The following is a 115343-nucleotide window of genomic DNA, read 5'->3' on the forward strand; positions in this document are numbered from 1 at the left end:
TGTATCCACATTCCGCGCATGCTGCGTTTTTTGTTTTTACGATCACGGTAAGCGTAGGTTAAACCTTTTTCTAATGCGTTTTTAGCAACTGTTAATACATTGCTTTTTGCTCCCCAATAACCTTTGGTAAGTCTTAGGATTTTTTTTCTGCGAGCCTTACTGGCTACATGATTTACTGAACGTGGCATTTTTTGTTTTTTGTTTTAAAATTCAGCGCCGTTTCCGGACTTATTACTGAATTCTGGGTTAAACATTTTTTTAATTAACCGATTAAATCAACGAAATTAAATAGCAAGTAAAAATTTAATGTTACTTGTGTCTTCTTTGCTTACTAAAGCGCTTTTTGCTAAACCGCGTTTACGATCTTTTTCCTTTTTTGTAAGGATATGACGCTTGTAAGCCTTTTTTCTTTTGATTTTACCGCTTCCAGTTACACTAAAACGCTTTTTAGCGCTGGAATTAGTTTTCATTTTTGGCATTTCTATTCAATTTTAAGGATGGCAAAGATAATTAAATATATTCATTTGGCAATGTATTTCAATAAAAAAAGGCTGTAAAAAACAGCCCCTTTTATAAAAAGTTATAAATTACCTTAATTAGTGTGCTTCAGAACTGTGCCCTTCGCTTTTTGCAGCTTCTTCACTATGTTCTGCGTGATCAGCGCCATGTCCATGTCCGGATCTTAATTGTTCTTGTTGTTGCACTAAAATAGGGTCAACTCTAGTAAACCTTCCAGATTCTCCTGCATAAGTTCCTTCAGTTAATATGATGAAAATACCATAAGACATTAATACTAAATAAGGAGCTAAAATCACATATTTAAAGGCTTTTACTTCGTGACCCAAGTGCATAAATTTAATAACAATGTATCCCGCTTTAGCCAGCGTTAAACCAATAAATAAAACTTTTAACCATAAAGTTCCTGACCAACCATGACTAGGCGCCATAGAACCTATAATTAGTTCAAAAATAGTAATAACCAACATGATCCAGAACACATTCCATAATGTTCTGCGGGCCTTTTTTCCATAAGCCTCATCATGATTGTACATGGTTTCATAAGATGGATAATTATCGTGAAATTCTGACATATGCTAATTTTTAAAATATTTTTATAGTAAATAAAAGAAAGTAAATACGAAAACCCAAACCAAATCTACAAAGTGCCAATATAATCCTACTTTCTCAACCATTTCATAGTGTCCACGTTTTTCGTAAGTACCTTTAAGAACATTCATGAATATCACAAAATTGATTACTACTCCAGAAAAAACGTGTGTTCCGTGGAATCCTGTAATAAAGAAAAAGTAGTTCGCAAATTGCGGCACACCATATTCATTCACGGTCATGTTAGCGCCATGCCATAATTGTTTCACATAAGCTTGTTTTTCAGGATCCCAAATATTACGCCAAAATCCACCTTCACCAGTTGGGCCACCAGTATGTGTACCAACAATAAAATGATACCACTCCCAAGCTTGAGATAAAACGAAAGCTAATCCGCCAATAATTGTCCACAACATCCAAACCGTTACGCCTTTTCTATCCATCGTTTTCCTGCTTCAACAGCTAAAACCATAGTAACCGAAGACATAATGAGGATAAAAGTCATTAAACCTACATAAGCTAATGGTAAATGTTGTTCCACAAAAGGAAAGTGTGTAAACACATTTTCTGCTTTTGGCCAAACATCAGCATACTTATGACGAATAAAGCCATAAGACATTAATAATCCTCCAAATGTTAATGCATCGGAGATAAGAAAGAACCACATAAATAATTTACCGTAACTAACGGCAAATGGTGAACGACCTCCACCCCAGGCTTCTTTCGGGTCAATTTCAGCAGTATGATGTGCCATATGAAATTAAAAAAGTGTTAAATTATACGATGCAATATTAACGATAAAAATATAAAAACAAAAACAAATACACCCAAAGCAAGTCCATAAAGTGCCAATAAATTGCAGTTAGCTCAATTCCAAGGTAATCAGCCGAAGAATATTTTTTCAACATGCATTTTGTTAATGAAACAGCCAGGGCTAATAAACCTACAGCCATATGAACAACGTGAATAAAAGCAATAAAGTACAAGAAAGAGCCTGATGCATTACTATACTTGCCGGCAAAATAAATGCCCTGAGCAGTTAACTGCAACCAACCCTCATATTGCGTGAAAATGAAAACTATTCCCAATAACAACGTAATTGCAAGTCCAAGATTTGCTATTAAATAATTATTATTTTTTATCGCTTTCACTGCTATAAATAAACTAATACTGCTGGTAACCAAAATAGCGGTACTTAATATCATAATATCGGGAAGCTGAAAAACAAGCCAATTTCCATTTTTTGCTCTTACTATATAAGCACTAGTTAGCCCCGCAAAAAGCATGACTATACTAACCATCCCTATATACAATAAAGGCTTAGCTGTTTTTCGGCTGGCAGCTTTTATTTCTGCAACATGTGGACTTTGTTTTCTGATTTTGGCCATTTTATAAATCTTTATTGTTTAGTCATTAATGCAATTTGAATAACCGGAAGGTAAATTAAGGTAATGAAAAATAATTTTTTTGCCAAAACATCACTTCCAATCCGATAGAAATTATATGCTTGTAAAACCAAAGCTAATCCGGCTAAAACGCAAACGCAGGCACTAATTATCCCGGTAAACCCAAATACGAAAGGAAAAATACTTACAATGAGAAGCACAACACTATAAAGCAAGATTTGAAACTTTGTTGAATCATCTTTTCCGCCTGCTGAAGGTAAAAGAAAAAAGTCGGCTTTTGCATAATCTTCACTGTTAAACCAGGCTAAAGACCAAAAATGAGGAAATTGCCAAACAAATTGAATAATGAAGAGTAAAATTGTGAAAAAGCTAACACTTCCAAATCCTTCCGTTGCTGCAATACCCCCAATTAAAGTTGGCAAAGCCCCGGGAAACGCCCCTACAAATACGGATAATGGCGTTTTTCGTTTTAGAGGGGTATAGAATAGGGTATATAGTAATATGGATAAAAAACCAATCAAACCCGAAAGTGGATTAATGAAATACCCTAATAAAAATGTTCCAATTATTCCAATAATAATGCAAAAAATAAGAGCTGGAGTAGACGAAATTATGTTCAAGGGCAAAGGTCTGTTCATTGTCCTGTTCATCTTTTTATCCAAATCACGCTCAATTATCTGATTAAAGCCATTTGCAGATCCGGTAACCAAAAATCCCCCAATAGCGAGTACCAAAAGAGTGTGCCAGTTAAAAGGAGCGGCAATTGTTAAATATGTAATGAGAGCAGAAAAAACAACAAGAGCTGACAAGCGAACTTTTGTCAGTTTCACGTAACCCAAAAATTTTGAATAATTTGAATCTTTTTCCGGAATATTAACCGCTCCTTGTGCCAATTTTTAGATTGCAAATTTAGAACTTAAATCGTAATTGAAATTAGCTTTTTATATGGGTGGCAATAACTTTATTTAAAAAAACTTTTTTTGTTAAATTATTTTTCTACTTTTGCTCGAACATTTAAATTTATACGATGAATTCAAAATTTTTACGCACGATGAGTGCTGGTCTGTCGTTAGCTGTTATTTTAACAGGTTGTGACGGATTAGGTAAAATGCTCAAAAAACAAAAGGACATTAAGTACACTTTAACGCCAAATCCGATTGAAATGCATGGAGATAGCATTCAGTTCAGCGTGAACGGAAAATTTAATCCTAAAATATTTGCTAAAAAAGTAACATTAACCTTAACTCCGGTAGTAAAATATTCTGGTGGTGAAAAAGCACTTAAACCGGTTATATTAATTGGCGAAAAAGCAACAGGAACCGGTGGACAGAAAATTTCTTATTCTCAAGGTGGAACTTTTAGTTACACTTCTGAAAAATTTGGATATGAGTCTGGAATGCGTAATGCTATAGTTGAATTACGTGGCGAAGGACAAGTTAAAAAGAAGGTAAAACCTTTTGATCCTGTAAAAATGGCTGATGGAACCAACGTTACTCCGCTTTTAGTGCGTAATGATGAAAAAGGAATTATGGGTGCTGATGCTTTCCAAAAATCTTATCCGGTAAATCAAACTACTCATATTTATTATACCATAAATCAATCAAATGTTCGCCCTGCTGAATTAAAGTCTGAAGAAACTCAATCTTTCAGCAAGTTTGTAGCAGAGAATTTATCTTCTCCTTGGTATGAATTTAAAGGTATCTCAGTTTCTGCTTATGCCTCTCCTGATGGTGAAACTGATAAGAACGAAAACTTAGCAAAGGATCGTGCAAAATCAGGTTCTGTTGCTATCATGTCAGAATTCAAAAAAAATAAAGACAAAGCAGTAACTTTTGGTAAAACAGCTGAACAATATCAGGTGGGTACAACAAAAGAAGACTGGGAAGGATTTAAATCTTTAATGGAAGCTTCTACTATGGCTGATAAAGATTTGATTTTACGTGTTTTAACAATGTATACGGATGCAGATCAACGCAGAAAAGAAATTAAAAACTTATCTAAGACATATACAGAATTAGCCGACAAAGTTTTACCTAAATTACGTAGATCAGAAATCACGGTTAATGTGGATAAAAAATCACGTACTGATGAAATGATTTCTAAATTAATGACTTCTTATCCTGATAGTTTATCTGTAGAAGAGTTATTATACGGCGCTAATTTAACCAATGATGTAAACACAAAAGTTCAAGTTTATGAAGCAGCTGAAAAGAAGTACGGAACGGATTGGAGAACTTCAAATAACTTGGGTGTAGCTTATTTAATGCAAAATAAGGTAAGTGATGCTGCTGCAGCTTTCAAGCGTGCAGAAGGTTTAGGAAATGTTCAACCTGCAGTTTACAATAACTTAGGGATTGTTGAAGCAAAAAATGGAAACAGAGTGGCTGCAATGGACCTTTACAAACAAGCCGGTAGTGCAAAAGAAACTATGTATAATATGGGTATCTTAAATGTACGTAACGGGCAATATAACGATGCTGTAAACAATTTCGGAGATTACAAAGGACATAATAAAGCTTTAGCTCAGATGTTATCAGGCAATGCCGGAACTGTTAAGGATATGATTGACTCAAGCGATGAAAAAGACATGGCTTATAGCTTCTATTTAAAGGCTGTTGCTAATGCTCGCTCAGGAAACAATAGCGATGCTATTACCAATTTAAAATCCGCAATTGAAAAAGATGCTAGTTTAAAAGCTTACGCAAAAGATGATGTGGAATTCATTAAAATGCGCGAAGATGCCGGATTCACTGGATTAACTAACTAAACTTAATTAATTGATATAAAATTAAAGCCTCTTGCAAAAGAGGCTTTTTTTATGGACTTACTCTGTTTAAATAATACTTTAACAAAGAAAGTTGTTTACCGTATTCAACTTTAAATTCATTACTATTTAAATGAGCTTTACTTGTACCTGCAATGGCATTAATGCCTTTTAAAAAATCCGTGTATAATTCTATTCCGAATTCTTTGATAAATAAGTCGGGATTGTCGTTTATAATGGACTGAATTCGTAATGCTGAACGGTGGCTTGCATCATCGCTCAAATCTTTCAACTCCTCAAATAATTTATTCATCTTAATCTATAACTTTACTTTTTAATGAATAATTTAAATTCTCTCATTATGCCATTTGATTCATTTAATTTTAAAATGTAACATCCTTCTGCTAAATGATCGGCCTGAATTTCGTGTAGGTGATCAATAAGTTTTTGACTAAGCACACATTTTCCGTTCAAATCATATAGTTTTAGTTCCTGAGATGATGAACTCTTAGACATAAGCGTAAAAACACCATTGTTTGGGTTAGGATAAATAGTTGTTTGATTAGCTTGATAAATTAATTGGCTTATTTGATTACAAACAGCAACTACCATTTGTAAACTATATGAACTTGTACATCCAATAGAATTCGTTCCGGCAATGGTATATGAAGTTCCTAAAGTTGGGGTATCAATAACAATTGTTGAGTTAGAACCGGTGCTCCAGGTATAGGTATCAGCTCCGGATACGGTTAATGTAACAGTTTCGCCTAAACAAACGATAGCAGGATAAGAAACATTTAAAGTAGGGCTCCCTAAAACCGAAATTGCAATTTGATTTTGAGTAGCACAATTATTTACTGTATTTGTACCAATTACAGTATAAGTAGTATTGTTAATTGCTGTAACAATTATTGTTTGTGTTACTTGATTAGTGCTCCAAGAATATGAATCTGCTCCATTTGCAAATAGGGTAATTGAATTTCCGGCACAAGCTGTATTTGTATTTGAAAAAACACTAATTGTTGGACTAGCACTTACATTTATATTTACAGAATTAGAACCCGGACAGCCTGAAATACTTTCTCCATATACACTATAAGAAATAGCTGCAGTGGGCGAAATAACAATAAAGCTAAGTGTACTCCCTGTGCTCCAAGTATAATTATTGGCACCGGTAGCAGATAATGTGGCTGATTTACCGGAACAAACATTAGTAGAACCATTTATTGAAATAATGGGATTCAGATTCACGGTTACATTAATGGTTTTTGTATCTGAACATGAATTACTAAATGTGCCTATTACCGTGTACACGGTTGTCACGCTTGGGCTAATACTTATTGATTCAGAATTGGCCCCTGTGTTCCATGAATACGAAGGTGCGCCGGTTGCTGTTAATGTGGTTGACTCACCCTCACACAAAATACTATTACCATTAATCTGAACAGTAGGAGAGTCTAAGGCATTGATTGAAAAAGTGGCTTTGGCATGACATCCAACTGAATTACTTCCAATAACAGAATATGTACTTGAAACAGTAGGCGAAACTGTTATACTGAAGTTATTTGATCCTGTACTCCAAGAATAAGTTGAAACGCCGGATGCACTTAAAGTTTTAGTTGACCCTATACAAACATTGCTACTTCCTGAAATTGCAATACTTGGTGCTGAAACCGGAATTACAGGAATACTAATGGTGAATACTGAAATACACGAATTGCCAGAGTTACCATTCACTGTATAAATCACTGTAGATATCGGATTAACAACAATACTATTTGAGTTACTTCCGGTATTCCAGGTATAACTCGAGGCGCCATAGGCAGTAATTTGAACTTCCTGTCCTATACACACGGGTGCTGTATGTTCAGCCCATAATCCGGCTCGATATCCTACCCACTTATTTCCATCATAAATAAAATACAAACCATTAGCGTAAGCCAAACCAAATCCCGAAGGAGCCCCTGCAGTCAGTGGAAATTGAATAGTTGAAACATAAGCGCCGGTATTATAATTTATGGTATAAGCTCTTCTATTTGTATAATCATAAATTGCATATTCCATACCTGCATTGCCGGTAAAAAACCCATAAGAAGAGATATTACCAATTCCGCCGGGTAAGCCAATGATTGGTACTGTTGAAACCAACAAACCACTGCTTCTGCTATATTTTAAAATTGAAAATGCTGAATAATAAATCACTTGATCATTTATTGCATCGTATTGTCCGCCACTTTGTGGATTAGGTTGATTGTTGCTTAAAATAATATTGCTTCCATTACCTGCATATCCTGTTATCGGATCAATATTAATTGTAAAAATGCCAGCTGAATTAAAACAATTTCCTTCTATACTGGAATTATTACTATTCCACCATAAACCTCTCCAATCTTGATTGCCCATCCCCACAGCAATGGTGTTTCCTCCGGTGGAAGAATAGGTAGCAATTGGATTAGAACCAAATCCGCCGGAATTCCAATAGTAAACATTTTTCAAAGGATTATATGTTACCATCATATGAGCTCCAATTGGACCAACAGCGCCCGGATTTAACGTCAACATCCCCACGGCGGTGCAAGTTTGCGCACGACTATGAAAGCTGAATAAAATGAAGGCAATAAAAAAAATAAAAATTCTGCTCATTCGTAATGTGTAGTATAAATTTATAAAATAACATTACGAAAACAAATCACTTCTTGTTAAGATTAAAGTGATGTTGATAAGTACCTGTAAATAAGATTAATTGAAGCGATAAGCACTATTTTTTAGCATCTGCTAAAAACTGAGCCAATCCCGAATCTGTTAATGGATGTTTTAAAAGTGCGGTAATTGCACTAAGCGGACATGTAGCCACATCGGCACCTATTTTAGCGCATTCAATAATATGCATAGGATGTCTAACACTTGCTGCAAGAATTTGTGTTTCGTATCCAAAGTTATCATAAATCAAACGTATATCTTCAATTAGGGCTAATCCATCTGTGCTCACGTCATCCAATCGTCCAATAAAAGGTGAAACATAGGTTGCGCCTGCTTTGGCAGCTAATAAAGCTTGTCCAGCACTAAAAACTAAAGTACAATTGGTTTTAATTCCTTTCGATGTAAAATATTTAATAGCTTTAATTCCATCTTTTATCATAGGTACTTTAACTACAATCTGATCATGAAGTTTGGCTAAGGCTTCTCCCTCTTTAATAATTCCCTCGTAATCAGTTGCAATTACTTCTGCACTTACATCACCAGTCACAATTTTACATATATCTACATAATGTTTAATAATATTATCTTGGCCTTTAATTCCTTCTTTCGCCATTAAACTTGGATTAGTAGTTACTCCATCTAAAACTCCGAGGTCTTGCGCCTCTTTAATTTGTGCTAAGTTTGCTGTATCAATAAAAAATTTCATAATCTATTTTTGAAAGGATGAAGATAAGAAAGAGATTTACTTTTAGTAAAAAAAGGTATTAACAAAAAAAGCGTTTCTATTAAGAAACGCTTTAAAAATTATTGAATGTGATATTAATTACAACCTAAGATACCGGCAACGGTAACACTAGGGAATTTAAAATTGCTTTGCTCACATCGAACTGAACCGATAATGGATGCACTTACGGTAGTACCGGTATTGGTTACCTGTAATGAACCTGAACGTCCATACCACATGATATTTTCAGGCTGTCCAGGAGCGTTTAAAACAGTAAACACACAACTTTGAGCTCCAACATTTGAAGCAACTAAATAAGTATTAGTTCCTATTGAAGGTGGGAATGCAAAAGTTACCGTTACTTCAGTTGAACCATTATTGGCTTTTAAATACAAACTGCTGGTAGTAATACAACTTGGATTTGACCATCCTGCTCCCCCAGCATAAAATGATGAATTCTCTGTAGGAATTGGATTAAAAGTAGTCGTACCCGTGGTAGTTACATTATTCGGATCAGGATTTCCTCCGGTTCCAGTATCAGCTTTATATTCTGGTTTTATTGCTTCATCTTTTTTCTTTTTACAAGCATAAGTGAATAATAATGTTAAAGCCAATAAGCTGCTTAGTATAAAAATTCCTTTTTTCATGAGATTTAATATATTCAAAGATACATTTAAATTAACTGTCTACAAAAAAATAAGCTCATTATTGAGTGAAAATAGGTCTAGATTTAGGGGATATATATGAACAGGCAATGGTTAGTTACTGAGTATAGCCTTTATTTTCTCACTTGACTCACCACCCACGTTCACCTTGTTTCTTTTAAGCCATTCATCCATACTCTTTAAAAACAAGTCCTTATTCGTAATATGCTCCAGTTTAATCACGCTGGTTTTTCTATTCTTCTTAACAAAATAAAAAATATTATGACGAAACTCCACTAACAAAATTTCGTTTGCGAAAATTTTAGATAATTTTTCTTGAGAAAAAAGCAAATAATTGGCATAAATACTCACAAAGCAAATTTGTTTTTTGTATTTTAAAAATAGAACGGCTGCCTCTGTTAAACCCACCATTAAACATATTGGATAAAAATATTTAACCCGCGAACCTGTTAAATATAATGCTATACCAAAACCAATGTAAATGGTGATTTTTAAAATTTTAAACGTTATAAATCTATTTGTTAGGTATGAATAGCGTTGAACCGGCAAATTAGATTTGTACTGTGCATTTAAAAACTCATAGCAACTTAAAAATATATAGGCCAAACCGGATAAAGCCTGAATAGATAAGAGCTCTTTCCATCCAAATATCCCATAAAAATAATTTACTACCGAAAGAGATAATATTCCCAATAAAATAAAATTTTTACCTAATGAACTTAATACAGTATACATAATTTGCGATTGTAGGTAAAAATACAAAAATTTTTAATTAATCCTATTGTTTTAACACATACTATACTTAATTTTAGAACCATGGTTTTTCTATATCCCACTTTTTTGTGGGCTTTACTTGCAATAAGCATCCCCATTCTTATCCACCTTTTCAATTTCAGGAGATATACCAAAATCTATTTCACAAATGTGAAATTTTTAAAAGAACTTCAGCAGGAAAGTAAGTCTAAATCTCGCCTAAAAGAAGTATTGATTTTAATTACTCGTTGCTTAGCCCTTCTTTTTCTGGTGTTGGCCTTTTCTCAACCTATTTTAGTCGAAAATGATACCGCCCCCCTTAATTCCATGAATAAGCTGGTTAGTATTTATATTGACAATTCCTTCAGCATGGATAATGTAGGAAAACAAGGTCCATTATTAGAATTGGCCAAAAATCAAGCTCAACAAATTGTCGGAAATTTAAGCGGTACTGATAAAATTCAAATCATTACCAATGATTTTGAAGGAAAACATCAAAGATTTTATTCCAATGAAGAAGTAAAAGAACTGATTGAGGATATAAAGAGCTCTTCTTCCGTCCGAAATATAAGTGATGTCATCAAAAGGCAAAATGAATTTCTTAATTCTTCTAAAGGAAACAAATTTATTTTTATAATCAGTGACGGGCAGCAAACTACTTTTAATTTAAATAATTTGAGTGTTGATTCAACTACTCAATACTATTTGCTGAAACTTGATCCTAATAAAGTGAATAATGTCTTTATTGATACGTGTTATTTTAATTCGCCACTTCAACAAAAAGGATTTATTCAAACTTTAAACGTGAAAATAGTTAATGATGGCAACGAACCTGTTAATGCGGCTTCAGCTAAACTAATTGTGAATAATACGCAATTGGGAATTTCAGCATTTTCCATTCAACCGAATAGCAATAAAGAAATAAATTTCAATTTTGAATGTAAAGAAAGTGGATTTAATTATGGTTCTGTCCTGATTGAAGATTATCCCGTGACCTTTGATGATGAATTATTTTTTGCATTCAATTCCTTATTAAATATTAATGTTTGTGTAATTAATGGCAAAAATTCGAGTCGTGAAACCGGATTTGAATCTATTTTTAAATCAGATAGTTTATTTGATCTAAAGATTTTTAAAGAAGAAGCAATAGATTATTCAGCTTTCAATAATTCAAACGTAATCATACTTCGAAATCTGCATTCTATCTCTTCCGGTTTATTGGTTGAATTAAAAAAATTTGTGGAAAATGAAGGTTGCCTCTTCATTCTTCCGGAAGAGAACGCTGATGTTGAATCCTATAAAAATTTGTTAGCCGGTTTTGATTTACCATATTCCCTTCAATTCGATACGAATCGGATAAACTTGTCGAAAATTGAACTCGAAAACAAATTCTTTGCCGGCGTTTTTGAAAAAATGGATGATCGGGTGAATTTACCAATCATCTATAATCATTTTAATATCAATTCCCCACAAAACAAAGTTTATGAAACTATTTTAAAACTTCAAAATGATAATCCTGTATTAATACGAAATTCAAATTATGGTGGTAATGTGTACTTAAGTCTTGATCCTATGACCGAAAAGAGTAGTAATTTCAGTAAACACGCCCTTTTTGTTCCAACCATTTACCGTATTTGTTTCAGTAGTTTAAAAAATGAATCTATTTATTACCGAATTGACAATAACAATGTACTGCGTATAAAAAATGAAATGAAAAATAATTCAGAGCCTGCACATATCCGTGGCTTAACCGGTAGTTTAGATATTATTCCTTCCTTCAAAACTTTAGGTCAAAGTTTGTTATTGTATACGCAATTTCAAATCCATCAACCCGGATTTTATACAATTGAACAAAATAAATTACCCGTTTTTCCTATCGCTTTTAATTATTCGCGAATTGAATCACATTTAAAATGTTATACAGCCGAAGAAATAAACGATCAAATTGCCCAAAATGGAAATAAGAATATGTTTTTGTTGAAAGTGGATGAAAAAAACAGCATTTCACAATTAAATTCCGGAATTAATGGCACGCCATTGTGGAAATTGTTTGTAATTTTAGCTTTGACCTTTTTATTAATTGAAATACTTTTATTGCGCTTTATAAAGTAAAAAAATGAGCATACTCATAAAACAAGCCAAAATTATTGCCGAAGGAAACTCGCATCACCTTAAAACCATGGATGTTTTAATTGAGGGCGGAAAGATTAGCAAAATTGCTAAAAGTATTGAAGTTAAAGGCAGCACTAAAGTTATTGAACAAAAAGGTTTGTTTTTGTCAGCCGGATGGTTCGACTTGCAAGCGGTAGCATGCGATCCGGGTTATGAGTTTAAAGAAGATTTAGAAAGTATGATAAAGTGTGCTGCAGCCGGCGGATTTACCGGGGTGTGCATCCATAATAATAACACGCCAAGCCTAAGCGGAAAATCTCAAATCGAATACATTAAAAATAAAACCATCAATAAGGTAGTTGATGTTTTTCCATTAGGTACAATTACCGTTGACGCTAAAGGAAAAGAATTATCGGAAATGTTTGATATGACTCAATCCGGCGCTCTTGCATTTAGTGATCATAAACACCCCATAAAAGATTCAGGAGTTTTAATGAGAGCACTACAGTACTCCAATAACGCTAACACTTTTATTATTACACATTGTAACGACGAAAGTATTTCACTAGGTGGTCAAATGAATGAGGGCGAAGTATCGGTAAGTTTGGGTTTAAAAGGAATTCCGGCTTTGGCTGAAGAAATTATGATTGAACGTAATATCTCCGTACTTGAATATGCCGGAGGTAAAATGCATATTCCTACTGTAAGTACAAAAGCCGGACTTGACTTAATAAAAAAAGCGAAAAGCGCAGGATTAAAAATTACAGCAGGAGTTTCATCCATAAATTTACTTTTAGACGAAAGTGCTTTAAAAGAATTTGATACTAATTTTAAAGTAGATCCTCCATTACGTTCTAAAAAAGATGTACAGGCTATACGTAATGCAGTAATCAATGGATGGATTGACGTAATTGTAAGTGATCACCTACCACAGGATAACGAAAGTAAAGAACTTGAATTTGATTTGGCGGAAAACGGAATTATAAATCTACAAACCGCTTTTAATACTTGTATAGAAGCCCTTGGTAGCGATGCATTAGAACAAATAATTAAAGGCTTTACTAGTGGCCCCAGAGATATTCTTGGCATAAATAATCCGGATATTGAAGAAGGAGAAACGGCTAATTTGACCCTTTTTACATTGGATGAAAATTTCACACTCACCGAAAAAAACAATTATTCCCAATCCAAAAATTCACCTTTTTTAAATAGAACTATGAAGGGCAAAGTAATTGGAGTCTTGAATGGAAGTAAACAATTCTTCAACTAAATATTGTTCAATTTTCAATAAAAACTTGTTTTGATTTATTTCTTATAACAGGTTAATTTCAGTTTTTCTTATTGTACCTATGAACGAAGCTAAATTGTATTTTACTATTGCCGATGAACTAAAAATTGATAGCAGAAATGTTACGGCTACCGTACGATTATTGGATGAGGGCGGAACTGTTCCTTTTATTTCAAGATACCGAAAAGAAATGACCGGCGGTTTAGATGAACTCCAAATTTTACAAATCAAACACGAAATAGAAAGACTTCGGCAACTCGAACAAAGAAAGGAAACGATCTTAAAATCCATTGATTCACAAGGCAAACTTTCTGAGGAACTCAAAGAAAAAATTAATGCGACCCTCACCTTATCTGCGTTGGAAGATTTATACCTTCCTTATAAACCTAAACGCCGAACCAAAGCAACAATAGCTAAAGAAAAAGGACTTGAACCGCTGGCCTTATTTTTATTAGAACAAAGCAATGAGAATCCTTTTCAAGAAGCAGAAAAATTCATTTCCATTGAGAAAGAAGTAACAAACGCCGAAGAAGCCTTACATGGTGCACGGGATATAGTGGCTGAAATTATTTCTGAAAATGCTGCGGTTAGAGATGCTATTCGAGATTTATTTAAAAGAACTGCCATTATTAAAAGTAAATTAATTAAAGGAAAAGAAGAGGAGGGAGAAAAGTTTAAAGATTATTTTGAGTGGGAGGAAAAATTAGCTTCTTGTCCAAGTCATCGCATGCTGGCCATGAGAAGAGGCGAAAAAGAAGATGTGTTAATAATAGATATTCAGGTTGATAATGAAGATGCTCATCATTTAATTGAAAAAAATATTGTCAAATCCAGAAATGAAAACGCCAATCAGTTGAAAATGGCCATTGAAGACGGTTATAAAAGATTACTGCAACCCAGTATAGAAGCCGAAATGCGCGTACAGGCTAAGCTGCAAGCCGACGAAAAAGCTATTCAGGTTTTTGCCGAAAATTTAAGGGAGTTACTTTTATCGTCGCCATTAGGACAGAAAAACATTCTGGCACTTGATCCGGGTTTTAAAAGCGGATGCAAATTGGTTGCCTTAAATCGCGAAGGAAAACTTTTAGAGAATACCGTGATTTATCCTCATGAGCCACAAAGAAAAAAAGCGGAAGCTGAAATGATTGTGTTGGCTTTTTGCGAAAAACATAATATTGAAGCCATAGCCATTGGAAATGGAACCGCTTCGCGTGAAACAGAAGCTTTTATTAGAGCTATAGCGTATTTGCCAAAAACAATTCCTGTTATTGTTGTGAGTGAATCGGGTGCATCTGTATATTCTGCATCTGAAGTAGCGCGTGAAGAGTTTCCTGATCAGGATGTAACCGTTAGAGGTGCTGTTTCTATAGGAAGAAGATTAGCCGATCCACTCGCCGAATTAGTAAAAATTGATCCAAAATCAATCGGAGTAGGGCAGTATCAACACGATGTAGATCAGTTTTTGCTGAAAAATAAATTGGATGAAGTGGTTGAAAGTTGTGTGAATGCGGTTGGTGTTGAATTAAACACGGCCTCTAAGGAATTACTTTCGTATGTTTCAGGTATTGGTCCGGGTTTGGCACAAAATATTGTGGCATTTAGAAATGAAAATGGTGCGTTTAAACAAAGAAAAGATATTTTGAATGTTCCTCGAATGGGAGAAAAAGTATTCGAACAGTGCGCGGGATTTTTGCGGATTTCAAGTGCTTTAAATCCATTAGATAAAAGTGCGGTTCATCCCGAATCATATTACATTGTAGAAAAAATGGCTCATGATTTAAATTGTGGCATTGAAGATTTAATCACTAAGAAAGAAATACGTCAGAAAATAAAACTAAACGATTATACCAATGAGCAAATAGGTTTACCCACGCTAAAGGATATTATGAATGAATTGGAAAAGCCGGGAAGAGATCCTAGAAAAGACTTTGAACTATTTAGTTTTGATGAACATGTTCATGAAATTGCAGATTTACGAGAGGGAATGCGTTTGCCGGGAATAGTTACCAACGTAACAAATTTTGGAGCTTTTGTTGATGTGGGCGTGCATCAAGATGGATTGGTACACATCTCGCAATTGAGCGATACTTTTGTTGATGATCCGGCTAAAGTTGTAAAAGCCGGACAAAAAGTTTGGGTTACTGTAAGTGATGTGGATGTAAAAAGAAAAAGAATCGCCTTAAGCATGAAAGGCGAAAATTTAAATACAAATATTACCTCTAAGCATAAACAAAAAACGGAAGAGAAAGAAACGAGTTACAACCCTGAGAATATGAATGAAGCCTTAGCTGCCTTAAAAAATAAATTCAAAAAATAATGGCGGTAATATACGGTGTACTGGGAAAAAAGTTAAGCCATTCCTTTTCCAAAAAATATTTTGAAAATAAATTCAAAACGGATAATTTATCGGATTACCTGTATTATAATTTTGAGTTTGATCATTTAGATTTGTTTTTTGAACATTTAAAAACAAACACAGATATCAAAGGATTTAATATTACAAATCCTTATAAAGTAAGTATAATTCCCTATTTGGATGAAATTTCAGAGGAAGCTAAAGAGATAAATGCCATTAATTGTGTAAAAATTATTAACGGAAAAAAAATAGGATTTAATACCGATGCATTCGGTTTTTCCACCAGTATAAAACCATTTTTAGAACCCACGCATGAAAGAGCTTTGATTTTGGGTACCGGAGGTGCTGCAAAAGCCGTGGCTTTTAGTTTGAATAAAATTGGTATAACCAACGCATTTGTAACTTCAGATATTAATAAAAAAAATAAACAAACTTTCACCTATGATGAATTAGGGGAAGGACATTTCAAATCTTTTAAATTAATTGTAAACGCAACACCTTGCGGTATGTATCCGAATGTAAAAGATTTTCCAAAAATTCCTTTTGAACAAATTGAGAGTACTCACCTGTGTTATGATTTAATTTATAATCCGGAAAAAACTAAATTTCTTGAATTTTGCGAAGAGCAGGGGGCAAGTGTAATGAATGGATTAAGCATGTTACACCTACAAGCTGAAAAAGCCTGGGAAATCTGGAACGAAAGATAAAGTCTAAACGAGTTAAATTTTTATTTTTAGTTTTCGAGCTATTTTAGCCAAAATTACTCCTGTACTATATTGATCTAATGAGCCAAATATAGTTCCACATTCAGCGCATTGTAATAACAGAATCTTTTCGCTGCTATTAATTGGTTTACATTCGGCTAACTCAAATTTACCTCCGGCACAAATGCAGCATTTTGATTTTTTTGCCATATTTATTTATTTTATGATTAATAAATGATTTATATTTCATATTTAACGTCATCCTCAACATAAGTGATTTTGTAGAATCCCTGTTTTCTATCATTCCAGGTTTGTACTGATCCCATTTCTCTATTCCGCTTTAATAAATTTAAATCCAAATCTTGATAAATTAAAGTTTCTGTATTAGGCGTAGCTTCTGAAGCTATAGCTTCTCGATGGAATTCCACATCAGAAGGTGTGAAAATGGCTGCTTGTGAAAAATGAACATCCAAATTTTCAACATCCGGTAAATTGCCAACGCAGCCGGTAATTACTACATACACCTGGTTTTCTACCGCTCTGGCCTGACTGCAATAACGCACACGCAAATAACCTCGGCGATCATCTGTATTAAACGGCACGAAAATTATTTTGGCTCCTTTACTGGTGGCAATTCTTGCTAATTCCGGAAATTCAGAATCATAGCAAATCAAAATGGCTACTTTTCCCTTATCCGTATTAAATACATTTATTTTATTTCCACTTTTAACACCCCACCATTTTTTTTCATGTGGCGTAATATGAATTTTATATTGTTTTTCGTGTGTACCGTCTCTCCTGAATAAGTATGAAATATTGTATAAATTATCGTTTTCTACAGCAAAGTGAGAGCCGGCGATAATATTAACATTGTATTTAATAGCTAATTTGGAAAATAAATTTTCATAATGCGGTGTGTATTTATGTAGTTCACGCATAGCATCGGCAGGTTTTTTATAGGGCAGAAAGGATAATAACTGTAAGGTTATCATCTCCGGGAAAACAACAAAATCACTTCTGTAGTCAGATGCTGTATCTACAAAAAATTCACAATATTTTTCAAATTCCTCGAAATTTTTGATTGATCGCATTTGATATTGAATTGCACTTACCCGAACATATTGTCCTTCTGCATTTCTTCTTTCTTCTTTTGTTTTGTATCCAAAATTAGTCCATTCCAATAATGTTGCGTATCCAAGTGATTCTTTATCATTGGGTAAATAATCAGGTAAAACTTTTTTTAGAAAGAACCCATTTGAAAGTTGTGCTGTTAAAACAGGATCATAAATCACTTTATCGATTACCTTCTCCACATACTTATCAATGCCCATTTTTTTGGCGTGCTTATGGTAGTTAGGTAATCTACCGCCAATAACTATCTTCTCTAAGTTAAAACGTTTGGCAATATCTTTTCTCGCATCATAGAGCCTTCGTGATAATTTCATACCCCGATAATCAGGATCAACCATTATTTCCATTCCATAAAGGGTATCTCCATACTTATTGTGATTGGTAATCATACCTTGATCAGTTAATTCATTCCATGAAGCTGATTCATCATAGTCATCTATATTTAAAATAAGACTACATGAAGATGCAATGATACTTTTGCCGTACTGAAGGCAAATTTGTCCTTCCGGAAAAATACTAACTAGGCTGGTTAATTGCTCTATCGACCAAGGCTTCATTCCGGGAAAACATTTTAATTGAATGGCTATAATTTGGTCATAATCTTCAATTTTAATTTTTCTAAGTCTTAATTTTTTATGATTAATGGATTTTTCAGTTGGGTTCATAGTCCTGTGAATTTTTGATAGCAATAATCTTTATTTGTTCAAAATCGGATAAATTTAATTTTAGCTTTAAGTAATATACAATTTATTTTCGAGAAATCAAAATAAGAATTATTTAGAATGAATAACTCTTTGTGGAAATGGAATACTGATATTATTCTTTTTAAACTCTTTGAATATTTGAATGCGCATATCACTTTTTATGTTTTCAATTCTAAATAATTCTTCGGACCAAAAGAAAAGTAAAAAATCTAATGAAGATTCTCCGAAATTTTGGAAGCGAACAAAAGGTTCGGGATGCTTATTTGTTTTTGGATGATTAATGGCCACCTTTTTTAATATTTCCATCACCAATAAAACATCCGATCCGTAATCTACTCCAACAGCTATTTCAAATCGCGCAAACGATTTACTGTGTGACCAATTAATTAATTGATTCCGGGTTAAATCCGTATTTGGTAAAATAATGTTTTTATCATCCCTTGTTAAAACCTTGGTAGTACGGAGTTGAATTTCTTGTACTGTACATATCATTCCGTTTATTTCAATTACATCTCCCACTTTTACCGATGAATCTATTAAAATTATGATTCCGGAAATATAATCACTAAACAAGTTTTGAATTCCGAGTCCTAATCCAACCAACAAGGCTGCCGAACCCGCCATTAGTATTGATAAATCAAAACCAATCAATCTTAACGAAACGATAGATGCAATTACTAAAATCACATATTTTAATAATGTATATATCGAATACTTTTTAGCACCATCAAAACTTTCAACTCGGTAAATACTTTTCTTAATTACTTTTAATAATATAAAAACACATAGTATAAAACCCAACAACTTAACTACTGAATACATTTTAAGTTGTAAGGAATTAAATGTAAAGAGGGTATGATTTAAAAATTCGTGCATTTTTTCGTATACTGGGTAAAAATAATCATTTATCTTTTTTAAATACACTTAAAAAATTAAGTGCACTTATAAATTCAATGTTCCATTATTTAATGATTCATAATATTCATCCGCTTTCAGGTTCTCCGTTTTTGATGCAGCAACTGCTAATTCATCGCATCTGTTATTCTCCACGTTATCTGCATGACCTTTTACCCAAATAAATTCATGCGTTAAGGGATCATATACCTGTAACAAACGTCGCCATAAATCAGGATTAGCTTTTTTTTCGAATCCTTTGAGTTTCCAATTAAAAACCCACTTTAAATTCACTGCATCTACTACGTATTTGCTGTCAGAAAAAATTTTAACCTTTAACTTTTTATCTTGTATTGATTCCAGCCCCAAAATTACCGCCAGCAATTCCATTCTGTTATTCGTGGTTTTTCGAAATCCTCCGCTCAATTCTTTTCGATGTTTTCCATAAATAAGCACTATACCATAACCTCCGGGTCCCGGATTACCGCTAGCAGCGCCATCGGTATATAATTCAATCGCCTGTTCCATCTAATTGGCGTAAAGTTAGTTAATAATATTAGCTGTAGTGCCTATGTAATAACAAGTCATAAATTTTAAGTGATTTATTTCTGCCACACTTGTAAATTTAATTTTGTACGAATCTAAATAAGTAGTTATATTCGTAATTCAAATAAAAATTTTATGTCGGTATTAGTTAATAAAAATTCAAAGGTAATTGTTCAAGGGTTTACAGGTGGAGAAGGAACCTTTCACGCCACGCAGATGATAGAATATGGAACCAACGTGGTGGGTGGTGTAACACCCGGTAAAGGTGGAACGACTCATTTAGACAAACCAGTTTTCAATACTGTTGCAGATGCAGTACAAAATACGGGAGCTGATGTTTCAATTATTTTTGTACCGGCTTCATTTGCGGCTGATGCTATTATGGAAGCTGCTGACGCGGGAATTAAAGTAATTGTATGTATTACTGAAGGCATTCCGGTAAAAGACATGATTTCCACTAAGGAATATTTAAAAACAAAAAATTGCAGATTAATTGGGCCTAATTGTCCTGGAGTGATTACGGCAGGTGAAGCAAAAGTTGGCATTATGCCCGGGTTTGTTTTCAAAAAAGGTAAAATCGGAATTGTGAGTAAGAGTGGAACTTTAACATATGAAGCAGCGGATCAAATTGTAAAAGCCGGTATGGGAATTACAACTGCGATTGGAATAGGGGGAGATCCTATTATTGGAACACCTACTAAAGATGCTGTAGAGTTGTTGATGAACGACCCGGAAACCGAAGCCATCGTAATGATTGGTGAAATAGGAGGAAGTTATGAGGCTGAAGCAGCACGTTGGATAAAAGCAAACGGAAATAAAAAACCGGTAGTTGGTTTTATTGCGGGTCAAACAGCACCCAAAGGAAGAACAATGGGACACGCAGGTGCAATTGTAGGTGGAGCAGAAGATACAGCCCAAGCTAAAATGGAAATTTTAAGAGAAAACGGTATTGTTGTTTGTGAAAGCCCCGCTGATATTGGTAAAACAATGGTAGAGGTACTTAAAAAACAGAAAGTCGGCGCCTAAAAATCTATCTTAAAGCTGTCCTCTCGACAGCTTTTTTTATAAAATTTTATTCAACACTTGAGATTTTCGCTCATTCATTGTTAACATCAATTCTTAACAATAACATCACTTTTATTAATGTAGAAGTGTTTTTAGCGTAAAAAGCGATTAAGTAGCATAGTTAATAATTTTTTTTTTAGGACTTGACGGATTTCAATTAATGTTCTATATTTAAATCATGGAAACAGCAACAAAAAACTTCTTTATCCTCTACAAACCTAAAGATATTGTTAGTGGAGATTTTTATTATGCACAGGCACATAAACCAGCCGGAAGCAAAAATGAATTGTTTTACATCTGTACTGCAGATTGTACCGGGCATGGTGTGCCGGGTGCTTTGATGAGTATGGTGGGAATTTCTCGTTTAAATGAGTCTATTCTTGAAAAAAACTTAAAACATCCAAATGAGATTTTAGATAATGTAAGAAAAGGGATTATTGATTCATTAAATCCGGAAGGTAGTGAAGAAGAAAGTAAAGATGGTATGGATTGTGTATTATGTGTTTACGATTTCCCAAATAATAAATTAGAATTTGCTGCTGCTAATAATCCACTTTGGTTAGTGAGAGACGGACAGGTAACAGAATATAAACCGGATAAAATGCCCGTTGGTAAATATCATGATGAATTAAAACCTTTCACTTTACAGTCAATCGACTTAAAAAAAGGGGATACAGTGTATACCTTCACAGACGGATTTGCTGATCAATTCGGAGGGCCAAAAGGAAAAAAATTCAAATACAAACAATTACAAGAAATGCTTGTTTCTACTTGTCATTTGGCATTAGAAGAGCAAAAAGAAATTCTAAATAAAAAGTTTGAAGAGTGGAAGGGAAATTTGGAACAGGTAGATGATGTTTGTGTAATAGGAATTAGAATTTAATTTTAAATTGCAATAGAGTGTGAGCCGGTTTTATACCGGCTTTTTTCATGAATTAAACTGCAATTAAAGATATTATTGAAATTTATAACCTATAAACATTATTAGGCGCATTAAAACCGAAAATAAATCTACATTTAGTATAGTATTTTCGGATGGATAAACTTTATCAAAATTTAGCTTAATATTCAAGTCATTCTTATCATCATATAAGTCAAAATCTTATATTTGTAAGGTAAGTGCGCCAAAATGGAAAATGAAAAAAAGGCTTTCGCTTCAAGCAGTTTGAATTTCGACGATTTTAAAAAAATCGTGCTGAATGATTATCGCTTAATTAATGAAAGTAGACAGGCTAGTTTATTGGGAAGAAAAGAAGTGTTAACCGGAAAAGCCAAATTTGGAATTTTTGGTGATGGAAAAGAATTGGCCCAAGTTGCACTTAGTAAAGTATTTCAAAATGGCGATTTCCGAAGTGGTTATTACCGCGATCAAACTTTAATGTTTGCCATACAAGCCGTTTCAATAAAACAATGGTTTGCCGGTTTATATGCGCATACAGATATTCATTTCGAACCCATGAGTGCGGGACGACAAATGAACGGACATTTTGGAACGCATAGTTTAAATGATGACGGTACATTTAAAGAATTAATAAATCAAAAAAATTCGAGCAGCGATATTTCTCCAACAGGCTCCCAAATGCCTCGTTTATTAGGTTTAGCCTATGCTTCCCATTTTTACAGAGTAAATAAAAATTTACAACAACCTCCATTTACCAAGTTCAGCAGTAAAGGAAATGAAATAGCTTTCGGAACCATAGGTGATGCATCCACATCTGAAGGATTATTTTGGGAAACATTAAATGCAGCGGGTGTTTTACAAGTACCAATGCTTATTTCTGTTTGGGATGATGGCCATGGCATATCAGTTCCAAAAAAATATCAAACCACCAAAGAAAGTATTTCTGAAATCATAAAAGGTTTTCAAAGAGAGAATGAAGGAAAAGGGTATGAAATTTACAGAACCAAAGGATGGGATTATGCACACTTGTGTGAAACTTATGAAAAAGCCGCAAAAATTTGCAGAGAACAACATATTCCTGTATTGGTGCATGTTGAAGAAGTAACGCAGCCACAAGGTCACAGCACTAGTGGATCGCATGAAAGATACAAGAGCAAGGAAAGATTACAGTGGGAACTTGATTTTGATTGTATCAAAAAAATGAGAGAGTGGATTTTAAAAAATGCTTTACTCGATGAAAAAGAATTAGATAAAATTGAAGAAGAAGCCAAAGAAAGTGTTAGGCATGCAAAAAATGAAGCCTGGAATGAATATTTGTTACCCATCAAACAAGAAATTAATTCTATAGTAGAAATAACCGAAGAGTTTAAGGATGATGCTGTGTTAAGCATAATTAACGAACTGAAATCGATAAAAGAACCTATTCGCAAGGATATTCATTCTGCCGTTAAAAAAATTATCCGAAAAAGTATTGGCGCAGAAAATGAATCCAGAAAAAAACTTATTCTTTGGTTAGATAACGCCAAAAAGGAAAATCACGAAAGATACAGTACCAATTTATACTCAGAAACGATTCAAAGTTTAAAAAATATAAATGAGGTTGATGCAATTTATGAGAACGAAAAGTGGGTTGATGGAAGAGAAATTATTCGAGATAATTTTGATGCCGTATTGAAAAAATATCCGGAGGTTCTGATCTTTGGAGAAGATTCCGGAAAAATTGGAGGAGTGAATCAGGGTTTAGAGGGATTACAATTAAAATACGGAGAAGAGCGCGTATTTGATACCGGAATTCGTGAAGCTACTATTATGGGACAGGCCATTGGTTTGGCCATGCGGGGATTAAGGCCAATAGCAGAAATTCAATATTTGGATTATTTATTGTACGCTTTGCAACTAATGAGTGATGATTTAGCAACTGTACAATGGAGAACAAAAGGTAAACAAAAAGCACCTGTGCTTACTCGTACCAGAGGGCATCGCTTAGAAGGTGTTTGGCACAGTGGATCGCCAATGGGAATGATTATTCACGCTTGCCGTGGTATTAATATTTGCGTGCCGCGTAATATGACAGTAGCTTCTGGGTTTTATAATACTTTGTTAGAGTCCGATGAACCGGCTTTAATTATTGAACCATTAAATGGTTACCGTTTAAAGGAAAAACAACCATCTAATTTTGGCGAGTATAAATTTAAATTGGGGGTTCCTGAAATTTTAAGTTCGGGTAATGATGTTACTCTGGTAAGTTATGGAAGCACCTTAAGAATTGCTCAAGAAGCCATACAAACCTTATCCGATTATAACATACAGGTTGAATTGATAGATATTCAAACCTTATTGCCATTTGATATTCAAAAGAGCATCGTAAAATCTGTTCAAAAAACCAATCGATTGGTGGTATTGGATGAAGATGTACCGGGTGGAGCCAGCGCATTTATATTACAACAAATACTTGAAGTGCAAGAAGCTTATCGTTATTTAGATTCCAAACCAATAACAATTACCGCTAAAGAGCATCGTCCGGCTTACGGAAGCGATGGAGATTATTTTAGCAAACCAAATGCAGATGATGTATTTGAAATTATCTATGATTTAATGCGTGAAACAAATCCAAATAAATATCCAACAATCTATTAATCTTTGAATAAAATGATAAAATACTTAGCTATATTTTCTTTGCTTGTTCTTCCAAATCTCATCACTGCGCAAGAAGAAGAAGACCCAAAAAAAATGTTCAGAGATATTGTTAATGTTCAAGTTGACCGCGCTAAATATTCTACCCCTAAAGCTAAACCAGAGCCGGTGGTAGAAGATCCTAAAAATAAAAAGAAGAAAAAATACGTTGAAGAAATTCCCGTAGAGCCCGAACCTGATACACTTCCTCCGGATATGCCGGCTCCGGCAGCTGAAATTATTAAAAGGGCACAAGCCTGGTATGTGGCTCCGGTACCGAGCAAAAAATTTGTAAAATCGAACGGATCCAATTCAGGGAAATCAGTCACTTGTTCAGCTACTTTTATTTTCAAACAAAAAGTTTTAAATCCGGAATCGGAATGTGATGGAAAGATAATATTGGATATATCAATAGAAGCTAAAGAAGGCAAATACAGATATACCGTAAAAAATATTAAACATGTGGCCACAAAACCCGGCATGTCGGGAGGAGATATTTATGCCATTGTACCTGAATGTGGATCCATGAAAATAAATGACCGTACTTGGAAACTCATTAAAAATGAATCTTTAAAAGCCGGACAAATAATTGTTGATGATATTAAGGCTTTTATGAAGGAAGAAGTTCCTGAAAAGAACGATGAGTGGTAATCAAAGAAGCATTAATTCCTTTACAGTAAAACGATAATTAATTTAACTTTTATTTTTTAAGGTTCTCTTTTCGGATTGATAAAAGTGGCATTTTTAATCCCTTGGCAATTTGCTCAGTTTTACTACCAATAAAAATTCTTTCAATAAAATTTAATTTCTCCGGGAACATAGTAAATAGGGCATTCTTGCTTTTATTTACTGATCTTTGGATAACATCAACCATTCTGTCTTCAACCGACGACTTTATTCTGGTTAAATATATTTTTTTATTTCTGAGTTTTTTTATGGCTGCGTTAAAATGCTGAGCAGGTTTTAATTCTTTTTCCCATCCAAAATCCAAATAAATAACTTCAATAACGGTTCCTAATGCTTTAGCAATCGGGCTAATGGCTTTTAACTCTTTATCGATATTCCATAAGTCAGAGGTGCAAATAATTTTATCAATCTTCAATGATTTATACCCTTGTGGAATGGCCAAAACAGGCACTTTAGCTTTCGCAATTACATTTGATGTGTTTGAACCAAATATAACTTTCTTTAATCCCGTGGCGCCGTGTGTACCCATTACAATCAAATCAACTTTCAATTTAGAAGAAGCTAATAATATGGTTTCAACCGGATCGTGCACTTCAATGATACTTTTATAATTCACCGTAATATATTTTGAAGCCAGGGCTTTGATTTTCTTTTCAGCATTATTTTTGGCACTAACAATTTCTTCAGCAATTAATCCGCTTATAGGATTCGATTTGCTGATCGTAGGCTCATATATATACAGCAGAATTATCTTTGCATTTAGTTTTTTGGCAATCGAATTAGCAAATACCAACGCATTATTGGCATTGTTTGAAAAGTCTGTCGGCACGAGTATGGTTTTCATATCCTATATATTAATTAAATAAATGTAAAATTATATCTCCTCTATAAAAATGATTATAATCAATTCTCATGAATTAAAGTGACCAAATAAGTAAACGATTGCATACATGAATTGTTTGCTTCCAAAGAATAGGCCTGGCCCAAAAACTCGGCAATTTTAAAACTATTAGACTTTTGATTTTTTACTATTCTGAATTCCTGTCCTTTTATTGGCAGTTCGGGCATGCTCGTATATTTAAATGCACCCAAAGGCTCAACACCGTTTGGAGATTCAACCATAAAAAACACACAAAATGAATTTACATTGTATTCCATATTTGAAATTTACAGCAAGTTATGCATAAAACTTATATTTTTTAATTTATTTTAATAAAAGGAGAAGGGTCTGCTTTCTCCCATTATATTCCAAATAAAAAATTGAAATTCTTATTTAGAAAAATACAATGAAACTTAAAAAATGATTTGAAAAATAATTTTGAAAAGATTTTAAAACGTTATAAAATCTTGCTTTTATCATTAAGAATTTAACAACTAATTAATTTTCGATTTAACCTTAAAAGGCTCTAAAATATATTCTGTTCCTTCCATTTTCATGTCGTACACTGCTTGTAATAATATACCCAACTTTCCGTTTGGAAATCCGATAGAATTTAAACCTTCCAAATAATTCAATGGGAGATTGCAAATTAAAGTATCTTCAAATTGCCCGAATGGCATTTTGGTGATAACCATTTCAACGAGTAATTTTTTGGTAACTTCCATTGATTAAACTTAACCATTCTTAGTCTGCTTTGCAATGGATATTTAAGTTTTTTCGACCATTTAAGCTATATAACATATAATTAATCCTTCGTTTAAGTTAAATTACGTTCATAAGATGTTAAAAAATGCATTATATTTGTGTGTATTGTCATTTATTACAAATGAAAGACGTCTTTTTAATACATATCAGATTACCCGATTTTTTTACGGTGCGTTTTCATCATTTAATTGCTGCTCAAAGGAGCCTGGTTAATGAGTTATTGGAAGATCATGTAATTTTGAGTTACTCTTTGGATATCGAACGTAAAAACCTATATGTGTATATTCAAGCTAAAAATCAGACTGAAGTAATGGACATTTTAAGTACATTCCCAATTATTAAAGAAGTAAAAGTGGAAATTCATGAGCTTGCTTTTTTCAATTCAGCCCCTGTTTGCTTACCTGAACTTAGTTTAAATTAAAACCTGAATTAATTATGAAAAGTACTATTTGCATTTTTTTTCTGTCATTTATTTCTAGTTCAGTTTTTTCACAAATACAAATAAATACGAATCTTCCCAATGTTATAGGTCCATCTGATGAATTGAATGTTGAAGTTAAAATCACAAAATCTGACATTGAAGGATTTGCCAAATACCAAATGGATGTACCGGCCGGAATAAAAGCCGGAGAAGGAAATAGCTTGCAGGGAAGTTTTACGTTTGAAGAACAAAGAATAAAAATAGTTTGGGTTAATATACCCGGAGAAAAAGAGTTTATTTTTTCCTTTAAATTGAATACCGGAAATAAAAAAGGCGAAATTGTATTAAATCAAAAGTTTTTTTATTTGGTTGATGGTGCTAAAAAAGATACCGAAGCCGAGCCTTTAACAATCAATATTCAAGATGGAGCAACCACTTCATTGGCTTCCCTTACTTTGAATGAAAACGCATCTGATCCAATATCAACAAATGAAAATCCCGATGTAAAAACAAATCCTGTGGTAAATAGCAATACGGTTACCAATAATCCCGAAATAAAAAAGGAAAACGGTCAGGGAATTACTTACCGATTGCAATTAGGTGCCTTTGGCACAGACCCCGGTAAATCCCGATTCAGCAATGCTGGTTCTGTAAGCATTATTCAAGAAAACGGGTTATATAAAGTACAATTAGGCTCATTCTCAACTAAAGAAGAAGCATTGGCTAAAAGAAGCGCTCTGCTGCAAAAAGGAATTGAAAGTTTTATTGCCGCCTACAAAGACGGAAAAAGGCTTTAAATCAGCTCCAATTTCTAAATGAATTTTGTATCTTAGCTTGTTGCTTCACCGTATCATTGTCATATTATTTTCAATTTTGTTGTTATCCTGCCATAAAAAAAAGGTGGAGGACAAATCTGGTTTATTAGGATTAGAATATTACCCTACCACATTCGGTAAATTTGTAATTTATGATGTAGATAGCATTGTGTATACTGATTTACCTGTTGATACCGTTATTTATAAATATCGGATCAAAGAAAAAATAGCAGATGAATTTATTGATAATGAAGGAAAACCTGCTTTTCGATTAGAAAGATATATTAAAGTATTTAATCCAAATAAATCATACGACAGTATTCCCTGGACGATTAAAGAAGTGTGGATGATTAATGCAGATAAAAAATCTATACAAATTTCGGAAAGAGATATACGATATACCAAACTCGTTTTTCCCATACAAGAAAAATTCAGCTGGAAAGGAAATGTGCAAAATAATTTAGGAGATTGGGATTATATCTATGATTATGTAGATAAGGCCGAAATTATTAATAATGTTAGTTTGGATAAAGTTCTTCAGGTAAAACAATTTGATCAGCGAACATTAATTTCATGGAAAGTTTACACTGAAAAATACGCCAAAGATATTGGTTTGGTTTACCGGGAAATCACCGAACTTTATTCCAACAAGGTGCTACCCGGAATACCGGTAGAAAACAGAATTGAAAATGGTATACTTTATAAACAAAAAATTATCTCTTATGGGCATGAATAAATTATTATTAATTAGCGGAATATCTTTTCTCTTAACCTTTGCTGGCGGTGTAAGCAACGCTCAAACTAAATACTGGGTAAAATTTAAAAACAAAAATGGCACCCCATACACTTTAAACAATCCTACGGCATACCTAAGCGGACAATCTTACCTAAGACGAATTACCTATGCCATTAGTTTAGATAGTACAGATTTGCCTGTAACACCGGCTTATGTTTCTCAATTAAGTGCGGTACCTAATGTTACTTTAGTTTATGTTTCGAAATGGATTAATGGTGCTGTTGTGGCCATTACTAACACCAATGTACTTTCAACTATCAATAGTTTTTCTTTTGTAAATTCTACCGCACCGGTATCCAAATATAAACTGAATAACATAACGGTTCCCGATGAACCTCAAAGTTATATCGGCAAAGGTACTGAAGCAGTTTCAACACCTTCACCATTTTACGGTGGTGCCTGGTGGCAAGCCAAACAATTAGGCGTAGAATGTTTACATAGTCAAGGTTATCGCGGACAAGGCATAACGATAGCCGTATTAGATGCCGGATTTAAAAATGTGGATATTAATCCGGTATTTGATAGTTTAAGAAACAGAAATGGAATATTAGGAACCCGTGATTTTGTAACAGGAGGCAATAGTGTTTATGAAGATGATAACCACGGAGCCATGGTATTATCTTGTATGGCAGCCATAAAGCCGGGAACCATATGCGGTACAGCGCCTATGGCTAATTATTGGTTGTTAAGAACTGAAGACGCGCCAACTGAAAAAATTGTTGAAGAATATAACTGGATTAGAGGAGCTGAATTTGCGGATAGTGTAGGAGCTGATATTTTAACTACATCTTTAGGTTATACCACTTTTGATATACCTTCTCAAAATCACAGCTTTGCCGACTTAGACGGAAAAACAGCACATATGAGTATCGCTTCCACCATGGCTGCCCGTAAAGGCATGTTTGTGTTAAATTCAGCAGGGAACGGAAACGGTGGCCCATGGCCAAAAATCGGAATACCTGCAGATGCAGATAGTATTTGTTCAGTTGGAGCAATTGATAGTTTATCTAATGTGGCCGGATTTAGTTCATTGGGTCCAACTGCGGATGGAAGAATAAAACCGGATTTAGTAGCCCGAGGCTCAAAAGCCTGGGTAAGTTTTGTGAATGGAAGTTGCGGATATAGTAACGGAACTTCTTTCGCTTGTCCGATTTTAGCAGGAGCAGTAGCTTGTTTTTGGCAAGCACATAAAACTTACAATTGTATAAAAGTGTTAGATACTTTACGAAATACGGCAACCTTTAGTTTAACACCAAATAATTCAAGGGGGTGGGGAAGACCTCAAATGTGTTTAATTCCTCCAATCGTAACCAATGCTGATGAGCTAAAAACGAAAAGCGATTTCAGAATTTTTCCAAATCCGTTTTCGTCCGAAATTACCATAGATTTACTTGCTGAAGGCGCAAAAAAAATCTCAATTACAAATTTGATTGGACAAACTATACAAGAACTTACAATAAATGAAAAGACCAAGCGACTAGATTTAAACTTGAACAACTTTTCTCCAGGCGTTTATTTTATTAAAGTTCAATCGGGGAATTATCACACCATTAAAAAAGTGATTAAAAATTAGTTTTATTATGAAAAAAATTCTACTTCTTACTTTTATTTGCAATTTAATTTTAATTGAACTTTCTGCTCAAACAAAATATTGGGTAAGATTCAATACAAAAAACGGAACACCTTATTCTATTTCAAACCCTAGTGTTTTCTTAACCGCCCGCTCCATTCAGCGAAGAGTTGATTATAGCATCAATGTTCATGAAAGTGATTTGCCGGTTAATCCTTCATTCATCAGTCAAATTGCTTCAGTGCCGGGTGCCAATGTGATTTACGCATCTAAATGGCTGAATGGGGTAGTGATCAGCGCAACGAGCGCCGCTGTTTTAACGAGCATCAATAATTTTTCTTTTGTATCGAGCACAACGCCGGTAACAAAATACAAAGTGAATTTTCCGGAAGTTTCAAATTCAGCTACTCCATTAAATTATCAAAGTAAATCAAATGCAGCAACCCATTATTACGGCAGATCGTATTGGCAAAATAAACAATTAGGGCTAGATTGTATTCATGAACAAGGAAAAAAGGGGCAAGGGATTGTGATTGCGGTATTAGATGCAGGTTTCTCCGGTGTGGATATTAATCCGGTATTTGATAGTTTACGTGCGCGTGGAGGAATACTAGGCACACGTGATTTTGTTTCAGGAGGTAATTCGGTTTATGAAGATCATTTTCATGGTGCAGCTGTACTTTCAATAATGGCAGCCGTTGTTCCTAGCTTAATTGTAGGAACAGCGCCACAAGCCGATTATTGGTTATTAAGAACAGAAGATGCTCCAACGGAAAAAATAATTGAAGAATATAATTGGATTAGAGGTGCTGAATTTGCAGATAGCGTTGGCGCCGATATCTTAACAACATCTTTAGGTTATACAGAATTTGATATTTCTTCTCAAAATCATACCTATGCTACCTTAAATGGCAAAACCGCGCCAATGAGCATTGCGGCCACAATGGCGGCAAGGAAAGGAATGTTAGTTTTAAATGCTGCCGGCAATGAAGGAAATAACCCGTGGAATTTTATAAGTGTACCAGCCGACGCAGATAGCATTTGTACTGTTGGGGCTGTTGACAGTTTGGTTTTACATGCTAGCTTCAGCTCTAAAGGACCAACAGCGGATGGCCGAAGAAAACCTGATTTCAGTGCAAGAGGAGTCGCTACTTGGGTAAGTTGGCAATCCAATGGTGCTTGTGAAGCCGGAAATGGAACATCATACGCAACTCCGGCAGTGGCCGGTGCTTTAGCCTGCTTTTGGCAAGCCCATAAAAATTTTAATAACATCAAAGTAATTGATACGCTTAAAAAATCTTCTTCTCATCACATGAATCCGGATAACGAAGTAGGTTGGGGCATACCGACTATGTGCGCCATTCCGGTAGGATTAAATAAAAATAAATCAAATGAGCAAACCCAAAAATTAAAAGTCTATCCAAATCCATTCACCAATAGTATTTCAATTTTTGTAGATGCTTTGAAAAACCAAACTTTTAAAATATCCATTTACAATGCAATAGGACAAGAAGTGTTTACATCTCAATCGGACTCGTACAATTTCAATTTGGATCTTACAGATTTGGGTAATGGTTTTTACTTTATTCATGTAAAATCACTTAATTATTCTGAAACCAAAAAAATAATCAAGAACTAATACATGAATTCTTCGTCCGCACCAAAATCTGTTATAAATAAAATTGTACTGGTTGCTGCCTTAGGCTATTTCGTTGATATTTACGATTTGGTATTGTTTGGAATGGAAAGAATATCAAGTTTACATGACTTATTAATAACTAACTATCCGGATAAGACCGAAAGAGATGCATTAGTTGCTTCTATAGGATCGAGCTTATTGAGTTATCAAATGATTGGGATGTTGGTTGGTGGAATTTTTTGGGGAGTACTTGGAGATAAAAAAGGTAGATTATCCGTTTTATTTGGCAGCATTCTTGTTTATTCGTTAGCTAACATTGCTAATGGAATGATACAAGATACTTTTTGGTATGCCATACTTCGCTTCGTAAGTGGCTTTGGTCTTGCGGGCGAATTAGGAGCAGGAATTACATTGGTTAGTGAAACCATGAAAAAAGAGGATAGGGGTATAGGCACAACTGTAGTAGCCTCTGTTGGATTATTCGGTGCTGTAGTTGCCGGATTTACCACAATAGCGATTAATAATTGGAGAATGAGTTATTATATAGGAGGAGCTATGGGATTGCTTTTATTGTTTTTAAGAATTGGAGTTTTTGAAAGTGGAATGTTCAGTCATGTTAAAAACGATCAAACAATTAAAAAAGGAAATTTCTTTTACCTTTTTTCTCATCCAAAACTATTATTGAAGTACTTAAATATAATTTTAATTGCCATTCCGGTTTGGTTTGTTATGTTTTTTCTAGTGCAATTTGCGCCGGAAATGAGCAAGGCTTTAGGATTAGAAAATGGTCCGAAAGAGGCAAGGGTATCTATCATGATAGCCTATATAGGTATTACGATTGGAGATGTTGTTAGCGGTACTTTAAGCCAAAAAATTAAATCCCGAAAAAATGTATTATTCTACTTTATAGCATTCACCTTGTTATTCTCCATACTCTATTATCTGTTCGCTCATATTTCAATTGTGGTGTTTTATACCTTAATATTTTGTGTTGGATTCGGAACAGGATATTGGGCCGTATTCATGAGCAGTGCCTCCGAATTATTTGGCACTAACATCAGAGCAACAGTTACTACAACTGCACCAAATTTTGTTAGAGGATCCGTAACTTTAATGGCAATTTCTCATGCCTCGTTAAAAAACAGTGTGGGATACATCAATTCATCAATCATTATTGGAAGTATTGTATTTGTACTTGCTTTTATTGCTTGTTACAAATTGGATGAAACATTTGCTAAGGATTTAAATTATACTGAATAATATGAGCAAAAAAACATTAATAATCGGCGCATCAACCAATCCGGAAAGATATAGTTATAAAGCATTGTTAAGTTTGCAAAATCACGGACATGAAGTTTTAGCCGCCGGAATTCAAGAAGGAGAGTTAAATGGGGTTAAATTTATTACAGATAAAAAACAAATAGCGGACATAGATACGGTAACATTATATGTAGGACCTAAGAATCAAACCGAATGGATACCTTATGTTTTACAATTAAAACCAAATCGCTTGGTTTTTAATCCGGGCACTGAAAATCCGGATTTTTTTCAATTGGCTACAGCTGAAGGTATAGAGTGTATTGAGGCCTGTACTTTAGTTATGCTTGGAATTGGCAATTATTAAAGTAACACTTTAAAGATTAGGTATTATTAATAAATGTTATTAAACAAGTTGATCTCAATAAGTTTAGGTAAAAATATTTATTTTTTTAGAAAAATACTATAATTTTGATATAGGATACTTCATGAACAGAATAGTACATATAACTTCATTTATTTTATTTGCCGGGTCTTTTTATGCTCAGCGATTTGCCGATCAGGTACCTCAAATAAAAAGGTATCATCAGAATGAAGTATTAGATAGCATTGAAGGTATAAGTATTTACGATAAATTGCTCGAATCTATTGGAGGCGACTCAATAAATTACAACAAGGCCGGATATAATATGCAAGGATGGAATGAAGATTATTACGTGAACGGCAAGCTTCTACACAGAGGATATTATCGCGATGGCAAAGCAGTTATTTTTAAAAACTTTTATGAAAACGGCCAGTGTGAGCGTACAGTGATCAATCCCGACCCTTTAAGATGTAACATTGATGTATTTTATGAAAATGGTAAACAAAAAAGACAAATAACGTATTACAACGGACTTCCTCAGAAAAAATACGAGTATTATAACAATGGTTTACCAAAATATGCCGAAGAAAATGAGAAAGAACTAAAATACCTAACGGTTAAAAAAAGTTGGTACAGTAACGGACAAATTCAGAATTCTATAGAGCTAAAAGACGGAAAGATTAAAAAATACGATCAAAAATTGTATAGTGAGAATGGACAATTGTTAGAGGAAGGTACTTTAGTTTTGAATGAACGGGGAGATTATATTAAGGATGGAGCTTGGATCATTTACGATAAATCCGGAAAAAAGAAAGTTCTAAAATATAAAGAGGGCATTGTAACAGATAAATAGGTTTTGTTAACTAAAATTTGTTATTAAAATAAGAAAAGCTTTTATTGTTCAATCAGTACTTAAAAGAGTTTTTTGTATATTTACAGGAATTAATTATTATGAAGAAGATACTTTCAATCGTTTTACTAAGTTTAGTTGTAGCAGGGAGTTTGGCATCATGCAAAAGTCATGAGAAATGTCCTGCTTATTCAAAATCTACCAAAAGCGTTAAATTATAAGAAACAGTATATAATGTACTTAACAGGTACATTATATTTTAATTAATCTATTTAACATAATGTTAATTATGTATGTTATTTATAATAAAAATATCCCCACAAATTGCAGGGATATTTATAAATACAATGCTGTTATTCAATAGTTAGCACTTCATTAGCAATACATCGGCAACTATACTCCTTTAATTTTTTGTTATTATTCACACTATAATCAAGCATTAGCAACAAACCATTATCATCAATTAAGGTAACGCTGTTTGTAGTAACAACCTTACCCGGATTATAATAAATACTCACCTGATCTCCCGTTTTTACCTTTTTAACCGGGTAAACATCAGCCACACTGCCTTTAGCAGAAATTACTTCGGTACCATTAATTTTTATAATTAAGGTGTCCTTATTTATTTTGTTTTCAGCTCTTGGAATTACGGATAACCAATATTCTATTACTTCTCTGCTTGGCTCAGCCGCTTCTGCTGGTGCCGGATCATCGATTTTCTTTTTACAGGCAAAGACTGCCAAAATCACAAAAAGAATTAATATGTTTTGCTTTATTTTTCTCATGGTTATAGCAAAGATAAGGAATTTTAATATGAACTCTAACCAATCATCACTAAATTTACACATTCTGTTATGGTATAGGAAATCAAAAGAACTTTTAATTTATTTTTGTTTAGCTTGTTATATTTAATAAATATTCCCAAATCAGCACTTGAATCAGACCATTTTTATACCTGGATGGGAGATGATGGTATTTGTAGGACGGTAGCGAAAGCCAATGCAGAGGTAGATTTAAAGGCTGCACAGCAAAATACACGAATGGTTGAAACTTTCTACCAAAACAAGCAATACCCAATTTTAATCGATTCCAACAAGGTAAAATACATTACCCGTGAAGCTAGAAGCCACTTTTCAACTAAAAATCGTCAATCAGTAATCAATTCCATGGCCATTATAGTTAAATCTCCTATAAGTAGAGTTATCGGCAATTTTTTTATGGGTCTTAACAAACCAAATATACCGGCAAAGTTATTTGAAAACGAATCTTCTGCCGTTGCATGGTTGCAAAGCTATTTACATTGAGTACAAAAATAAATTCAAAAATAGCCGCTGAACACACACTTTCTAATGAAATTTTAGAAGTAGTTATGCATTTTGCACGCTTAGATTTTTCTCAAAAAATAAAAGGCACTAGTGATATTGATGTATTAAATGCTATTAAAGTTGGAGTAAATATGCTGGGTGAAGAATTAGAACACTCGGTAATTTCACTAAAAGAAAAAGATCAAATATTAAAAGAAATTCATCATAGAGTTAAAAATAATTTACAGATAATTTCAAGTTTACTGAATCTGCAAAGTGAAAAAATTAACAACCCTGAATTTAATGCACTGGTATTGGACTGCAAAAACAGAATCAATTCAATCGCCTTAGTTCATGAATTACTATTGTCTTCTTTTAATTTTAAAAAAATTTCGGTTAATGATTATTTAAATAAATTGTGTTTTAATTTATATGCATCTTTTAAAAAGGCAGATAGTAAAATTGAATTTGTATATGATATTCCTTCTGATTTCTTTCTTGACTCTGAACAAATTTTACCTCTGGGTTTAATTATAAACGAAGTGATTACCAATTCTTTAAAATACGCTTTTCCTGAAAACGCCGGAAGCATTCACATTTCAGCAAAAAAGCTTAATGGTAAAAATTATATTAATATTAGTGACCATAGTTCTAAAATTGTAAAAGTTTTTCCAAAGTCACATAATAACAATTTAGGCGCACATCTTATTCCTATGTTAGTTGAGCAATTAGATGGAGAATTAGTGATTAATAAAGATGAAGGATACCATTATAATATCATTTTTTAATTGAATCAATATCGACATAAAATATTACTTGCAGAAGATGAAGAATCTATTGCTAAAACTTTAATTCTGAATTTAAATTTAGCAGGCATTGATGTTGAATATGCCATGAATGGTGAACAGGCAATCGAAAGTTATAAAAAACTTGCCCCTTCCCTATCGATGGCCATTTTGGATATTATGATGCCGTTTAAAGATGGATTTCAAGTATATCATGATATCAAAAAAACCAATCCTGATTTTCCTGTAATTTTCTTAACTGCAAGAAATCAGGTTAATGATAAAATAAAAGGTTTGAAACTGGGTGCTGAAGATTATATTACTAAGCCTTTCGATTTAGAAGAGTTTTTATTACGAGTTCAGAATGTCTTAAAGCGTGTTAACACAAGTCCCATTTCCTCAATCTTTAGTTTTGGAGAATGCAATATAAATTTTGATACTTATGAAATTACGGATATTGCCGGTCATCGGATGCCTTTATCAAAGCGCGAAATTGGATTTTTAAAACTGCTTACTTCACAACCTAATGTTGTTATTTCTCGCGACAAAATTATTGAGGAATTATGGGAAGATGATGAAAACGCTTCATCCAGAACGATTGATAATTACATTTTAGGATTTAGAAAAATATTTGAGGTTGATCCTAAAAGTCCGATACACTTTATTTCGATACGTGGTGTTGGATATAAATTTGTGATGTAAAAGAATCAGGGTTTAAAGCTTCCTAATGTTCTTTCTAGCCTCTTTAGTTCTGCCACTTTTTCAAGATAACCCAGTTTTTCATAAGCAAATACTAAATTATGAATGCATCTTCTCACAATTTCAGTATGGCTGCAGGGTAAATAATATTTTGCATCGGGCTCTAAGTTCAATTGTTTTAAAAAAGTATCAATATCGGATTGGCTAAACACAAGCCCTTTACTGAATGGGTTAATATAGAATAATACATTATTAGACTGCGTGACGTTATTTACATCTACTAAACTTGCATTTTCATTTACATAGGCCAACACAAAATGTTGAGGCAAGTTAATTCCGTAAATAGGAATACCGAGTTCTTTACAAGTTAAAATATAAATAACGCTCAACATCAAAGGATTTCCTTTCTTACTTTCAAGAACATTATTTATAAATGAATTTTGAGGTGCGTGATAATTGGTAATATTCCCGCTGAACATATGCACTTCAAATAAAATATGATTTAAAATTTTTACTTTTTCAAGTGCTGTTAAATCATCATGTATTTCTAGCCAAACATCTTGTTTAATAGTTGCTAATTGTTTCCTAACCACTTGTTCATCTAAATCAGGATACTGATAGTGTGCTAGTAAAAGTATCCCTTTTAATAAATCTTCGTTCTCGTTTTTAGCCCAAAAGGATAATGCTTTTTCTAATGCTTCAAATTGAATAGTATGAATGATAGTCTCAATTCGTTTTTGCATAATCGCATCAAAACTATTTTCCCAAGCTGTTTCAAGATGCGGTATTGCAGGCGGACCAAGTATAACAAATCTATCTTTTACTTGCGTATAAATATCTTCATCAGGATCATCTAATAAAGTAATAAGTGCAATAACTTCCTTTAAACTTAGTTCATTTTTTTTACGAGATGCCATACCTATGTAGCAAATGTATATCGGAATTCATCCTTGTTACCAAATTAATGATTAGGTTTTTAACAAAACTGTTGTTTATCGAATTGAACAAATCACCTTTAATAAATCAATAGTAACTTATAAAGAAAAAGCCTCTGTGTATAAACACAGAGGCTTTCAATAGTTTTTTACTTAAATTACTTATTTAACACAAGTCGTTTAATTGTCTTTTCTTTACCATTACTGATACTGATGAAATAAACTCCGTTTGACTGTCCACTTAAGTCTAATTCAATGCTTTTATTAGTTATATCACCTAATTGATTACTAATTATTTCCTGACCTAATACATTTGTTACCTGGATATCAATTTGCGCTGAAACAGGTAAAGTAATAATCAGATTTACTAAACCGTTGCTTGGGTTAGGTTGCAAAGCAATGTGTGCATTTAATGTATTCTCATGTAATCCCACATCACACACTTCAACGGTTACTGTCATCATTGAGTTTCCGGTACCAACTGAATTAGTTGCGGCACAATTTACAGTAAATGAGCCTGCGGTAGGAAAGGTAATTTGAGGAGCCTGAACTAAATTACTAGGCGAATAAGTTACTCCGGCACTTGGTGTTGTGGTCCAGAAAAAACTTGGAATTGGATTTCCAACCGCGTAAGCTGTAGTAGATATCACACCTACCGTGTTACAAATTTGAACAGGCATATTAATATAAGCTGTGGGTGTGCTAGCCGGGTTATTACATTGCGTGGCTGCACTATTTGAAAGTGATTGACGATATAAGGCTGTAGTCATTGCAGTAACCATACGTGTTTTTTGATCGGGTGTAAACATAATAGATACCTGATCATCGCAATAATCCATAAAATTCATAAACATACATCCATTTGGCGCACCTGAACAGGAATTAGTACCAGTTGCATAAAGTGGATAAGCAGGTGCACCAAAATTTTGACCATATTGACCGCTGTTAAATCCACCTTTTTGAGGAGGTGTATCTGCACAATAATCAGTGGCATCACAATCACCATTTACGTTTCCGTTTCCGTCTCCGCCAATGTGCCTTAAACCTAACCAATGTCCAACTTCATGAGACATAGTTCTACCAAGGTTATAAGGTGGAGAAACGGCTCCTACATTACCATAACAACCTGCATAAACAAATACCCCATCAGTTTGCCCTGAACCAACTGGTCCTAATCCGGCAAGTGCAGCACCAGCAGGAAATGTTGCATAACCTAATAATTGCACATTACCCAAACTTTCATTAGTAACCCAAACATTAAAATATTTAGTCGGGTCCCAAATCGTTTTGGGTTTAATGGTAGCATCAATATAACCTTTAAAGGCAGCTGATGTGCCAAATGTTGCAGGATTAGTCCAACCTGAATCAACGTAATTTATACGGTCTATCCCCGGCTCCGGAAGTGTTTGTCCTAATTTATTTTTTGTTGCAGCACAAAAAACGATTTCGCAATTGGCTGCTCCAACAGCTGAAAACGCAGTTGCCGCTAAATTATTTACATTCCATCCTGTTCCCGACAAGTCAGCATTAAGCACATTTAATTGAGAATTAATTTGTGCAGCTGAAATATTTGGAAATGTTCCAACAGGTTCTCCTCCATGAATCACATGTACAATTACCGGAATAGTATAAACTACAGCTGCTCTTTTTCCGGTTTGTAAATCCTGCTTATATTTTTCTACTTCTTTATTGAAATACTCATCCCATTCTTTTGGCGGAACATCAGTACCGCATCGTTTTATCACATTTTGATTCTGTGATCTTAGATTTAAAGCCAAAATGGCTAATGTAAAAAACAAAAATAAATTTTTTTTCATGTTTAATATTTTAATTAAAAGCGGGGAATTTCCTCCACTCTACTTTAACTACTAACATAGTTAATTATATTCAGAATTTAAAATTTTACATAAAAAAAGTCGCAAAAAACTAATTCTGCGACTTCAGTTAAAGTTTTACTGTAACTACTCGGATTTTGTTTCTTCCGAATCAGTTTCGGTCTTTGCTTTTGATTTGCTTCTACCTCTACGCGTAGTTTTCTTAGCAGCACCTGCATCAGACTTCTTGTTTGAGTATAGTTCGTTATAATCAACCAGTTCTATCATGGCCATTTCTGCTGCATCACCTTGGCGGTTACCTGTCTTAATAATGCGTGTATAACCACCTTTTCTGTCGGCAATTTTTCCGGCAATTTCTTTGAATAAAGTGGTTACCGCATCCTTATTACCTAAGTAGCTGAATACAGTTCTGCGACTATGCGTACTATCATCTTTACTCTTAGTTAATAAGGGTTCTACGTAAGTACGTAATGCTTTAGCTTTGGCTAAAGTTGTAAATATTCTTTTATTTTCGATCAAGGCACAAGCAAGGTTGCTTAACAATGCCTGGCGATGTGACATTGTTCTGCCTAAATTATTTATTTTATCTCCGTGTCTCATTTGTTTAATTTTTACTTTGAAGTTTTACAAATCAGAATTAAATTCCAATTCTTCAGCTTCATGATTAATCTTTATCCAATTTGTATTTTAATACATTCATACCAAATTGTAAACCTTTAGCCTGTACTAGATCTTCTAATTCTGTCAATGATTTCTTACCGAAATTTCTGAATTTCAAAAGATCATTTTTATTGAAAGAAACTAATTCTCCTAAAGTTTCTACATCGGCGGCTTTCAAGCAGTTTAATGCACGAACTGATAAGTCCATATCAACCAATTTTGTTTTAAGTAATTGGCGCATATGTAAACTGGTTTCATCAAATTCCTCTTCATTTCTCTTCTCTTCAGTATCCAAGGTGATTTTCTCATCAGAGAATAACATAAAGTGAAAGATCAATATTTTGGCTGCTTCTTTTAAAGCATCTTTCGGATGAATTGAACCATCAGTTACAATATCTAAAATTAAGCGCTCGTAATCTGTTTTTTGCTCAACACGATAATTTTCGATTACGTATTTTACGTTTTTAATTGGAGTATAGATAGAATCGATAAAAATAGTTCCGTTTGGAGCTGTATTTGTTTTATTTTCTTCAGAAGGAACATATCCTCGGCCACGTTCAACCGTTAATTCCATTTTAAGGCGTACAGAAGGATCGCAATTAAAAATTACTAATTCAGGGTTTAATATCTGAAATCCATTGATGTATTTGCCAATATCACCTGCAGTAAACTTATCGCTACCTGCAAAATGAACAGTTACTTTTTCGTTATCGTGGTTATCCAATTGTTTTTTAAAACGAACCTGTTTTAAATTAAGAACGATTTCAGTTACGTCTTCAACTACTCCTTTAACTGTGGTGAATTCATGATCAACACCTTCAATTCTTAAGCTTGTTACTGCATAACCTTCTAATGAAGAAAGTAAAATACGGCGAAGTGAATTGCCTATAGTAATGCCGAATCCCGGTTCAAGAGGCCTAAACTCAAACTGACCTGCTGTTTCAGTTGAGTTGATCATTATAACTTTATCTGGTTTTACGAAATTTAAAATTGCCATATTATATACTTATTTTTTAATACTTATTTGATTGATTATTTCGAGTACAATTCTACAATTAACTGCTCTTTTATATTTTCCGGAATTTGTGAGCGTTCCGGACGATTAATAAATTTACCAGTCATTGAATTGATGTCAAAATCAATCCATGGATATTTGTTTACATGACCGCTTAATGAATTGGTAATTGCTTCCAACGATTGAGATTTTTCGCGAACAGCAACAACATCACCCGGTTTTAAAGTAAATGAGGGAATGTTTACAACATTACCATTTACTACAATATGGGCATGACTAACGATTTGACGAGCTGCACGACGAGAAGGTGCAATTCCCATTCTATAAACCACATTGTCCAGGCGACTTTCAATCAATTGAAGTAATACTTCACCTGTAATTCCGGTTGAACGCGATGCTTTTTCAAACGTTCTGGCAAACTGCTTTTCTAAAATACCATAGGTATATTTTGCTTTTTGCTTCTCTTGTAACTGAACTGCGTATTCAGATTGTTTTGCACGTTTTTTAGATACTCCGTGTTGTCCCGGAGGATAATTTTTCTTTTCTAACGCTTTATCAGGACCGAAAATTGGTTCCTTGAATTTACGCGCGATTTTTGATTTTGGACCTGTGTACCTTGCCATTTTAAATAATTGTTTTTTTGTTAATGATATCACTTTAAGTGATATCGGTTTTTATTATTTAAGTTGAAAATCCTTACGATAATCAACTCCAAATCTCCAATTCATGGAGACCGGCTTATTTATTTTTTATACTCTTCTACGTTTAGGAGGGCGACAACCGTTGTGAGGAATTGGAGTAATATCCATAATTTCCGACACTTCAATACCGGCAGCAGCAATAGTACGAATAGCACTTTCTCTTCCCGCACCTGGTCCTTTAACATAAACCTTTACTTTACGTAAACCGGCCTCAAATGCAGTTTTGCCACAATCTTGAGCCGCCATTTGTGCAGCATAAGGTGTATTCTTTTTTGAACCCCTGAATCCCATTTTACCCGCGCTACTCCAGGCAATAACCTGACCAGACAAATTGGTTAATGAAATGATGATGTTGTTAAACGTTGCATTAATATGCGCTTCTCCGCTCGCTTCAACTTTCACTGTTCTTTTACGTGAAGCGTTTTTAGCTGCTGAAGCCGATGCTTGTTGTTTAGCCATTTTTAATTTTTAATTTAATTATTATTTAGTAACCATTTTTTTGTTAGCAATAGTCTTACGACGTCCCTTACGAGTACGTGCATTCGTTTTGCTTCTTTGACCTCTTACCGGTAAACCATTACGATGACGAATACCACGGTAGCTGTTTATATCCGTTAAACGTTTAATGTTTAACTGAACTTCAGAACGTAAAGCCCCTTCAACTTTAAAACCATTGTTAATATAATTACGAATCGCGTTTTGCTCATCATCTGTCCACTCGCTTACTTTTTTATCGGCATTAATTTCGCAGGTAGCCAAAATTTTTGCAGCTCTGCTAGGACCAATACCGTAAATGTAAGTTAAGCCAATTATTCCTCTTTTGTTTTTTGGTAAATCAATACCGGCTATACGTGCCATCTTATATAATTTAAATTTTTACTAATTATTTTTGTCTTTGTTTAAACTTAGGTGTCTTTTTACAGATCACATATAGTTTTCCTTTTCTGCGAACGATTTTGCAATCAACGCTTCTTTTCTTTATGGATGCTCTTACTTTCATACTGTACTTAAACTAACTTATTTATATCTGAACGTTATTCTAGCTTTTGTTAAATCATACGGACTCATTTCCAATCTTACTTTATCGCCGGGTAAAATTTTAATATAGTGCATTCTCATTTTACCTGAAATATGTGCAGTAACCATATGACCATTTTCCAATTCAACTCTAAACATGGCATTACTCAGCGCTTCTGCAATTGTTCCATCAATCTCTATGTTCGCTTGTTTTGCCATTTAATTATCCTTGTTGCATCATCATTGCGTTTGCACCCCTACCCTTAATTCTTCCCGATTTCATCAAACCATCGTAATGACGATTTAGCAAGTATGTTTCAATTTGCTGTAAAGTATCTAATACCACACCAACTAAAATTAACAAAGATGTTCCACCATAGAAATCAGCAAACGCGCTGTTAACGCCTAATTTCTGTGCAAAAGCAGGCATGATAGCTACTCCGGCCAAAAAAATTGAACCCGGCAAAGTAATTCTGCTCATTACCTGATCAATAAATTCCGCAGTTTTTTTACCCGGTTTAACTCCCGGAATAAATCCACCGTTTCTTTTCATATCATCTGCCAACTGATTTGGATTTACCATAATAGCAGTATAGAAATAAGTAAAAAGAATAATCATTACTGCAAAAATTAAGTTGTACCAAAAACCATATCTTTCTGAAAAAACACCGCTCGAACTTCCTGCAAAACCGGAAATTGCTGCCGGAATAAACATGATAGCCTGCGCGAAGATGATTGGCATAACACCTGCAGCGTTCACCTTTAAAGGAATATACTGACGAACTCCACCATATTGTTTATTACCAACAATTTTCTTGGCAAACTGGACCGGTATTCTTCGAGTACCTTGTACCAACAATATACTTCCTACAATTACCAATAATAATACTACAATCTCAATTAGGAATATAATTAATCCACCATTACCTGAAGTTCTTGATTTCACCTCTGATAAAAACGCAAAAGGTAAACGAGATATGATACCGATCATGATGATTAAAGAAATACCATTTCCTAAACCTTTATCAGTAATTCTTTCACCTAACCACATTACAAACATAGTTCCTGTTACTAGAATGATAATACTTTGAACCCACCAAATGGTTGATAAATCGGTAAACGCACCGGGGGCGGTAGATTTAATTGAAGCGATGTATCCCGGAGCTTGAACAGCAGTAACACCAATAGTTAAAAATCGGGTTAACTGATTAATTTTTTTACGTCCGCTCTCACCTTCTCTTTGCATTTTTTGAAAATAAGGAACTGCCATTCCCAATAATTGAATAATAATGGATGCAGTGATGTAGGGCATAATTCCTAATCCAAAAATTGATGCACGAAGAAAAGCTCCTCCTGCAAACATATTGATTAAACCTACAATTCCTCCTGAATCCTGATTACTTTGAGCGGCATTGAGTGCATCAACATTAACGCCCGGAAGTACCACATAAGAACCCAATCGATAAATTAATACCAATCCCAGTGTCACCAGAATTCGTTGCCTTAATTCCTCAATGGTCCATATGTTACGGAGTGTATCTAAAAAACGCTTCATATTACTTTTTTACCTCGGTAGCTGAGCCACCTTTTTCTTCAATTGCTTTTTTTGCTGAGGCTGTGTAAGCATGTACTTTAAAATCTACCTTAGATTTTAGCTCGCCTCTACCCATTATTTTCACTAAATCATTTTTTCCGGCCAATCCGTTTTTAATTAACACTTCGGCAGTTATTTCGGAAACTTTGATATTATCTACCAATTTTTGAATCGCATCCAAATTAATAGCTCTGTATTCAATACGATTAATATTCTTGAAACCGAACTTAGGTAAACGACGCTGTAAAGGCATTTGACCTCCTTCAAAACCGCGCTTACGAGAATATCCCGATCTTGATTGCGCACCTTTATGTCCTCTTGTAGCAGTACCACCACCACCGGAACCCTGACCGCGACCACGACGGAAGTTTGACTTTACTGATCCTTTTGCCGGTTTTAATCCACTTAATTTCATTCTATATTCTTTTAAAATTTGCCTATTGGCAGTTTATTCTAATTATTAAATACTTTCTACCTTTAAAAGGTGTTTTACTTTATTGATCATGCCTTGTATAGCAGGATTAATTTCTTTTTCAGAGAAGCTGTTGGTTTTATTTAAACCAAGCGCAGTTAACGTAGCTCTTTGAATCGGACTGCGTTTTGATTTTCCTTTAACTAATGTAATCTTCACTTTTCCCATTGTAATAATTTTAACCGTTAAATACTCTGTCTAATTTAATACCGCGTTGTTGAGCAATTGTTATAGGATCTCTCATTTTCATCAAAGCATCTAAAGTAGCCTTTACAACATTGTGTGGATTACTTGACCCTTTTGATTTTGCTAATACATCCGTAACTCCAACGCTTTCTAATACTGCACGCATTGCACCACCTGCAATTACACCTGTACCATGAGCAGCGGGCTTTAAAAATACGCGCGCACCGCCGAACTTTCCTTCCTGAGGATGAGGAACCGTTCCATTTAACACAGCCACTTTTACAAGGCTTTTCTTGGCATCTTCAATTCCTTTGGTAATCGCATCAGTAACTTCATTTGCTTTACCTAAACCTTGACCAATAACACCTTTTTCATTTCCTACAACCACAATAGCTGCAAAGCTGAAGTGTCGGCCACCTTTAGTTACTTTAGTTACACGTTGAATGGCAACTAATTTATCTTTTAACTCAATGTCGCTTGATTTAACGCGTTTTACTACTTCTTTTGACATTTTAATATTTTTAAAATTTTAATCCTGCTTCGCGAGCACCTTCTGCTAACGATTTAATTCTACCATGATAAAGAAATCCATTTCGGTCAAATACAACCGCTGTAATTCCACTAGCCACTGCTTTTTCAGCTATAGCTTTACCAACAAGTTTTGCTTTTTCCGATTTATTTACTTTTGCAGCTTGTATTGATTTATCAATTGAACCAACTGCTAATAAAGTTTTACCGGCTCTATCGTCAACCAATTGAGCGTATATTTCAGAATTACTACGAAATACGTTTAATCGCGGTGTGTTTGTATCACCTTTAATACGCTTACGTATTTTTAGTTTAATTCTTTGTCTTCTATTTTCTTTTTTCTGTGCCATCTTTATTTTAACCTTTTTTTAAGATGATGATTTAATTATTATTTTTTAGCTGCAGACTTACCTGCTTTTCTACGTAATACTTCACCTGCAAACTTAATACCTTTACCTTTGTATGGTTCTGGCTTACGTAAGCTTCTGATTTTAGCAGCTACCATTCCGATTAACTGTTTATCAGCACATTCTAAAATTACTGTAGGATTAGCACCTTTTTCAGCCGTAGTAGTTACTTTAATTTCCTTAGGTAATTCAAATGTTATGTTATGCGAGTATCCTAAAGAAAGTTCTAACAACTGACCTTTGGTAACAGCACGGTAACCCACACCTACTAATTCCTGAACTGTTTTATACCCATCGCTTACACCGGTAACCATACCTGCGATAAGAGAACGATATAATCCGTGCAAAGAACGATGACGTTTTTGATCGGTTGGACGGCTAACTAAAACCTGACCATTATCTATAGTAACTGTAATATCTGAATCTACTTTTTGAGTTAAAGTACCTTTTGGTCCTTTTACGGTTACAATTCCATTGGCTATCGTAACTTCAACTCCTTTTGGTATAACTACCGGGGCTTTTCCTATTCGTGACATGATTAATTTCCTCCTTTAGTTGATTATGAAATGTAACATAAAACTTCACCACCCACATTAAGCTTTTTTGCTTCTTTATCGGTGATTACGCCTTTTGAAGTTGAAACAATGGCAATTCCTAAACCATTTAAAACTCTAGGAATATCACCAGCACCGGCATACTTACGCAATCCGGGAGATGACACTCTATCAAGCGTGCGAATAGCCGGTTGTTTTGTAACCGGATGATATTTCAAGGCAATTTTAATTGAGCCTTGTTTATTCTCGCTTGGTTCGAATTTGTAGTTAAGGATGTAACCTTTTTCGAAAAGAATCTTAGTGATTTCTTTTTTTAAATTAGAAGCCGGAACTTCTACTACCCTGTGATTTGCTCTGATGGCATTACGCACACGCGTAAGGTAGTCTGATATTGAATCTGTCATTTTTATTTAAGTTTATATGTTATTCCAACAATGGAATAATTATATGAAACAATTTATTTATCCTATTTTAAGGGTCGCAAATATACACTTATTTTTGAAACCCCGCAAGTTGTTTTACCAACTTGCTTTTGTAACCCCCGGGATTAGCCCAAAAAGTGCCATATCACGGAAAGTATTACGACTAATACCAAAAGTACTCATGTACCCTCTTGGTCTGCCGGTAATTTTGCAACGATTACGCATACGCACCTTGCTTGAATTACGTGGTAACTTCTGAAGTTCTTCCCAGTTACCATCCTTTTTCAATTGTTCGCGCTTTGCAGCGTATTTTGCAACAAGTTTAGCCCTTTTTACTTCGCGGGCTTTCATTGATTCTTTAGCCATTATTTTCTTTTCTTTTAAATGGAATTCCAAATTCTGTTAGTAATGCATGAGCTTCTTTATCCGTTCCGGCAGATGTTACGAAAGTAATATCCATACCCTGAATTTTGCTCACTTTATCGATGTCGATTTCAGGAAAAATAATTTGCTCGGTTACACCTAAAGTATAGTTACCTCGCCCATCAAATCCTTTATCATTTACCCCTTTAAAATCACGAATACGTGGCAAAGCAGAAGCAATTAAACGATCTAAAAATTCGTACATTTTATCGCCTCTTAATGTAACGCGTACACCAATAGCAACGCCTTTACGTAATTTAAAGTTTGAAATATCTTTTGTAGACATTGTAGGAACCGCTTTTTGACCGGTAATTGTGGTCATTTCTTTCACCGCGGACTCTATTAATTTCTTATCGGAAACCGCATCTCCAATTCCTTGATTGATGCAAATTTTTTCCAATTTAGGAACCTGCATTACAGTTGAATACTGAAATTGTTTTTTCAGGTTTTGAACTATTTCTCCTCTGTATTTTTCTTTTAAACGAGGTTGGTAAGTTGTTGTTGCCATTATTTAATTGCCTCCTTAGTTTTACGTGAAATACGAATTAGTTTGCCCGTTTTTTCATCAATTTTTTTGCCTATGCGGATTCCTTTTCCACCTTCTACAAACATTAGGTTAGAAATATGAATTGCACCTTCTTTTTTTACAATTCCGCCATTTGTATTTTTTGCGTTAGGTTTCTCACTTTTGCTAATCATGTTTACACCTTCTACAATTACACGCTGCGTTTTTGTATCGATAAAAATAATTTTTCCGGACGAGCCTTTTGACTCCCCAGAGATTACTTTTACGGTATCGCCTTTTTTTAATTTAATTTTTGACATGTTTTAATTTTTCTAATCTTACAATACTTCAGGAGCAAGTGATATAATTTTCATAAACTGTTTATCACGTAATTCACGAGCAACAGGACCGAAAATACGCGTTCCTCTAATTTCGTCAGTTGCATTTAACAACACCACTGCATTATCATCAAAACGAATATAAGATCCATCCTGACGACTGATTTCCTTTCTTGTTCTCACAATTACAGCCTTGCTTACTGTACCTTTTTTTATGTTACCACTTGGTAATGCATGTTTAACGGTTACAACAACTTTATCTCCAATTGAAGCATAACGCTTGCGGGTTCCGCCTAAAACACGAATAACCAACACTTCTTTAGCTCCGCTGTTATCTGCTACTGCTAATCTTGATTCGTTCTGTATCATTTTTACTTTTTTTTAAATCAAAATATTATTTAACCTTTTCAACTACTTCAATTAATCTCCAGTTTTTTGTTTTACTTAATGGACGAGTTTCCATTATGCGAACTGTATCACCAATACTACATTCATTTTTCTCATCATGAGCAACGAATGTGCTGGTGTGATTAACGAATTTACCGTACTTAGGATGTTTAACCTTACGCATAACTGCAACAACGATGCTTTTGTTCATCTTGTTACTGGTAACAATCCCAATTTTTTCTTTTCTTAAATTTCTTGCTGTGTTTTCCATTTTTACTGATCAATTATTTTTTTGATGTAGCAGTATTTTTTTTACGCTTAGTTTCTTCAGTCTTTAAGCGTGCAATAGTTTTACGATTTAAACGAATAGTTAACGGGTTCTCAATAGGAGAAACCGCATGATTTACTTTTAATTTATTTAAACCTGCTTTTTCGCTTACGATTTTATCATTTAATTCTTGATCTGATAAGCCTGCTATTTCTTTGTTTTTCATTTTATTTATTTTTGACCAGGTTAATTAAAGTAACGGTTCAACCAACCAAGTGTTTTTTATTTTGATGCTTCTGCTTCTACGTAATCTCTTCTTACTACAAATTTACATACAATAGGAAGTTTTTGTGCGGCTAAACGAAGTGCTTCTTTTGCAACTGCTAATGGCACACCGTCTGCTTCAAACAAAATACGTCCTGGTTTAACCGGTGCCATCCAATATTCAGGAGCACCTTTACCTTTACCCATACGAACCTCTGCAGGTTTTGAAGTAACCGGACGATCTGGAAAAATTCTAATCCAAACCTGACCTTCTCTTTTCATAAAACGAGTAATGGCTATACGGGCAGCTTCAATCTGACGAGCGGTCATACGTGACTCAGCCATCGCTTTTATTCCAAATGAACCAAAGGCTAATTCATGCCCACGTTTGGCATTACCCTTGATTTTCATTTTTTGGGATTTTCTGTATTTTGTTCTTTTTGGTTGTAACATGACTTATAATTTATCTATTTAACGATGAATCCTTTTAAAGATTTATTGTTATTTATCTTCTTTTCTAGTTCTTTTTCTATTTCCGAATTTTGGCTTATCACCTGCTCTATCGTTACTTTTCTTCTCTTTTAAAGCTGAACCGTTAGGAGTTAAATCACGTTTACCGTAAACTTCACCTCTGCAAATCCAAACTTTTACACCAATACGACCATAAGATGTGTGCGCTTCTGCAACTGCATAATCAATATCTGCACGTAAAGTGTGTAAAGGAGTTCTTCCTTCTTTATAACCTTCGGTACGTGCCATTTCAGCACCACCTAAACGTCCGCTTACCTTGATTTTAATACCTTCTGCTCCTAAACGCATAGTACTTGCCATAGCCATTTTAGCTGCACGACGGAATGATATACGACCTTCGATTTGACGAGCAATACTATCAGCTACTAAACGCGCGTCTAATTCAGGACGTTTAATTTCAAAAATATTAATTTGAACTTCCTTTTTGGTAAGCTTTTTAATTTCTTCCTTCAGTTTATCAACTTCTTTTCCACCCTTTCCGATAATAATTCCCGGACGAGCTGTGTTGATTGTAACTGTTATCAGTTTCATTGTTCTTTCAATAACAATTTTTGAAATGCTGCCTTTTGCTAAACGTGCTTTCAGGTAGTTTCTGATTTTTTCATCTTCAACTAATTTTTCTGAATAATCGTTACCGCCAAACCAGTTTGAATCCCATCCTTTGATGATTCCTAATCTGATACCTATTGGATTTACTTTTTGTCCCATTTCTTAATCGTTATTTTTTGTATCAATAATTAAAGTTACGTGGTTTGTACGTTTTCTGATTCTGTAACCACGACCTTGAGGTGCGGTACGTAATCTTTTTACCTGAGGAGCACTGTCCACTTTAACAGACTTTACATATAGAGTTCCTTCTTCCGCGCGTGAATTATTTTTTAATTCGTAATTCGCAATTGCAGATTTTAAAAGTTTCTCCAATCGGTTTGAAGCCTCACGCGTATTAAATTTTAATACAGTTAAAGCCTTATATACATCCATACCTCTCACCAAGTCGGCAACTTGCGCCATTTTACGAGGTGAAGTTGGACAATGATTTAATTTTGCAAAATAAGTAGTCTTATTTTGTTCCTTGCGCTTTTCAGCAACTAATCTTTTTCTTTTTCCCATGTTACGTTATTTTTTGCTTTAGCTGCTTATTTTTTATTATGACCAGCGTGGCCTTTAAATATCCGTGTTGGCGCAAATTCTCCTAATTTGTGCCCAACCATGTTTTCGGTTACATAAACCGGAATGAATTTATTTCCATTATGCACAGCAAACGTGTGCCCAACAAACTCAGGTGGAATTGTAGAACGACGGGCCCAAGTCTTTAATGCTGACTTTTTAGTGCCACTGTTCATTTTTTGAACTTTATCCCAAAGATTGTGATCTATAAAGGGACCTTTTTTTAGTGATCTTGCCATTTTTCTTTTTTTAGTTTTGAATCCCCCCATTATAAATAAGGGACCATTAAACGATTATACTATTTTTTTCTTCTCTCTATAATGTGTTTAGAAGATGCTTTTTTAGGGTAACGTGTTTTGTATCCTTTTGAAGGAATACCTTTACGAGAACGTGGGTGACCACCGGATGCACGACCTTCACCACCACCCATTGGATGATCAACAGGGTTCATGGCTACCGGTCTGTTTCTAGGACGACGGCCTAACCAACGTCTGCGACCGGCTTTACCGTGTACGATTTGGTTATGATCAGGATTTGATACAGAACCAACCGTTGCCTTACAAGTAATTAAAATCATTCTTAATTCACCTGAAGGCATACGCAAAATTGCATATTTACCATCACGAGCGGATAATTGTGCAAATGATCCTGCACTGCGCGCTAGTGCGGCACCTTGACCAGGTCTTAATTCAATATTATGAATAATTGTTCCTAAAGGAATTTCAGATAATAATAAAGTGTTCCCGATTTCCGGAGCTGCACCTTTTCCGCTCATTATTTTTTGTCCTACTTGAATACCGTGTGGAGCAATGATGTATCGTTTTTCGCCGTCTTTATAAACAACTAAAGCGATACGAGCAGAACGATTTGGATCATATTCAACAGTTTTCACTGTTCCTTCGATTCCATCTTTATCTCTTTTAAAATCAATAACGCGATAAGCTTTTTTGTGACCACCACCGATGTAGCGAATTGTCATTTTACCGGTATTGTTGCGTCCTCCGGACGATTTGGTAGATTTTACCAAACTTTTCTCAGGCCTGTCAGCAGTAATTTCTGCGAAGTCGGTCGTTAATTTATATCTTAACGACGGAGTAAGTGGCCTATATTTTTTTAATCCCATTTTAGGTTTTTGTTTTTATAAATTATACACTAGCGTAGAAGTCAATAACCTCTCCATCTTTTAATGTTACAAATGCCTTTTTACTACGATTTACGCGACCTATAGCTAAACCGCGAGTCGTATTACGAGTTTTTACTTTACCAACGTATTGTTGAGTATTTACAGAATCAACTTTTACATTATACATTTTTTCAATCGCAGCTTTTATTTGCGTTTTGTTTGCTTCCTTCACTACAATAAAACCATAACGGTTAAATTTTTCACTCTGTGAAGTCATTTTTTCTGTAATTATGGGTTTTACTATTATTTCCATTTTTACTTATTTAAAATTGTTTCTAAAACTTTCACAGAACTTTCAGCTAAAACCAAAGTATCGGCATTTAAAATATCATACGTATTGATATCAGAAGCGTTAACCACTTTAGTACCCTGAATGTTGCGCGAAGACAAATACACGTTTTTATTTACTCCACCTAAAACCACTAATGTTTTCTTATCAGAAAGATTTAAATTTTTCAATAAATCAATATAATTTTTAGTTTTCGGAGCTTCAAAATTAAAGTCTTCTAATACAGTAATTGCATTATCTTTTGCTTTATACGATAAAGCAGAAATACGCGCTAATGACTTAACCTTTTTGTTTAATTTAAATGAATAATCGCGAGGTCTTGGACCAAAAACACGACCACCACCAATAAACAAAGGAGATTTCATAGAACCGGCACGTGCTCCGCCGGTACCTTTTTGACGTTTTAATTTTTTAGTTGTACGTGCAATTTCAGCACGTTCTTTTGATTTATGTGTACCTTGACGACGATTTGCTAAATGCAACTTAACGTCTAGATAAATACAATGATCATTTGGTTCAGCATTAAAAATGGCATCTGCCAAATCTACTTTTTTTGCTGTTTTCTTACCGCTTATATTTAATACTTCTACTTGCATGTTACTTCTCTATTAAAACGTAAGACCCTTTAGCACCGGGAACCGAACCCTTCACAAGAATAACATTCTTGTCTGCCATTACTTTAACTACCTGAAGATTTTGCATTTTTTTACGGTTACCTCCAGTTCTTCCCGGCAATCTTTTTCCCGGTAAAACACGTGACGGATCAGAAGAAGCACCCATTGAACCAGGAGCTCTTTCACGATCATGCTGACCATGCGATTTATTTGCATGTCCAACACCGCTAAATCCATAACGTTTTACAACACCCTGAAAACCTTTACCCTTTGATGTACCAACAACATCAACAAAATCACCTTCTGCAAAAAGATCTACGGTAATAACATCACCTAAATTTTTTGCAACTTCAAAATGACGGAATTCTACAATTTTTCTTTTTGGCGTTGTTTTAGCCAAACCGAAATGCCCCTTCATTGCATTTGATGTGTTTTTTTCTTTTTTCTCATCAAATGACAATTGAATAGCATTGTAGCCGTCGTTTTCATTGGTTTTTACTTGCGTAACAACGCAAGGACCCGCTTCTATAACTGTGCATGGCACGTATTTGCCCTTGGCATCAAAGAAACTGGTCATTCCTATTTTTTTACCAATTATTCCTGACATTTTTTATTTATTTATTTTTATTACTAATTACTTAATTTAAGAGATCACTAAACTTTAATTTCTACCTCTACTCCACTTGGTAATTCGAGTTTCATTAGAGCATCAACAGTTTTTGAAGAAGAACTGTATATGTCTAACAAACGCTTATAAGAGCATAACTGAAACTGATCACGCGCTTTTTTATTTACGTGAGGGGATTTTAAAACTGTAAAGATTCTTTTGTTTGTAGGCAAAGGAATTGGTCCGTTAACCACGGCTCCTGTTGCTTTCACAGTTTTCACGATTTTCTCAGCTGACTTGTCAACGAGGTTAAAATCGTATGATTTTAGTTTGATTCTGATTCTCTGGCTCATTTTTAAAGAACGTATTTATATTTAGTTTAAACTTTTGCTGTTTTACCTTTTGCTTTTGCTACCACATCAGTTGCAATATTTGCCGGACACTCTGAATAATGTGAGAATTCCATAGTGGACGTTGCGCGACCTGACGTTAGTGTACGTAATTGTGTTACATAACCAAACATTTCAGAAAGTGGAACTTTAGCTTTTATTACCTGTGCATTTCCTTTAGAATCCATACCTTCAATTTGACCCCGACGACGGTTTAAGTCACCAACTACATCACCCATGTTTTGTTCAGGAGTTAAAACTTCTACTTTCATAATTGGCTCTAACAATACCGGCTTACATTTTGGTAACGCTTCGCGGAATGCAGTACGAGCACAAATTTCAAATGATAAAGCATCAGAGTCAACCGCGTGGTATGAACCATCGGTTAATACTACTTTTAATCCAACTAAGGGATAACCTGCTAAAACACCATTTGCTAATGAAGCTTTAAATCCTTTTTCAACTGAAGGAATAAATTCACGAGGAATATTTCCGCCAGTGATTTCATTCACAAATTGTAATTCACCGTTTTTTGCAACATCATAATCTGCGTCAAGAGGTCCTAATGTACAACGGATATCCGCAAATTTACCTCTACCACCCGTTTGCTTTTTATATACTTCGCGATGTTCAACAGAAGTAGAAATTGCCTCTTTATAGGCAACTTGTGGAGCACCTTGATTAACTTCTACCTTAAATTCGCGCTTTAAACGATCAACAATAATTTCTAAATGTAATTCACCCATTCCGGAAATGATGGTTTGACCGGAATCTTCATCCGTTTTAACACGGAAAGTAGGATCTTCCTCAGATAATTTATTTAAACCAACACCTAAACGATCTAGGTCACCTTGTGTTTTTGGTTCAATCGCAATTCCGATTACCGGTTCAGGGAAATTCATAGCTTCCAATACAATTGGAAACTTTTCAGCACAAAGTGTATCACCAGTGCGAATATCTTTAAACCCAACTGCTGCGCCAATGTCACCTGCTTCGATAAATTCGATAGGATTTTGTTTATTAGCATGCATTTGAAATATGCGGGAAATTCTTTCTTTATTTCCGGAACGTGTATTTAATACATAAGAACCGGCATCCAATCTACCTGAATAAGCACGGAAAAAGCACAAACGCCCAACAAAAGGGTCTGTTGCGATTTTAAATGCAAGGGCAGTGAATGGGTCTGAAGAAGAAGGTTTACGAGTAACTTCCTCTCCTGTATCCGGATTAATTCCTTTAATATTATCTCTATCTAACGGACATGGCATTAATTCCATCACCAAATCCAACATGGTTTGAACACCCTTATTTTTAAAGGCACTACCACAAACCATAGGAACAATTTTATTTGCAACGCAAGCTTTACGAAGAGCATCTAACACTTCACGCTCAGTGATTGTATCCGGAGCATCAAAAAACTTCTCCATTAACTGATCATCAAATTCCGCAACTGCTTCGAATAATTTCTCACGATATTCAGCCACTTCATCTTTCATATCATCCGGAATAGGAACTTCTGTAAAAGTCATCCCTTTATCTTCTTCATTCCAAACAATTCCACGATTATTGATTAAATCAACAACTCCTTTAAAATTTTCTTCAGCACCGATAGGTAATTGCAAAGGAACTGCATTACCACCTAAAATATCTTTTACTTGTTTTACAACTGCTAAAAAATCAGATCCTTGACGGTCCATTTTATTAACGAAGCCGATACGAGTAACATTATAATTATCGGCTAAGCGCCAGTTTGTTTCAGATTGAGGCTCAACACCGTCAACCGCTGAAAATAAGAACACTAACCCATCCAATACACGCAATGAACGATTTACTTCAACAGTAAAGTCCACGTGACCTGGGGTATCGATAATATTGATTTTATATTTATTGTCACGGTAATTCCAGTAACAAGTTGTGGCAGCTGAAGTGATGGTAATACCTCTTTCTTGCTCCTGAGCCATCCAATCCATAGTAGCGGCACCATCATGCACTTCGCCAATTTTATGATTTACGCCTGTATAATATAATATACGTTCAGTACACGTAGTTTTTCCGGCATCAATGTGGGCAGCAATCCCAATATTTCTTGTATATTTTAAGTCGCTCATCTATTTATTAGAATCTAAAATGTGAAAATGCTTTGTTGGCTTCCGCCATTTTATGCACGTCTTCTTTCTTTTTGAAAGCTGCACCTTCTTCTTTTGCCGCCGCAACTATTTCTCCGGCTAATTTTTGAGCCATTGACTTTTCGTTACGTTTGCGTGAATAAAGAATTAACCATTTCATGGCCATTGATACTTTACGATCAGGGCGGATTTCAGAAGGAATTTGAAAAGTAGCACCACCAACACGGCGAGATCTTACTTCAACCTGTGGCGTAACATTAGCCAATGCCTTTTTCCAAACTTCTAAACCATCTTCATTTGTACGCTTTGCAACAGTTGCAATAGCTTCATGAAATATACTTGATGCGGTATTCTTCTTACCGTCATACATTAAATTATTTAAAAAGCGAGTTACCAATGTATCGTTATAAATTGGATCAGGTAATAAAACGCGTTTTTTAGCTCTTGATTTTCTCATCTTAATTCAATTAATTATTTTTTCTTTGCCGGAGTTGCTGCAGCACCTGCTTTTGGTCGCTTCGCTCCATATTTTGAACGTTGTTGTTTACGGCCCTCAACACCTGCAGTATCCAGGCTTCCTCTCACAATGTGATAACGTACACCCGGTAAATCTTTCACACGACCACCACGCACCAAAACTATGGAGTGCTCTTGCAAGTTGTGTCCTTCTCCGGGAATGTAAGCAATTACTTCTTCCTTGTTGGTTAAACGAACCTTAGCCACTTTTCGCATGGCTGAATTAGGCTTCTTAGGTGTAGTTGTGTACACTTTTGTACATACACCACGGCGTTGTGGACATGAGTCCAAAGCGGCCGATTTGCTCTTGTTGGTTGCTTTTTTGCGACCTTTTCTTACTAATTGTGAAATTGTAGGCATCTTAAATCCTCTGTATTACTTGATTTTATTGGTATTTCAGCGTTTTTTTACCCCTAATTTTGTTTTAGGGAGGGCAAAGATACTCAAATAAATTTAACGAACAAGGATTTGCCTAAAATATTTATAGACTAAATGTCAATGAATCAGAACGATTCCGTTAAAAGCCCCTTTTTTAAAAAAAGGGATTAGAATTGTTAAAATGAAGTAACTATTGAATCAGACAATTCAATAATCTAAATCATTTTAGTATTATCTAGCTTTTTAAAATTTGGAATTCAGTCACAAATTCAGACTTTTTAATTTCTAAGTTTTTGCTGTACCCAATAATATTGGCAATTGTTAAAGCTGAGGGTTCAGATTCAAGCTTGTGTAGCTTTATTTCAGGTTTTGAAAGGGTATTCGTAAGACTGTTTTCAGGGGTAGATATTTTAATCATAGGCTGTGTGTGTGGTGTTTTTATTTTTAAACGTAATTTTTAGAAATATATTGTGAGAAAACGGAAGGTAATAAATACTTATCTAATTCTTTGTTAATCAGATATATAAATAGATAATCGAAGTTTGAAATCGCTTGACTTTAATTGCGAACCTATTAAATTTGCTTACATTTATCAATCACAAATGCGTATTCGGTTATTTTATATCCTGCTATGGATTTCCATTTTTGGTAAAGCTCAAACTGTCGAATCCTTTTCTTATGAAGAACTGGATAGCACAGTTATTTTAAAAGATGCAGAACTCTTTTTACCCGTATCCAGGAACAACACATTTATTGGACTCAATGCGATTAAAATCAAAAATTTTCCTATATGGCTAAAAGATTCCATTTGGAAAAACTACAAGGGGATTTATTGGGTAAAGAAAACTGTTCGTTTTGACTCCACTTGTAAAAACAAAAGCTTAACTATTAATATTTCAGTTGAAGGAGCTTGTGAAGTTTTTCTTAATAGAAAGCTTATTAAAAAAATTGGTAGAATAGGATACAATGTAGAAAGTCAGCGGGAATTAATTTCAGATTATTTCAGTATTAGTCAGGTCTTTGAAGCTGATAAAGATTATGAAATTTTAATTCGCGGATCTGAGAATGAACCTGCAATAAATCATGAAAACGAAATGATGTTGCTGGATATTAAGGTTAGCATTTGCCAAACGGATAATTTTCATTTACTAAAGGGTGAAATTGAAGAAAATGCAATAGGAATTTCAAGTTTCTTATTTAGTTTTTACATCACCTTGTTTATCCTGCATTTTACAATATTCTTTTTAAACAGATATGAAGTTTCTAATTTGTATTATTCTATAATTCTTTTTTTTGCCGCATACATCTCTTTCTCCCGACTTTTCTCCCACTATTCGGATAATTATTTTCTTATAAGTACAATGGAACAAATAAGCATGCCCGCTGCGGTAACTTTGTTTCATTTCCTCCCTTTTATGTTTAGAGCAATTTTTAAAATAGCCAATCCTAAATGGTATTTTGTAACTTACTTGGTATTATTTATTACCTTTTATGTTGGTTTTAATGATATGCCAATTGCCAACTTTTTTTCATTATTAGTCATTTTCTTTGGGATAACCGAGTCTCTCCGAATAATCATAATCGCCTTAAAGCATAAAAAGGAAGGTGCTAAAGCTATTGCATTAGGCATTCTAGCTTTGGTCATCATTATGTTATTAACATTGATACTCATTATTAACAAGCAAAATACTTTTAATGTGGCAGATCCTGTGATTGGAATGATAATGCTATTAATTGTGTTTTTAGCGTTAACCGGCGTTCCGCTTAGTCTTACTTTCTACTTAGCCCATTCCATATCACGAACCAATAAATTCTTATCTAAAAAATTAATTCAAGTTGAAGAACTTTCGAAGCAAACTATAGAACAGGAAAAGGAAAAGCAACAAATTTTAGCAGAACAAAATATAACACTGGATAAACAAGTAAAGGAAAGAACAAGTGAAATACAGGAACAAAAGAAAATCATAGAGGAAAAAAATAAAGATATAATTGATAGTATAAATTATGCTAAACAAATTCAAACTTCTATTTTGCCAGAAGGTGAAATAATAAAAAGTATTTTCCCTAATTCCTTTATTTTTTATAGTCCGAAAGATATTGTGAGTGGAGATTTTTATTATATCACTGAAATAAAAGGAAACAAAATAGTAGTAACTGCAGATTGTACCGGACACGGAGTACCCGGAGCTTTAATGAGTATGGTGGGTAGTAACATCATCAACAAATTAACCCACGAAAATGAAATATTTAATCCAAAAGATTTAATAGAAAACTTACACAAAGAACTCCGACACTCATTGAAACAAGATTTACCCGGTTCAATAAACAGAGATGGAATGGATTTAGCAGCGATTACGATTACTAAAGATAAAATTTTGTATAGTGGCGCAAACAGACCATTAATTTATTTTGACCAGAAAGGTGAATTAAATGAAATAAAACCCGATAAAACACCGGTAGGTGGTTCGCACATAGAAAAAATTGAGCTAACAGAACATCAATTAGCAATAAAAGATGTAAAACAATTATTCTTATTCAGCGATGGCTTTGCCGATCAGTTTGGCGGACCGGATAATGAACATGGTGGTAAAAAAATAATGGTATCGAGATTTAAAAAGTGGTTGGTTGAAATTTCGACCTATAAATCTGAAGAACAGGAAGCTTTTTTGGTAAAGAAGTTTACAGAATGGAAAGGTAAAAACGAACAAGTTGATGATGTTATGGTGATTGGGATTAAGCCTTAAAGTATAGAAATTTAAAAAAGTAACATTTTTAGTTCAATCAAATTTTTGTTAGTGTAAATAAATTTATACATTTGCCATCCCAAATTAGAAGATTTGGCCCGTTCGTCTAGGGGTTAGGACGCGTCCCTTTCACGGACGAAACACGGGTTCGATTCCCGTACGGGCTACGAAACACCTCTGAACCCCCTGTATTTACAGGGGGTTTGCTTTTTAGGTACAACATAGGTACAACACGCTAAACTGTTGATAACTTTACACCTTATAAACCTCAATTACTTTCTTTTGCATTGTCTCATACTTTATCCATACCTATGACAAGGCACATCTATACATCTAAGCCCTAAAATCCTCATATAACTGTTTAAAAACTTGCGAAACAATGCAAACGCACCGCAAATTCTTTAAGCCATTTACGGTAAAGTACTTTTGTATTGTCAGTCGTTTTTTGATTCGCGATTAAAGAAATTCCTGATCTTATACAGGTGACTGCAGCTCCTGTTTTAAGCTTTTATTAATCAATTAAAAATTAAACAAAATGGCACGTCAAAAGGGCATCATCAAACTAAAAGGGAAAATCGGAGATCTTTCCTTTTACAAAACCCAAGACGGACATTTAGCCCGTGAAAAAGGGGGCGTAGATGCGGAACGTATCGCTAACGACCCTGCCTTTGTGAGAACAAGGGAAAACGGTGCTGAATTTGGTTCGTCTGCGGTTGCAGGTAAAAACCTACGCACAGCATTGTTCGCAATGCTGCAAACTGCTTCCGATAATCGTGTTGTATCTCGTTTAACCAAAATCATGACCAATATTAAAAATCTTGATGGCACCAGTGCCAGAGGCGATAGAAATGTTGGCGTCGCAATTGCTTTGCCAGCGGCAAAAGCTTTGTTGAAAAATTTCAATTTCAATAAAAAAGCAATTCTTGGTAGTATTTTGTTTAAACCATACAGTGTGAACACCGGAACAGGAGTAATCACAATCAACGGACTTGAACCCATTAATCATATTAATTTTCCCGCAGGAGCGACACACGTTACTCTTAAAGGAGCATGGTTGAAATTAAATTTTGTAACCGGAATATATGATTTGCAAGCGTCAAACGTTGTAAACCTTCCAATCAATGCAACGCCTACTAACGTAGTACTTACGCCAGCTAACGTACCTACGGGTACCGGTACTGATATTTATTTATTACAATTGGAGTTTTTTCAATTAGTAAATCTTGTTCAGTATTCTTTAAAAGATGGCGCTCACAATTCATTAACTGTTGTTGAGGTAGCATAAGGAGGAAACACAATGAAACAAAATCAAAAAAACCCTAACGACATGAACATCTTTGAAAGATTGTCAGGTCCAACTCCAAAGTTTTTTAAAAAACTGCGGACTATAGGTTTGATACTTGCAGCAGCAGGCGGCGTATTGGTGGCAACACCAATCGCCTTACCTATTGCTCTGGTAACAACCGGTGGTTATTTGATTGTTGCAGGAGCGGTAGCAACTGCAATTAGTCAAGCAGCTGTAGAAGGAAATGGAGACAAAAAAAAGAGTAATAATCATTGAAATTTTAATTCTCATGGACAATACAAAAAAAGAAAAATTAAAAGTACTTGTTGAAGTTTCTGGAAAGAATTACAACAAAGGACAAGTGGTGAGTGCATTCGAAGCAAATGCAGTTATCACAAAAGAAAGTGAAAGTCGCCTTCGACAAAAAGATGAAGATAGTATCACTGTACGCGCAAGTGATTGCGAAACACCAAAAATTGAGGCAGATTACCATTCAAAATCAATTGGTGAAGGCGAAATTAAAACGAACATTGAAATAGATATCAAAGGGAAAACTTTTGATGCTACAAAAAATCAATTGATTGATGCTATTGCTGCAGGCGCTAAATTAACAAAAGCTGATGCCGGCAGAACAATTGATAAAACGGTTGAAGATTTGCTTAGCTTAAAGGCAGAGAAATCTTGCGATGCGAATTGCGCAAATGCAAATTCTTATTACACAACCAAGATTACTGAAACCGCTAAGTAATGGCAACTAATCATCATATAGAAAGTGGGACAATCCTTGGCACAGTTACAGGAACGGGCTTAACCCTATTGGCGAACATTGGTTCAGCCGACATTTTAAAAACTGTTGTCCTTGCAGCTATTGGAGCTGTGGTGAGTTTCTGCGTGTCTGTATCGTTGAAATGGCTTGTTAAACGATTTCGGAAATAAGTTTTTCAAAGAAAGTGAAGGAGGGTCGCCCGCAAGTGGGCGACCTTTTTTATTTTAGTAAAACTAAAATGGCAAAATGGAGAGCTGCCGCACACCTGATGAATGCACCAAAACATAACAACCACATGGCAAGGCATATGATTTTAAATTTGAAGTTGAATGCATGAGTGAACGCTTACGCAAATAGCGATTGAATGCATAAGGTGAAAGCTGCATTGGTTTAAATTGAATTGAAGAAGAAAATTTGTAAACCGTTGTTGATGTGACTGAGGACATTTTTGGATGTTTTTGCATAATATTAAATTTTATATGCTTTCTAAAGCAGGTGGATTAAAAAAACAAAAGGAAACGGAATAAATGTTGGGTCAGTGCGTTGGCTTGTGTTTTATGCCGTAAGCTTTTGTTTTTTTAGTGTCGGCATGTGGGTCAGCCCCACCTGCCACCTTTGCATATAAAATTTAATTATGCGAAAACAGGAACAGGTAATCATTTTAGTGCCTGGTACATTAATGCTTTTTTTGCCTGTTTTATCAGTTTAATTTGTTCCTGTACAACTTTTGCTTTCTTATCAAGCAATTGTACCATTGAAATATTTTTATCAAATTGTAGAGGCTTTAATTCAATCTTTACCAATGCGATTTTTACAACACTTTTTAGGTCATCCAAACGGATAAAAGGAATCACAGAGCCTGTTAAAAAAGGATGGAAATACATCCCTTGCCATAATCCGTAAAACAACCAGTACAGGCGTTGTTTTTCTTCTTCATCTTTGCATAAGCACACAAAGCAATTTGGGCATGGTGTTTCCATCGGTTTACCGCTGTTATTTCCTTTTGATAGAATAAAAAAATGGACACATTCATAAGTGTTTTTCATTTTGTGGGTTTTGATTTTGAGCATAATTATAGATTTAAAAATTATGCTATCCGACACACCCCATATATTTTAAAAGAAAAAACAAAAACCGAAAAAAATAAAAAAGAAAGCCATCACTCAAGGAGGTGGGACAAGGTTTGCAAGGTTTTTGACTAAAAAAATTTTAATGTAAAACAGAGATAACTAAGAAAACAGAATTTATAGAGAAATATGGAGCCCTTCGACTTCGCTCAGGATAAAATTTTTTTTGCAAAACCCGGAGGGCTTGACCTTGCGGACATTGGCACACCGACTTACTTTTGCTGACTTTTTTTATTTATGGTAAAATAAAAACTGATCAAGAAAAGTTTACGAAAGAACTTTTAAAATTGAAGTTAAAGGAATTATGTTAAGCAGACCCAGAGCTAATAATTCATCTTCTTTTTTACTTGTTATTTCTATGTCCTTTTTATCTGCAAAAAGCCTTAATGCAGATGCTGTATAGTAGACTAAATTATCTTCGCGGATTTCCTTTACTCCATAATTTATTGTTGAGCCATCACGCAATACAAGTACGCCGGCATGATTCGGACTCAAAATATTTAACCCAATTGTGCGACCATTTTCTTTACTTTGTTGAAAAAGATTTTGAATCGATGATTTAATTGAATGCGTACCAAGCAAGTTTATGAATTCATTTAAAAAGCTTTCCTCCGATATATTTGTTCTTTTATCTCGTTCATCCATATGATTAAAAATATCTACTGGAAATCTACCACTATCAGAATATTCTATTACACTTATTATTTTTCTACGAAAGTTACCAAGACGAGGCGCAATAATGTATACGATGTATAATGCTGCTGGGGTAATTGTGGGCTTAGTATCAAGAAATGTGTCTATTGCATCTATTTCCATTCTTAATTCGCCACCAGTTTGCTGGTATAACCCATCCTTCTGTTCAACTAAGTAATCATAGGCGGATTTTGCTTTTTTATCAGAAAACTCGATGTTTTCCCAAACATTAATTTTAGCCATATTCTATATTTTTAGTTTTATCTTAATTGGAAAATGATCTGAATAAATCTCATTAGGCCGATCATATATTGCTGCAAGATTGATACCGCCAATTTTTGTTACAATCTGAACACAATTGCTAGTAAGATACTGCTTCATTGTTCCGCTTAGAATTATCTGATCAAGGATATGGTATTCATGAGAAACATGACCCGAAGAACGATAATAGTAAGTAGCCATAGGTTTACTTTGATCACCAAAGAAATTCCACATGGGATTGTATAAAAATCTATAGTGAGATCCATCGACTTTCCTACCAATGGGATTGTCAGTTACATATTCTAAACTCGAAATTGCATTTAAACCATTTGAAGATACCATTCCAAAATCAAAGGGATTCATATTAAAATCACCTATAAGAAGTGTGTTGTTACATTTGGTTAATGATTCGATTTTTGAAATATCTTGAGATAAATTAACACACTCCAGTGCCTGACTTATATGCGACCAGTTGTTTTTTGAATGAAAATGCACAGGAAATAAATTCATCCTAATTAAAGAAGGAATTTCAAGATGATATGCAGACCATCTAGAACTTTTTACTTCCTTTTTTTTTAAATCAAATAAACTCGAAGATATTTTTGTTAAGGCCTTTACTCTAAAATCTAAATCAGGTAATTGAACAAAAGGAGTAGAAAACAAAATTTTGGATTTAGTTAAGAAATCGAGAACAACATCAGGGCACTTAGTGTTTCTCTCCTTTTTGAATTTCGTTTCTGCAAGAAACAGAATATCTATTTCATTTTCTTTTACGAATTCAATGAGTAAATCACCAATATCGGTGTTGTTGCCTATATTCCAAAATCCAATGACCATAAATGATTTGATAAATGTAAGGATTTTTTATGTGCGTTGAGGTAAAACAGCCTTGAGCTGCGTAGGGAGAGTGGCTGCAAATAGTGGAATGAAGTGAAGTGCATCCGGCACGGTGCGCTGAACGAAATGAAACGGTTTGCGGACACTGTGTTGCGAGCCGCCCGCGAGTGGAGCGAGGGTGGGAAGGCCGGGAGTAGCGAGTTTAAAACGCGCTACGGGGCCGACCTATTTTGCCAGCGTGGCAAATAAAAGAAAGACTTTAGGCTTTGATTTATGCCACGCGCCAGCAAAACGAGGCTAAAGGAGGCACAAGCGAAGAGAAAATTACATGCCACCAAGTGGCTTGTGACCCTTTAGCCGAAGCCCGAGCGACCACCAGGCGAGCCAAATTATGGGCAGCCGGCATTATGAGAAGCTACTGAAATGAATGGAGTGAGGAGCAACCAGTGGAAGTGTAAGCGAAGCGGAAACGCCACGGGTGCCCGCAACGAAATGAATGAAGTGGCTTTGAATAATGAGGAGGCTGCCGTGACGAAGCTCGTGCAAAATGCAAAAAGTGTGACAATACTTTTAACCCGCTGAGTAGCGGAATAGAATGAGCAACGGAAGGGGGCAATGTAGCTTTTGCTTAAATACCTTTAAAAACAAACACGTAAAAGCAAATGCTACATTGGTTTGGCGCACCTTTTTGCTTTGCGCAAGCTGAGGAACACCTTTTTACCTGTTCGTAAATCTGAATAGAGAATTTATGCTAACGTTGAATCTAATATCTGGATTTCCTTATATAAAGCGTCGCACCATTCGGTTGCAGTCGGCCTAGCAATTTCGTTACAACCATTAATTGCGAATGCTTTATTAAAAAGATTTTTCAGAGAATAAGGTAACGTATCGAATTTACTATGTAATGGAGGAATTACCGAAAGCATATTTTTATTTAAACCGTGAACATATAATCCGTTCTTAATTTTTTCACCTAATGTAGTAGCGTTACAAAACAATTCATTTGCAGTTGCTGTATAAGGATGAATGCCTAATAATATTTGATAGAGGCATACAGCAAGAGAGAAACGATCCCAATTTTCGGTAGCTTTCTTGCTAGATTTATAAGCATGATAAAGCTCTATTGGCGCGTAATCAGGAGTTAAAACCTCACCCTGGAAAATCATATTTAATCCAGAAGAAACTTGAAAAGAGTCTACGTCAATTATTGAAATATGGCCTTGAGTATTTATAAGAATATTCTGGGGTTTAAGGTCGATAATTACATATTTTTTTCCTTGATGTAAACTATGAACAGCTACCGCAATATTGAAACATATTTTTAATCTCTTATGAAATTTTGAATCATTATTTCGGTTGAGTTTTTGCCATGTTGAATTAAGGATTGCGGGTAGTTTTGGATGACAAAATTCGTATAGTTTTTCACTTCCAGAAAATGCCAAGGGCATAATGAAGCCAATAAATATATTTGAATCATCATAAATCAATTCGTTTGGCCAGCAAAACATAAAAGAATTACCTTTTGCGTCTGACGGTTTATTCAGAACTAAATATTCTAGCTTACGTTTTTTTAAATCACTTATTTTATTTTTGTGGTATATCTTAACACAATGCGATGGATAATCTAACGTTGGAATTATTTTATAAACTGAACCTTCTCCTCCTGCACTTGATAGTGGGATTGATTCTATACGAATCGCTTTACGTATGGAGGTATAAACTGTTGACATTGTAACTAAATTAAAACTCCTAAAATCATTGTTTTATCATCAGGTTCACCTGACAAGCCCTTAGTTCCTTTTTCAATAAACTCCCCCCAAATATTATTTGCATCATAAGCGGGAACATTATCTTTATGCATTAAGCGCAAATTATTTATTAAAGGTTTAAAAAAATTCGGATACGGCAAATTAGGGTCATACCATTTATTTGTCTCCTTGTCAATGATACTGCATTCATAAGAATGCAACTCACATCCGTCTGACATTACAGTGAAGGCCGACGGCTTTTCGTTTAATACATAACTTTCTGGTATATTTACGCCGGATAGTTTAAGGTCTTTATTTTTTATCCAAGCATTAGATGTAAGAAAAATGGTTTGATTAGATTCTATGCCTTTGTGTGGTATCATTAATGGGTTCCAGTCACCTTGCTTATTGCTGTATCCAGCTCTTCCATCACCTATATGAGAAATTAATAATCCAATCGGAGAATAAATTAGCACTATTATGGTACATGCTAAGGAGGAAGTTTCAAATTTATTTTCTAATGCAAAATTAATTAGATCATCATAAATATTAATAAAGGTTTTTCTAGCCAAAACCTCCCACTCTTCTTGCGTAGGCAAATTATTTTTGCTATTCCATTGATTGGAAAGAATTAAATCTTTGAAATACAATGGTGCAATTTCGTTTGAAATATATTTTGAACCTATATGAGAATTCTTTGCGCTACCCGCTCCGTCACAACTAATAATTATTCCCCACTCTTTATCAATACTTAAGCAATAGTGGTTATCTTGACAGGGAATACTATCGATAATATGAGATTTCCCTATTGCCGATGCTGAAACAATAAACCATGAATCCTTTTCTTCGGCTTGAGGATGAATCGTGTGATTGTTTGAAAAAGAAACTGAAGGTTCTTTAATTGTGCTATTTTTTGGCTTTCTTTCTTCTTTATCACTAATTGTTTCCGGAACGTGTTCCGAATTTTTATTAGGCTCTGTGATTTGATTGCTTATGGTGCTCTCATTCGAGTCCTCTTTAATATCTTTGACTTCAATTACTTTTTTTTCTTGCGCTTCGGAATCACTTTTTTTTTCAAGTTTAGCGGAAGAAATCTGTTTTTTATTTTTTTGTCTAGCCAACAATATATGAAACCAACCAATCATGTGCATTTTACTTGGTATTAAATTGAAAATCCCGCCATCCAAGCAGCTGGACTTGGCAGGTTAACTTTTTCTCCGTCATTTGAATTAGTAACAGTAGTCATTGAAGCACTAAGCCACCTGAAAAATTCAGAAAAGTTTAATCCTTTAAGTTGAGCCGCCGGCATCGTAGGATGTGAAATTTCATTCAACTTTTTCATATCGGCACCCTGAACGCCCACTGCATAAAAAATGAATTCCTTGTTATCCATTCCATTCTTTATTTCCGATGCAACGGATGTTACATTTTGTAAATCATCCGGGTCTCCATCGGTCATTAAAATGACCCAAGGCCTGTAATATGGTTGCCCCGTTTCTTTGTACCAAGACTTTCTCGACTTGACCATTTCAATGCCTGCTTTTATTCCGTCAACAATTTTTGTACCGCCATTTGCGATTAAAGTCGGCATTGTGAAATTAGTAACTAAGCTTGGAGCTTGCAGAACTTTTGCATTTTCATTAAACGCAATAATTGCTACTTCTAACCTGTTAGATGTTGTAGAATCAGTTTTAATATCTTTCGTAAATGTTGAGAGACCATCATTTAATTCTTTAATTGGATTCCCTGTCATTGACGAAGAAACATCGAGAACTAAAACGCAACAGCATTTCTGATCGTAATTTTCCGGTTCTTCTGCTTTAAAATTGTATGTTGTCATTTTTTTATTGTTTTATTTTATACTTCGGTTGACATTTTAACTGGTAAAATTGCCCCTTCAAGAAATGTTCCAGCAAGCTTTGAATGGATAATACCTCGTGTAGTTGAATAGGCCAAGCCTTTAACTACTTCGGAAAATTGAGATTCAATAAGAACTTTATCATTTTTTTTATGGGCGAATTTTTCCAATTCGGGATAAAGGAAATAATTGTCAATTTCAAATTTGGCTCCTGCATTAACCCTCTTTCCTTCCTTTACCACAATTATGTCCACATCAATAATTACCCTTGCCATTTGTTTATCCAGGTTATAGAAGTGGCTTGCTTTAACCTTGTGTTCTAATTGAAAAGCACCTCCTTTTTGCAAAGGCTCATCTTTAATATTATTTATTTCAGCTTTAATAAGCTGAACATTGAGATATTCCAATTTTTCTACTTCAACATTTGCCATTTTTTCAAATTTTTAATTATTAACCAGTAATTGCTACTTCCATCCCCGTTTCTTCAGCTGCATTCCATACAATACTTAGGCATCTTTCACTAATGTCTTTGTCCAATGGTAACTCTATATACTTTTCAAACTCTTCTTCAATCTTCTGAGGCGTAGTGAGAATGGTTTCACCGAATAATAATTCAAGTTTGACAATTGTTTTCATTCCTAAATTACTACCCGGCAAGAGCATTTTGCTTACCGCAGCAGGACTTACATTTAGCATTTCAGCCAATGTTTTCTGGTTAATCCCTTTTTTATCCATAATAAAATGGATTTGAGATATTATCTCAAGGGATTTCACCATTTCAGCGCGCTCTTCAGGAGTAATGCGTGAAATTGCCTTTTTAAATATTTTACTTGACATAATACAAAAATTTATAAATAAAGTAATATTTCATCATCATTAGTTAAATTAAGAATTTCCTTCCCAACAATATCAATAACTCCTTCACGTCTTAATTTGTCTAAATTCTTTGCCACCGCCTGAGCAAACCTAAAATGTTGTTTTACATTCGGACAATCAAGAGCAGAATCTGTTATCTTTACACCACCATTTAATAATACAACCACTTCGTTTGTCAATCTAATACAGTACAGTCTTAATTCCGAATGCAAAATAATTTCAATATCTAAAACTGCATCGGCATCTTTAACTTTAGGGGGTAAAGCGTGTGCTGCCTCTTCAAATCTAAATAGCCTTAATTCTGCTCCCTTTGTATAATTCCCCATTCCATCAATCACCCGAAGAATAGCATCAAATTCACCAAAATGAGTGTGGTTTGGATCATCAAAATTTTGAATGAACTTTTCTGTTTCATTTAACTCTTCTTTCACATCGTCAATTTCAAGCCTGATTGTATAGTAATTGACAAATTCATATTCATCGTAAAGGAGCTCTAATATTCCGATATTCTGCATCAACTATCTGTTTAATTATCGTTTTTACCAAGTTCCTTATTGTTATTAAAATTTATAATACAAAGATAATACATATATTGATATAATTAACCTATAAGTTAATAAACATTTTAATTAATTGATAATTAATTAAATAATATTGTTAAAATTATGAAACTGTAGCCGGCTTTGGGAATCACCGGCTACAATAATTAGATTTATAAAGGTTATGTTTTATCCTCAAAAAACAATCCCCCCTTTACCAACCACGATAGGCCAAAAGCCATGATTGCAATGGTTTCGAGCCAGAAAACAGGTTTTAAAGGTTCTAACGGTTTCCGTGAAACTTCCGGAAGGACAAAGTACAGAATGAGAATACCGATACAAAAAAACATTAAATATGCTACGCCTATATAGATTTTGTTACGAATGAGCTTTTCCGGTGTAGGGTTGTTTTCGCCTTTAGTGAACAAGAATAGACTGAAACAGGCTAAGCTGATAAGAAATAAACCCGCTGAAACAAGGTGAATAGTTCCGATAAATCCGGGATGATCTACACTACATTCGATGTTGCAAGGTATGACCGGCGTTTTAAAAGTTGTTGGAAGTAATGCCAGGATTAAACCGAAGGTACCGGCGAGTGCTGATACAATGCGGTCGGTAAGATCATACCCTTTGTATGATAAAAGGAAAATAGAAAGCGCACATGTGTAACCAACAAACACATCGCGCATTGCTGTGTGATAATAATTGCTAATGGATGGTTGTATTTTTTCACAACTCCCAAAAATAATTGAACCTATGACCAATATGGCCGGTAGAAAAAAACCGAGTAAACCAATAAGTTTGCGAACAGCAAGGTATGAGAGTACCAGTTTGTTTTCTCTTTCGAGTTGTTCGTAATTGTTTTCTGGAGTTCCGGCATTTCTTTGTCCTTTCCCTCGGAATATTGTTTTTAATTTTAATTGAAATTTCATGTTTGTAGTTTTTAATTAATTTTTTATTTGTTTTATCTCCCTATGACAAGCTCAGGGTGACATTTGCAGATTTGCAAGACCTTATATAAGGGTGTGCAAACTTGCAAACGTTGTTCTTTCTTTGCTTTTTGCGATTTTGCTTTAGTTTATTCCGATAAGAAATAAATCACCTCCTTTCCTTCCTGACGTTTGCAAAGGTTTCGTGCTGTGCCGTTTGCGTCTGGAATAACTAATTTGTGAGTAATAATTGATTTAAGACGTGTTTCAACAGTGCGTTCCCGGCAATTCATTTCAAGGCAAAGTTTTTCAATCAAATTTGATTTAGGCATAGGTTCAAGCAAAGCGTGTGCAATAATTTCTATTGTTTCATCTAAGGCTGCTTTTTGGTTGCGACTATCAAATGATTCTTTAATTGTATTTGGATCTGCAATAATTAATCCTTTTTCTATATCTGAGTATTCTGCAAAAAAAGGGTCGTGCTTTCGGGAACTGCGGCATTTTAAATAGTTTACCTTGATTAAATTGGTATTATGATTCTCGGAATCTTTTTCAAAACCGATTTGAATTACTGTACTGGCTTTGTTTAATATTTCTGTTCCTAAATGCCCTCTTGCTTTATCTGTACTGCCCGGATTTTCATGAATAAGTGCAAGAAAAGTTACATCGTATCTGTTGATGGTTTGGTTCATCATGTCTATGAGTTTCATACTATCCTTTGTGTCGTTGAAATTGAAAACACAATCAGTAATTACATCAAGTATGATAAATAAGTGCATTGGGAATTTTTGACGGATGTAATCTAAATACATATTAAGCATTTCAAAACGCTCTTCGCGCGCAAATTCGAGTAGCGATATGTAATCAAAACCATAAGGATGTTCCTCAATTGGATATCCTGCTTTTAATTGTATTTGCTGCAATGAATACGGAAGTTGATCGGAAAGATTCCTTTCAGTATCAACATAGCAAACAGCGTAGCGAGTTAAAATATTACGTTTGAATTCTAAAAGATCGCGATTACTCTCGGGTGTTTTTAAAAGTGCTGCGCAAATTGTTTCGGCCAAACGTGATTTATGCACACCGGCTTTCCCTTGTATTACATTGATAGTTTTAGGAAAGAAAACAGGATTTTCTTTTTGCCAAAGAATGGGTTGGCTAAAAGAAATGGGCTTGCACTTGCTTTCTTTAATCTGCTGTTGTGAAGCCAGTAGCCTTGCAAGCTTGGCTTGTTGGGATTCAAGCCTCACCCCCGAACCCTCCCCAATAGAGAGGGGGGAATGATTTTTGTTTGGTGGCGCCGGGATATCTATCATTTTTTAATTATTGGAAGTATGACAAAGGCATGAAATACACTTGCATCTCACCATTTTTAAAATAAACAGTAGCTGCCCAATCTTTTGGTGTACGATTCTGAATTTGAGTTTCCTGGTGAATACAACTTTCTAAATGCATGATCATAAATTTGTAATTAGTATCATCTAGACGGAAAAACAATTCTGAAAAATAAGAAAGGCGTAAACGATCAAGTTGTAGTTTCTCAAATAAACGATTGATTTGATCTTTATCTGAATTACTTTCTCCTAAAAGTTTTTTATAATAGCTAACGTTTGCTTCCAGCGTTTTTGTATCGCGCGCTAAGATTGCAGAAACTTCACGTAAAAGCTCTATCCATGTAAGATCTTTCAATGTTTCTGTATATTTTTCCATTATTTTTTAAAGGATTTTTTATAATGTTTCTGTAATAGCTCTTCAACGTCGGCAACTTTATAGTAAATTTTATTTCCTACCTGTGAGAAGGATATTTTGCCTTCATCACGCCAGGTTTGTGCGGTACGTTTTGAGATTTTCATTTTTAAAAGAAATTCCTGATTATCGATAAAATTTTCATCCGGATCGATCTTTTTATCAATTTTTGCTTTGATTTCCTCGATAGAGGCGAGCATTATATTAAATTGCTCTTTTGATAAGATTATTGCTTCCATAGTTTTTTGTTTTTTTACTTATGAAAGCGAATTTTTACAGCCTGCATTGGTTTATTTTGATTTTCCGCGCGGTTGATGCAGTTTGTTTGATTTACTTCCATAATTTGCTTTATTTTTAAGATTATGCAGCAAAGGTGTTTTGAAATAAAAAGTCCGAAAGACCCCGGGGGACTGAGAGGGTACTATTTTGAGAGTAAAACGATGGAAATCAAGGTGACGAGATAATTGCTAACTTTATTATAGAGATGCATGTTATATGGAAAAACCAACAGAAACATTAAGTAATGACAAAATTATAGCTTCTAACAGCAGTGGAATGCCAATTTGGATTCAAATACTGGGCTTGTGCATTACAGTGGTATCCATTATTTATTGTTTAAATGCACGTACATGGGAAGAAATTATTAAATACGTATCCTACGTTGCTTCAGGTTTATTCATTGTTTTTTTTTTAATTATTGTTACCAGTGTTCTTCGCAGTGGTATTACAAAGAATGATTTCAAGTCGTTTGTTTATGCTTTACCGCTTGTAATTCTATTGCTCTTTTTTATGGGATTATCGAACTATTCACTATTTGTAGGAATTAAGGATATTTTTCTTTGGATTATGTCGCCATCACTTTCTAAAACGAGTACTGTAATTCTAACATCTATATTTACACTAGGGTTGGGGTCAGCGTTATTTTATTTTCGACTTCGAATGAGAACAATATATGGTTTAACAGAAGCAGCAATTGGCATAGTTGTAGCCGGAAATAGAGCATTATCGCAGATAGATCAATTTGTGTCAACAGATTTTTACCTTGCAATTTTAACGGCATCGGTATATTTGATTGTACGAGGTTTCGATAATATACATCAAGGTTTAATAAAAGAGCCTATTGACCCTTATGGTAAAAAGTTGTTTGTGTTTTTGCAAAGGCGCATACCAATGTAAATCATGAATTATAGAGGTTTATTTTATATAAACAGGTTCGCATTGATGATTTTGAAAACGTTTAATTAAGAAAAGAGAATAAGTTGTTAACTCTAATCGTAAAATTTAATAGCACTTATCCCTTTTAATAAAGCTAAACCAGCATCATAAAACCTTTCATGTTTAAGAGAACTTTCTTTTCAGTATAAACAGACATTAAGCTATTTGCTATAAAACATCTAATCTTACATTTCCCTTTGGTCTTTTTTCAATACGGGAAGGTTTCAAAATAGTTTTCACTGTTTCCTGAGAAATTTCGTTTCCTTCTTTGTCGATAAACATTTTTGAGATCATTTCAGCCACTTCATTAGGAGTGCCGCTTATAATGGGACGACCATTGATGCGTTTTTCGTACATCAACTGATAAAACACATCTACTACTAAGTTGAGATTTGAGTTTATTTGCAATTTATTTAATGTTACAGGTTTTTTTTTGGAATCTATGTTAACAATTGATTTTTCTGCAACAGATTTTTTCTTCAGCTTTAGCTGATTCTTTAATAAAGTAATTTCTAAATCACATTTTTCATTAAAAGGAACTTCAACAGAATTAATGTTATGCGGTCTATTCTGTAGATACTCCGTTTTTGCCTCGAGAAGACATGATAACTTTTCTTCAATGGATTGATAGTTTTTTAGTTTTTGTTTTAAACGTGAAAAATTATACCGAACTGCCGGCATAAATTTTTCGGATTCAATTTCCTGACGAAGCAATTCAATTACCATTAAAGATTTTTCGATTTTGATATTGTGATCTTTTGTTGTTATGCCATCACGGTTAAGGTCAATAAGCTTTTCGAGTTTATTTAGCCAAACAAATGGGTCATTCAGTAAACTGCATTGAAACTGTAGAAATGGTTTTATTTTAGATTTTGGGAGTGATAATAGCTTATATAAGAGACAATGGCAGTATTGCTGTAAATTAAATTTTCCATTAACAGTAAAGTCAATTGGCTGATCATCTAAAGCTGATACTTCAAATTCACCGGGTATTGAAATTTGTGGCTCTGCTACCGGATACTCCTTAAATGGAGCACAAATGATAATGGTTTTAGTTCTCATTTAAAATAAATTAATCTGCACCAATTTGTTAAACTAATGTATTAAATTTCATCATTCTATAATGAATTGTTGAAAAATATAGCATCAATTTGCTACGTATCGTAGCAAATTGATTTGTCGTTAAAAAATGCTTTTAGCATTTTGAGCGATTGTTCTTAGAGCGGAATGTGGTAATTGTGAAGTTTTATATCATACTGAAAAGCATGATGAAATTCTGAAAGCGAAAACTTTATTTACGCCTTACATAAGTTACCTGAAGATGATTAAATGATTATTAATTAAGAAATTATTTGACTTAATTTTAAAAACACTGTTAAGCATTTATTGAGAGAGGTTGTAATTTTTTTACAGGTGCTAGTTAAAACTTGCTGTGTTTATAACCTCTTAATAAAATATGATATCTTATTCGCCTATAAGCTTCGATTTTCTTTGAATTGCACTTTCGTTTTCGCAAATTTGATATAAGCGCCCTCATTTAACCTTTTAAAAAAATTAATAATGAATACACGTCATTTTCGAGTAAGAGGAGAAATAGCATGTCTTTTTTCTCCTTCCGGAGTTCCGCCAGTTGTTAAACACATTTCATCAATTAGCGTTGAATTGTGGCATAAAGCACCTTTAGAGGTTATATTATTAGGTAGAGCTTTAACAGACGATAATGGAGTGTTTGTTTGTGATTTTGAAATAGACAGCCCTATATCTTTTATTGAAGAGGGAAAGATTGAAGACGTATTTATTGAATGTTACTATAAAGACAGATTAATAAATGAAATGGGTCCAATTGACGGGCTTGTATTAAATGAGGGTTATACAGATATAGGAACTAAAGACATTGAAATTACTGACATTGAAATTCCTGAAGTTTTCCCACTTACCGAAACCTTTCCGTTACCGGATTCTAGTCAAACGCTATCGTTGTTTCGCTTAGAGTATTTAACCGGGGAAGAGGTTCCAACTGATTTTATTGCAGACTTTATTGTTTATGATGCTGAAGGTAATGTATTTGCTGAGCTGAGTAGTAATCCTAACTCAGAGGGTTATATACAAATTAATACGCCTATACTTCCGCTTGTTGTTAAGAAAGTAGCTCCTAACGAAACAGTAATAAAATATGATATTACCGGGCCACTAGACCAGCGTTCTGAAGAATGTTACTTAAAAGTGATAGGGACTTCCGGAACACCATTATATACATTAATATGGGATATTGTAATACATGATAATTTTTTAAAGGTCAAAGACGGCGGTGGAAATTATTACACAATTACTCCCGAAATTGAATTAAAGGAGTGGGTAGCTGCCGTATATATTAATGAAAAAGGTGACGTTTATGGCTACGATGCAGATGCACACGAATGGTCGCAATTTGGAGGACCATTTGAATTTAATATGATTGAGTTTCCGGAGCATTTGGTTTCAGTAACAGATGGATTTTATGAAACTACTCCAGGCAGTGGTACAATAACACCAGGTTCGCTTGGAAGCCCAAGCACTCCATTTGAGGAATTTATTGGTACTGTTACAAATCCTGAAGTTTATTATCTAAAAACCAGCCTTACCGTTCATGCAAACCAAGCCGGATTACCTCCTGTTTTCAGCGGAGACTTTATAATAATGCCTGGCAGTTTAAATTATGTTCCTGTTTCAATGAGCGGAAGTCCCCCATCTATTCCTGATACATCACCTACTTTAAATGATATTGAAACCGTTAGCGGTGTGACTTTTGGAACTGTTTTTCTTGATTTCCTTACGACAAATAATTTAACGACAACAGATAAAATACGAAAAGCAGGACCACTTACTTATGTTGACGGATATCCTGTAGCAGGTATTACTCCGCCCGAGTTAGATACTTTACAGGGTCATGTAGACTTATACTCTATAAACGAAAACCTAGATCAAAATCAGCGACTAATCAGTGAAGGATATGGGAATATTTATACTATTGCAAATACTCCTAAAGATATTTTTTTAACTAATGTTGTAGACAGCACACTTCCTTTATTTAAGGCAGCAGAAGTACATGAAGTAGCCAGTCAGAATTTAAAACTCGTTGGGAACTTGCTTTCAGGGACACTTGCTGATTTACAACTGACAACACCTGCAACGCCAGCATTGGCAAACTCTAATTTTGTTCCAACGGCTTTGGCGAGTTCCATTAATTCTTGTGGTTGTGATGATTGCAAATCAGCTATAAGCCCGTTTGCATATTTGATGGATTTAATCAGATATGCGGCCGCTCATGTTAAACACACTGCAAGTCCAATATATAACCCTGGTGATTCATTATCAAGTTTTATTAGTTTAATTTCAAATACATTTTTACAACCATTTGGAACGCTGAATGTAAATTGTTCAACGTTAAACGATGAATATTGCAGAGTACGTCTTACCACAGAAGTACTTGAAAAATGGCTTGATGTTAGAATTACAAATAGTTTAATACCACCGACAGCCGGACAAATTACTGCTTTAGGAAAAGAACGCAATCAGTTTTTTACACTAACATATCAATCATTACTTAAACTAGCCGGGACTTCATTAGATGAATTACGAGATGTTGTGACAGCTAGTCCAATTGAAGCTAAAACAAAATTAGCCCAAGCATTATCAAATAAGCTTGGAATACCACTTTATATTGCACCGACTACAAATTTTTCAATTGACAGACTATATCTTACTTTGAACAACACCAACCCATTAAATGTTTTAAATGCAGCCAACTTAGAAAATGTTTTTGGGTTTCGAAATACAAAACGAAATGTTTTGACACCTACCCCCGTTTCATTAATCGAACAATTAAGATCTACGTATTTGCGAGATCAATGGAAAATTCAGGATTATCTTTTTAATGACTTTAGCAGAGAAGGAGTAAATCCTGCTAGTGACCCAACATTTAAAAGTAATTGGTTACCAATAATTGATCCTGATAATATTGGATGGATTGACTTTACTTATAATCCATACAAATATGCAAAGGCTATATGGGAAAGAAGAAAGGAAGATACAGACGCTTTTTTAACTGACTGGAGCTCTAATCCTTTAAACATTATAAGAAGTGCTGCTGATATAAAAAACCAAATATTAAAAGTTAGCGACAGAAATATTGTTACTCACGTTATTGAAAACGATTTTATAAATATTTACAACGGTGTTAACTGGAATACCAATTTTGAGATATTAAACAGAACTCTTATTGGAACAAACACAGATGTAATACTTAAAAAGTCAACAATAGCAAATCCGCAACCTCCATTTTTTCAGCCACAAGATGTTACAAACCCTCCAAAAATGCGGTACAAGCGTGTTATTAATGTTATTAGTGCCGTACCTCAAAGTGTAGGCCCCTTTGCGTTAAATTGGACAGACCCTGTTATACAAGATCAAATAGGTTCCGCTAAGCTTACAAGTGACAACGATAGTACAATTTTTCAAACTTCTGATGGCTCAATTGTAAGTGTGTCATTTGACAATGAAATGCAAGTAACGTTAACTCTGAATGCTGCACCAAATGCAAATTTTGTTAGTGGTAATATTAAGTTTACCTATGAAGTTGAAGTGCCGCTAGTATATGAGTATGTGCTTAATCCGGCATCTGTGACAACAAGACTTTTTACAGTTGCGCAATCATACACTTTATTACCTACCACTCCAACATCAAATCCTGCATTGCCTGTAACATTTTCTTATCCTGCCACTAATAATGCAGTCTGGAACTTGCCAAACAGCTGGATTGGAAATTATTCAGAACTAAAGGACTTATACCAAAAGATTACACTTGGAACTGCAACGGAAGTTCAATTGGCTATTGTTACAGATGATTTGTATATGAGTCTTGAGGCTTTCAACAGAATGATGAGTCTTTTAATTAAGTGTGAAAATTACCTTGCTGCAACATATACTAATCCAGCACCTAGTAATGAAGAAATATTTGAGTTAGTATCAATTTTCAGAATTAGCGCAAAAGAACAACTTAAAGAAATTTGGGTAAAGGAGGAAATTAAGCACTGGGAAGATAACACAAGTAATCCAATAATATTAAGACTTGATTCACAATATTTTTGGAAATCTATAGAGGAGCCGATTTCAGGTTCGTGGGATCCAAGTTTACAAACTATTCCGGCAAATACCGCAAATATTAATAGTAAAAATATTTCTATAATTGATCCGGAGCTTTTAAGTAAATCTGACTTAAATCAAAATTCGGATATTTCTGTAAAAGCTTATCGTGATCTTTATGATTCACGTTTAGCTGACTTACAAGCAGAACATGATTTCTTTTTAAGTTTATTATTACCGATTAATGCCAACGGTTATGAGGAATCACTTAACTATATAAATAATGATGACGAAAATATTCCTTATGATATTACGCCATATACTTCCTTACAAAGTTTGGTAGATGATTTGCAAAGTAACGATGCATTTAAAGTAAAGGAAGCTGCAGAAGTAACTTGGAACGCTTTTAGAATCAACAGAGAAGACTTTTTGTATTTGGCTGATATAAAAGAAAGATACGAGGCGAACGATCCTGGAAATGTACCCATTCTTGCAGAATTAGAAAAAACCATAAAAATTATGGTGAGCGGTTACAAACGAATTTGGTTTTACGGAGACACAGCAGGAGGTTGGATTTATGATGAGGTATTAGGAAATTTTACAAACGGTACTCCAGTATTTTATTATAACGTAATGAAGATGAAACTTGCTCCGGGAAGAAGCAGTTTGACATTAAGAGCAGATTGGCAAAGGACACTAGCCGCATGGAACAGACAAGCATTTATACAACCAGACCTTGTACCACCTGAGAACATCAAAAATTTTGTTAATACAAACTGGGTATATACAACATGGAATGGCAGAAAAACTGCACTTAACAATGATAATGCAACTCTTGCACTCCTGTTTAATTCAACATTAACAGCAGGTGCACTGTTGAATAACTTAGAAAACCAGATTAATTTGGTTATTGGAAGGTTTACAAATTTCACCAATGAACCATTGAATTACTTACCTTACTTTAATGCTGTTGCAAACATTGAAGAACAGGGAGAAGATATCAGACCAGTATTATCACAACTGGGTATTGGGGTAACTGAGTATAGGTTCTTAAGAAAAGTATATGATGTACTGGAAAGTACGATGCCGCCATCTTCACCATCTCCTTTGGTAGAATCCGAATACAATGACATCATTGATATATTGATCCATATAAGGAGTGGATATAAGCCGTTTTCGCAAGTAACAGAGGAGTATAATAACAATATTATTCTTAGTCAGGACTTTTTTAAGATATACAAACCAGCACCGGTAAATTTTCCATTAAGCAATTTGCCTGAATTTAATAAATGGCGCTCGCCTTACAGCGAAAGAAAAGCATGGTTAGACACTTTGCAAACAAGAATTGAAAGAGAGAGTTCAGTAATAGAAAAATGGAAAGATATTCTGCTTGATGCAGAAGAACAAAATATGCCATTGATGAGGGATGCCCTTATACGAGCTTTAACTAATAATTGCGAAAACTGGCAGGACGCAGCAGAAAGAATAGCAAAAAGTTTTTTTATTGAAACTAAAGACAATTGTTGTGTAAAACATACGAGAGTTTCATTTGCTATAGAAACATTACAAGGCTTGTTGTTTGCTTTAGAAACAGGAGTTTATGATGATTTTATAATGAACTTTGCTTTAACTGCGCCAAACTTTAAAGAAGAATGGAAGTGGATTGGCTCTTATGCCACGTGGCGTTCGGCAATGTTTGTGTTTTTGTTTCCTGAAAACCTTCTCTATCCTACATTAAAGAGATTTCAAACATCACAATTTGTTGAGCTTTCATCATCCGTTAGCAATGCGAATCGACTCACTCCAATACAAGCATGCAAAGAAGCAGAAAAATTTGAAAATTATTTCAGTGATATTTCATATATTAGACTGTATTGTAGTACTAATGTAGAGGAGTTACGACCAGCAACAAGTTCCAATGTATGTTGCGATAGGAATGAGACAGAATTAAAAAGACTTGTATATTATTTTGGAGAAGGCCAAACTGGAGACTTTTACTATTGTGTAAAAGAAGATAGTACAACGCCCTCAGATACATTAGGTTCTTGGATTAAATTGCCTATACCGCAATCTGTTAATCTTATAGGGTGTTTTGCTTATACACAGAAAAACATTGATGATGTAGAGGTTGATAAATCATTGGTTTTATTTTATTCTACAATTAACGAAGGTGTATTTAAGTTATTCTTTATAAGAAAGGTAGTTTCAGTAATAGGTGCCGATTGGGAAGAGCCACATGATTGCGAATTACCATCAAGGCCAGGCAAATCTGTTGCTAGAGCAATAGCTTGCGCCAATATAATCAAAGACGAAATACCGGGATTGTTATTTTCTTTTAGTGGATCGTCAGGATATGAGAGCTTATATTTCAAATTCAATCTTAAGGAGAGTAAATTTGACACCCCATCGCCGACTACAGGCGTAGACCCAGCATTTGTTAGTCAAGGATTTAAAAGTGCAATAATACTGCCAATTAAAACCACTAATCAAAGTTTTATTAACAGAGGGTTAGTAGCTGTAACTAATTTAAATAAAATATTGTTTAGGTTGTTGTACCAAAATAATGGCTCAATGGGTACTATAGACACATCACTTAGTGTTTTTACACAAATTATTGGGCTTTATCAAACGAATCAGCAAAATACCTTTGTGGTTTTTGATAAAGTAAGTAGTGTTGTTTATGTGAAACACGTAACAGTCAATTCTTATATAAGTAATGGTCTTTATACAGCGACTGCTTCTATTGTGACTACACCCCTTACAGATAGTGCAATACAAACTGCTTATTCCATTTACCCAGTTTTTGGATTTAATGAATTATATCAACCTTATTTAGCATTAGAAACTTTTTCTGCTCGAGCAAAAATAGGCGCCAGAATTACTTTAACAGGAAACTCAAAAGCGAATTTATACTTGCCATTTGATTTAGCTCCTGTTATTAAAAGTTGGGTTTCCTTGGTTTCCGGTGATTGTATTGCCGACATGAATGCCAGAGCTATTAGTATAAAAGACAACATTCTTTATAATAATAATTCTCCGTTAGGAACATCGAGTTACATAATAAATAGAACACAAGCAGTAAGACAGCTTTTAGCAGAAGCGTATTACTTTGTGCCAATGCTTTTGGGCCTCGATCAACAAAGGAGAGGACAGTATGATGCAGCATTATCCTGGTATCAATCGGTTTATGATTACACCAATCCTTTAGTAGCAAAACGAAAAATATTTTATGGATTAGTATTAGAAGAGAGTATCACCACAACTTTTTTACAAGCACCTAATTGGCTATTAGACCCACTTAACCCACACTATATAGCGCAAACAAGAGCGAATGCGTATACCAAATATACCTTAATGAGTATCATACAATGTTTTTACGCTTATGCTGACAGGGAATTTACGTTAGATACGATTGAAACGGTGCCAAGAGCAAGGAAACTATACACTAGTGCACTTGATTTGCTGAAAACAAAAGAGTTGAATTTACTAAATAATCAATGCATTGCACTTGCAAATGGGTGTTTAGATACACAAACCGACTTATCTACCAATTTAGTTTGGGGAGGTTTGTATGCCGAACTTAAAGGTAATCTTGCCGAAATTGGTAGTGTCAGCATTATTGAATCTTTAGCACACGATATAGCAGATGTATTGAATAGTGGCACAGAAGATACATATGCATCTAAATTTGCTGAAGCATTTGAAATGATTGAAGCAGCAATGCCATTACCACCAGCAGATGAAAACGTAAGTGAATTTATGGCCGGTAACCCAATCAGAATAAATGACGCAAGCCGCTATCTTTTTGCATTAAACAATCCTCTGGAATTTAATAATACAGTTAGCGATCTTTATACAAATAGCATTGCTAACATAATTGGTGTTTCCGTAGAAGAAATAAGCAGTACGTCAGCCGAACAAAAATTGCAATGGTTGTATGATCCTAATCCTGTTTACACAGATGATTACACATTTGCGTTTGCTGCAAGTGACGGAGAACAATTTATGAGTGGCGATAAGGCATATAACCCTTTGGCGCCAACAGAAGTGTCTTTTGATGCTAACCTTGTGTTTTCAAATGCAAAGGCAGTGAGTACTGCCACACCTATAGGACCTAACCCAGTGCCTTATACTCCATTAATAGATTTTAAATTCTGTACTCCGAAAAACCCTATTTACAATTCTCTTGAATTAAAAGGAAATTTGGAATTATACAAGATATTTAATTGCAGGAATATTGCGGGAATGGTTAGAGAATTAAGTGTGTTTGCCGCAGCAACAGATAGCACAACCGGTGTACCCGTTATAGGAGCTTCCGGTAACTTGGTCTTACCCGGAGCAAATAATTTTGCGCCAACTCAATATCGTTTTAAAGCTTTATTGGAAAGAGCCAAACAAATTGCCCAGCAAGCCGCACAATTAGAAAGCTTATTTTTGGCAGCCCTAGAGAAAGAAGATGCAGAAAATTATGCGCAATTGCGAGCAAGGCAAGATTTGGCGACAGCACGTGCTACTGTAAAACTTCAAGATTTAAGAATTACACAAGCGAATAACGAACGTAGTTTAGCTGATTTGCAACTTGGTAAAGTAACCTTTATACAAGGACATTATAACAATTTAATTTCTTCAGGATTAAATGGATTTGAATTACAAGCGCTCGATTTATTGAATCAAAGTATTAATTTTCTTAGAGCAAGCCAAATAGCTCAAGGTGTTTCTGCAGGTTTATATATTTCGCAAGGTGTTTGGTTCGCAAATACTACAAGGGGGGCAGAATCACTAGGTTCTTTTGCTGCTGCGGCGGCTGGAATTGCTGGAGCACTCGGAACTCAATCTTCAATTTTTTCTATACAGTCTTCAATAGCAAGTCAAATGGCAAGTTATGAACGAAGGCAGGAAGAATGGCAGTTTCAAAGCCAACTAGCCGGGCTTGATATTAGCATTGCCAATCAACAAATAAAAATTGCTGACGACAATGTACGTATTGTATCACAAGAAAGAGAAATTGCTGTTTTAAATACAAATCATGCACAAGACGCATTGGAGTTTTTGAGAAATAAGTTTACTAATGCTGAATTATACAATTGGATGGGTAACATACTTGAACGGGCATACAGTTACATGTTAAATCTTTCAACAGCTACTGCCCGAACAGCAGAGAATCAATTGTATTTTGAACGCCAAGAACAAGCAGGCCCATTTATACTAGATGATTACTGGGAATTGCCTTCTGCAGGATTCACAGGAGGCACATCAAACGGACAGCCAGAAAGAAGGGGTTTAACCGGTAGTGCGAGACTGTTAGTGGATATACAACGATTGGATCAATTTGCCTTTGAAACCAACAAGCGCAAGCTGCAAATGACAAAAACAATTTCATTGGCACAGAATTTTCCATCAGAATTTCAGCAGTTTAAAGAAACCGGTGTGTTGTATTTTGAATTAACCAATAAATTATTCGATTACGATTTTCCGGGTCATTATTTGCGTTTAATAAATAATGTAAAAACAACTGTTGTTGGTTTATTGCCGGTATATGACAGTATAAAGGCTACACTTAGTGCTGAACCTACCTCTTACACAGTAATTGGTGGAACTACTTTTCAGAAAATATCAATACGCCGATTGGAAGTAGATTCCGTAGCCTTGACTTCTGCTAACAATGCTACGGGATTGTTTGAACTACAACCAATACAAAACAGCGAATTATTAAACCCATTTGAAGGCATGGGAATTGAATCACGTTGGGAATTTAAAATGCCGGAATTCAGTAATCATCTTGACTACTCTAATATTGCTGATGTAGTTATTTCAGTTGATTATACTGCTTTAGACAGTTTTCAATATCGCTATCAAGTGCTGCAAGATTTGGATAATCAATTGTTATTTAACAGAGGATTTTCGTTTAAAAACAATTTCCCCGACCAATGGTATGAACTTGGTGAGGCTATTGAAGGCTCATCTGATTTTGGTGTAACGTTTGAGCTTAAACGTGAAATGTTTCCTCAAGGAGTTCATAACTTACAATTAGATGGAACAGACATTGTGCTATATTTTGTGAGAAAAGATGGTTTTGTAAATGAAATAGATGTTCTGGATTTCAACCTTGATGATCCGCAAATTACAAATACTATTGGCGGAGAAACCAATGAAGGTAAATTCCCTACCACCGGTTTAATGACAGCATTAGGAAATAGCCCTTTACATAAGTTTAGATTAAAATTTGATAACAATCCTATAAACAGAGAGTTGTTTAGTGATGGTAATATTCAGGACATTTTATTACTGGTTGGGTGTAAGGCAGAGCTTAAAACGTATCCTTTGTAAGCAAAGGATACGTTTGTAATTGAAATTGTTTAACTAAAAAATTTTATATATGAAGAGTTTAACTTTGACTTTGTTACTATTATGTAATATTCTAATTAGAGCACAGGATTCAAAAAATGCAGAAACGGTATTAATTAGAATGGCTGAATCGATGGATGCTACAACAGGAATTTCAACTTATAAATCAGAGATTGTTATTTGTAAGCCTAATTTACAATTAGAAGTGATTGAGTTAGAAAAAGTAAAGTCTAATTTAAAAACTTTTGAAACAAACGCTTTAGTTCTGCAAAAAGAAATTAAAAAATGGCAGGATGCGGGATTTAAAATTTTCGCTATGTCGAACGGAGGTACTCAAGTTTTACTTGTTACCACTGTAATTTTAACGAAAGAGTAAAAAATGATTATTTCAAATATTTAAATTATGTATTATGAGAACAAGAATTTGTATAATGTTAGCCACTTTAATACTAACTATTATTATTACAACATCTTTTAAGGCCGGAGGCGAAGCCCCTAAATATGCAACCATAAGGGTAGTTGAGGCCGGTACTGTAATTTCAGGTTCAGGGAGAATAATTATAATTTATGAAGGAAAGTCGGAGGACATTCCTTTAGATAAACCTACACCAAATAATTCAGCAGTAATTGCGACCAAAATTAATAAGGCAATAAATGAATTAGCTGGAAAAGGATATGAGTTAGTAACACAATCTGGAGGGGATTATGTTACTACGTACACTTTAATAAAAAAATAAGTTGCCCTTACTGCAAAAAATAAAGATGTATTACGACCCCTTAGGGAGAGTGGTAAAAACTGTGAACCCCGACAGGAGTGAACAGCGTGTGGTGTATGGTGTGCCCAATAATTTAAATACCCCTAATAATTTTGCACCAACGCCTTGGGAGAATTTTACCTATGACAGTAACGACCTTGCATCAATAACCAACCCAACAGGCAGCAATGTACCGGCAACAGATTATTTTACACCCAAGAGCGCTGAGGTAGATGCTTTGGGAAGGACCATAAAAACTACCGAATATTTTGATAACAGCAATTACAATAACACCATTGTAATGCAATACCATTACGATATACGCGGTAATTTACTTTTGGTAAAAGACCCATATAATAGAAATGTATTTGAGCATGTGTATGATTTAAGAACACCGCAAGAGGAAGAACCTTTACCCCCGCTTTGGACAAAACACATTGACAAAGGAGAAAGCACTGTTTTATTTGATGCGTTGGCAAAACCGATAGAAAGTAATGATGCCAAGGGCGCAAGAGGATTAAGTGCTTACGACACCTTACAAAGGCCAACGCACAGTTGGGCAAATAATAAAACTGGGGATGCCACTACCCTTAGAAACTTTTTAGAATATGGCGACAGTGCAGGATTGGTAAACCCAGAGAATGAAAATTTAAAAGGCAAGCTTTACAAAAATTACGATGAAGCCGGATTAATTGAAATACCCGAATATGATTTTAAAGGCAATGTTTTAACTAAGAAAAGACAAGTAATTGCAGATGCTGAATTAAAACCCTCATTAAATGCATATACAGCCTATATTGTTGATTGGACAGGTTTACCATCTATTTTGGATTCTTTTATTTACGAAACAAATAATGAATTTGACGCGCTAAACAGGGTAACGAAAATTACTTTACCTGAAGATGTAAATACAAACCGGAAAGAAATTATACCTGAATACAACCGAGCCGGTGCTTTGGAAAAAGTAAAATACGACGGAGATGAATATGTAAAACGCATTGCTTATAATGCTAAAGGGCAAAGAATTTTAATAGCATTAGGTAATGATGTAATGACAAGATACGTGTATGATACTTTCACATTTAGATTAATACGGCAACGGAGCGAAGGTTATACTTTTTCGCAAACGGGTAACACGCTAACTTATGCCTACCAAAGCGGAACAAACAAACAGGATGATAAATATATAAACGATTTAATTGGAAACATTGTTGAAATAAATACACGCACTACCGCCTGCGGCATTGGAGGTACGGATAGTTTAGACAGGGAGTTTGAGTATGATGCCATATACCGACTAACGCAAGCTACCGGACGTGAAAATGTAACGGGGGCGAACTACCCATTTCCCGGTTGGCAGGATATGACAAGAAGCAATACTCCCAATACAACCGTTGGTTATACAAGAAATTACTCTTATGACAAGCTTGGTAACATTGAGCAAATGCAGCAAGTAGGCACAAATGCATTTACCCGAACGTTTAATTACATAACAGCTACAAATAAACTTAACGGAGTTACTATTGGGGCTAATTCTTATGCTTATACTTTTGATAACTGCGGCAACCAATTAACTGAAAACAGTAACCGTAAATTTGAATGGGATGCGAATAACAGATTGATTTTATTTAAAGACCAGGTGGGAATTTCTGAACCAACGGTAGAAGCACAATATTTATATGATAACGAAGGGAAACGAACAAAAAAAATAGTACGAAAACAGGGTGGCGATTTTGAAATACGTGTTTACATAGATGGTGTATTTGAATTTTATACAGATGAAACAGACACGCAAAACACCATACACATTATGGATAATGCAAGCCGAGTAGCAACGGTGCGTATTGGAGCCGCAATGGGAGATACTACACCTGCTATTAAATACGAAATTGAAAACAACATCGGTTCTTCAATGGTTTTATTAGACGATACAGGGGCTACCGTTAATACACAGGAATATTACCCCTTTGGGGAAACCAGTTTTGGCAGCTACGCAAAAAAACGTTATCAGTATGTAGGAAAAGAGCGTGATGAAGAAAGCGGCCTTTATTATTATGGCGCACGCTATTACAGCCCTTGGATTTGCAGGTTTTTTGGAGTTGATCCCCTTGCTGCAGATTTTCCTTTTTATACACCTTATAATTATGCAGGAAATAAACCGATAAACAAAATTGATATTGACGGTTTGCAGGAAGAAGGTGGATCAAATCAACAGGATAATTCTGCAACAACTTATGGCCCCCTTACTCAACAAGAATTCGAAACACAGCAAAGCGCAAACCAACCAAGCTTACCAGAGGTAAACGGAGTTAAAGGCCCTTGGTCTCCAGAATTCATTGCAAACAATAATGGTATAGGAAACAACGATAACAGTAATGTTGATCCGGGAAAAAAACCAATTCAATTGTTTGACTCTACGGATAAAACCAAGTTCGTTGGCTTAGGAGATAAAAGATTAACAGAAACTTACCCGGATAGTAAAACTAAAGAGCAACTCGCGAAAAATTTAGAGTGTTATTATTTAGCTGAATTTCAAACAGAGTTGAGTGGGGCGGAAATGTTACACGGATATAGGAAAGATAATGCTCTTAATGTTAAAAACAATGATGTAACTGAAATGGTAGATTATATTAATAAAGAGTTGGAAGCTGGCCATGCGGTTTCAGTAGGGATTGATTATGATCCGGATAAATCACATACAGGCGATCCCTTCGGAACCGATCATTTTATTACAATTGTAGGTAGAAGTTTTGATGAAAATGGCATTGTGATTTTTAATTTTTATGATAACGCAACTCAAAATTTCGATAGAGGCACATCCAGTGAAAATAAACTTAGTGTTATTGATAATAAACTTCAAGGAATATCAATGGGATTATATGGTAAAGAAGTCTTGGTTACTCGGGTTCAAAAAAATAAATAATTATGAAAATATATCAGCTTATCATCATAGTTATGTTAATGATGCCTCCCTTGTGTTCCCAAACAAATAAAAAGGAAGATTTTAAAAATTACATTAAAGAATATATCGATGGTTGTGATAATAGTGAAGAAGGCATGGAATGGATAAATTTTTGCATCGTAGATTTAAAAAAATACAGGAAATATTTTTTGAAAAGTTATAGCTTAAAAAACACTACTGTTTTTTTTCAATCACATTTTTTGTTGGATAAAAATATTAATCTTATTGAGTATACAATGGGAAAAGATAAACAAGAGTTTTTTGTATATATAACTTATGACTCGGTGGGGAAAATACTTGATAATATTAAAATTAGGGAAGCGATTAAACATAGTGTAAGAGATAAGGAAGTGTTTTTTTTCTAAAAAAGATACCTTATTAGAGATAGTTTCTTTTAAACCAATTTACATAGACACACTTGACCATAAGTTTCTTCCTTTTCTAGATGTTAAAGAAGGTAAAGTTGACGTTTATAAAATTAAGAATGGAAAGTTTATTTTACATGAAACAAAAGCAGTTAGTGAAGAATACTGGGGAAAAAAGTATCGAATTAAGTAGTGATACAAATTTTTTGCTTTAATAAATATAGGATGTGAATTTAAAAAAATGAAAATTATGCTCAGGTTAGCAAAAATAAAACTAACGATTACGAAAACAAAGGAAATTACAATATTGAACAAATAAGGAATATATTATGGCAAACACCAAAGGCACATCAGTAATTAATAATCCGCAAGGTGGAGGTGCGCAAAGCGGCTTGGGAGAAAAATTCTCGCCCGATTTGTTTACCGGAACCGGTAATTTTTCTGTACCTATTGCCGTACCGCCCGGAAGAAATGGATTTCAACCCGAACTGAGTTTAGGTTATAGCTCCGGCAATGGTAACGGTGTATTTGGCATGGGCTGGGCTTTGGGTATACCGGGTGTAATGCGAAAAACAAGTAAGGGCATACCGGTTTACGAAGACAAAAGCGATATTTTTATTTTATCAGGCGCAGAAGATTTAGTACCTGTAAAAATTGAGAAAGAAATTTTAACAGGAAATATTGGCTATGAAAAAACGTTTTACAAACCAAGAACGGAGGGATTATTTGCCAGAATAATACGACATAAAAAAACAAACGGTGAGCACTATTGGGAAGTAAGAAACAAAGATGGATTAATAAGTTGGTATGGAACACCCGGTGCTTCGACTTCGCTAAGCAACCCAGAAACAGCGGTTATTGCAAATCCTGAAAACAGAAACGCAATATTTTCATGGGCTTTAACTAAAACAGAAGATACCTTTGGGAATGTGATTTTATACGAGTACGAAAGAGAGTTGGTAACTTCTACCCCTTCGACAAGCTCAGGGGCCAATCCGCATATTTACGACCAAATTTATCTTTCCAAAATAAAATATGCGCAATACCTTGCAGGCAGCAACACAAAGTATTTGTGCGAAGTGCAATTTGTTTATGAAGAACGCCCTGATTCCCACTCTTCATACAAACAAGGTTTTGAAGTTAGAACAACCAAGCGTTGTGCAAAAATTGAAACTTATACCAATGCGCTTAGCCTTATAAAAACAAAAACCTATCATTTTAATTACCACACCAAACTTCCGCTTAACGGTGCCTCGCTTTTAAAATCGGTAAGTGTTGAAGGGCATCCTTCAACAGGCTCAGGGGAAGAAAGTGAATTTATGCCCCCGCTTGAATTAACCTATTCGGAATTTACGCCTCAAAAGCGCGATTTAAAAGAGATAAGCGGACCCTTGCCGGTAAATTCTATAGGCGAACCGGGTTTTGAACTGGTGGATGTAACCGGAAATGGCTTGCCAGATTTACTTCAATTAAACGGGGCTGCACGCTATTGGACAAATAAAGGGAATGGAAAATTTAGCCCACCTAAGGATTTAAGCATTGCCCCCTCTTTTGAATTGGTATCTACACAAAAAGCCGAAGGAGCAGGTATACCCGGTATTGCATTTATTGATGCAAATGGCGACGGACGAACCGACCTGCTTGTATTAAATGGAATTACTGCAGGCTATTTTCCGGGTGCCTTTCAAAAAGTATGGGATGAAAACGGATTTAAGCCCTTTACGCAAGCACCAAGTTTTAGTTTAGGTGATCCTGAAGTGCAGCTTATTGATTTAAACGGCGATGGTATTACTGACGTTTTGCGAAACGGGTCTAAATTTGAATGTTTTTACAACGACCCTGATAAGGGATTTAATAAAGTAAGAACTGCCGACAAAAATTTTGCCGATTTTAGTTTTGCCGACCCGCGAATTCGCTTTGCGGATATGACAGGAGACGGCTTACAGGATATAGTATTAATTAGTTCAGGCAGGGTGCAATATTGGCCCAATATGGGTTATGGCCGCTTTGGAAAAAAAGTGAACATGAAAAATGCGCCTGTATTTCCGGAGCAATACGACCCTAAACAAATTTTATTAAGTGATTTAGATGGCGACGGACAAGCCGATATTGCCTTTGTTGAAAATAACAAAACAACCCTTTACGTTAACCAAAGCGGAAACGCTTTTTCTGAAGGAGTGAGAGTTGCCAATACACCCAGAATTTATAACTTAAATGCCTTACGCATTTGCGATATAATGGGAACCGGCCAGGCAGGAATACTTTGGAGCTTTGGACCGGATGCAGGAACCCCGGGGAAAATGTATTTTCTTGATTTTACACATGGCAATAAGCCCTATGTGTTAGAAGAAATGAATAACAATATGGGAAGTATTACACGTGTACAATACGGCTCATCAGTTTATCATTACCTGCGCGATCAGGCATTACCGCAAACACGTTGGAAAACGCAGTTGCCATTTCCTGTACAGGTAGTTAATAAAGTAGAGGTGTTTGATTTACTTAGTGGTGGAAAATTAGTAACCGAATATAATTACCATAATGGCTACTGGGATGGTGTGGAGCGAGAGTTTAGAGGCTTTGCACATGTGGATAGCAAGGATACTGAAAGCTTTGAACGATTTAATACACAAAGCGAATTGAACCCGGTAAGTGTTACACCTGCAGGAGGGCTTACAAGTTCATTTGGTATAAGTACAGAATTTTATACGCCACCCACACTAACCAAAAGCTGGTTTTATGTAGGGCCTGTTGGTGATGGTTTTAGCAGATGGAAAGAACCTGATTTTAGTGATGAATACTGGAGTGGCGACGTAAATGTTTTGAAACGACCACTTGAAATGCTGAATCTTTTAAACCAGTTACCAAGGCGTGCAAGAAGAGACGCTTTAAGAACGCTGCGCGGCACCTTATTAAGAAGCGAGTTGTATGGATTAGATGGAAGTTCGTTTGAAAACATACCCTATACTGTTACCGAAAATTTAATGAGCCTGAGAGAAGAATTTAATCCCACGCTATTACCTGACCCCTTATGGAACGATAAAAATTATTACTGGAGTGGTGGCGGTTATGTTTTTTTCCCTTTTAATGTAGCGCAACGCACAACGCAGTATGAACGCGGAAGCGACCCTATGCACAATTTGAGCTTTACCAAAGAATACGACGCCTACGGGCAAGCCAGAGGTCAACTAAGCGTTGGCATGCCAAGAGGCTCTAACCCGCTAAGCGGGGGCAACGGTAATTACCTTGCCACATTCGGCATCAGCGATTTTATTTATAAAGATAACGGCTCAGGTCAATATATAGTTAACCGAACAAAAAGAAACATTAGCTACGATGCTTCGCAAAGCGCGATTGGCAAAACAGTTTTTAAATTAAGAGATGATGTATTTAATAGCGTGGTAGGTTTACCTGTTATAAACTGCACACTTAATTTTTATGACGGGAGCGCTTTTAGCGGATTGCCTTATGGAGAAATTGGAAATTTTGGCGCACAAGTACGAAGCGAAACATTGATAATAACTGATGCTATTATTACACAAGCTTATGGCGCCACAACACCACAGTGTTTTGAAACCACGCCCGATTGGAGCACAAATTACCCGGCCGCCTTTGCAGGTTTATTACAAAACGGTGATAGCCGTTTGGGGTATAAAGACAGGCGTAGCGGATTTCCCAATCATATAGCAGGCTGGTATGCTGAAAGCGCTCGGTTGAAATACGATTTTCAGGCAGGACCGCCTTTTTACGGATTGGTATTAGAAAGTAAAGATGTGTTTGAAAACCTGAGTACCATTGAATACGATGTATACGAGGTATTACCTGTAAACAGTAAACAATGGCTAAACGGAACAGATTATTTAGAAACTATTGCCGAATATGATTACCGGGTAATACAGCCCTTTAAAATTACTGATGTAAACGAAAATAAAAGCGTATTTGATTTTTCGCCCTTAGGTTTACTAAGAGCAACCGCGTTAATTGGCAAGGGAACTGAAGGCGATTATAAAAGCGGTAGCGGTGGATATTACGACCGTTATGCACCGAGTGTTGTAATGGAATATGACTTTTTTGCCTTTAAAAATACCGGAAACCCTGTTTGGGTTAAAACCATTAGCAGAGAAAAACATTATCAGCAGGAAATAAACAGCCCTACCATTACCAAGGTGGAATACAGCGATGGCTTTGGTAGGTTGCTGCAAACACGAGTGCAGGCCGAGGATGTGATATTCGGGGCTTCGACAGGCTCAGCCACCAGTTTGGGTAGTAGCGGACTACCAGCCCAACAAGGGCAGAATGCCAATGCTGTGGGTATTGAAAGAGGAACAGGCGACCCGCTTAATGTTGTGGTAAGCGGATGGAAAATATATAATAATAAGGGAATGGTTGTTGAACAGTATGAGCCATTTTTTGATAAAGGATTTGAATACGAATTACCAAGTTTATAGAAGTAAAAACACCCATGCCCGTACTGCAAAAAATAAAGATGTATTACGACCCCTTAGGGAGAGTGGTAAAGACTGTTAACCCCGACAGGAGTGAACAGCGTGTGGTGTATGGCGTGCCAAATAGTTTGAATACACCGAATAGTTTTGCGCCTACGCCCTGGGAGAATTTTACCTATGACAGCAACGACCTTGCATCAATAACCAACCCAACAGGTAGCAATGTACCGGCAACAGATTATTTTACACCCAAAAGCGCTGAGGTAGATGCTTTGGGAAGGACGATAAAAACTACCGAATATTTTGATAACAGCAATTACAATAACACCATTGTAATGCAATACCATTACGATATACGCGGTAATTTACTTTTGGTAAAAGACCCATATAATAGAAATGTATTTGAGCATGTGTATGATTTAAGAACACCGCAAGAGGAAGAACCTTTACCCCCGCTTTGGACAAAACACATTGACAAAGGAGAAAGCACTGTTTTATTTGATGCGTTGGCAAAACCCATAGAAAGCCACGATGCCAAGGGCGCAAGAGGATTAAGTGCTTACGACACCTTACAAAGGCCAACGCATAGTTGGGCAAATAATAAAACTGGGGATGCCACTACCCTTAGAAACTTTTTAGAATATGGCGACAGTGCAGGATTGGTAAACCCAGAGAATGAAAATTTAAAAGGCAAGCTTTATAAAAATTACGATGAAGCCGGATTAATTGAAATGCCCGAATATGATTTTAAAGGCAATGTTTTAACTAAGAAAAGACAAGTAATAAGTAGTGCTGTATTAAAAGCAGAGCTTGTTAATTACAACACCTTTGTTATTGATTGGACAGGATTGCCTACTATACTCGACGCAACTGTTTTTGAAACTACAATGAATTACGATGCGCTGAACCGCATTACTGAACTTGAACTGCCGGAAGATTTAGATAACGAACGCAAAAAAATAATACCTACCTACAATAATGCAGGAGCTTTAGAGAAAGTTGATTTATATAGCCCAACAGGGCCAACTACCACCAATTACGTAGAAAACATTGCCTATAATGCCAAGGGGCAACGTTTATTAATTGCTTTTGGTAATGAAGTAATGACACGATACGTGTACGACCCCTTTACCTTTAGATTACAAAGACAGCGCAGCGAGAAATATGTAAAATCCCAAACAGGGAATACCATTACTTACGCTTACCAAAGCGGAACTAATAAGCAGGATGATAAATTTAATTATGACCTGATAGGAAACATTGTAAATATATTTACAAGGGTAACCGACTGCGGCATAAGCCCATTACCTGATGAATTAGACCGAAGTTTTGAGTATGACCCAATATACCGCTTAACTTATGCTGACGGAAGAGAAAGTGATACACAAAGCGGAAACAATTATTTGTACACCGATGCCCCTGTGCCGGGAACACCTAATGCAAACAATGCAAGAGCTTACCAAAGAGAGTATGCTTACGATAAATTAGGAAACATTTTACAGGTAAAGCAATTGGGCACAAACGGTTTTACAAGAGATTTTACTTACAATACAGGTAAAAACACCTTGCAAAAGGTTGATGATGCCACGCCAACATTAATAGAAGCCTTTACTTATGATAACTGTGGCAACCAACTAACGGCAGGTACAACCAGAAACTATAAATGGAATTACGCAGACCAATTAATTTGCTATTATAACCAGGCAGGTATAAGCGACCCCACTGTATTTACCCAATACGATTACGCTTCGGCAAGCTCAGCGCAGGGCGCCGGGCAAGACAGAGTAAGCAAACTGGTTAGAACCGGAACAGCAGGCTCGCCAATTTACGAGCGCACCATTTACATTGATGGAATATTTGAATATGTAATTTTAGAGAACGGCACAACGTATGAAAAAAATTACATCCATATAATGGATGACAAGAGCAGAATTGCGGAAGTAAGAATAAACCCCGGCAATGCTTTCCCCGGAGATATAACAGATGATGTTACCTATATAATAGAAAACCAAATCGGCAGCTCAGTGGCACGCTTAAGCACAACCGGAACTATAATTGACAAGGAAGAATATTATCCATTTGGCGATTCATCCTTAAGAACTTTTACGTATAAACGCTACCGGTATGTTAGTAAAGAAAAAGACGCCGAGAGCGGATTGTATTACTACGGAGCTCGTTACTACGCTGCTTGGACGTGTAGGTTTATTACTGTTGATCCGCTTGCGAGCAAATTTTCACAACTATCACCTTATAATTATTCTAGTAATAGCCCAGTAGGACAGATAGACATAGACGGGATGCAGAACCCACAGCAAGCAGAAAGTAAACAGGGCGGAAACGGAGGATCTATCGGCGGAGGGCAAATGACTAATCATGTAACACTTGATGAAGTAGAAGTAACAGCAACAAAAATTGAAAAGCCCTTAGCAGCATCAACCAGCAACCCCACCCCAACACCTGCTGGGGCATGGAAAGTTAAAAATGAATGGAACGATGACTATATTAAAAAATTTCAAGATTACTCCGCTTCAAAAACTAAAGAATACTCAAATCTTGGGAAACAATTCACTTGTGAAGATTTGGCACTTTCCATTGTTATTGATTTTGCTTCAGAGAATAATTTACCATTTCAATTTACAAATGAAACAGGAACTTTTAATCCAACGGATGCTATATACACAAGCGTTGCTGAGTACAAAAACGCTGTATTAAGGACCAGTGGTGCTAACGATTTAGCAAATAATAAGAACACCACGGAGGTTAGTATAGATAAAGCTAAGCAGGGGGATATGATTTTATTAAAGACTCACGATGACTCGATAAAATACAATCATACACAAGTAATTACAAAAATAACAGATACTCAAACTGAAATATCCCAAGGAAATCTTAATTATAGAATATTAAGTCAAGATCCATCAAGCACATTTTATGGAGGTGTAGACATACAAGAAGGCGCTTATTTTAAAGATAACAGCTATTTTAATAAGAGTAAAATGGAATATCATACAGGAGACTTCCTGACTCAAAATAGAGCTTCAATTAGAACATGGAACTTTATTAGCTTTAATAAGAGATGAAAAAGATAATTATAACTAATTTGAGTATACTTGCTTGTGTTTTGGAGTTCAAGATTCTAAATAATGGCGAAAATGTATCAGATGCCACGAGGTATTTTATATATCAAAATTATATCAGAGAAATACTAATTTGCGTATTAATATTAATCTTTTTACTTTCCTTTTTTGTAAAGTCAAAAAGAGAAAAAGTTATTTCAATATTAATATCGGGAGTTACTTTAGTTTTAGTGTTTATTTTAATTAACTCTATCAAAAATATTAGTAACTCTGGTGGAATTTGAAACCAAGTTACATTACAATAATTCTTAATGACCGTAACAAACTCTTTTATCCGGTAACACTAAGCGTTTATATGTGTTGTTATGTATGATGGCCGCAAGCCTTAACATAGCGGGTTAAGCCAAGGGCTAAGAAATGTTGCTTTAAAATAGTTTTCAATAAATGTATATCTCCGCAACAGTTCATTATTAATAAGGCTTACATAGTATTTATCTGTGTTTGCACCGTTGTGCACTTGGCTTTTAGGGGATAGTTTGGGCTTATAAGATTAAATAAAAGATGATATAATAACCATGAATAAAATAAGTTGTGATTTATGCGAAGAATGCTTTTAATTATAAATTTGATATTTTAGTTTAAATTAGCTTTATTAAAAATTTACAATATGGAATTATCAACTGCATTAATAAAAAAAACCTTGCAAAGAAAAGGATATAAATGGTATAATGAAGATGCAAATATCATAGGCATTCGTAGCACTTTACAAGCGCCGGATATATTTAATGATTTTTTATGCGTAATATTTAAACAGCCCCCAATGCCGAGTAGTTATTCGGTATTAAACAAACAAAAGTGGCTGAACAAGTGGGGATATAAAGGAAGTAATGGTAAATTGTTGGCCGAAGATGGGAAAATCGGCAGCAATACAAATTACGCATTAGCACAATACAATAATTATAAAAATAAAGAAAGGTTAATTATTTATGTGATTACCACCGACCCCGGGGTTTATTACCAAACCGTTAGATTGCTTAATGCAAAAGGGTGTGCGGTAATGAAACCCGGACAATATGTAAATTGTTATCGCTTAGGAACTCATAAAACAGCAGACCATAAAGCACTAGTACAAACCGGAGGTAAAGTAACCGTTTACAGAGATAACAACAAAAATGGCATTGCTGAAAATCTTGGTGTTGAAGAAACAGGATACTTTGGCTGTAACATACATGGAGCAAAAAAATTTACAAAAACTGATAAAATTGGCGCATACAGTGCCGGTTGTCAGGTTTTTGAAGATTGGTATCAGAAAGAAGAATTTGTAAGAATATGCTTGCAGTTTAAAAATGCCAATAACAATAAATTCACATATACATTAATTGAAGAAAAGGATTTAATTAAATGATGTTATGAAAGTAGAGCAATTTACACAAGAAGCCGCGGTATTAAATATTATATCGAAACTTAAAGAAGAAAGAATACATGAGAAAGAATTTTCTGATGTAACAGACGGTACGCACCAATACGTAGATTTAGTAATGGAAGGTGGTGGTGTGTTAGGAGTTGCCTTAGCGGGTTATGTGTATGTGTTAGAACAAATGAATATACGTTTTCTGCAATTAGGAGGAACTTCAGCAGGAGCCATTAACACCATGCTTATGGCTGCCGCAGGACCTATACACGAAGCAAAAACAGAATGGATTTTATCGCAAATATGTAATAAAGACTTTAATGATTTTGTTGATGGAGATAGAGATGCGCGCGGATTTATTAACGCATTACTTACTGATGCCGGTACTGTTAAGTTATCAATTAAAGGCTTACAAGTAATTGATAATTTTCATAATGATTTAGGATTGAATCCCGGAAATAATTTTCACATGTGGATGAAATTATTACTGCATTTAAAAGGAATAAAAACATTAAAAGATTTAACGGAGCTAAGAAAGAAAAGCCCTAACGGAGGGTTGTACAACAGATATGATAAAAATATTGTTTACGGCGCGGAAATATTTGAGAGAGTTGTAATAGTTGCCGCCGATGTTTCAACCGAGAGCAAAATTATTTTTCCGGAAATGGCGAATCTTTTTTGGAGTGAGCCTGAAAATGTATGTCCGGCTGATTTTGTAAGAGCAACCATGTCTATTCCATTCTTCTTTTTTCCGTTCAGAGTAAAAAACATACCGCAAGGCGCAAAAGCTTGGGAAAACTGGAAAATTAATACAGGATATGTAGGCAATACACCGTCTGAAGTTACATTTGTGGATGGGGGTATTATGTCTAATTTTCCGATTGATATATTTCATCAGCATACCAAAGTGCCACACGCGCCTACTTTAGGTGTAAAGCTTGGAGAAGATAGAACACAGGTAAAGAAAACCGATAAGTTTTTTCCATACTTAGGCGCAATATTTGACTCAGCAAGACATATACACGATTACAATTTTTTATTAAAAAACCCGGATTTTCAAAAGTTGATTTGCATGGTAAACATTGATGGGCACAACTGGTTAGATTTTGGAATAAAAGATGAAGCAAAAGTTGATTTGTTTGTAAGGGGCGCAAAAGCCGCTTCGGAATTTTTAAGAACTTTTGATTGGACCAAATACAAACAAATACGTAAAGGACTTGCAGATGCTTATATAGTAGCTAATGCGTAAAATATACTCATTGTAAACACGGATTATTTGGTACAAAAAAAACTACAGACAGTTATTATGCTATAACTTTAAGGTATTCTGTTTTAGCATCGTTAAAAACATCCATCGCTTTATCAAGTTCTTCGTTAACAATTTTAGCGTAAACCTGTGTAGTTTTAATGGAAGCATGACCCATTAATTTTGAAACATATTCGATACGCATTCCTTTACGTAATGCTCTGGTTGCCCAGGTATGGCGTGAAGTGTGGAAATGGATGTGCTTGTCAATGCAAGCTAAATCTGCTATTTTACGTAAATCTTTATTTATATAAGCAGTAGCGGAGGAAATAGCTTTTAGACGATATTTTTCTTTATCAAGATTTTTATATTTACACATAATAGGGAAAATAAATCCTTCGCTCATAGAAGCCGATGCTTTGTATTTACTTATAATTTCAAGAGCTTTAATAGGAAGCTTTATATAAACTACAGAACCAGTTTTTTGAGTTTTTACAGTAAGTTTTTCTCCGTCAAAATCTTTCCATTTTAGTTGTAGGAGATCTGATACCCTTAAACCGCCGGCATAAGTGGCTAAAACATATATATCTCTGTGTATCGAAATACACTCTTCTTTTGGAAGTTGCAATTTTTCTATTAAAAGCAGTTCGTCTTCTGTAAGGTAATTTTTTTCAACGTTTTCCCACTTCAATTTATATTTTGAAAACGGAGTGCTTTCCGGTTTTATAAGATCTTCACTAATGGCTTCATTAATAATGCGTCGAATGCCTTTCATTTCAGTATATATAGTATTGATTGAATTATGTTTTTTAGTTGAAAGGTGTAATTCATAATCTTTTAACCATTTTACAGTTATGTCTTCAATAGCCAAATGTTGTCCATTCATATATTCTTTAATCTTTATATAAACACTGTTTGCCCTCCGGTGAGTATTTATCTTATCACGTAAAAGAAGCTTATCATTATAAGCCTTAAAATAATCCAAGAAATTGATGCCGGAGCGACCTAATAAATTATGTTTCATTTTTTGAGCAGTTACATTTCTCTCTTTTGATTGAGCTTCTAATGACATGGATTGTGCCTCAGCAAGTTTAGTAGTAATAAAATTATTTATCCGTTGCATGTTTTGATGCCCTCGTGTTACCTGCTGTGCCTTTTCATCCCAATAGTTGATATTCACTGAAATACCCAGAGAAATGAATTTGGCTTTGCGATCTGCTGTAATGCGAAGATAAAGTGGTGCCTCATTGTACGAATTCTTTTTCTGTTTTCTTATTACTATTTTTGAGGTAATCATGTTGGTTTATTTTATTTCAAAATTATATATAGAAACAAAAATAAGGGTACAACAGTGGGTACAACATATTCACAGTTCGTATGCGTTAAACTGATTTATTTTGCATCACGAAAATTACTAAAATATTGATTAAGGGATACTTAGGTGAAAATAGACAAATATGATTTATAGCGGCATAGACCCGTACGGGCTACCAAACCTTACTTGTAAAACCTCTAACCCCCCTGTAAATTGGGGGGTTTTTTGTTTACTGACCTACCTTTGTTTGTTGTTATTTTACCTTGTTTTCTCACTTTTTGTTACCTAATTGTTACTTGAAGAACTTTTGATTTCATTGGTAATAGTGAATATTATCCATTGTGCTAATATAAAATCCTGAGTAACAAATTTTTGTTACTTGGTACTTGTCTACCTATTGTATATTTCAATTAGATTGACTTACTTAGTTTAAAAACAAATAAATTCATTGCCTTAAACCTTTTATAAAAAAGTAATTATTATGAAAAATTTAATATATATTTTCTTTGGGGTTTTAATTGGTTGTAGAGAATCCAATGCTGAGTTAGAACTTCAAAGGTTAAAAGATAGTCTATATCCTAATGATGGGATAACCAAAGAAGAAATGCTTAAAATGGAAAAACGAGCTAAAGAAGTTACTGATTCAATAGCAGACTTAATTTCAAAAGAAAGAAAGTAAGAGTCGTATTATTCCAACATCAAATTACCTTCATTTATCAAATTTAATAATGTAACCTAAATCATTATGATTTACATTACATTTCTTTGCTCAAACAATTTTTGTGGATTTATAATTTCTAGTAATGTTCCACTGTATAACGTGCCCTTTAATTTTTCAAAAAGAATCCCTCTTAATGTAGAATATGAAATTGAAATTAATGATAAGACAAGATTGTGATCATTTGGATTTATAAATTTTAAAATTTCATTTTCAGAATAAACCAGTCGTTCTAGTTCTTCAACTTTGAAAATAAAAAGTGCCTCACCATCCAAATTCTTTTCACTAGTTTCTTTTATAAATCCAAAAAAGATTAATACAATTAGGATTTCACTCTTCTTAGTATTAAAGGTAATCTTAGGATAAACTTTATACTCACAAAAATCTGTTTTGCTATTATCAAACCTCTGTTTAGGCTCAATAAAAGAAAATTTTCTTACACTAGCAAAATTTAAAGAAAATTTAACCGGTGAAACTGGAGACACTTTTTTTAGTTTTCTTTTAGGCATTAATGACATAAGGTGTTATTGGCTCGCCAACTTTATTAGATTCATAATTCTCATTAGACTTATAACTAATTTTAATTATTTTAGCTGTTTTTTCTTTAATTTCATTTCTTGAATCACTCATGTCCTCATAAAATTCTTCCTTTTTTTCATTTGAAGATTCTAATTCAACATAATTTAAAACAAATTTTACATTAAATGTCCTTTGAATTTTAGCCATTAAATTAAGATTAATCTTCTTGTCACCATTAAATAACTGTGTTACATAACTTTTAGAAACATCCAATCGCTTTGCTAATTCTGATTTAGACATAGAATTATTGAGCAACATCAATTTATGAACTTGATATACAAAATCTTGATTAATGAATTTCTCATCTTTCTTCAGCAATTCATTATCATCATATTCTGGGTTTTCTAAAAAGTCAAAAAAGTTAATAATTGATTTATTTGTTGGTTTTTTCATTTTTTAATACTTTTTTATCATAATCTTGAATACTATTAAAGAAAGTGAAATCGGTACGTGCTAAACTTTCAATAATCGGCACAATTTTTTTATTAGTTGCTTTCTGAAAATTTTTATGTTTATATGTTTTTGAAAGAACAATCTTTTTTTTCTCTTTTTCACCACTTATTTCCTTACAATAAATTCTTGAATTAATTGCACCAGAAAATTTCATGGCTGTTATACCTTTTGCTTTCTCTGAAATATCTTCTCTACCATATATAGATTCATTTATTTGGTTTGAAAATATGGTATATAGTATTTGGTCAAATTTATCCCTGTTAAGTTTTATTATTTCTTGTATCTCATTAAAGTCTGATTCAACATCAAAGTATATCTCAACATTATTTATATTAAGATCTTTGAATTGAGGGTGATTCCTCTTTAAATTCAAACAATTGTGCCTAACTGCATTCTTTCTATTTCTTATTTCTTTATTCACAAAGTTAACCTATAGCTTAATTAATAGCAAGTTTTTGCAAGTTTTTTTTTAATTCTTTGGCAAATGTATTTTTCAGTCCTCTAAGCTACTGCTTTTCAGGAATCCTCAAAAGTACTAATCTCTGATAATGAAAACTCATTATTTATGCTCTATAACTTCAAAAAGTGTTTAAACCATCTTTCAAGCTCGATATTCCTTAAGCTTGGAAACCGCACGAACGGACAGGGACTCAATGAAAATTGAGAGCACGGTTGCACGGATTGCAAATCCGCGCTAACGGGTTGTGACTGATTCCGCAGGATTACAAATCCTGCGGAGCAGAGGAATCCTGCGGAGCAGAGGTACAAACAAGAGAAATAAAAAAGCCTTTCCTGGTTAGGAAAAGCTTTTGAAATACCAAATTTTAGATAAAAACTATTTTGACTCTTTACTATTCGATTTATTTACGAAAGATTTTTGTTCAGCCACACTAGGTTTTGAAAAGTGTGGAGGTAAAGGCCCTGGCTTGTAATTCTTTTTGAAACTAGCCCAAAACTGAACGCATTCTTCATAATCAATTGGAGTTGGCTCTGCATAATAAGAATATTGACGAGTGTCTCCTGGGCCCCAAAGCGGATCGTTTCCGAATCGGTGATCTTGAAAGTGTACACGTTTAGCAATTACACGATAAGAAAATGGTGCATTTGAAGTACCGTTGTTTCTTTCTTTTACCACAAATGATGTTTTATTTTTTGTTACATAAACATCCTGTGATTCTCCTTCCATTTGAACAAAAACTCTTAATGGATGCTTGTCATCTATAACTACTGTTTCTAAAAACAGAGCATCTAAATTAATGGTTATCTGACCATTATTTAGTTGACCACTACCAAAATCTTCAAACCATACTTCCGGTGATTCCATGCAATACAATAATTGATTTCCTTTTGTTGTAGGAATAGAACCGGATTTAGTTCCGTTTGATATTACATGATTTCCGTTATAATATCCACTGTAATTTGCGTTATTGGCAACCATACCGGCCACACCTATATCAAGATTTCCGGTTGGAAGATTACCATTAAATCCAACGCCTAAAACTCCAATTCCAAATGCATTTCCATTATATAGTCCAAATACACCAACACGAGTATTTCCTGTTGTACTATTATTGTTACCTACAACACCATATCCACCATTTGTTCCAGAAGCTTGCCATTCTCCAGTTACACCAGAAGAAATTGTGGAGGAATTGGTTGATGCATTATATCCATAAACACCACTTCCCGTTCCTGAACCACCGGTTTCTCCGGCGATTGTTGGCCATGCACTATTAACACCCGGAGGGCAAATTCCGCTTAAAGCTGAGCCACCGCCTGCTGAAATCCCTTGTACTCCATGAATCCAAGTACCGTTTGAGGTAACTGCAACTAAACCATTTGTGTAGGTAGGAGCGTTTGAACCCCAAAGTAAACGTCCTTGTGTATCCATTCTACCTCGCTGAATATTATTGGTGTAAAAATCTGTATTAAAATTTGTAGTACTACCTAAAATTCCTGTTGCTGCTAAAGCATTACCTGTAGTAACCCATCCGTTAGTAACAGATGGACCCGGTACACCTTGAGGACCTTGAGGGCCGGCAGGACCTGCAGGACCTGTAGCACCAGTTGCTCCTGCAGGACCTTGAGGACCGGCAGGACCCGCAACTCCGGCAGGACCTTGAGGACCCGCAGGACCGGTTGCTCCTGTAGCTCCTGTAGCTCCTGTTGCTCCTGTTGCACCCGTTGCTCCTGTTGGTCCGGCTACACCTTGTGCACCTTGAGGTCCGGCAGGACCAGTTGCTCCCGGTGAACCGGCAGGACCTTGAGGACCGGCTGGACCCGCAGGACCGTTAGCTGAATATAAAGCATAAGGTACGCTAAGAAACTGAGATGTTCCCATAGCGAGAAATCCGGATCCGAAGTCTACTTCCTGCTCAATAAATTTATTATTTACACCCCAATTTATTCCGGAAAATGTTCCCATAATAATAGAACCTGTTCCTAAATTTAAATTATATAAACCGTAAGGGCTTGTAGTAACACTATGGGTTTCTTGATAAACGATGGTTCCATTTTGTGTAACATCCCGAATGCTGATTCTAACCGTTAAGGCCTGATTAGCCAAGGCAACGCCCGCATTATCACGAGCAATACCCTGGTACTTCATGGATTGAGGAATTTGTGCAAATAATGTACCAATACTTGCAAACAACCCGATTGCGATACTTAATAATTGTTTTTTCATATTTTGATTTTAATTTACTTTAGTGATTTTAACTGCTTTTAAAAAATTAGCATTGCTAACTCTTAGGAAATAATTGCCGGCAGCAGCTTCGTTTATTTTTATTTCTAATTTATAAGATGATTCGGTTACCTCCATATTAGTTGTATAAATAAGTTTGCCAACAGCATCATTTAAATCTATGTTGTACTTTCCCGCTTTAAGACCTTCCAGATTTACATTTAAAATTTCCTTTACCGGATTTGGATAAATTAAAATCTGAACCTCCTCACCTTGTTGTTTAATGAGAGTGTTTAATCCGATTTCGGGTTGATGAAAACCCATGGTTGTAATATTTCCTCCATTGGTATAAGATTCACTTACCGGTTCGCCGATCGACCAGGAGATTGATCCGTTGGTTAAGGAAGAAAAACCACCATCGTTAGATAATAAGACAGGGGTTACTGTTTGTGATTGAAAAGAAATAAACCCGAAAAGTAGAACAATGAAAAAAAAGAAGTGTTTCATATTATAATTTTTATATATTAAATGTAGCATTTTATTGGATACTCAAATGTTAAAAATAAATATTAGAAATTAATGTTTAAAATTAATACGGTTTACCTCTTCAAACCGATTTGCAGTTATTACTTGAAATTTTTTTAAAATTAAAATTATTTATTTCTATACTAAAAAAATAGTTCTTAAAATTATATTTTCTATTATATGAATTTAATTGGATTTAGGTATTGGTATGCTTCTGTGAATAATTGGTTAGGGGTATTTATCGCTTGGTTATATAAAACGTTTAATAAAATCGGATTTGCGATGTCGACTCAACTTTATTAATTTTTCGTCTGCCATTTCAATTAGCTCTTCTGCCTTATTATAAGACTTAACATGTCTAAGATTTATTATAGTGCTTTGATGAGCACGAAAAAATCCGAAATCATTCAGTAAATCTTCGTATTCTCCTAATGTTTTGCTGGTGGTTATTTTTTTTGAATCACTCATAATTGTCCCACATTATTTATTTTAGTAGACTTGGTATATATTTTTTCCTCCAAAGACCTATTTTTCCTCTTCTCCTTTTACATAAAATATTTTTTCTGTTACCTTACCTTTTGCATCGTATTTTTTCCATTCACCTTCCTTATATCCATCTTTGAATGCTCCTTCTTCGTACAAACTCCCATCTTTATTGAAGTTCTTGTATGAGCCATTTTGTTTGTCATCTTTGTAGCTCGTTATTGTTTTAACTTTTCCATTTTCAATAAAGTAATATATTTCCTGTCCATCCTTTTTTGCATTAATGAAATCAGTTTCTTTCCATTTTTTACCACTTTGGTATTCAATCATTTTGCCGTTTCTTTGCCCATCTACATTTTGCTCTTCCATTGTTAAAGCTCCACTTTTGTAATATTTTGTTTTACCATTATACTTTCCGTTTTTATAATCGGCAGAATAAGTAACTAAACCATTTTCATCAAAAGTTTTTATAGTCCCATCAAATTCTCCGTCTTTATAACTTTCTTCTTTTTCAACTTTACCTGCACTTTTTCCACCTTTACCATAATATATCCAAACACCCACTTTTTTGCCATTATCGTATTGTCCGGTTTTGTACACAAGGCCATCTCCACCTTTTTCTTCATAAGGTCCATTAGATAATTCTTTGTTAGGTACAACATCTTTTACTCTTTTTACATTTGATTCTCCGGTTTCATTAGAGTTAGTATTTCCTTCAAGCCAATCAGTTAACTTATCGGCACATTCGCATTCCACAGGCGAAGCTGCACCTTCTACAAATGCTCCTGAAAATCCTCCGTACACTCCTCCGCCTTGGTAAGCTTTGCCTATTTTTAAGTAGGCAACTTTACACTTGCCATTTTTCTTCACGATTATTGCTTTAACTTTATATTGTTTCTCTATAATGTTGCCGAGCCCATCTCGAAGAATAATAGTGTTGTTATCATAGACGTGGCGTTTATATGTTCCAAATGGCCCACCAATTCCTAATCCTATTTTTTCTTCCCACACTTTTTTACACATTTTAGCAATTTCATAATTTATTTGTCTTTCAGTATTTTCTGGAACCAAATCCTCGCATTTTACTGAAACAAAAATGCTTCCTGATTGTGCTATAATAAAAAAGGGAAATAATAAAGAAACAATTAAAATATATTTTTTTTTCATAAATAAGGTTTAATAGTAACTAAACTACAAGTATTTTGAGAGATAAAAGATGTTTTTTTTTGCCTTGACCCGAATCATGAACGGATGGTAGTATTTAATTATCGGTTGGTTATATAAAGCGTTTAATAAAATCAGCTTTTCGGTGTCTGCTTAATTTTATTAGTTCACCATCTCCCATCTCAATTAGCTCTTCCGCCTTCTTATATGATTTCACGTGTCTAAGATTTATTACTGTACTTTGATGAGCCCGAAAGAAACCAAAATCATTCAGCAACTCTTCGTATTCTCCCAGGGTTTTACTGGTGGTTATTTTTTTCGAATCACTCATGATAAAATGCGTATAGTTGCGATCCCCTTCCAATCTCATAATGTTTTCAATATTTAAAACCTGAAATCCCTCCATGTTTGTAACAACCAGTTTTTTTATTTTGCGGTCATCACCATAATTTTCAACCAACACTTTGAAGCGTTGATCAACACCTTTTTTTATTATTTGCAAATGGCTTTCTAATTTTTCAATGAGTGCACGTATTTCGGAGGTTTTTACAGGTTTCAGAAGATATCCAAATGCACTAAACTGAAAAGCTTTTACAGCGTAATCATCGTGAGCAGTAATAAAAATTACTTCAAAATTTGTCTCATCTTTTGTCTTTTCAAGTACATCAAAGCCAGTACCGGAGGGCATTTTTATATCCAAAAAAACAAGATCGGGCTTGTGCTTTTTAATAGCTTGTACTCCGCTTTCAACATCATCAGCTTCGGCAACTATATTGATTGTTTGATTGAAATATTTAATAAGCTGGCTTCTTAGTAAAAAGCGAGCATCCTTTTCATCGTCAATAATGATGGCGTTTATCATATTTTAATTGGAATATTGAATTTAACAAGGGTGCCTCCTCCTTCGGGTATTTCAAAAATCACATCTTTGCCAATGCGCTGTTGGGTAATTTGTATTCCTTTAGAATTCGCCTTATTAAGGTTATTAAGGTTTATACCAACACCATTATCTTGAACCGTGCACAAGAGACTTTTGGCATTATTACTTTTAAAAATTCGAATTTTAATTAAACCCTTTTTTTTTGCCGGTAATACTCCATGCCAAATGGCATTTTCAATAAAGGGTTGTATAATAAGTGGAGGAACTTGCAAGTTAATCAAATCCACGTTCTCTGAAATTTCAATTGAATAAGTAAAGCAACTGTCGCAACGTATTTTTTCAATATCCATATATAGTTTAAGGGTGTCAATTTCTTCTTTTAAACTAACAAACGACGATCCGCTATTATTTAAAATGCGTCTTAATAAATTACTAAAGTCGGCAATAACATCATTGGCTTGTTCTGTTTTACCTTCTATGAACAAGCGTTGAATGCTGTTGAGGCTATTAAAAAGAAAATGCGGATTCATTTGTGCTCGTAACACTTTTTGCTCAAGTTGCATAGCTTTCTTTTCACCTCGTGACCGGTATTGACGAATTAATAAACCCCCTAATAGAATTACAAGAACAAACAAACCTACCAATCCAATAATGATGGTATTATTTTGTTTTAATTCTAGGGATTGGATTTGAGTTTTCTGTGATAACATTTTGTTTTCAAGTTCCTTTTTTTCTACCTCATACTTTATTTTGATTTCGCTAATTTGATAGCTCTTTTCAGCATTAAAAATACTATCCTTAATTAAATTGGAGCGTTCATAATTATCAAGCGCCTCTTTAAAATTGCCCATATTATAATGAACAGTGGCTATGCCGTGATAAGTGACCATAACCGATTGTGTAGCACCAATTTCTTTGGAGAGTTGTAAAGACCTTATTAAATATTCAAGTGCTTCCCGATCTTTGCCCAATTCTATCAATATGCCTGCTTTGGTATATAGTCCATCAGCAATCTCTGATTTATTTTTTAATTCCTCAGCAATTTGAAGTTGTTTGTTTATATATTCTAAGGCTAATTCATATTTACCCATTTGATTATAGATTGCGCCAAGACTACCAAGGTTGCCGGAAATTCCCTTTTTATAGTTTATTTCTTCAAGAATTTTTAAAGCCGTTTTATAGGAATCAATTGCCTTTTCTAATTCCTTAGTTTTAAAATATACAGATCCGAGTTTATTATGAAAATTAGCTAATAATTTTTTATCATTAATAATTTTCGCAAGGTCAATCGCTTTATTCAAATACTTAATTCCACTTAAATGATCGCCATTGTCATTGTATATTATACCTAAAATGGAGTAACAAAACGCGATTCCGTTTTTATCTTTTAATTCTTCTGCTAATCTTAATGATTCAGTATTAAAATCCAGCGCTTTTGGATAATCTGCTTTTCTGTAATAAACAGTGCCTAAACTCATATAACATTTTTGCAAACTAACTTTATCCTTTAATAATTGAGCTTTTGTTAAAGCTTCCTGATAATACTCAAGAGCTTGTTCATAGTTATGTTTCTCTTCATAAACACTTCCGTACTTGAGCAGACTGTCCACTTTGCTATTTTGAGGAATAATTAAATTACCATACATGAAAAGAATCCAAAACAATAACTTACCCACAGAACTAAAAGAGAACTCCAGTGTAAATAAAATATATTGAATGTATTTCAAATTAAATGACAGTTACAAAAATAAAATATAAAGCTTAGTATTTACTAAAATATAATGTCAAAGCAATGAGGTATAAATAATGAAATAATTTACTATACCATTTCCAATAAACTATTCTTTATTCCCTTTATAAACATAATTTACTGCTTGACCACTTTAAAAATTTCATGGCCACATTTTATTAAATAAATGCCATTGGGTTCATTTTCCAAATGCAAATGTGTTTCACTTCCTTCAGCAATTTCTGAGAAAATAAGTTGAGCGGTTGAATTATATATTTCTAGTTTACTTCCATTAACCACATTATTTATCGAGAAATGGCCGTGAGATGGATTAGGATATATCATCATTTTGATTTTTCTTCACTGTTAAAACTGAGTCCCTGACAAACCGTTACCGATTGGGTAAATATGGTAAATGCGCTGCAATTGTTTATATCCGCTCCGGTTATGGTATAATTTGTAGTTAAACTGGGCGTGACAATAACTGTGCTTGCATTTGCTCCGGTATTCCAAGTATAAGAAAGTGCACCAGATGCCGTTATGGTTGCGCTTTGCCCAAGGCAAAGCAAATTTGTACTTGAAACTACCGATAGTGTTGGATTATTAAAAACGCCCACGACGATTGTTGATGTTGAAGTACAAGAAAATGAATTAGTACCGATAACAGAATAAATGGTAGTTGCAATTGGATTAACAACGGTAGTTGACGATAATCCTCCGTTACTCCAGCTATAGCTAAGAGCCCCACCGGCGTTTAACGTAGAGGATGCTCCTGAACAAACATTTATGGGCAAGGCATTTACACTAACGGTCGGCAATGGATTTACCGTCACAGCTAATGTTTGTACAGGTGAGCTACCGCAAATATTGGATGCAAAAATTGAAATTATACCGCCGTTTTGGCCTGGAACTGCAGCAATACTGTTGGTTATACTATTACCACTCCAACCTACCGGTAAAGACCAGGAGTAAGAGGTTGCCCCAATTACAGGATTCACACTATAAGAAAGAGAAGGCAGACCAGTGCAGAACGTTGTTAAACCTGCTATACTTAAGGGCGCGGCCGGCGCTGCATTTACATTAACCGCGAATGTGGCATTGTTACTGCAGTTGTTTCCATTTGTTCCACTTAAAGTATAAGTAGAATTGACGGTAGGACTAACGGCTATTACTGTTGCATTAGATCCGGTGCTCCAGGTATAGGTGATACCTCCCCCTCCCGTTAGTGAAACACTTCCACCAAGACAAACCGATGCTGATCCGTTGATGGTTATATTAGGAAGTGGATTCACAGTAATAGTGATGGCAGAAGAACCTGTACATGCGCCTGTAGTACCTAATACGGAAAAATTAGTTGTTATACTTGGACTAATGGAAATAGTTGGCGTTAATGCACCGGTACTCCAGGAATAAGTAGATGCGCCATTAGCCGTTAATACAAGGTTATCGAAAGCACAAATGGAATTAGTACCACCACTTATTGAAACGATAGGAATTGTATTGACTGTAACATTTAAAACAGTTGCGCTACTTGACCCACAAGCATTAATTGCCATAACCGTTATGCTTCCTGAATTTCCGGATACCGCACTTATGCTTGTTGTGATACTTGAACCGGACCAACCTACCGGAAGAGTCCAGGAATAACTTGTTGCTCCGGGAACAGCAGCAATACTATACACCCCGGTGCTTCCGATACAGATTGGATTAGGTCCCGCAATGGCAGAAGGCGCAACCGGAATTGAATTGATGTTAACGGCCAGCGTTGAAGTAGATGAACTACCACAATTATTTATTCCGTTTACCGATATGACACCGCTGGTACCGTTAACCGTAATACTAATGATATTTGTTGTACTGGTTCCTGTCCATCCTCCCGGTAAATTCCAACTATAACTGTTAGCTCCTAAAATTGGCGCAACGCTATAAGAGTTTGTACTACCTCCGCAAACCAAGGTATTTCCTGCAATTGCACCCGGCGGACTCAATAAACTACACAATTCCCATTCGAAAGCATAAAAATCTCCTGCCGCCGCTGTTAAATTATAAACGGAAGGTGTAGGATCAAAATCAATAGACACTGAATTGCTTAAGGCTGTGAAATAACCAACACTATAAATATTTCCATTCGCATCTACATGTCCATTATTACAACCATCAATATTCGGTCCGCCTATGACTCTATTCCATAAAAAATTACCGGATGCATCCAAAGCATTCAAATAAATATCAAAACTGCCGTTTGAGGCATTGATGTAGGAACCCGGACCCGGATCAAAATCGACAGTGGGACTATTAAATCTTCCCTGAACAATTACATTGCCTGATGGTGTACAACCAATTGTGTTAACCCATTCTTCCATGTTGCTTCCGATTTTTTTAGCCCACAAAAAATTACCAGCCGGATCAAGCTTAGAAATATATACATCATAAAAACCGGAGCCTGTCATATTAAAAGTTCCCGGACCCGGATCAAAATCACAGGTGGTAGAATACATTCCTGTACTTAAAATATTTCCTGTTGGATCAAGACTAATAGAATATCCTACTTCCAGACCTCCTGTACCTCCCATTCTTCTTGCCATTAGAAAAGTACCGGTAGGACTCAGCTTATGAATAAAAATATCATTTTGTCCGGCCGGAGTTAAATTGTAAACTCCGGGTCCCGGATCAAAATCCATAGTACCCCTAAATGTTCCGGTTGTATATATATTTCCGGTAGCATCCAAACACAAACCGTGCCCTTCATCACCCATTGAAGTACCAAATCGATAAGCGAAAATTAATACTCCTGCAGAGTTGAGTTTTGTTACATAATAATCTTCAACGCCGAAGGTGGTGAACATTAAAACGCCGGGACCCGGATCCAAATCGGTAGTACCGGAAAACCAACCTGTATAACAAATATTGCCTGAAGCATCGATTTTCATATCGCCGGTATATTCATTGGCTATATTACCAAAACTTTTTGCCCAGACTAAATTACCGGAAGCGTCCCATTTGAAAATATAAGCATCCTGACTTCCCGCAGAGGTTAGCGTTAGAACACCGGGACCCGGATCAAAATCACCTGAACTTGTGAAGACTCCAAGTACGCAAATGTCACCATTAGAATCAACAGCAATAGCTGAAGGATAACAATTTGTATTGGCGGCGCTTCTTGCCCAGATTAAATTACCCGCCGAATTCAATTTTTGTACATATACTCCGGGTGAAACAGTATAAATACCCGGCCCGGGATCTAAATCTTTAATGTAACTACAGGTTCCTGCAACATAAACATTACCGGAAGCATCTGTTGTAATTGCATTTGCGCCTACTCCACCACCGGAGTCATCAGATGCAACAGCAAAAACATAAGCGCCGGCAGAGGTATACTTACCCACAAAAAAAGAAGATTGAAAATTAGCAATTTTACTATTATTAAAGGGGCCGGGATCAAAATCTACTGTGCCATAAAAATTTCCGGTTACAATAATATTTTCAGAAGGATCAAGTGAAATATTGTTTCCATTATCCGCATTATTAAAGCCTGCACGAAAAGCGAAAGTATACACCCCGCTATTACTATACTTGGCAATAAAAATATCTTGCGTAGTACCATTGGAAGAAAGCGTGGCAACCGGAGCGGCCGGATTAAAATCAACAGTGCCTTGAAAAGTTCCGGTTAAATAAATATTACCTGTTGCATCTAAAACCAAGGAATTAGCACGATCGGTAAAGGTTGAACCCATTCGATTCGCGAACATAAATGTTCCACTGCTATTATACTTTGCAAAAAAAGCATCTTCACCACCTGCTGAAACTAAATTAACTACTCCGGGTCCAGGATCAAAATCGCCGGTACCATTAAAAAAACCGGACACATAAACATTACCGGTTGCATCCACTTGTACTGATTTTCCCTGATCGCTACCTGTTCCTCCAAGTCGAATCGCCCATACATAATTGCCTGTGCTATTATATTTAGCTACAAAAATATCTGTGTTCCCTGCGCTGGTTAAACTCGCAGAACCGGGTCCCGGATCAAAATCACAATTTCCCGAAAAAGCACCGGTAACAAAGGAGTTTCCCGCGGCGTCAATTTTTAAGGATAAGGGATAATCCAAACCTGTTCCTCCAATTGAACCGGCAGATATATAATTTCCACTTGCATCATATTTGGCAATAAATATTTCCCAACTGCCCACACTGGTAAGATTAGCAATACCCGGAGAAGGGTCGAAATCTACGGTACCGGTAAAATTTCCGGTAAGATAAATTGTTCCGGAAGGATCTAACTGCACTGATTTTGCATCTTCTACAGAGAGACCGCCAATTGTTCTAACAAAAATAAAATTTCCGTTTGCATCGTATTTGGCAAAAAAAGCATCGCCTGAACCATTACTAGCCACTGTAAATTCAGCAATTGAAGGGTCAAAATCACAAACGGTATTAAAATTTCCAACAATTATTACATTACCTGACCCATCAATGGCAAGATCATTCACCCCTTCAGTTGAAGAAAATGAACCAATACTTCTTGCCCATAAACAAGCTCCCGAAGAATTATACTTTACTAAAAATATATTGGCTGAAGCTGTTGAAGTACTTAATTCAACTATGGCTGGTCCGGGGTCAAAATCAGCGGAACCGGAAAAAGTTCCGGCTACATAAATATTACCTGATGCATCGGAACGCACCGCATAGCCATGATCATTGGCCATAATGCTATTATAACCTGAGTTTTCGGCCCAGGTAAAGCCAGGTTGTTGCGCGATAATATTACTGCAAAAAAATATTATCAAAATTACTAATACGTTTATTTTTATCATCTTACTTGAAATT

113 protein-coding genes, 1 tRNA gene and 2 pseudogenes (1 of these 116 cut by a window edge) are annotated in these 115343 nt (G+C 34.9%); 36 read left to right on the plus strand and 80 right to left on the minus strand.

The features are described 5' to 3' along the window. The 6 genes and pseudogenes from rplT to cyoE form a co-directional block, all read right to left on the minus strand. A protein-coding gene (rplT, locus tag IPM51_06510; protein ID MBK9283959.1) for a 50S ribosomal protein L20 crosses the window boundary here: on the minus strand, positions 1–188 show its 5' portion. Its footprint begins 157 nt before the window's first position; only the first 188 of its 345 coding nucleotides appear in the window; its start codon is at positions 186–188; its stop codon lies off the left edge, out of view. A 96-nt stretch (positions 189–284) separates the two neighbouring features. Further along, positions 285–479, minus strand: coding sequence for a 50S ribosomal protein L35 (gene rpmI, locus IPM51_06515; GenBank protein ID MBK9283960.1), 195 nt, complete (start codon positions 477–479; stop codon positions 285–287). Between the two features lie 117 nt (positions 480–596). Then, positions 597–1091 carry a cytochrome C oxidase subunit IV family protein gene (locus tag IPM51_06520; protein ID MBK9283961.1) on the minus strand — a complete coding sequence of 165 codons (495 nt, stop codon included), beginning with the start codon at positions 1089–1091 and terminating at the stop codon, positions 597–599. Positions 1092–1112: 21 nt separating this feature from the next. Next, a pseudogene (locus IPM51_06525) lies at positions 1113–1861 on the minus strand (cytochrome c oxidase subunit 3). 37 nt (positions 1862–1898) lie between these two features. Further along, a complete protein-coding gene (locus IPM51_06530) occupies positions 1899–2495 on the minus strand; it encodes a cytochrome c oxidase subunit 3 (protein ID MBK9283962.1) in 597 nt (198 codons plus the stop codon). Between the two features lie 11 nt (positions 2496–2506). After that, entirely contained in the window at positions 2507–3406 is a 900-nt protein-coding gene (gene cyoE, locus IPM51_06535; GenBank protein ID MBK9283963.1) for a protoheme IX farnesyltransferase, read from the minus strand. A gap of 158 nt (positions 3407–3564) precedes the next feature. Between cyoE and IPM51_06540 the strand changes: the two genes are divergently transcribed. After that, positions 3565–5280: a hypothetical protein gene (locus IPM51_06540; protein MBK9283964.1), complete on the plus strand. Its 1716-nt coding sequence runs from the start codon at positions 3565–3567 to the stop codon at positions 5278–5280. A gap of 49 nt (positions 5281–5329) precedes the next feature. On the opposite strand, the gene IPM51_06545 is transcribed toward IPM51_06540, so the two are convergent. The 5 genes from IPM51_06545 to IPM51_06565 form a co-directional block, all read right to left on the minus strand. Next, positions 5330–5590, minus strand: coding sequence for a hypothetical protein (locus IPM51_06545; GenBank protein MBK9283965.1), 261 nt, complete (start codon positions 5588–5590; stop codon positions 5330–5332). Positions 5591–5604: 14 nt separating this feature from the next. Beyond that, complete coding sequence (locus IPM51_06550) at positions 5605–7920, minus strand: T9SS type A sorting domain-containing protein (protein ID MBK9283966.1); 2316 nt, start codon at positions 7918–7920, stop codon at positions 5605–5607. A 115-nt stretch (positions 7921–8035) separates the two neighbouring features. Next, positions 8036–8683, minus strand: coding sequence for a fructose-6-phosphate aldolase (fsa, locus tag IPM51_06555; GenBank protein MBK9283967.1), 648 nt, complete (start codon positions 8681–8683; stop codon positions 8036–8038). A 113-nt stretch (positions 8684–8796) separates the two neighbouring features. Next, positions 8797–9348 (minus strand): hypothetical protein, encoded by a 552-nt coding sequence (locus tag IPM51_06560; protein ID MBK9283968.1) that lies wholly within the window; start codon positions 9346–9348, stop codon positions 8797–8799. 111 nt (positions 9349–9459) lie between these two features. Further along, positions 9460–10101, minus strand: coding sequence for a hypothetical protein (locus tag IPM51_06565; protein ID MBK9283969.1), 642 nt, complete (start codon positions 10099–10101; stop codon positions 9460–9462). An 81-nt stretch (positions 10102–10182) separates the two neighbouring features. Between IPM51_06565 and IPM51_06570 the strand changes: the two genes are divergently transcribed. The 4 genes from IPM51_06570 (at position 10183) to IPM51_06585 (ending at position 16582) form a co-directional block, all read left to right on the plus strand. Then, on the plus strand, positions 10183–12231 hold the full coding sequence (locus IPM51_06570) for a BatA and WFA domain-containing protein (protein ID MBK9283970.1): 2049 nt from the start codon (positions 10183–10185) through the stop codon (positions 12229–12231). Positions 12232–12235: 4 nt separating this feature from the next. Beyond that, positions 12236–13501 carry a dihydroorotase gene (locus IPM51_06575; protein MBK9283971.1) on the plus strand — a complete coding sequence of 422 codons (1266 nt, stop codon included), beginning with the start codon at positions 12236–12238 and terminating at the stop codon, positions 13499–13501. 79 nt (positions 13502–13580) lie between these two features. Further along, a complete protein-coding gene (locus IPM51_06580) occupies positions 13581–15836 on the plus strand; it encodes an RNA-binding transcriptional accessory protein (GenBank protein MBK9283972.1) in 2256 nt (751 codons plus the stop codon). Next, entirely contained in the window at positions 15836–16582 is a 747-nt protein-coding gene (locus IPM51_06585) for a shikimate dehydrogenase (protein MBK9283973.1), read from the plus strand. The genes IPM51_06580 and IPM51_06585 overlap by 1 nt, the downstream gene beginning before the upstream one ends. Positions 16583–16594: 12 nt before the next feature. Here IPM51_06585 and IPM51_06590 read toward each other — a convergent pair whose 3' ends face one another. The 4 genes from IPM51_06590 to rnhA all read right to left on the minus strand — a co-directional run bounded on the left by IPM51_06590 (position 16595) and on the right by rnhA (position 19836). Further along, the gene (locus IPM51_06590; GenBank protein MBK9283974.1) at positions 16595–16789 is read right to left on the minus strand and encodes a hypothetical protein; all 195 of its coding nucleotides are present in this window, start codon (positions 16787–16789) and stop codon (positions 16595–16597) included. A 29-nt stretch (positions 16790–16818) separates the two neighbouring features. Next, positions 16819–18375 carry a bifunctional GNAT family N-acetyltransferase/carbon-nitrogen hydrolase family protein gene (locus IPM51_06595; protein ID MBK9283975.1) on the minus strand — a complete coding sequence of 519 codons (1557 nt, stop codon included), beginning with the start codon at positions 18373–18375 and terminating at the stop codon, positions 16819–16821. 108 nt (positions 18376–18483) lie between these two features. Further along, positions 18484–19290: a mechanosensitive ion channel gene (locus tag IPM51_06600; GenBank protein MBK9283976.1), complete on the minus strand. Its 807-nt coding sequence runs from the start codon at positions 19288–19290 to the stop codon at positions 18484–18486. 66 nt (positions 19291–19356) lie between these two features. After that, complete coding sequence (rnhA, locus tag IPM51_06605; protein MBK9283977.1) at positions 19357–19836, minus strand: ribonuclease HI; 480 nt, start codon at positions 19834–19836, stop codon at positions 19357–19359. Positions 19837–19989: 153 nt separating this feature from the next. Here rnhA and sucD point away from each other — a divergent pair, with 153 nt between their 5' ends. The 4 genes from sucD to IPM51_06625 all read left to right on the plus strand — a co-directional run bounded on the left by sucD (position 19990) and on the right by IPM51_06625 (position 25144). Beyond that, entirely contained in the window at positions 19990–20880 is an 891-nt protein-coding gene (gene sucD / locus IPM51_06610; GenBank protein MBK9283978.1) for a succinate--CoA ligase subunit alpha, read from the plus strand. 217 nt (positions 20881–21097) lie between these two features. Further along, positions 21098–21802, plus strand: coding sequence for a SpoIIE family protein phosphatase (locus IPM51_06615; protein ID MBK9283979.1), 705 nt, complete (start codon positions 21098–21100; stop codon positions 21800–21802). A 246-nt stretch (positions 21803–22048) separates the two neighbouring features. Further along, positions 22049–24457, plus strand: coding sequence for a transketolase (locus IPM51_06620; GenBank protein MBK9283980.1), 2409 nt, complete (start codon positions 22049–22051; stop codon positions 24455–24457). Between the two features lie 12 nt (positions 24458–24469). Then, positions 24470–25144, plus strand: a complete 675-nt coding sequence (locus tag IPM51_06625; protein MBK9283981.1) for a hypothetical protein — start codon at positions 24470–24472, stop codon at positions 25142–25144. A gap of 49 nt (positions 25145–25193) precedes the next feature. On the opposite strand, the gene IPM51_06630 is transcribed toward IPM51_06625, so the two are convergent. From IPM51_06630 to IPM51_06640, 3 genes are all read right to left on the minus strand, one after another. Then, complete coding sequence (locus tag IPM51_06630) at positions 25194–26024, minus strand: universal stress protein (GenBank protein ID MBK9283982.1); 831 nt, start codon at positions 26022–26024, stop codon at positions 25194–25196. A gap of 59 nt (positions 26025–26083) precedes the next feature. Then, entirely contained in the window at positions 26084–26338 is a 255-nt protein-coding gene (locus IPM51_06635; protein ID MBK9283983.1) for a hypothetical protein, read from the minus strand. A gap of 216 nt (positions 26339–26554) precedes the next feature. After that, positions 26555–26785, minus strand: coding sequence for a DUF3820 family protein (locus tag IPM51_06640; GenBank protein ID MBK9283984.1), 231 nt, complete (start codon positions 26783–26785; stop codon positions 26555–26557). A 179-nt stretch (positions 26786–26964) separates the two neighbouring features. Between IPM51_06640 and IPM51_06645 the strand changes: the two genes are divergently transcribed. The 8 genes from IPM51_06645 to IPM51_06680 all read left to right on the plus strand — a co-directional run bounded on the left by IPM51_06645 (position 26965) and on the right by IPM51_06680 (position 34540). Beyond that, the gene (locus tag IPM51_06645; protein MBK9283985.1) at positions 26965–27246 is read left to right on the plus strand and encodes a hypothetical protein; all 282 of its coding nucleotides are present in this window, start codon (positions 26965–26967) and stop codon (positions 27244–27246) included. Between the two features lie 14 nt (positions 27247–27260). After that, positions 27261–28043: an SPOR domain-containing protein gene (locus IPM51_06650; GenBank protein MBK9283986.1), complete on the plus strand. Its 783-nt coding sequence runs from the start codon at positions 27261–27263 to the stop codon at positions 28041–28043. Positions 28044–28146: 103 nt separating this feature from the next. Next, positions 28147–28797 (plus strand): hypothetical protein, encoded by a 651-nt coding sequence (locus IPM51_06655; GenBank protein MBK9283987.1) that lies wholly within the window; start codon positions 28147–28149, stop codon positions 28795–28797. Further along, positions 28790–30430, plus strand: a complete 1641-nt coding sequence (locus IPM51_06660) for a S8 family serine peptidase (protein ID MBK9283988.1) — start codon at positions 28790–28792, stop codon at positions 30428–30430. Before IPM51_06655 ends, IPM51_06660 begins: the two co-directional genes overlap by 8 nt. Before the next feature lie 7 nt (positions 30431–30437). After that, a complete protein-coding gene (locus tag IPM51_06665) occupies positions 30438–32066 on the plus strand; it encodes a S8 family peptidase (GenBank protein MBK9283989.1) in 1629 nt (542 codons plus the stop codon). 3 nt (positions 32067–32069) lie between these two features. Further along, positions 32070–33326 (plus strand): MFS transporter, encoded by a 1257-nt coding sequence (locus IPM51_06670; GenBank protein MBK9283990.1) that lies wholly within the window; start codon positions 32070–32072, stop codon positions 33324–33326. Between the two features lies 1 nt (position 33327). Next, positions 33328–33690 (plus strand): CoA-binding protein, encoded by a 363-nt coding sequence (locus IPM51_06675; GenBank protein ID MBK9283991.1) that lies wholly within the window; start codon positions 33328–33330, stop codon positions 33688–33690. Between the two features lie 121 nt (positions 33691–33811). Further along, positions 33812–34540, plus strand: coding sequence for a hypothetical protein (locus tag IPM51_06680; GenBank protein ID MBK9283992.1), 729 nt, complete (start codon positions 33812–33814; stop codon positions 34538–34540). A 350-nt stretch (positions 34541–34890) separates the two neighbouring features. Here the strand turns inward: IPM51_06680 and IPM51_06685 are convergent, their stop codons facing one another. Next, positions 34891–35322: a hypothetical protein gene (locus IPM51_06685; GenBank protein MBK9283993.1), complete on the minus strand. Its 432-nt coding sequence runs from the start codon at positions 35320–35322 to the stop codon at positions 34891–34893. 114 nt (positions 35323–35436) lie between these two features. On the opposite strand from IPM51_06685, the gene IPM51_06690 reads away from it, so the two are divergent. The 3 genes and pseudogenes from IPM51_06690 to IPM51_06700 all read left to right on the plus strand — a co-directional run bounded on the left by IPM51_06690 (position 35437) and on the right by IPM51_06700 (position 37328). After that, on the plus strand, positions 35437–35841 hold the full coding sequence (locus tag IPM51_06690) for a hypothetical protein (protein ID MBK9283994.1): 405 nt from the start codon (positions 35437–35439) through the stop codon (positions 35839–35841). Next, positions 35838–36629 (plus strand): hypothetical protein, encoded by a 792-nt coding sequence (locus IPM51_06695; protein ID MBK9283995.1) that lies wholly within the window; start codon positions 35838–35840, stop codon positions 36627–36629. The genes IPM51_06690 and IPM51_06695 overlap by 4 nt, the downstream gene beginning before the upstream one ends. Before the next feature lie 18 nt (positions 36630–36647). Continuing rightward, positions 36648–37328: pseudogene (locus tag IPM51_06700) on the plus strand (response regulator transcription factor). Positions 37329–37333: 5 nt separating this feature from the next. Here IPM51_06700 and IPM51_06705 read toward each other — a convergent pair. From IPM51_06705 to IPM51_06875, 35 genes are all read right to left on the minus strand, one after another. Beyond that, positions 37334–38242 carry a transglutaminase family protein gene (locus tag IPM51_06705; GenBank protein ID MBK9283996.1) on the minus strand — a complete coding sequence of 303 codons (909 nt, stop codon included), beginning with the start codon at positions 38240–38242 and terminating at the stop codon, positions 37334–37336. Between the two features lie 176 nt (positions 38243–38418). After that, complete coding sequence (locus IPM51_06710) at positions 38419–40077, minus strand: T9SS type A sorting domain-containing protein (protein MBK9283997.1); 1659 nt, start codon at positions 40075–40077, stop codon at positions 38419–38421. 144 nt (positions 40078–40221) lie between these two features. Continuing rightward, complete coding sequence (rplQ, locus tag IPM51_06715) at positions 40222–40695, minus strand: 50S ribosomal protein L17 (GenBank protein MBK9283998.1); 474 nt, start codon at positions 40693–40695, stop codon at positions 40222–40224. Between the two features lie 64 nt (positions 40696–40759). Beyond that, positions 40760–41752 carry a DNA-directed RNA polymerase subunit alpha gene (locus IPM51_06720; protein ID MBK9283999.1) on the minus strand — a complete coding sequence of 331 codons (993 nt, stop codon included), beginning with the start codon at positions 41750–41752 and terminating at the stop codon, positions 40760–40762. Between the two features lie 35 nt (positions 41753–41787). Then, on the minus strand, positions 41788–42393 hold the full coding sequence (rpsD, locus tag IPM51_06725; GenBank protein ID MBK9284000.1) for a 30S ribosomal protein S4: 606 nt from the start codon (positions 42391–42393) through the stop codon (positions 41788–41790). Between the two features lie 126 nt (positions 42394–42519). Continuing rightward, positions 42520–42930, minus strand: coding sequence for a 30S ribosomal protein S11 (gene rpsK, locus IPM51_06730; protein MBK9284001.1), 411 nt, complete (start codon positions 42928–42930; stop codon positions 42520–42522). A gap of 21 nt (positions 42931–42951) precedes the next feature. Further along, on the minus strand, positions 42952–43329 hold the full coding sequence (rpsM, locus tag IPM51_06735) for a 30S ribosomal protein S13 (GenBank protein MBK9284002.1): 378 nt from the start codon (positions 43327–43329) through the stop codon (positions 42952–42954). A 25-nt stretch (positions 43330–43354) separates the two neighbouring features. Beyond that, a complete protein-coding gene (gene rpmJ / locus IPM51_06740) occupies positions 43355–43471 on the minus strand; it encodes a 50S ribosomal protein L36 (protein ID MBK9284003.1) in 117 nt (38 codons plus the stop codon). Positions 43472–43488: 17 nt separating this feature from the next. Further along, a complete protein-coding gene (gene infA, locus IPM51_06745) occupies positions 43489–43707 on the minus strand; it encodes a translation initiation factor IF-1 (protein ID MBK9284004.1) in 219 nt (72 codons plus the stop codon). 4 nt (positions 43708–43711) lie between these two features. Further along, on the minus strand, positions 43712–45043 hold the full coding sequence (gene secY, locus IPM51_06750) for a preprotein translocase subunit SecY (GenBank protein ID MBK9284005.1): 1332 nt from the start codon (positions 45041–45043) through the stop codon (positions 43712–43714). Between the two features lies 1 nt (position 45044). Further along, a complete protein-coding gene (gene rplO, locus IPM51_06755) occupies positions 45045–45497 on the minus strand; it encodes a 50S ribosomal protein L15 (GenBank protein ID MBK9284006.1) in 453 nt (150 codons plus the stop codon). A 45-nt stretch (positions 45498–45542) separates the two neighbouring features. Then, positions 45543–45722, minus strand: a complete 180-nt coding sequence (gene rpmD, locus IPM51_06760) for a 50S ribosomal protein L30 (GenBank protein MBK9284007.1) — start codon at positions 45720–45722, stop codon at positions 45543–45545. Positions 45723–45732: 10 nt separating this feature from the next. Beyond that, entirely contained in the window at positions 45733–46251 is a 519-nt protein-coding gene (gene rpsE / locus IPM51_06765) for a 30S ribosomal protein S5 (protein ID MBK9284008.1), read from the minus strand. Between the two features lie 10 nt (positions 46252–46261). After that, the gene (locus tag IPM51_06770) at positions 46262–46618 is read right to left on the minus strand and encodes a 50S ribosomal protein L18 (GenBank protein MBK9284009.1); all 357 of its coding nucleotides are present in this window, start codon (positions 46616–46618) and stop codon (positions 46262–46264) included. Positions 46619–46656: 38 nt separating this feature from the next. Continuing rightward, positions 46657–47211 (minus strand): 50S ribosomal protein L6, encoded by a 555-nt coding sequence (gene rplF / locus IPM51_06775; protein ID MBK9284010.1) that lies wholly within the window; start codon positions 47209–47211, stop codon positions 46657–46659. A gap of 23 nt (positions 47212–47234) precedes the next feature. Further along, a complete protein-coding gene (gene rpsH / locus IPM51_06780) occupies positions 47235–47633 on the minus strand; it encodes a 30S ribosomal protein S8 (protein MBK9284011.1) in 399 nt (132 codons plus the stop codon). Positions 47634–47747: 114 nt separating this feature from the next. Beyond that, positions 47748–48017, minus strand: coding sequence for a 30S ribosomal protein S14 (rpsN, locus tag IPM51_06785; GenBank protein ID MBK9284012.1), 270 nt, complete (start codon positions 48015–48017; stop codon positions 47748–47750). After that, positions 48010–48582, minus strand: a complete 573-nt coding sequence (rplE, locus tag IPM51_06790) for a 50S ribosomal protein L5 (GenBank protein MBK9284013.1) — start codon at positions 48580–48582, stop codon at positions 48010–48012. The genes rpsN and rplE overlap by 8 nt, the downstream gene beginning before the upstream one ends. Further along, complete coding sequence (rplX, locus tag IPM51_06795; GenBank protein MBK9284014.1) at positions 48582–48899, minus strand: 50S ribosomal protein L24; 318 nt, start codon at positions 48897–48899, stop codon at positions 48582–48584. The genes rplE and rplX overlap by 1 nt, the downstream gene beginning before the upstream one ends. Positions 48900–48917: 18 nt before the next feature. Then, entirely contained in the window at positions 48918–49286 is a 369-nt protein-coding gene (gene rplN / locus IPM51_06800; GenBank protein ID MBK9284015.1) for a 50S ribosomal protein L14, read from the minus strand. A gap of 25 nt (positions 49287–49311) precedes the next feature. After that, complete coding sequence (rpsQ, locus tag IPM51_06805; GenBank protein MBK9284016.1) at positions 49312–49575, minus strand: 30S ribosomal protein S17; 264 nt, start codon at positions 49573–49575, stop codon at positions 49312–49314. A 13-nt stretch (positions 49576–49588) separates the two neighbouring features. After that, on the minus strand, positions 49589–49798 hold the full coding sequence (gene rpmC, locus IPM51_06810) for a 50S ribosomal protein L29 (GenBank protein MBK9284017.1): 210 nt from the start codon (positions 49796–49798) through the stop codon (positions 49589–49591). A 56-nt stretch (positions 49799–49854) separates the two neighbouring features. Then, positions 49855–50289 carry a 50S ribosomal protein L16 gene (rplP, locus tag IPM51_06815; protein ID MBK9284018.1) on the minus strand — a complete coding sequence of 145 codons (435 nt, stop codon included), beginning with the start codon at positions 50287–50289 and terminating at the stop codon, positions 49855–49857. A gap of 48 nt (positions 50290–50337) precedes the next feature. Continuing rightward, entirely contained in the window at positions 50338–51075 is a 738-nt protein-coding gene (gene rpsC / locus IPM51_06820) for a 30S ribosomal protein S3 (GenBank protein MBK9284019.1), read from the minus strand. A 3-nt stretch (positions 51076–51078) separates the two neighbouring features. Next, positions 51079–51477, minus strand: a complete 399-nt coding sequence (gene rplV, locus IPM51_06825) for a 50S ribosomal protein L22 (protein ID MBK9284020.1) — start codon at positions 51475–51477, stop codon at positions 51079–51081. A gap of 26 nt (positions 51478–51503) precedes the next feature. Next, positions 51504–51773: a 30S ribosomal protein S19 gene (gene rpsS, locus IPM51_06830; protein ID MBK9284021.1), complete on the minus strand. Its 270-nt coding sequence runs from the start codon at positions 51771–51773 to the stop codon at positions 51504–51506. Between the two features lie 59 nt (positions 51774–51832). Next, complete coding sequence (rplB, locus tag IPM51_06835; protein ID MBK9284022.1) at positions 51833–52657, minus strand: 50S ribosomal protein L2; 825 nt, start codon at positions 52655–52657, stop codon at positions 51833–51835. A gap of 22 nt (positions 52658–52679) precedes the next feature. Then, positions 52680–52970 carry a 50S ribosomal protein L23 gene (gene rplW / locus IPM51_06840; GenBank protein MBK9284023.1) on the minus strand — a complete coding sequence of 97 codons (291 nt, stop codon included), beginning with the start codon at positions 52968–52970 and terminating at the stop codon, positions 52680–52682. Positions 52971–52972: 2 nt separating this feature from the next. Further along, positions 52973–53602 carry a 50S ribosomal protein L4 gene (rplD, locus tag IPM51_06845; protein MBK9284024.1) on the minus strand — a complete coding sequence of 210 codons (630 nt, stop codon included), beginning with the start codon at positions 53600–53602 and terminating at the stop codon, positions 52973–52975. A 1-nt stretch (position 53603) separates the two neighbouring features. Continuing rightward, positions 53604–54227, minus strand: coding sequence for a 50S ribosomal protein L3 (gene rplC, locus IPM51_06850; GenBank protein ID MBK9284025.1), 624 nt, complete (start codon positions 54225–54227; stop codon positions 53604–53606). Positions 54228–54274: 47 nt separating this feature from the next. Next, positions 54275–54580: a 30S ribosomal protein S10 gene (rpsJ, locus tag IPM51_06855; protein MBK9284026.1), complete on the minus strand. Its 306-nt coding sequence runs from the start codon at positions 54578–54580 to the stop codon at positions 54275–54277. 26 nt (positions 54581–54606) lie between these two features. Then, the gene (gene fusA / locus IPM51_06860) at positions 54607–56724 is read right to left on the minus strand and encodes an elongation factor G (GenBank protein MBK9284027.1); all 2118 of its coding nucleotides are present in this window, start codon (positions 56722–56724) and stop codon (positions 54607–54609) included. 7 nt (positions 56725–56731) lie between these two features. Then, positions 56732–57199: a 30S ribosomal protein S7 gene (rpsG, locus tag IPM51_06865; GenBank protein MBK9284028.1), complete on the minus strand. Its 468-nt coding sequence runs from the start codon at positions 57197–57199 to the stop codon at positions 56732–56734. 14 nt (positions 57200–57213) lie between these two features. After that, entirely contained in the window at positions 57214–57618 is a 405-nt protein-coding gene (locus IPM51_06870) for a 30S ribosomal protein S12 (GenBank protein MBK9284029.1), read from the minus strand. Between the two features lie 253 nt (positions 57619–57871). After that, the gene (locus IPM51_06875) at positions 57872–58054 is read right to left on the minus strand and encodes a hypothetical protein (protein MBK9284030.1); all 183 of its coding nucleotides are present in this window, start codon (positions 58052–58054) and stop codon (positions 57872–57874) included. 184 nt (positions 58055–58238) lie between these two features. On the opposite strand from IPM51_06875, the gene IPM51_06880 reads away from it, so the two are divergent. The 5 genes from IPM51_06880 to IPM51_06900 all read left to right on the plus strand — a co-directional run bounded on the left by IPM51_06880 (position 58239) and on the right by IPM51_06900 (position 62413). Continuing rightward, positions 58239–60380: a SpoIIE family protein phosphatase gene (locus IPM51_06880; protein MBK9284031.1), complete on the plus strand. Its 2142-nt coding sequence runs from the start codon at positions 58239–58241 to the stop codon at positions 60378–60380. Positions 60381–60475: 95 nt separating this feature from the next. Further along, positions 60476–60547: transfer RNA gene (locus IPM51_06885), tRNA-Glu, on the plus strand. 368 nt (positions 60548–60915) lie between these two features. Further along, entirely contained in the window at positions 60916–61665 is a 750-nt protein-coding gene (locus IPM51_06890; protein MBK9284032.1) for a hypothetical protein, read from the plus strand. Positions 61666–61707: 42 nt separating this feature from the next. Continuing rightward, positions 61708–61941, plus strand: coding sequence for a hypothetical protein (locus IPM51_06895; protein ID MBK9284033.1), 234 nt, complete (start codon positions 61708–61710; stop codon positions 61939–61941). A gap of 13 nt (positions 61942–61954) precedes the next feature. Next, positions 61955–62413, plus strand: a complete 459-nt coding sequence (locus IPM51_06900) for a hypothetical protein (GenBank protein ID MBK9284034.1) — start codon at positions 61955–61957, stop codon at positions 62411–62413. Positions 62414–63087: 674 nt separating this feature from the next. Here the strand turns inward: IPM51_06900 and IPM51_06905 are convergent. From IPM51_06905 to IPM51_06965, 13 genes are all read right to left on the minus strand, one after another. Next, positions 63088–63477, minus strand: a complete 390-nt coding sequence (locus IPM51_06905; protein ID MBK9284035.1) for a hypothetical protein — start codon at positions 63475–63477, stop codon at positions 63088–63090. Between the two features lie 348 nt (positions 63478–63825). Further along, on the minus strand, positions 63826–64494 hold the full coding sequence (locus tag IPM51_06910; GenBank protein MBK9284036.1) for a hypothetical protein: 669 nt from the start codon (positions 64492–64494) through the stop codon (positions 63826–63828). A gap of 3 nt (positions 64495–64497) precedes the next feature. Further along, a complete protein-coding gene (locus IPM51_06915; protein ID MBK9284037.1) occupies positions 64498–65349 on the minus strand; it encodes an endonuclease/exonuclease/phosphatase family protein in 852 nt (283 codons plus the stop codon). Positions 65350–66095: 746 nt separating this feature from the next. Beyond that, positions 66096–67079 (minus strand): protein kinase, encoded by a 984-nt coding sequence (locus IPM51_06920; protein MBK9284038.1) that lies wholly within the window; start codon positions 67077–67079, stop codon positions 66096–66098. A gap of 5 nt (positions 67080–67084) precedes the next feature. Next, a complete protein-coding gene (locus tag IPM51_06925) occupies positions 67085–68242 on the minus strand; it encodes a protein phosphatase 2C domain-containing protein (protein ID MBK9284039.1) in 1158 nt (385 codons plus the stop codon). Positions 68243–68259: 17 nt separating this feature from the next. Next, positions 68260–68937, minus strand: a complete 678-nt coding sequence (locus IPM51_06930; protein ID MBK9284040.1) for a VWA domain-containing protein — start codon at positions 68935–68937, stop codon at positions 68260–68262. Positions 68938–68954: 17 nt separating this feature from the next. Next, a complete protein-coding gene (locus IPM51_06935) occupies positions 68955–69386 on the minus strand; it encodes a hypothetical protein (protein ID MBK9284041.1) in 432 nt (143 codons plus the stop codon). Between the two features lie 19 nt (positions 69387–69405). After that, a complete protein-coding gene (locus IPM51_06940) occupies positions 69406–69792 on the minus strand; it encodes a helix-turn-helix domain-containing protein (protein MBK9284042.1) in 387 nt (128 codons plus the stop codon). 11 nt (positions 69793–69803) lie between these two features. Further along, a complete protein-coding gene (locus IPM51_06945) occupies positions 69804–70346 on the minus strand; it encodes a hypothetical protein (protein ID MBK9284043.1) in 543 nt (180 codons plus the stop codon). A 206-nt stretch (positions 70347–70552) separates the two neighbouring features. Beyond that, entirely contained in the window at positions 70553–71302 is a 750-nt protein-coding gene (locus IPM51_06950; protein ID MBK9284044.1) for a hypothetical protein, read from the minus strand. 146 nt (positions 71303–71448) lie between these two features. After that, positions 71449–72615: a hypothetical protein gene (locus tag IPM51_06955; GenBank protein MBK9284045.1), complete on the minus strand. Its 1167-nt coding sequence runs from the start codon at positions 72613–72615 to the stop codon at positions 71449–71451. A 7-nt stretch (positions 72616–72622) separates the two neighbouring features. Then, the gene (locus tag IPM51_06960; protein ID MBK9284046.1) at positions 72623–73009 is read right to left on the minus strand and encodes a hypothetical protein; all 387 of its coding nucleotides are present in this window, start codon (positions 73007–73009) and stop codon (positions 72623–72625) included. Beyond that, complete coding sequence (locus IPM51_06965; protein ID MBK9284047.1) at positions 73009–73284, minus strand: helix-turn-helix domain-containing protein; 276 nt, start codon at positions 73282–73284, stop codon at positions 73009–73011. The genes IPM51_06960 and IPM51_06965 overlap by 1 nt, the downstream gene beginning before the upstream one ends. Before the next feature lie 256 nt (positions 73285–73540). Here IPM51_06965 and IPM51_06970 point away from each other — a divergent pair, with 256 nt between their 5' ends. Continuing rightward, a complete protein-coding gene (locus IPM51_06970) occupies positions 73541–74221 on the plus strand; it encodes a hypothetical protein (protein ID MBK9284048.1) in 681 nt (226 codons plus the stop codon). Positions 74222–74428: 207 nt separating this feature from the next. Here the strand turns inward: IPM51_06970 and IPM51_06975 are convergent, their stop codons facing one another. Then, complete coding sequence (locus IPM51_06975) at positions 74429–75322, minus strand: hypothetical protein (GenBank protein MBK9284049.1); 894 nt, start codon at positions 75320–75322, stop codon at positions 74429–74431. Positions 75323–75820: 498 nt separating this feature from the next. Between IPM51_06975 and IPM51_06980 the strand changes: the two genes are divergently transcribed. The 9 genes from IPM51_06980 (at position 75821) to IPM51_07020 (ending at position 99990) form a co-directional block, all read left to right on the plus strand. Beyond that, positions 75821–85708: a hypothetical protein gene (locus IPM51_06980; GenBank protein MBK9284050.1), complete on the plus strand. Its 9888-nt coding sequence runs from the start codon at positions 75821–75823 to the stop codon at positions 85706–85708. Between the two features lie 49 nt (positions 85709–85757). After that, positions 85758–86102, plus strand: coding sequence for a hypothetical protein (locus IPM51_06985; protein MBK9284051.1), 345 nt, complete (start codon positions 85758–85760; stop codon positions 86100–86102). Between the two features lie 34 nt (positions 86103–86136). Beyond that, positions 86137–86463, plus strand: a complete 327-nt coding sequence (locus IPM51_06990; GenBank protein ID MBK9284052.1) for a hypothetical protein — start codon at positions 86137–86139, stop codon at positions 86461–86463. Positions 86464–86488: 25 nt separating this feature from the next. Then, a complete protein-coding gene (locus tag IPM51_06995; protein MBK9284053.1) occupies positions 86489–89404 on the plus strand; it encodes an RHS repeat-associated core domain-containing protein in 2916 nt (971 codons plus the stop codon). Between the two features lie 2 nt (positions 89405–89406). After that, positions 89407–89808, plus strand: a complete 402-nt coding sequence (locus IPM51_07000) for a hypothetical protein (GenBank protein ID MBK9284054.1) — start codon at positions 89407–89409, stop codon at positions 89806–89808. A 329-nt stretch (positions 89809–90137) separates the two neighbouring features. After that, positions 90138–94256, plus strand: a complete 4119-nt coding sequence (locus IPM51_07005; protein ID MBK9284055.1) for a VCBS repeat-containing protein — start codon at positions 90138–90140, stop codon at positions 94254–94256. A gap of 38 nt (positions 94257–94294) precedes the next feature. Then, positions 94295–97333 carry an RHS repeat protein gene (locus IPM51_07010; GenBank protein ID MBK9284056.1) on the plus strand — a complete coding sequence of 1013 codons (3039 nt, stop codon included), beginning with the start codon at positions 94295–94297 and terminating at the stop codon, positions 97331–97333. 664 nt (positions 97334–97997) lie between these two features. Further along, on the plus strand, positions 97998–98735 hold the full coding sequence (locus IPM51_07015; protein ID MBK9284057.1) for a hypothetical protein: 738 nt from the start codon (positions 97998–98000) through the stop codon (positions 98733–98735). Between the two features lie 4 nt (positions 98736–98739). Next, positions 98740–99990, plus strand: coding sequence for a patatin-like phospholipase family protein (locus tag IPM51_07020; GenBank protein MBK9284058.1), 1251 nt, complete (start codon positions 98740–98742; stop codon positions 99988–99990). Between the two features lie 55 nt (positions 99991–100045). On the opposite strand, the gene IPM51_07025 is transcribed toward IPM51_07020, so the two are convergent. Next, entirely contained in the window at positions 100046–101284 is a 1239-nt protein-coding gene (locus IPM51_07025; protein MBK9284059.1) for a site-specific integrase, read from the minus strand. Positions 101285–101783: 499 nt separating this feature from the next. Between IPM51_07025 and IPM51_07030 the strand changes: the two genes are divergently transcribed. Next, a complete protein-coding gene (locus IPM51_07030) occupies positions 101784–101981 on the plus strand; it encodes a hypothetical protein (GenBank protein ID MBK9284060.1) in 198 nt (65 codons plus the stop codon). Between the two features lie 71 nt (positions 101982–102052). Here IPM51_07030 and IPM51_07035 read toward each other — a convergent pair whose 3' ends face one another. The 11 genes from IPM51_07035 to IPM51_07085 all read right to left on the minus strand — a co-directional run bounded on the left by IPM51_07035 (position 102053) and on the right by IPM51_07085 (position 115330). Continuing rightward, positions 102053–102529 carry a hypothetical protein gene (locus tag IPM51_07035; protein ID MBK9284061.1) on the minus strand — a complete coding sequence of 159 codons (477 nt, stop codon included), beginning with the start codon at positions 102527–102529 and terminating at the stop codon, positions 102053–102055. Next, positions 102522–102992, minus strand: coding sequence for a helix-turn-helix transcriptional regulator (locus IPM51_07040; GenBank protein ID MBK9284062.1), 471 nt, complete (start codon positions 102990–102992; stop codon positions 102522–102524). Before IPM51_07040 ends, IPM51_07035 begins: the two co-directional genes overlap by 8 nt. After that, a complete protein-coding gene (locus IPM51_07045; protein ID MBK9284063.1) occupies positions 102973–103473 on the minus strand; it encodes a hypothetical protein in 501 nt (166 codons plus the stop codon). The genes IPM51_07040 and IPM51_07045 overlap by 20 nt, the downstream gene beginning before the upstream one ends. Before the next feature lie 414 nt (positions 103474–103887). Next, positions 103888–105393 carry a collagen-like protein gene (locus tag IPM51_07050; protein ID MBK9284064.1) on the minus strand — a complete coding sequence of 502 codons (1506 nt, stop codon included), beginning with the start codon at positions 105391–105393 and terminating at the stop codon, positions 103888–103890. A gap of 354 nt (positions 105394–105747) precedes the next feature. Continuing rightward, positions 105748–106242: a T9SS type A sorting domain-containing protein gene (locus IPM51_07055; protein ID MBK9284065.1), complete on the minus strand. Its 495-nt coding sequence runs from the start codon at positions 106240–106242 to the stop codon at positions 105748–105750. Between the two features lie 267 nt (positions 106243–106509). After that, positions 106510–106728, minus strand: a complete 219-nt coding sequence (locus IPM51_07060; protein MBK9284066.1) for a LytTR family transcriptional regulator — start codon at positions 106726–106728, stop codon at positions 106510–106512. 57 nt (positions 106729–106785) lie between these two features. Next, the gene (locus tag IPM51_07065) at positions 106786–107910 is read right to left on the minus strand and encodes a toxin-antitoxin system YwqK family antitoxin (GenBank protein ID MBK9284067.1); all 1125 of its coding nucleotides are present in this window, start codon (positions 107908–107910) and stop codon (positions 106786–106788) included. A gap of 109 nt (positions 107911–108019) precedes the next feature. After that, positions 108020–108769, minus strand: coding sequence for a response regulator transcription factor (locus tag IPM51_07070; GenBank protein ID MBK9284068.1), 750 nt, complete (start codon positions 108767–108769; stop codon positions 108020–108022). Next, positions 108766–110514, minus strand: a complete 1749-nt coding sequence (locus IPM51_07075; protein ID MBK9284069.1) for a tetratricopeptide repeat protein — start codon at positions 110512–110514, stop codon at positions 108766–108768. The genes IPM51_07070 and IPM51_07075 overlap by 4 nt, the downstream gene beginning before the upstream one ends. Positions 110515–110654: 140 nt before the next feature. Continuing rightward, positions 110655–110864, minus strand: coding sequence for a T9SS type A sorting domain-containing protein (locus IPM51_07080; protein ID MBK9284070.1), 210 nt, complete (start codon positions 110862–110864; stop codon positions 110655–110657). After that, positions 110861–115330, minus strand: a complete 4470-nt coding sequence (locus IPM51_07085; GenBank protein MBK9284071.1) for a hypothetical protein — start codon at positions 115328–115330, stop codon at positions 110861–110863. Before IPM51_07085 ends, IPM51_07080 begins: the two co-directional genes overlap by 4 nt. Positions 115331–115343 lie beyond the last annotated feature (13 nt).

Source organism: Sphingobacteriaceae bacterium (assembly GCA_016715905.1).
In the GTDB taxonomy this organism is placed as follows: Bacteria; Bacteroidota; Bacteroidia; order B-17B0; family Aurantibacillaceae; genus Aurantibacillus.

Bases quoted from the DNA above. Each gene is read 5' to 3' on its own strand.
- IPM51_06900 (MBK9284034.1), top strand. From the start codon at position 61,955: ATGGACAATACAAAAAAAGAAAAATTAAAAGTACTTGTTGAAGTTTCT.
- IPM51_06925 (MBK9284039.1), bottom strand. From the start codon at position 68,242: ATGATTGGTTGGTTTCATATATTGTTGGCTAGACAAAAAAATAAAAAA.
- IPM51_06560 (MBK9283968.1), bottom strand. From the start codon at position 9,348: ATGAAAAAAGGAATTTTTATACTAAGCAGCTTATTGGCTTTAACATTA.
- IPM51_06890 (MBK9284032.1), top strand. From the start codon at position 60,916: ATGGCACGTCAAAAGGGCATCATCAAACTAAAAGGGAAAATCGGAGAT.
- rpmC (MBK9284017.1), bottom strand. From the start codon at position 49,798: ATGAAAAACAAAGAAATAGCAGGCTTATCAGATCAAGAATTAAATGAT.
- IPM51_06635 (MBK9283983.1), bottom strand. From the start codon at position 26,338: ATGGAATACAATGTAAATTCATTTTGTGTGTTTTTTATGGTTGAATCT.
- IPM51_06540 (MBK9283964.1), top strand. From the start codon at position 3,565: ATGAGTGCTGGTCTGTCGTTAGCTGTTATTTTAACAGGTTGTGACGGA.
- IPM51_07085 (MBK9284071.1), bottom strand. From the start codon at position 115,330: ATGATAAAAATAAACGTATTAGTAATTTTGATAATATTTTTTTGCAGT.
- rplX (MBK9284014.1), bottom strand. From the start codon at position 48,899: ATGTCAAAAATTAAATTAAAAAAAGGCGATACCGTAAAAGTAATCTCT.
- IPM51_06665 (MBK9283989.1), top strand. From the start codon at position 30,438: ATGAAAAAAATTCTACTTCTTACTTTTATTTGCAATTTAATTTTAATT.
- IPM51_06520 (MBK9283961.1), bottom strand. From the start codon at position 1,091: ATGTCAGAATTTCACGATAATTATCCATCTTATGAAACCATGTACAAT.
- rplP (MBK9284018.1), bottom strand. From the start codon at position 50,289: ATGTTACAACCAAAAAGAACAAAATACAGAAAATCCCAAAAAATGAAA.
- rpmJ (MBK9284003.1), bottom strand. From the start codon at position 43,471: ATGAAAGTAAGAGCATCCATAAAGAAAAGAAGCGTTGATTGCAAAATC.
- IPM51_06640 (MBK9283984.1), bottom strand. From the start codon at position 26,785: ATGGAAGTTACCAAAAAATTACTCGTTGAAATGGTTATCACCAAAATG.
- IPM51_06570 (MBK9283970.1), top strand. From the start codon at position 10,183: ATGGTTTTTCTATATCCCACTTTTTTGTGGGCTTTACTTGCAATAAGC.
- rpsQ (MBK9284016.1), bottom strand. From the start codon at position 49,575: ATGGAAAACACAGCAAGAAATTTAAGAAAAGAAAAAATTGGGATTGTT.
- IPM51_06650 (MBK9283986.1), top strand. From the start codon at position 27,261: ATGAAAAGTACTATTTGCATTTTTTTTCTGTCATTTATTTCTAGTTCA.
- IPM51_06875 (MBK9284030.1), bottom strand. From the start codon at position 58,054: ATGATTAAAATATCTACCCCTGAAAACAGTCTTACGAATACCCTTTCA.
- IPM51_06915 (MBK9284037.1), bottom strand. From the start codon at position 65,349: ATGGTCATTGGATTTTGGAATATAGGCAACAACACCGATATTGGTGAT.
- IPM51_06710 (MBK9283997.1), bottom strand. From the start codon at position 40,077: ATGAAAAAAAATTTATTTTTGTTTTTTACATTAGCCATTTTGGCTTTA.
- IPM51_06965 (MBK9284047.1), bottom strand. From the start codon at position 73,284: ATGGAAGCAATAATCTTATCAAAAGAGCAATTTAATATAATGCTCGCC.
- IPM51_06675 (MBK9283991.1), top strand. From the start codon at position 33,328: ATGAGCAAAAAAACATTAATAATCGGCGCATCAACCAATCCGGAAAGA.
- IPM51_06880 (MBK9284031.1), top strand. From the start codon at position 58,239: ATGCGTATTCGGTTATTTTATATCCTGCTATGGATTTCCATTTTTGGT.
- IPM51_07010 (MBK9284056.1), top strand. From the start codon at position 94,295: ATGTATTACGACCCCTTAGGGAGAGTGGTAAAGACTGTTAACCCCGAC.
- rpsG (MBK9284028.1), bottom strand. From the start codon at position 57,199: ATGAGAAAATCAAGAGCTAAAAAACGCGTTTTATTACCTGATCCAATT.
- rplN (MBK9284015.1), bottom strand. From the start codon at position 49,286: ATGATACAGAACGAATCAAGATTAGCAGTAGCAGATAACAGCGGAGCT.
- IPM51_07020 (MBK9284058.1), top strand. From the start codon at position 98,740: ATGAAAGTAGAGCAATTTACACAAGAAGCCGCGGTATTAAATATTATA.
- IPM51_06680 (MBK9283992.1), top strand. From the start codon at position 33,812: ATGAACAGAATAGTACATATAACTTCATTTATTTTATTTGCCGGGTCT.
- rpsM (MBK9284002.1), bottom strand. From the start codon at position 43,329: ATGGCACGTATAGCCGGTATTGATTTACCAAAAAACAAAAGAGGAATA.
- IPM51_06980 (MBK9284050.1), top strand. From the start codon at position 75,821: ATGAATACACGTCATTTTCGAGTAAGAGGAGAAATAGCATGTCTTTTT.
- IPM51_06940 (MBK9284042.1), bottom strand. From the start codon at position 69,792: ATGTCAAGTAAAATATTTAAAAAGGCAATTTCACGCATTACTCCTGAA.
- IPM51_06705 (MBK9283996.1), bottom strand. From the start codon at position 38,242: ATGGCATCTCGTAAAAAAAATGAACTAAGTTTAAAGGAAGTTATTGCA.
- IPM51_06870 (MBK9284029.1), bottom strand. From the start codon at position 57,618: ATGCCTACAATTTCACAATTAGTAAGAAAAGGTCGCAAAAAAGCAACC.
- IPM51_06960 (MBK9284046.1), bottom strand. From the start codon at position 73,009: ATGGAAAAATATACAGAAACATTGAAAGATCTTACATGGATAGAGCTT.
- IPM51_06720 (MBK9283999.1), bottom strand. From the start codon at position 41,752: ATGGCAATTTTAAATTTCGTAAAACCAGATAAAGTTATAATGATCAAC.
- IPM51_06935 (MBK9284041.1), bottom strand. From the start codon at position 69,386: ATGGCAAATGTTGAAGTAGAAAAATTGGAATATCTCAATGTTCAGCTT.
- IPM51_06615 (MBK9283979.1), top strand. From the start codon at position 21,098: ATGGAAACAGCAACAAAAAACTTCTTTATCCTCTACAAACCTAAAGAT.
- rpmI (MBK9283960.1), bottom strand. From the start codon at position 479: ATGCCAAAAATGAAAACTAATTCCAGCGCTAAAAAGCGTTTTAGTGTA.
- IPM51_06530 (MBK9283962.1), bottom strand. From the start codon at position 2,495: ATGGCCAAAATCAGAAAACAAAGTCCACATGTTGCAGAAATAAAAGCT.
- IPM51_06575 (MBK9283971.1), top strand. From the start codon at position 12,236: ATGAGCATACTCATAAAACAAGCCAAAATTATTGCCGAAGGAAACTCG.
- IPM51_06920 (MBK9284038.1), bottom strand. From the start codon at position 67,079: ATGTCAACAGTTTATACCTCCATACGTAAAGCGATTCGTATAGAATCA.
- rplD (MBK9284024.1), bottom strand. From the start codon at position 53,602: ATGCAAGTAGAAGTATTAAATATAAGCGGTAAGAAAACAGCAAAAAAA.
- rplB (MBK9284022.1), bottom strand. From the start codon at position 52,657: ATGGGATTAAAAAAATATAGGCCACTTACTCCGTCGTTAAGATATAAA.
- IPM51_06660 (MBK9283988.1), top strand. From the start codon at position 28,790: ATGAATAAATTATTATTAATTAGCGGAATATCTTTTCTCTTAACCTTT.
- IPM51_07070 (MBK9284068.1), bottom strand. From the start codon at position 108,769: ATGATAAACGCCATCATTATTGACGATGAAAAGGATGCTCGCTTTTTA.
- IPM51_06970 (MBK9284048.1), top strand. From the start codon at position 73,541: ATGGAAAAACCAACAGAAACATTAAGTAATGACAAAATTATAGCTTCT.
- IPM51_06595 (MBK9283975.1), bottom strand. From the start codon at position 18,375: ATGAACCCAACTGAAAAATCCATTAATCATAAAAAATTAAGACTTAGA.
- rplW (MBK9284023.1), bottom strand. From the start codon at position 52,970: ATGGAAATAATAGTAAAACCCATAATTACAGAAAAAATGACTTCACAG.
- secY (MBK9284005.1), bottom strand. From the start codon at position 45,043: ATGAAGCGTTTTTTAGATACACTCCGTAACATATGGACCATTGAGGAA.
- rpsJ (MBK9284026.1), bottom strand. From the start codon at position 54,580: ATGAGCCAGAGAATCAGAATCAAACTAAAATCATACGATTTTAACCTC.
- rpsS (MBK9284021.1), bottom strand. From the start codon at position 51,773: ATGGCAAGATCACTAAAAAAAGGTCCCTTTATAGATCACAATCTTTGG.
- rpsK (MBK9284001.1), bottom strand. From the start codon at position 42,930: ATGGCTAAACAACAAGCATCGGCTTCAGCAGCTAAAAACGCTTCACGT.
- rpsN (MBK9284012.1), bottom strand. From the start codon at position 48,017: ATGGCTAAAGAATCAATGAAAGCCCGCGAAGTAAAAAGGGCTAAACTT.
- IPM51_07040 (MBK9284062.1), bottom strand. From the start codon at position 102,992: ATGAAAAAACCAACAAATAAATCAATTATTAACTTTTTTGACTTTTTA.
- rpmD (MBK9284007.1), bottom strand. From the start codon at position 45,722: ATGGGAAAAGTGAAGATTACATTAGTTAAAGGAAAATCAAAACGCAGT.
- IPM51_06985 (MBK9284051.1), top strand. From the start codon at position 85,758: ATGAAGAGTTTAACTTTGACTTTGTTACTATTATGTAATATTCTAATT.
- IPM51_06565 (MBK9283969.1), bottom strand. From the start codon at position 10,101: ATGTATACTGTATTAAGTTCATTAGGTAAAAATTTTATTTTATTGGGA.
- IPM51_07060 (MBK9284066.1), bottom strand. From the start codon at position 106,728: ATGAGTGATTCAAAAAAAATAACCACCAGCAAAACATTAGGAGAATAC.
- sucD (MBK9283978.1), top strand. From the start codon at position 19,990: ATGTCGGTATTAGTTAATAAAAATTCAAAGGTAATTGTTCAAGGGTTT.
- IPM51_06995 (MBK9284053.1), top strand. From the start codon at position 86,489: ATGTATTACGACCCCTTAGGGAGAGTGGTAAAAACTGTGAACCCCGAC.
- IPM51_06585 (MBK9283973.1), top strand. From the start codon at position 15,836: ATGGCGGTAATATACGGTGTACTGGGAAAAAAGTTAAGCCATTCCTTT.
- fusA (MBK9284027.1), bottom strand. From the start codon at position 56,724: ATGAGCGACTTAAAATATACAAGAAATATTGGGATTGCTGCCCACATT.
- rplO (MBK9284006.1), bottom strand. From the start codon at position 45,497: ATGAAATTAAGTGGATTAAAACCGGCAAAAGGATCAGTAAAGTCAAAC.
- IPM51_06895 (MBK9284033.1), top strand. From the start codon at position 61,708: ATGAACATCTTTGAAAGATTGTCAGGTCCAACTCCAAAGTTTTTTAAA.
- rpsE (MBK9284008.1), bottom strand. From the start codon at position 46,251: ATGTCAAAAGAAGTAGTAAAACGCGTTAAATCAAGCGACATTGAGTTA.
- rplV (MBK9284020.1), bottom strand. From the start codon at position 51,477: ATGGGAAAAAGAAAAAGATTAGTTGCTGAAAAGCGCAAGGAACAAAAT.
- IPM51_06630 (MBK9283982.1), bottom strand. From the start codon at position 26,024: ATGAAAACCATACTCGTGCCGACAGACTTTTCAAACAATGCCAATAAT.
- IPM51_06600 (MBK9283976.1), bottom strand. From the start codon at position 19,290: ATGCACGAATTTTTAAATCATACCCTCTTTACATTTAATTCCTTACAA.
- IPM51_06580 (MBK9283972.1), top strand. From the start codon at position 13,581: ATGAACGAAGCTAAATTGTATTTTACTATTGCCGATGAACTAAAAATT.
- IPM51_06685 (MBK9283993.1), bottom strand. From the start codon at position 35,322: ATGAGAAAAATAAAGCAAAACATATTAATTCTTTTTGTGATTTTGGCA.
- IPM51_06770 (MBK9284009.1), bottom strand. From the start codon at position 46,618: ATGGCACAGAAAAAAGAAAATAGAAGACAAAGAATTAAACTAAAAATA.
- IPM51_06625 (MBK9283981.1), top strand. From the start codon at position 24,470: ATGATAAAATACTTAGCTATATTTTCTTTGCTTGTTCTTCCAAATCTC.
- IPM51_06670 (MBK9283990.1), top strand. From the start codon at position 32,070: ATGAATTCTTCGTCCGCACCAAAATCTGTTATAAATAAAATTGTACTG.
- rplC (MBK9284025.1), bottom strand. From the start codon at position 54,227: ATGTCAGGAATAATTGGTAAAAAAATAGGAATGACCAGTTTCTTTGAT.
- IPM51_07000 (MBK9284054.1), top strand. From the start codon at position 89,407: ATGAAAATATATCAGCTTATCATCATAGTTATGTTAATGATGCCTCCC.
- rplE (MBK9284013.1), bottom strand. From the start codon at position 48,582: ATGGCAACAACAACTTACCAACCTCGTTTAAAAGAAAAATACAGAGGA.
- rpsH (MBK9284011.1), bottom strand. From the start codon at position 47,633: ATGACAGATTCAATATCAGACTACCTTACGCGTGTGCGTAATGCCATC.
- IPM51_06590 (MBK9283974.1), bottom strand. From the start codon at position 16,789: ATGGCAAAAAAATCAAAATGCTGCATTTGTGCCGGAGGTAAATTTGAG.
- IPM51_06955 (MBK9284045.1), bottom strand. From the start codon at position 72,615: ATGATAGATATCCCGGCGCCACCAAACAAAAATCATTCCCCCCTCTCT.
- IPM51_06945 (MBK9284043.1), bottom strand. From the start codon at position 70,346: ATGCAGAATATCGGAATATTAGAGCTCCTTTACGATGAATATGAATTT.
- IPM51_06910 (MBK9284036.1), bottom strand. From the start codon at position 64,494: ATGGCTAAAATTAATGTTTGGGAAAACATCGAGTTTTCTGATAAAAAA.
- IPM51_07035 (MBK9284061.1), bottom strand. From the start codon at position 102,529: ATGCCTAAAAGAAAACTAAAAAAAGTGTCTCCAGTTTCACCGGTTAAA.
- IPM51_06950 (MBK9284044.1), bottom strand. From the start codon at position 71,302: ATGAAATTTCAATTAAAATTAAAAACAATATTCCGAGGGAAAGGACAA.
- IPM51_07080 (MBK9284070.1), bottom strand. From the start codon at position 110,864: ATGATGATATATCCTAATCCATCTCACGGCCATTTCTCGATAAATAAT.
- rplF (MBK9284010.1), bottom strand. From the start codon at position 47,211: ATGTCACGAATAGGAAAAGCCCCGGTAGTTATACCAAAAGGAGTTGAA.
- rpsC (MBK9284019.1), bottom strand. From the start codon at position 51,075: ATGGGACAAAAAGTAAATCCAATAGGTATCAGATTAGGAATCATCAAA.
- fsa (MBK9283967.1), bottom strand. From the start codon at position 8,683: ATGAAATTTTTTATTGATACAGCAAACTTAGCACAAATTAAAGAGGCG.
- IPM51_06905 (MBK9284035.1), bottom strand. From the start codon at position 63,477: ATGAAAAACACTTATGAATGTGTCCATTTTTTTATTCTATCAAAAGGA.
- IPM51_07055 (MBK9284065.1), bottom strand. From the start codon at position 106,242: ATGAAACACTTCTTTTTTTTCATTGTTCTACTTTTCGGGTTTATTTCT.
- IPM51_07005 (MBK9284055.1), top strand. From the start codon at position 90,138: ATGGCAAACACCAAAGGCACATCAGTAATTAATAATCCGCAAGGTGGA.
- IPM51_07050 (MBK9284064.1), bottom strand. From the start codon at position 105,393: ATGGGAACATCTCAGTTTCTTAGCGTACCTTATGCTTTATATTCAGCT.
- infA (MBK9284004.1), bottom strand. From the start codon at position 43,707: ATGGCAAAACAAGCGAACATAGAGATTGATGGAACAATTGCAGAAGCG.
- IPM51_07015 (MBK9284057.1), top strand. From the start codon at position 97,998: ATGGAATTATCAACTGCATTAATAAAAAAAACCTTGCAAAGAAAAGGA.
- IPM51_06545 (MBK9283965.1), bottom strand. From the start codon at position 5,590: ATGAATAAATTATTTGAGGAGTTGAAAGATTTGAGCGATGATGCAAGC.
- rnhA (MBK9283977.1), bottom strand. From the start codon at position 19,836: ATGGAACAGGCGATTGAATTATATACCGATGGCGCTGCTAGCGGTAAT.
- rpsD (MBK9284000.1), bottom strand. From the start codon at position 42,393: ATGGCAAGGTACACAGGTCCAAAATCAAAAATCGCGCGTAAATTCAAG.
- IPM51_07030 (MBK9284060.1), top strand. From the start codon at position 101,784: ATGAAAAATTTAATATATATTTTCTTTGGGGTTTTAATTGGTTGTAGA.
- IPM51_06620 (MBK9283980.1), top strand. From the start codon at position 22,049: ATGGAAAATGAAAAAAAGGCTTTCGCTTCAAGCAGTTTGAATTTCGAC.
- IPM51_06975 (MBK9284049.1), bottom strand. From the start codon at position 75,322: ATGAGAACTAAAACCATTATCATTTGTGCTCCATTTAAGGAGTATCCG.
- IPM51_06930 (MBK9284040.1), bottom strand. From the start codon at position 68,937: ATGACAACATACAATTTTAAAGCAGAAGAACCGGAAAATTACGATCAG.
- IPM51_07025 (MBK9284059.1), bottom strand. From the start codon at position 101,284: ATGATTACCTCAAAAATAGTAATAAGAAAACAGAAAAAGAATTCGTAC.
- IPM51_06550 (MBK9283966.1), bottom strand. From the start codon at position 7,920: ATGAGCAGAATTTTTATTTTTTTTATTGCCTTCATTTTATTCAGCTTT.
- rplQ (MBK9283998.1), bottom strand. From the start codon at position 40,695: ATGAGACACGGAGATAAAATAAATAATTTAGGCAGAACAATGTCACAT.
- IPM51_06990 (MBK9284052.1), top strand. From the start codon at position 86,137: ATGAGAACAAGAATTTGTATAATGTTAGCCACTTTAATACTAACTATT.
- IPM51_07065 (MBK9284067.1), bottom strand. From the start codon at position 107,910: ATGAAAAAAAAATATATTTTAATTGTTTCTTTATTATTTCCCTTTTTT.